Raw genomic sequence first — 115,343 nt, 5'->3', positions numbered from 1 at the left:
GTTGATCACCACACCCTTCTTCATGCCACGTGAAGGGTGGGAGCCAATTCCCGCAATTTCGATACCGCCATCATCGGTCGGCTGACCCACGATCGCGACTACCTTGGAGGTTCCGATGTCCAGCCCGACCACCATATCCTGTGATTTGGAATGTCCTGCCATAGGTCGGGCCAGCTCCTTGATTCTGGTTCATCATGAAAATAATTGCGCGCTTTGACAGACAACATGTCTGCCGCACCACCCAAAACGGGTTTACGTTCCGTTTAACCCGTACAGAGGGATTTGACTTCCCAGTATAGGAGCAGCCACTTGGGGCATACCAGCCTAAAATACCGAGGGGCGCAAATCCCCGCTAGAATAGGCGGGATTGACGACAAATGAAACTGGCGATATCGCCATTTTGCTAATACTCACACGCAAATGAAGCATGTAGTGAGTGTCGCCATTTGCCTCAACTGTCCTTGCCTTCTTCGGGTGCCGTCGTCTCCCCATGCCACGCCACTGCCACTCCGTTGGGGTAACGCAGATCAATGTAGCGGATCTGCGACGCCTCATCACCCAGACGCCGCTGCCAGGCCGCCATGAAACGCGCCAGACGCGCCTCTCGATCATTGCGCCCCAGCATTACCCACACCGAATCATTGACCTGAAAGCGCCAGGCGCCGCGTGGCTCCAATCGCAACTGGGAGACATTGAGCCCCAGCCCGCCCAACTGGCTCTGCAGCGCGTCAAGCTCGGCCAGCACTTCGGATCCACTGCCCTTGGGCCCCGCCAGATTGGGCAGATTGCCCAGCTGCGTGACCGGGCCCGCCTGGAAGGCATCACCGCGCACATTGAGCAATTCGCCATCATTCCAATAGGCCACCGGCTGCTGTTCAAACAGCTCGAATTCGAGTGTATCCGGCCAGCGACGCGAGATGCTGACCTCACTCAGCCAATCGATCGCCAACGCGCGACGCCGAACCTCGCCCAATGGGACAGAGAGCCAGCTCTGGCCACGAATCAACGGCGCGATATGACGCTGAAGGTAGGCAGCACTGACATGATCGAAGTCACCCTTGATGGTGACCCGCTCAATGGGACGGTCAAGCCAGGTCCACAATGCCTGTCCGCCCGCGACCAGCAGCGCAAGACCGAGAACGAGGCCGAAGATTGCGCCGGTAGTGCTACGCGCCGCCATCGATCAATGACCACTCTGCTGAGCGACTGACGCGTCGTTTGCGTCCCGCTCGGCGAGAGTCGTGTCGAGAATACGCAGCACCAGGGTGGCGAAATCGAGCCCGACATGCGCCGCGGACTGCGGCACCAGGCTGTGATCGGTCATGCCCGGCGAGGTGTTGACTTCCAGCAGCCAGAAGGCGCCGTCCGCATCTTCCATCACATCGACACGACCCCAACCCTCGCAGCCCAGCACGTTGAATGCCTTGAGCGAGATATCGGCCAATTCTGCCTCGCGCGCAGCGCTCAGACCACAAGGCAGCAGATAGCGCGTGGTGTTGGCGATGTATTTGGCATCGTAATCGTAGAAACCACTATCGGCTTCGATACGAATGGCCGGCAGGACTTCGCCGTCCAATACCGACACCGTATATTCCGGCCCCTTGATGAAACGCTCGGCCATCACCACCGCATCGAAGCGGCTGGCATCCGTCCAGGCATCCTGGAGCGCCTGGGCGTCCTCGACGATATGGATGCCGAGTGTCGAGCCCTCATGCACCGGCTTGACCACCACCGGTGTCCCGAGCGTCTCGAGCACCGACTGCCAGTCCGTGTCCGCCGCCAGGCGACAGGAACGCGGCGTCGGCAAGCCCTCGATATCCCAGAGCTTCTTGGTGCGCAGCTTGTCCATGCCCAGTGCAGAGGCCAGCACGCCGCTGCCGGTGTAGGGGATGCCCAGCAATTCCAGCGCCCCCTGCAAGGTGCCATCTTCGCCGCCGCGACCATGCATGGCGATGAAGACACGGTCGGGGCGCAATGCCTCGAGACCGGCCAGCCCATGCGCCATGTCATAGCCCTGCACATCGACACCTGCGCCCTGCAGGGCCGCCAGCACCGCCGCGCCGCTCTTGAGCGACACCTCGCGCTCGGCGCTCAGGCCACCGAACAGCACCACGACACGTCCATAGCGCGTGGCCAGTTCAGGATTCACGCCTGTCGACCCGGATGGGGATGAAGAGACGGTCATAGCGTCACCTCGCCAAGCTTGAGGTCGGCCCCCGCCAGTGCCAGCGCAATGCCACCGACATCGCCCGCCCCCTGGGTAATCAGGATATCGCCCGGACGCAGCACGTTCTTGAGCAAGTCCGGCAAGGCACGCTTGTGCTCGACGAACAGCGGGTCCACCTGACCGCGCTGACGGATCGAGCCCGCCAGCGAGCGGCCATCGGCGCCCGGAATCATCGCTTCCCCGGCACTGTAGACATCCAGCAGCAACAGGGTGTCGACTTCGGACAGCACACGCACGAAGTCTTCATAGAGATCATGGGTGCGCGAATAACGGTGCGGCTGGTAGGCCATCACCAGACGGCGCTGCGGCCAGCCGGCGCGCACGGCGCGAATCACCATCTCCACTTCGCGCGGGTGGTGGCCATAATCGTCCACCAGCATCACGCTCTGCTCACCATTGGGTGCCGCGAATTCTCCGTGCACCTGGAAGCGACGACCGACACCGGCAAAGCTTGCCAGTGCGCGGGCGATGGCCTCATCGCTGACACCGACATCGGTGGCGATGGCGATCGCCGCCAGGGCGTTGAGCGCATTGTGCTCACCAGGCATCGCCAGGGTGATCTCGAGCGGTGCATGGCCTTCCGGACGCAGCGCCGTGAAGCTGAGCTGACCGCCACCCTGGCGGAAATCGCTGATGCGGTAATCGGCATCGTCGCTGAAGCCGTAGGTCACGAACTGACGCTGAACACGCGGCAGCAGCTCACGCACGTTGGCATCATCGATACACAGCACCGCCAGACCGTAGAACGGCAGGTTGTGCAGGAATTCGATGAAGGTGTCCTTGAGGCGATTGAAGTCGCCCTCATAGGTGGCCATGTGATCGGCATCGACGTTGGTCACCACCGAGATCAACGGCTGCAGATGCAGGAAGGAGGCATCGGACTCGTCCGCCTCGGCGACCAGATACTCACCCTCGCCCAGACGGGCATTGGTGCCCGCGCTGGTCAGCTTGCCGCCGATGACGAAGGTCGGGTCCATGCCACCTTCCGCGAGCAGGGTCGCGGTCAGGCTGGTGGTGGTGGTCTTGCCGTGCGTGCCGGCAATCGCGATGCCCTGGCGGAAGCGCATCAGCTCGGCAAGCATCTCGGCGCGACGCACGACGGGGATGCGATGCTCCCGCGCCCAGGCCACTTCCGGGTTGGTGGTGTCCACTGCCGTCGAGACCACGACCACATCCGCGCCTTCGGCATTGATGGCCGCATGACCGATGGCGACACGCACGCCGCACTCACGCAGGTGAGCCGTGACGGCGGATTCCTTTAGGTCACTGCCGCTGACCTCATAGCCCATGTTGCCCAGTACTTCGGCGATACCACACATGCCCACACCGCCGATGCCGACGAAGTGGATACGACGGATGCGGCGCATACCTGCACCGCGATCAGAATTGCTAGCGTTCAAGGCGAGTCTCCATGCAGCCTGCCAGCATGGTCGCTACCGCATCGAGTTCCGCACTATTGCGGGCGCGAGCGGCCATGCCAGTGAGTATCTTGGGGTCGAGCAATTCTGCCAGCGTCTCGGCGAGGCGCTCGGCAGTCAACGTATTCTGGGGAATCAGGCGCGCGGCATCCGCCTTGACCAATACCGCGGCATTGACGGTCTGATGATCATCCACGGCGTGGGGGAACGGCACCAGCACCGCAGGGCGACCTGCCGCAGCCAGCTCGGCCACGGTCAGGGCGCCAGCGCGACAGACCACGAGGTCTGCCCAGGCGTAGGCCTCGGCCATGTCACCGATGAACTCGCTGACCTCAGCCGTGACGCCGGCTGCCTGATAGGCGGCAAGGGTCGCCTCCTGCTTGTCACGTCCGGCCTGATGGCGCACCACGGGGCGCGAGGCTTCCGGCAGCAGGGCCAGCGCCGGCGCGAGCGTCTCGTTGAGCGCCTGAGCGCCCAGCGAGCCGCCCATCACCAGCAGATGCAACGCACGCGCCTCGCCTGCCGTCTCGACAGCAGACTCGGCCGTATGCCCGGCGGCACCGACATTCGCGATCTCATCGCGCACCGGATTGCCCACCACCTGAGCCCCGAGGGCGGGCGGGAAGGCGCCCGGGAAGGCGGCGTAGACACGCGTCGCCATCCGCGCCAGGACCTTGTTGGTCAGGCCCGCGATGGCGTTCTGCTCGTGAATGATCAGCGGAATGCCTTCAAGGCGCGCCGCGAGCCCGCCCGGACCACTGGCGAAGCCACCGAGGCCCACCACTAGCACCGGTTTGAGCTCACGAATCACGCGCCGTGCCTGCAGGACGGCGCGCGCGAGACGAAACGGGATCGCCGCATAGCCCGCCAGTCCCTTGCCACGCAGGCCTGCGACCTCGACCCGATGCAGCGGGTAGCCGGCGTCGGGCACCAGACGGTTCTCGATGCCACGCGGGCTGCCCAGCCAATGAATCTCGTGACCGGCCGCCGCGAGGGCACGCGCCAGCGACAGCGCCGGGATCACATGCCCTCCCGTCCCGCCGGCCATCATCAGCACGACGCCCCTTGAGACAGTGTCTACCGAGTCAACCGCCCCCTCAGGAGCGATGGTAGAAGAAGATGACGTCATGCCTGTGCTCCTTGCGGTGTCTCGGTCGGCTTCTTGGCCTTGCGCCGGGGCGCGGCGGCATTTCCTGTCGGTGTGCGGGTCAGCTTGCGGGTCTCGGCATCGATACGCAGCAGTATCGCGATCTGCACGCAACTGACGATCAGGCTGGAACCGCCATAACTCATCAGGGGCAGGGTCAGCCCCTTGGTGGGCAGCAGTCCGCTGGCCACACCGATGTTGATGAAGGCCTGCGCCCCCAGCACGAGGGCGATACCGTAGCCGAGGTAGGCGCTGAACGGCAAGCCGGCGAGTTCAGCGCGGCGACCGATCTTGAAGGCGCGGTAGATCAGCAGTCCGAACAGCGCCACCACGGCCGTCGCCCCGATCAAGCCCAGCTCCTCGGCCAGCACGGCGAACACGAAATCGGTATGCGCTTCCGGCAGATAGAACAGCTTCTGCACGCTGTTGCCCAGCCCCATGCCGCTCAGGTGGCCACGACCGAAGGCGATCAGCGCCTGGGTCAACTGGTAGCCACTGTCATACATGTTGGCCCACGGGTCGGTATAGGTAGTCAGTCGCTCCCAGCGATAGGGTTCGGCGATCGCCAACAGCCAACCACCGCCGCCGGCCAGACCCAGCAAGACGATGAAGCCCCACCAGGCGACACCCGCCATCAGCAGCATGCCCATCACGGCACCGCCCATGACCACGATGGAGCCAAAGTCAGGCTCCAGCGCCAGCAGCACTATCATCAGCAACAAGGGGACGCAGGGCAGAATGAGGCCGTTGACGACGCTGGCGCGCACCTTGTCGAGGCGGCGGTCCAGATAGCCGGCCAGCCAGATCATCAGACACAGCTTGGCGATCTCGGAGGCCTGCACCCCGCCGACCAATGGCAGCGGTATCCAGCGCTTGGCGCCGTTGATCTCGCGCCCGACCACCAGCACGACCACCAGCAGCACGAAGCCCAGCATCAGCATCGCGAAGCTGCGCTGCTGCCAGGCGGACATCGGCACGCGCAGCGTAGAGAAGGCGGCCACCAGGCCGATCACGATGAAGATGCCGTGACGCATGCTGTAGTAGAAGGCATTGCCATCGAAGCGCTCGCTCGAGATCTCGCTGGAGGCAGACGTCACCATCACCCAGCCGATACACAGGATCGCCAGCGCGCAGAACAGCAGCCAGCCGTCGACGGGCTGACGCTCTGCCGTCAGGGTGTCATGGACTCGCCGGGCCTTGTTACGCATCGCAGGCTTCCTTGTCGCTGCCGCCAGGGCCGGAATTGCAGTCAGCACCGGGCATGATGTTCTGCGTGACCCAGTCACGGAACGCGTCGCCGCGCGCCATGTAATTGGGGAACTGATCGAGACTGGCGCAGGCCGGTGACAGCAGCACGCAGTCCCCCGCCTGTGCGATCTGTCGAGCATGACGCATGGCCTCCAACAGCGTCATGACTGGCGTCACGGATACGTCATCGGCCAGGGCTTGCGTCAATAACGGCGCATCCTGTCCGAACACCACCGCCTCACGGGCGTAACGGGCCAATGGCGCCGCCAGCGGCGTGAAGTCCGCGCCCTTGCCCTGGCCGCCGGCCAGCAATATCAGCTTGCCCTCGAGCGTCGGGCCGAGACCGGCAATCGCCGCCAGCGTCGCCCCGACATTGGTGCCCTTGGAATCATTGATCCAGCGCACGCCCGCCACCTCGGCGATCAGCTCGCCGCGATGCGGCAGCCCCGCGAAGCTTGCTAGCTCGGCGACCATCGCCGTCTCGTCGAGACCGATCGCCGTGCCCATCGCGAGTGCCGCCAGCGCATTGGCCTGATTGTGGCGGCCTGCAAGACGCACCTCCGCAGCAGGCATCACGCCGCGCAGCTGGCCAGACTCGACATGACACAGCGACAGCGTGCCGCCCTGCTCCGCCAGGCGCCATTGCGCCTGCCTGGCAGCCTCATCGGTCGACTTATCGGCCGACTCACCGAGCTGCACGCTGAAGCTGACTCGCGCCACCGCATCATTCTCGGCCGGCCAGCTCCAGGCGTCATCGGCATTGATGACCGCAAGGCCTGCGCCGCGGAAGATGCTGCGCTTGGCGGCCTGATAGCCGCGCATGCCATCGTGGCGATCAAGATGATCTTCAGAGAGATTCAGGAAGCAGGCGACATCGGCCTTGAGCTCAGGTGTGGTCTCGAGCTGGAAGGAAGACAGCTCCAGCACGTAGAGCTCGGCATCAGGCTGCTCACGCAACAATGTCAGCGCGGCGGTGCCCAGATTGCCGCCGACCGCCACGTCACGGCCGGCACGCGCGGCCATCTGCGCGATCAGCGTGGTCACGGTGGACTTGGCGTTCGAGCCGGTGATCGCGACCAGCGTGGGCCGCTTGCCCTGCGCGTCGCGGGCTTGACGCTCATCCAGCGCACGCACGAAGAGTGCGATCTCGCCGACCAGTCGCTCGCGGACCCCATCGAACACCGCCTGACGCGGGTCGATGCCCGGACTGAGCACCACCTCGCCGAAGCGTGACAGGTCCAGCGCTTCCAGTGGACCGAGATGCACCTCGGCCTGCGGCGCATGCTCGCGCAGGCTCTCGAGGCCCGGCGGTGCGCTACGGGTATCAGCGACGGCAAAGTCGATGCCGCGATCACTCAGATGGCGAGCGATCGCCTGTCCGGAGACACCAAGACCGACCATCAGGGTCGGTCCTTTGGCAGGCACCGGCGAGGCCGGTGCTTGAGAGGTGACAGAGAGGGTCATCGCGAATGCGTCCTCAGCGAACCTTGAGTGTGGCCAGGCCAAGCAGCACCAGCACGACGGTGATGATCCAGAAGCGCACGATGACGCGCGGCTCCGGCCAGCCTTTCAGCTCGAAGTGGTGATGCAGCGGCGCCATGCGGAAGATGCGTCGCCCGGTCAGCTTGTAGGAGCCGACCTGCAGGATCACCGAGACGGTTTCCATCACGAAGACGCCGCCCATGATGAACAGCACGATTTCCTGACGCACGATGACCGCCACGACCCCCAGTGCCGCACCGAGTGCCAGCGCGCCCACATCGCCCATGAAGACCTGGGCGGGATAGGTGTTGAACCACAGGAAACCGAGGCCGGCACCCGCGATGGTGGCGCAGAACACCGCCAGCTCGCCGGAACCGGCGATGAAGGGAATGTGCAGATACTCGGCGAACTTCAGGTTGCCCGAGGCGTAGGCGAAGATGGCCAGGCCCATGGCGACCAGCACGGTCGGCATGATCGCCAGACCATCGAGGCCATCGGTCAGGTTGACCGCATTGGAGCTGCCGACGATCACGAAGTAGGTCAGCACCATGTAGAACACGCCCAGCGGGATGACGACGTCCTTGAAGAACGGCACCAGCAGGCCCGTCTCGGCCGGCGTGCTCGCCGTCAGGTACAGCACCACGGCGGCGCCGATGCCCACTACCGACTGCCAGAAGTACTTCCAGCGCGCCGGCAGGCCACGCGGATTCTTCTCCACCACCTTGCGGTAGTCATCGACCCAGCCGACGGCGCCGAAGCCCAGCGTGACGGCCAGCACCACCCAGACATACAGGTTGGTCAGGTCGCCCCACAGCAGAGTGGAGACGGCCATCGACAGCAGGATCATCACGCCGCCCATGGTCGGGGTGCCGGCCTTGGAAAGGTGAGACTTGGGGCCATCGTCGCGCACGGCCTGGCCGATCTGGCCATCGACGAGCTTGCGTATGACCCAGGGACCCAGCCACAGACACAGCAACAGTGCCGTCAACGTGGCCAATACCACGCGCAGGGTCAGATAATTGAAAACCGTAAAGGCGCCATTGAATTGGGCCAGAAACTCAGCAAGCAGCAGCAGCATGACTCACATTCACCTTGATGCGTCGACCTTGAGCGCGGCAACGACATTCTCCATGCCAGCGCTGCGAGACCCCTTGACCAGAACACTGGCCCCGGTGGGTAGATGGTTACGGGCGTAAGCTTCCAGCTCTGCCCGCTCGATAAAGTGCTTGCCACCGGCCCCGAAGGCCTCGGCAGTCGCCTGAGCGCCTTCGCCGCAGGTGGCAATGAAATCTATGCCCAGCTTGCGGGCGTGATCGCCCACCTCGGCATGCAGACGTTCGGCGTCGGCTCCGAGTTCGCCCATGGCGCCCATCAGGCACCAGCGCGGCGCAGGCAGTGTCGCCAGCAGATCCAGCGCCGCCAGCATGGCACCGGGGTTGGCGTTGTAGCTGTCATCCAGCAGACGCGAACCGTTGATGCCTGTCACGACGCCCAGCCTGCCGGGCACGCTCTCGGCGCTCTCGAGCCCGGCGATCACCAGATCACTGTCGATGCCCAGTGCCAGGCACGCCGCGGCCGCCGCCAGCGCATTGGCCACGTTGTGACGCCCCAGCAACGCCAGCTGGACACGACCGAGCGAGCGGCCATCAAACGTCAGTTCGAAAGCATAACGCCCGAGCTCATCCGCGCCTAGCTCGCGCGCCTGCAGGCGTGCCGGGCGATCACCGCTATCCACGCTGCCATCCACAACGCTATCCGCAACGCTAAAGTCGATGACATCGACCGCCTGGCCGGTTGCGGCCAGCGCCTGCCATAGCGAGAAGTAGGCGTCATCACGGTTGAGCACCGCGACCGGACGCCGCCCTCCCAACGGGCTCAAGCCCGCCAGAATCTCGCCCTTGGCCTGGGCGATCTGCCCCATGCCGCCGAATTCGCCGACATGGGCGCCGGTGACATTGGTGATCACCGCCACTTGCGGGCGCGCCAGGGCCGTCGTCCAGGCGATCTCGCCGAGATGATTGGCGCCCAGCTCGACCACGCCGTGCTGGTGGGCATTGCTCAAGCGCAGCAACGTCATCGGCAGGCCGAAATCGTTGTTGAGGTTGCCGTGATTGGCGAGGCTTTCGGCCTCGAAACGCGCGGCATCCCGCACAAGGATGGCATGCACCAGGCCCTTGACGCTGGTCTTGCCGCTGTTGCCGGTCACCGCGATCAGCGGCCTCCCCCAGGCACGGCGACGCGCCGCCGCCAGCAGCCCGAAGGCCAGCCGGGTATCCGCGACGACGATCTGCGGCAGCGGATCATCCACTGCCCGCTCGACCAGCGCCGCGACGGCACCATTGGCGCGAGCCTGGGCGAGGAAGTCATGGGCATCGAAGCGCTCACCCTTCAGCGCCACGAACAGCGGTGCGGCCTGCTCGCCAAGCTTGCGGGTATCCGTCTCGATGGCGCCCAGCGCTTGATCGCGCAATGCCTGTGGCAACTGCGCCCCGAGCACCGCGGCCAGTTCCTCGAAGGTGCTCAGACCAACGGGCTGTTCAGGCGCACTCATGCGTCACGCTCCTGACCTTCCAGCATCGAGAGCTCACGACGCTCCAGCGCCGCGACCGCATGGGCCACATCGGAAAACGGCAGTCGCTGACCGTCGATTTCCTGATAGTCCTCGTGCCCCTTGCCGGCGATCAGGATGACATCATGCTCGCCGGCATCACGGATGACCTGGGCAATGGCTTCGCCACGCTCGGCGATATCCAGCACGCGCTCGCGGGCATGGATGCCGGTCATCATCTGCTGACGGATGGCAGCGGCATCCTCGCTACGCGGATTGTCATCGGTGATCACGACACGATCGGCGCCCTGTTCGGCGGCCGTGGCCATCAGCGGACGCTTGCCGCTGTCGCGATCGCCGCCACAGCCGAGCACACACCACAGGCGCGCATCATCCCGCGCCGGCAGGTGGGCACGCAGCGCGGTCAGTGCCGTCTCGACGGCCTCCGGCGTGTGGGCGTAGTCGACCACCACCACCGGCGCGCCATCACGACTCAGGCGCTGCATGCGGCCCGGCACCGGCGTCAGACGCGGCGCGGCGGCAAACAGCCCCTCGAACGAATAGTCGAGGCCATGCAGGATCAGCATTGCCAGCAAGGCGTTGTCGAGATTGAAGCGCCCCATCAGATTGAGGCCCAGCTCACGCTCGCCATCCGGCGTCGCGATCACGGCAACCTGGCCCAGCGGCTCGGGGAAAACATCCAGCACGCGCAGGGTCGCGACATCATCACGCCCCATCGCCAGCACGCGCACGCCGCGCTGCATGCCGGCCAGCATCAGACGCGCCAGCGCATCGTCGGCATTGAGCACCGCAAGCTTGAGTTCGGGGCGCTTGAACAGCTTCGCCTTGGCCGCCGCATAGGCCGCCATGCTGCCGTGGTAGTCGAGGTGGTCTCGCGAAAGATTGGTATAGCCCGCGACGGTGAAGCGACAGCCATTGACGCGCCCCTGATCCAGCGCATGGGAAGAGACTTCCATCGCGATCAGCTCGGCACCGACCAGGCTCAGGCCCTTGAGCGCCGCCTGCACGGCCAGGGCGTCGGGCGTGGTGCGCTCGCCCGCGACCAGCGCGCCGGGACGCCCGATGCCGAGCGTGCCGATCATGCCGGCGGGCGTGCCCATCGCTTCGGCCAGCTCGGCGATGTAATGGGTGACGGAAGACTTGCCATTGGTGCCCGTGACCCCGACCAGCGTCAGCGACTCGGGCACGCGGAAGGCCTGGCGGCCCAGCTCACCGAGCTGCTCGCCCAGGTTCTCGAGCCAGACGACTCTGGCATCGTCTGAATGCAGCGCGAGACGTGCATCCCCGTCGGCGGGTCTTTCGGCCAGCACCAGCTCGGCACCGCCCTCAAGCGCCGCGGCGATATAGTCGCGGCCATCGCTGGCGATGCCGGGGATGGCGATGAAGAGGGAACCCTGCGCGGCACTGCGACTGTCGATCGTCAGATGCCAGTCATCGCGCGCGGCAAGCCGTGCACGGCAATCGTCATTGAGGGCGCCTGGCCACAGCGCCAGCAATGCTGCCAGCATGTCTGTCGCCGTGGCCAACGGGCGCGCCAGAAACTCGCCCAGGCGCCTGGAATCGTGCGGTGAAGTCATGTCGGAAGACCTTCCTTGTTCCCGATGTCCCGGAACGTATTCACTACATGAGAAAAAAGACGCAGTCGCCCGCCTGAGGCCGACGACCGTGCCACATGAAAAGCGTTACTCACCGACCTTGCTGTCCGGCGGCACATCCAGCAGGCGCAATGCCTTGCCCACCACGCGCCCGAACACGGGCGCCGCCACCAGACCGCCGTAATATTCTTCCCCTTTGGGGTTCTCGATCATCACCACGGTCACGATACGCGGATCAGACACCGGTGCCACACCCGCGAACAACGAACGATACGCGGTCTTCTGATAGCCACCGGCCGTCACCTTGCGCACGGTGCCGGTCTTGCCGGCGATGCGATAGCCTTCGACCACCGCTCGCTTGGCAGGCCCGTTGGGCTGCACGATCTTCTCCATCATGCCGAGCAAGGCGTGCGCGTTGTCCGATGAGATCACCTGGTCACCCACCGGCGGCGTCTTGACCTTGAGCAGCGACGGCGGCACACGACGGCCGTCGTTGGCGAGCGCGGTGTAGGCGCTGGCCAGTTGCAGCGCCGAGACGCTGATACCGTAACCGTAGGAGATGGAGGCCCGCTTGCTGCGCGACCAGTTGGTCGGTGGCGGCAGCACGCCGGTCGTCTCGCCCGGGAAGCCGGTGCCCGGCGCCTGACCGAGGCCCAGCTCATAGTAGCGATTCCACACCGCATCATCCTCGAGACTCAGCGCCATGCGGCTCATGCCGATATTCGAGGAGTGATAGAGAATGCCGGCCATGTCGAGCTTGCCGTAGTTGCGGAAGTCACGAATGGTGAACTGATCGACCCGCATGTAACCCGGCGTGGTATCGATCACCGAGTCCGGCTGATACTTGCTGGAGGCAAGGCCGGCGCTCATCGACAGCGGCTTCATCACCGAGCCGGGCTCGAAGGCATCGGTGATCGCGCGGTTACGCAGCCCGGCGGGATCAAGCCCGGCGCGGTTGTTCGGGTTATAGGACTTCTGATTGACCATCGCCAGCACTTCGCCGGTGCGCGCGTCCATCATCACCAGGGTGCCGCCATCGGCGCGGTGCTCCGCCACGGCCGCCTTGAGCTCACGGTAGGCCATGTATTGCAGACGCAGGTCGATGGAGAGTGTCAGGTCGCCACCGGGCTTGGCTTCGCTGATCAGATGCAGGTCGCGCACCAGGCGCCCCTTGCGGTCCTTGAGCACGCGTCGCTTGCCCGGCGTCCCGGAAAGGTAGGAATTGTAGGCAAGCTCGAGCCCCTCCTGGCCCTTGTCATCGACGTTGGTCACGCCGATCAACTGGGCGGAGACTTCTCCGGAGGGGTAATAGCGCTTGTATTCCTGCTTGTGGCTGACGCCCGGAATATCGAGCTCAATGGCAGGCTGAGCCTGCGGCGGGGTCATCTGGCGCTTGATGTACATGAAGCCCTTGCCGGCATCACGATAGCGGCGGACACGTGCGATCAGATCATCCGGCTTCTGCCCCAGCGCGCGCGCCAGCAATGACAGCCGCACGGGGTCGTCGGGCACCTTGCGCGGGTCGGCCCACAGGGTGATGACCGGTGTGGAGATCGCCAGCGGCTCACCGGTGCGATCGGTGATCATGCCGCGGTGAGCATTGATGCTGTCGACACGCAGGGTGCGTGCGTCGCCCTGATCCTGCAGGAACTGCTGATCGAAGAGCTGGAGATAGCCGATGCGGCCGACCAGAGCGACAAGCCCGGCCAGCACGATGAAGAGCATGATGCGATAGCGGGCAGGCCCCATGGCCGCGCGCGCGCTCTTGCGGGCACCGCTTGCGGCCTTGGTACGAGCGGGCGTCTCAGCGCCGGCGGCTTTGCGCGGGTTGCGCGGGCGAGACGAAGGCGGGCGACGCGTGGCCATCAGCGAATGACCTCGACATCGTGGACATCCGGGACGCGCATCTCGAGTCGCTCGATGCTGATGCTTTCGATACGCGCCGGTGCCGACCAGGCACTCTCTTCCAGCAACAGGCGGCCCCAGCGTGCACGCGCATCATCGCGCGCCGCTTCCAGCTTCTGCAACTGGGCATATTGGCCGCGCGAGAGGTGGGAGCTGATCACGACAGCAGCGGCAGAGCCGAGCAGACTGAGCATCAGCACCGCGAAACACAGGTGACGCCAACGCATCTGCACCTTGATCGGCCAGTTACCCGTCCAGCCATCCTGTCTCCGTCCCGCCATGCCGACTCCCTAATCACTCTGAACGTGATGCCCCGCATCACGAATATCCTTGCAGACTGCCAACGTACAGGCGCGATGTTCACTCACTTGTTTGAAGCGCCCGGCGCATTATGTCAGCAAGTGGCGTTAGCCGCTAAGAGTTGCAGCACGGCAACACTTGTGTCGTCCTTTCACCACAGCCCACTTGCGCGCGCGCCTGCCAGTAGGCAGGCGCAGAAAGAGGCACGATTCCCCAGAGGGAGCACTGACGCTATTTGAGCTTTTCGGCAATGCGCATCACGGCACTGCGCGAACGGACATTGGCATCGACTTCGCTTTGCGAGGCCTTCTGCGCCTTGCCTACCAGCTTGAGACGCTTGTTGAGCTGGTCTTCGCGGATCGGCATGCCACGCGGCGCCTGATCCCCCCGCGCCTTGTCACGCATGAAGCGCTTGACGATGCGGTCTTCCAGCGAGTGGAAGCTGATCACGACCAGGCGACCGCCGGGCTTGAGCGCCTCGAGGCCGGCATCCAGCGCGCGGGTCAGCTCATCCAGCTCACCATTGATGTGAATGCGGATCGCCTGGAAGACACGCGTCGCCGGGTGCTTGTGCTTCTCCCAGTTGGGGTGGGCATCTTTGATCAGGCTGGCGAAGTCGCCGGTGCGCATGATGGGTCGCTCGGCGCGACGCTCCACCACGGCGCGTGCCAGACGCTTGGCATAACGCTCCTCACCATAGGTCTTGAAGACCCAGGCCATGTCCTCGGCACTGGCACGCGACAGCCACTCGGCGGCGCTCTCACCACTGGTGGGGTCCATGCGCATGTCCAGCGGGCCATCATTCATGAAGCTGAAGCCACGCTCGGCATCATCCAGCTGCGGGGATGACACGCCGATGTCGAGCAGGATGCCATCCAGCTGGCCATGCACGCCCTCACGCTCGGCATACTCGCCAAGACGCGCGAATTCACCGGCATGGAGACTGAAGCGCTCATCATCGATGGTCGCGGCTTCCGCCAGCGCCTGGGGGTCACGATCACAGGCGATCAGACGCCCCTCGGGCGCCAGACGCGACAAGATCAGACGCGAATGGCCACCGCGACCGAAGGTGCCGTCGAAGTAGACGCCGGCCGTGTCCTGAATCAGGCCATCGACCGCGCCATCGAGCATGACACTGACATGCGCGAAGCGATCAGCCACTTCGACGGACTCGGTATCGGCAGACTCGGTAACGGAAGGAGCGCTGGGCTTGGACATGACGAAACTCTGGACCTTGGCACGCGATGCGAGCAGTGAAAGCCGGTGGCAAAGGACACCGACAGCATAAGAGCGGAGACAGCGCCTGCGTGCAGCAGGCAAGCGGCTGAAACACGAATTCAAGTGCCATAACCGACAACCGGCGCCTGTCACGGCAGCGTGTTCGTTGCCATCCAACTGCAATGGTCATTCACGAAACACGCAGCGGACGGCGCCGGTCATGCGAATTCAAGGTGTGCTGCCATCGCTCGCATCGCGAAGGCTGGCAGCACACTGACGTTATAAGGCGGGAGATGGCCGATAAGCCGGGTCTTGTCGTGGACAGTCATTCATCTAGGCCCTGAATCACTTCAGGGCTCAAGCAACCAACCCGCCCCCACTGCGGGCAGCAGCATAGGGGGCCTATTTGGTCTTGCTCCAGGTGGGGTTTACCTCGCCGCGAACTGTTACCAGCCGCGCGGTGCGCTCTTACCGCACCCTTTCACCCTTACCGGTCAGCCGAAGCTGACGTAGGCGGTCTTCTCTCTGCTGCACTTGCCGTCGGCTCGCGCCGCCCAGACGTTATCTGGCACCTTGCCCTATGGAGCCCGGACTTTCCTCCCCCAGCTTGCGCTGGCGGCGACTGTCTGGCCGTCTCCCAAGCGCGCAAGACTACCAGTGTCATGGGCCTTTCACAAGACGAAGCCCGTGCAGGCCGAACAATGGCAGCGGCAAAAAAGTCTGGCGTGACAGAGGTTTGCTTATTCCTCTGCCGCGTCCTTCATGGCTTGCGCCTTGGCATACCAGGCTTTCTTGCGCCCGCCTACCAGACGTGTGGCGATGGCGGCCATCTGCTTGACGCCGACACCCTCCTCGAACAGTACCTGCAACAGGGCGTCGCCTTCGACACTGGCCGCCTCGTCGCCGTCACGTGCCGGCGCTCCTTCGATCATGACCACGAACTCACCGCGGGTCTGATCACTGTCAGCGTCCATCTGCGCCAGCAGCTCGGCCGCCGTGCCATCGAGGAAGGTCTCGAAGGTCTTGGTCAGCTCACGGGCCAGCACGACCCGGCGCTCGCCCAGCACCTCGCGGATATCGCCGAGCAGCGCCTGGATGCGGTGCGGAGACTCGTACAGCACATGGGTGGCGCTATCATCGCGCAGCGCGGCAAGGCGCGCCTGACGCGGGCCACCCTTGTGGGCCAGAAAGCCTTCGAAGGTGAAGCGATCCGTCGGCAGACCCGCCGCGCTGAGGGCGGTGATCAACGCGCACGGCCCCGGCAGCGGCACTACCTTGAAGCCACGCTCGCGCAGGGCGCGCACGACGATGAAGCCGGGATCGGAAATCAGCGGCGTGCCGGCATCGGAGACCAGCGCGACGCGTCGGCCTGCCTCCAGCGCCTGACACAGCTGGTCGACACGACCACGTTCATTGTGATCGTGCAGGGACATCATGGGCACTTCCAGGCCCAGGTGACGCAGCAACCGCGCGCTGTGGCGGGTATCCTCGGCTGCGATCAGGTCCACTTCTCCCAGCACCCGCGCGGCGCGGGGACTGAGATCATCGAGGTTACCAATCGGCGTGGCGACCACGTACAATACGCCTTCAGAAGACTCGGACATTCAATGCTTCGACTCGTTGAACTCAATGGTAGAAATGGTCGTCAGACACAGGCAGATTGCCTTGGGACATTTCATCCGAAGGACGCTGCATGCGTGGCCCTGATCGACCGAGTGCCATGATGCCTTTCACCCTTCATCACAGTAGGCGGCGATGCAGTCCTGACCACATCGCCCATCAGCCAAGGGACCGTCGTACATGCGCCAGACATGGAATCGTGCATCAGCCAATACGCTGGGCACTTCGTCAGCCATCCGGCAGGAGGCCGCGCGCCGTTCACGTTCCGGCCTGCGCACGCTGGCGGGCCTCGCCGCCTCCGCCCTGCTGCTGGCAGGGTGTGCCGGACAGTCACCGCTTTCCAGCGGCCCCGGGGCCGATGCCCTGCTCGCTCAGGCCGAGCAGCAACAGGGTCAGCAAGCGGCCAGTACGCGCCTGCAAGCTGCGGACATCCTAGCACGCAGCGGCGACAACGCGCAGGCGATCACCATCTCATCCGACATCGATCCAACAAGCCTCGAGCCGCAGGAACGCGTGCAATGGGCCATGCTGCTGTCGCGTATCGCGCTTGAGCAGCAGGACGGCTGGAACACGATCCTGGCCACCTCGGTACTCGAGGACGGCATCCAGATGTCCGGCGATGACCAGCGCACGCTGCGCAAGCGTCGCGGCCTGGCACTCGGCATGGTCGGCGAACCCCTGGCCAGCGCCCAGACCCTGATCGCCCTGCAGGCCGACAGCGATGACCTGAGCATCAACGACACCCTGTGGGAGCAACTCACGCGCCTCTCGCCCAGTCAGCTCAACGAGCTGGCCAGTGCCAGCCCCACCGCCAGTGGCTGGACGGACCTGCTGCGCCTGCAGCGTCGCTTCGGTGGCAACATCGACCAGATGTTCTCCGCCATCAACGACTGGTCGGACGCCAACCCGCAGCATCCCGCCGCACGTCAGATGCCGCAGGGCATTCTCGACCTGCGCGAGCTTTCCGGCCAGGAAGTGCGCAAGATTGCCGTCTTCCTGCCCGAGTCCGGCTCGCTCAAGCGGATCGCCCAGGCCATCCGTGAAGGCATCGAGGCGCGCCATCGCAGCGCCATCGACAATGCCGAGGCCACGCCGCAGCTGAGCTTCTATGACACCTCGAGCGCGGACCTCAAGACCCTGTATGCCCGTGCCACCATGGATGGCGCCCAGGTCGTGCTCGGCCCGCTGGACAAGAAGCTGGTCAGTCAGCTCGAGACCCAGAACAGCCTGCCGCTGCCGACACTGGCCCTCAACTACGGCACCCATGACAGCAACCGTGCCGACAACCTGTTCCAGTACGGCCTGTCAGCCGAGGACGAAGCCCGCCAGGTCGCCATGCGCGCCGCGCTTGATGGCCATCGCGGCGCCGCTGCGCTGGTGCCCAACAATGCTTGGGGCCAGCGCGTCTACAGCGCCTTCCGCGACCGCTTCGAGCAGGAAGGCGGCGACGTCGTCTCCGTCGAGCGCTACAACCCCAAGGGCGCCGTCAGCTCAGCCGTCAAGGACCTGCTGTCGGTCTCGAGCCAGGATCAGGCGCGCATGAAGTCCGCCAAGAAATCCGGCAGCAAATACGGCCGCGCCCATTCCGGCAACATCGACATGATCTTCCTGCTGGCGCTGCCGAGCTATGCGCGTCAGGTGCCGCCGATGCTGGACTTCTACTACGCGGGCGACCTGCCGATCTACGGCACCTCCCATCTCTATGACGGCGCACCGCAGCCCGATCAGGATGGCGACCTCAATGGCGTCGACTTCGTGGACATCCCCTGGGAAGTGCCGGAAGCCTCCTCTGGCGGCAAGGCGTCCCTGCCGGAAGTCGACACCTACCGCGCCCTGTCCGACGCCTCACCGCGCATGCTCAAGCTCAACGCCATGGGGGTCGATGCCTATCGTCTGGCCCAGCGCGTACCGCTGATGCTGGCCGGTGCAGGCGGCGAACTCTTCGGCGCCACCGGCAGCCTCTTCCCGCGCCACGATGGCCGCATCGAGCGCACGCTGCCCTGGGCTGAATTCAGAGGTGGCGTACCGCGTCCGCCACTGAAAGGCGCCAACAGCCGCACCGTCGAAGCCTACACACCCTGACATGACACGCGCCGACTCGCCCTCTGGCAAGGCGCACCCGCCTCCCCAGCGTCGCGCCCGAGCGCGCGGCGCCGTCATCGAGGCGGAGGTAGAACAATGGCTGGCAGCGCGTGGCCTGACACCCGTCACGCGCAACCAGCATGCCAAGGGCGGCGAGATCGACCTGATCATGCGTGACGCCGAGACCCTGGTCTTCATCGAGGTGCGCTACCGGGCCAACTCCCGCTTCGGCAGCGCACTGGAAAGCGTGACCCATACCAAGCAACGCCGGCTGATCACTGCCGCGCGTTTTTATCTGGCCCAGCACGGGCTATCATGTTCCTGCCGCTTCGACGTGGTAGGCGTGGAGGGGACCTCCCCTCGTTCCATTCACTGGATTCGCCACGCCTTCGAAGCGTTCTGAAGCCAACGACCAAGAGCCATCATGGATTTCCAATCGCGTATTCTCGGCCACTTCAACGCCAGCATTGACACCAAGACCTACGCCAGCGAAGTGCTGCCGCCCTTCATCGAAGCGGCCAGCCAGATGATGGTCCAGAGCCTGGTCAATGACGGCAAGATCCTGGCCTGCGGCAACGGCGGCAGCGCCGGCGACAGCCAGCATTTCTCCTCCGAGCTGCTCAACCGCTTCGAGCGTGAGCGCCCGAGCCTGCCGGCCATCGCGCTGACCACCGACACCTCCACGCTGACGTCCATCGCCAACGACTACAGCTACAACGAGGTGTTCTCCAAGCAGATCCGCGCCCTGGGTCAGCCCGGCGACATCCTGCTCGCCATCTCCACCAGCGGCAACTCCGCCAACGTGGTGCAGGCCATCCAGGCGGCTCACGACCGCGACATGCGCGTCGTCGCCTTGACCGGCCGTGACGGTGGCGACATGGCGTCACTGCTGGGCAGTGAAGACTGCGAGATTCGTGTTCCCGCCACCTCTACGGCACGCATCCAGGAAGTCCATCTGCTGGCCATCCACTGCCTGTGCGACCTGATTGATCATCAGCTGTTCGGCAGCAACGAGTAATCCGCGCGCCCCACGGCATTCACCAGGAGAAAACGGCATGACGCCCAAGAACCTGCTTTCCCTCATGGCCACCGCCGGCTTCCTGACGCTAGCCGGCTGCACCACCGTAGCCGACCTGACCAACAGCGGCCCGATCGACGAAGACTATGGCGATCGCACCCTGGGCGCCCAGGTGGAAGACGAGAGCATCGAGACCAAGATCGAGGTCAATCTCGGCAAGACCGATGCCCGCTTCAATGATGCCCACGTCAACGTGAACTCCTACAACGGCATGGTGCTGCTGACCGGCCAGGTCGCCAGCGACGAGCTGAAGCAGAAGGCCACGGACATCGCCAAGGATGTGCGTCGCGTGCGTCAGGTGCACAATGCGCTGGAAATCAGCGCCAATGCCCCGGCCAGCCAGCGCGTGCAGGACACCTGGCTGACCACGCGCGTCAAGGCCACGCTGGCGGCGGATGCCAACATCGACTCCGGTCGCATCCTGGTACTCACCGAGAATGCCAGTGTCTACCTGATGGGTATCGTGACCCGCGCCGAAGCCGACCAGATCGTCAGCAAGGTCTCTGAAGTCGGCGGCATCCAGCGTATCGCCAAGGTCTTCGAGTACCTCGACTGACCGAGGCGGCGCGCTTGCATGCCTGACATGAACGAAAAGCGCCCTGATTAAATAGTGCCCTGATTAAATAGTGCCCAGAATGAAAAATGCCCCGCAGGCCGAAGCCTGCGGGGCATTTTTCATGACAGAAGCGACATCAGGCGGACAATGGCCAACCCTCATCCATCGCCCCCACCTGCCGGCGTGACTACTTGATCACGCGCAGCGAAGGACGCCCCTTGCGCGGCGGCTTGGGCTGATCATTGTCATCAGCCCCCTGCTCGTCGCTGGCCGAGTCTGACGCCTGCTCTTCACCGGCGACTTCGGCATCAGCGCCTGAGCCTGTCTCGACGGACGCATCCGCTGATTCCGAGGCAGGCACCTCTTCCTCGACGGGCGCACTACCGACACTGGCCAGCGTCGGGCGCGCTGCGGCGGCCGGCTCGGCATCTGGCGCGGCTTCACCGAATGTCATCTCATCGGCACCCGGCATCACCGGCTCGTGACCGAAGACCATACCGACACCGTTTTCACGCGAATACAGCGCGACCAGGGCCGCCGTCGGCACGCTGACGTGCATCGGCTGACCACCGAAGCGGGCATTGAAGCTGACCCCTTCATTGGCGATCAACAGATCACGCACCGCACCGGGTGCGATATTGAGCACGATCTGGCCGTTCTGGACGTGTTGACGCGGCACCTGGACACCTTCCTGCTCGGCGTCTACCACGATGTACGGCGTATTGTCGTTATCCAGCAGCCACTCGTAGAGTGCGCGTGCCAGATAAGGGCGACTGGAAAGCATGGGAGAACCTCTTGAACTGCAATGAGTGTCAGCGACGACCGAAGTCCATTCCGCCAACGGGCCAACGCCCCGCACATCGCTCACATCCATCATCCACAGACTGATGAGCGAGGGCGAAAGCCCGAATGCGTGACCGATCGATCAGTGACCGAAGGATCACGCACGGATCAGATGCGCATTTCGCGCTCGGCCTCGGACAGCGACGCCTTGAAGGCATCACGCCCGAACAACCGCTCCATGTAGGTCAGCAGCGGCTTGACCTGCTTCTCCGGCAGCTCGATTCCCAGTGTCGGCAAGCGCCACAGGATCGGGGCAATGCAGGTGTCCACCAGCGAGAACTCGTCGCTCATGAAGAACGGCATGTCGTCGAAGATCGGGGAAATGCCGATCAGGCTTTCACGCAATTCCTTGCGCGCCTTGTCGGCTTCCTTCTTGGTGCCTGTCTGGATGGTTTCCATCATCGGCACCCATTCGCGCTCGATGCGGTGCATCCACAGACGGCTCTGGGCGCGCGCCACCGGATACACCGGCAACAGCGGCGGATGCGGGAAACGCTCGTCCAGATATTCCATCATGACCTTGGACTCGTAGAGCACCAGGTCGCGATCCAGCAGCGTCGGCACACTGTTGTACGGGTTCAGGTCGGCCAGTTCGGCCGGACGGCTGTCATCATCCACATCAATGATATCGACTGCCACACCCTTCTCGGCCAGCACGATCCGTACACGGTGGCTGAAGTGGTCGTCACCACCGGAGTAGAAGGTCATCGATGAACGCTTGGCCACAACACCCATGAAACTGTCCTCGCATCTGTTCGAGACATGCCCGTGTCAGCTTTTGGCCTGACAAACGGGGATAAGTTTCCTCTGGCCTGCCCTTGTCACAACGGGCCCTGCCAGAGGGTCAGCCTGCGCCACCTCAAGGCGACGCAAGCGGGCGCGCGACTGATCAGCCGCGCGCCCGTCACTGCCGGCTCGCCATTATCACTGAGACCCCGCCCCGGGGGCCATCAATGAATGTCGCGCCAGTATTCCTTCTTGAGAAGATACGCCAGCAAGGTAAAGATCAGAATGAATATTAACACCTTGGGGGCCATGCTCTCAGCCTTGAGTCGCGAAGGCTCGCCGACATAGGCCAGAAAATTGGTCAGATCCCACATCGCTTGATCGAATTCCCCTGCCGTCATGCTGCCAGGCTGGGTGATCTCTAGAATATCACAGGACGCATAACGCCCCGTGTCGGGATCCATTTCCGCCCCCGCTACCGCCAGGTCACTCTGTCCACAGACCTTTTCCTGCACACCCTGCAGCGACTCCAGCACATGCGGCATGCCGACCTGAGGGAAGACCGCATTGTTCACGCCCCACGGACGTGACGCATCGCGATAGAAGCTCTTCAGATAGGTGTAGATCCAGTCCGTGCCGCGCAGACGCGCCTCGAGCGACAGATCCGGTGGCGGCGTGCCGAACCAGCCGGCCGCGTCTTCTTTCTGCATGCCCGTGCGCATGGTGTCATTGATCTTGAGCGCTGGCGAGAGAATCAGATATTGCTCGACCAGGTCCTCGGGCATCCCCAGGTCCTCTGCGGCACGCGAGTAACGCTGATACTGCAGACTATGACAGCCTAGGCAGTAGTTGGTGTAAAGCTGCATGCCTCGCTGCAGCGAGGGCTGATCGTGTAGATCCGGCTCCATCGTCTCCAGCGGCACCGCGCTGCTCGCCGCGCTCACCATGCCCGACCCCATCAGGCTCACTACGGCCAGCAACCCTGCTGCCAGCCCGCGTTTGAGCCACTCCCTTGATCCACCCATCAGCGCGCTCATCGGCCCGTCACCCTGTCAGGCACCGCTCGCGTCGTCTCGAAGCGCGTATACAGCGGCATCAATATGAAGAAGGCGAAATATGCCACGGTCGCCAGCTGCGCGATGATCGTGCGCTCCTGCGTGGGCGGCATCACCCCCAGCACGCCCAGCGTCACGAAACTGACCACGAAGATGACGATGGCGATACGCGACAACCAGCCCTTGTAGCGGATCGAGCGCACCGCCGAGCGATCCAGCCACGGCAGCACGAACAGGATGGCGATCGCCAGCCCCATGACCACCACGCCCCAGAACTTGGCATCCACGCCGAACAGCGGGTAATTGACCGCGCGCAACATGGCGTAGAACGGCGTGAAGTACCACACCGGCGCGATGTGCTCGGGCGTCTTGAGCGAATTGGCCGGCTCGAAGTTCGGCGTCTCCAGGAAGTAGCCGCCGCCTTCGGGGAAGTAGAAGATCACCGCACAGAACACGAACAGGAAGACGCCGACGCCGACGAGGTCCTTCACCGTGTAATAGGGATGGAAGGGAATGCCATCCAGCGGCTGCCCCGCCTCATCCTTCCGATCCTTGATCTCGATGCCATCGGGGTTGTTCGAGCCCACCTCGTGCAGCGCCACCAGATGTAGCACTACCAGCCCGACGATCACCAGCGGCAAGGCGATGACATGCAGCGCAAAGAAGCGGTTCAGGGTGATTCCCGAGATCAGGTAGTCGCCACGAATCATCTGCGCCAGATCTGCCCCGATGACCGGAATCGCCGTGAACAGCGAGATGATCACCTGCGCGCCCCAGTAGGACATCTGCCCCCAGGGCAGCAGATAGCCCATGAAGGCCTCGGCCATCAGCGCCAGATAGATGCACATGCCGAAGATCCAGACCAGCTCGCGAGGCGCACGGTAAGAGCCATACAGCAGGCCACGGAACATGTGCAGATAGATGACCACGAAGAAGGCCGAGGCGCCGGTGGAATGCATGTAACGGATCAGCCAGCCGTACTCCACATCGCGCATGATGTACTCGATGGAGGCAAAGGCCTCCTCGGCACTCGGCGTATAGCTCATCGTCAGCCAGATGCCGGTCAATATCTGATTGACCAGCACCAGCAAGGCCAGCGAGCCGAAGAAGTAGAAAAAGTTGAAGTTCTTCGGCGCGTAGTAGCCGGTCAGATGGTCCTGCAGAAACTGAGTGGCCGGCAGGCGATCATCGATCCAGCGCATGATGCCGCGCGGCGCCTTGGCACGGTTTGGATTCCCCATCAGGCAGCCTCCTCGTCGACACCCACCACCAGCACCTGCTCACTCTCGTAGCGATGCGGCGGCACCTCCAGATTCGAAGGCGCCGGCACTCCGGTGAAGACTCGCCCGGCGAGATCGAACTTGGACCCATGACAGGCACACAGATAGCCGCCCGGCCAGTCCGCACCGAGATCCGCCGCGCCGATCTCGGGACGATAGCCAGGCGAGCAGCCCAGGTGCGTGCAGATACCCACCAACACCACATATTCCGGCTTGATGGAACGCAGCACGGCATCGACATAAGGGGGCTGCTGGGGGCGCAGAGACTCGGGGTCCTGCAGCTCTGCGGGGGGGATGGCGCGGATATCGGCGATCATCTCAGGGGTGCGACGCACCACCCACACCGGTTTGCCGCGCCATTCGATGGTCATCTGCTGGCCGGGTGCCAGCCGCGAGATATCCGCCGTGACAGGCGCACCTGCCGCACGGGCACGCGCACTTGGCTGCCAGGACGCCAGGAAGGGCGTTGCGATACCGACCACCCCTACCGCCCCGACCACGGTGGTTGCGCTGACGAGGAAGCGGCGTCGCCCTCGGTTCACAGCTTGATCTGACATTTTATTGTTATCTCCCAAACACTACCGCTTGATGCTGGGCCATCCACTTGCCGAGCACTTGATGCTTGCTTGTATTAAAGGGCAAGAACAGAGCGCTCACAACTCAAGAAAGCCACCTTGACCAAAGCCGCTTTCGTCAATCGTGCAGCGAGACCGCAAAAAAAACGTCCAGCACCCTTGCGGGCACTGGACGTTCTTGTGGTCGACGCGAGTTCTCTTAACGCTTGGAGAACTGCGGACGACGACGGGCCTTGCGCAGGCCGACTTTCTTACGCTCGACTTCACGGGCGTCACGAGTGACGTAACCGGCGGCGCGGAGGGCCGGACGGAAGTCTTCGTTGTAAGCCATCAGGGCACGAGTGATGCCGTGACGGATAGCGCCGGCTTGAGCAGAACCACCACCACCAGCAACAGTGACGTAGACGTCGAACTGTTCGGTAGTTTCGGTCAGCTCGAGCGGCTGACGGACAACCATGCGGCCTGTCACACGACCGAAGTAGTCGTTCAGGTCACGCTGGTTGACGGTGATTTTGCCGGTGCCCGGCTTCAGGAAGACGCGCGCGGTAGAAGTCTTGCGGCGCCCGGTACCGTAGTGCTGCTGTGTCATGGCGATGCTTCCCTCAGATGTTCAGTTCTTGCGGCTGCTGCGCAGCGTGCGGATGCTCGGAGCCAGCATAGACTTTCAGCTTGGACTGCATGGCACGACCCAGCGGGCCCTTCGGCAGCATGCCCTTGACAGCCAGTTCGATCACACGCTCAGGCTTGTGCTCGATCATCTGGTTGAAGTTCATGGAGCGCAGGCCGCCCGGGTAACCGGTGTGACGGTAGTAGGTCTTGGCTTCTGCCTTGCGACCTGTCACAGCGACTTTCTCGGCATTGATGACGACGATGTAATCGCCAGTATCAACGTGCGGAGTGTACTCGGCTTTATGCTTGCCGCGCAGGCGACGAGCAATTTCGGTAGCCATACGGCCCAGCGTCTTGCCGGCTGCGTCGACGACGAACCAGTCACGCTGGACGGACTGCGGCTTAGCAGTAAACGTCTTCATGGATGAATCACCTATAGTCGGGTCTTGCACTTGTGTGCGCGACCAATCCCTATTTTTCTTGGTTGTCCGACGTCTGGCAGCGAGCGGCGTGCTGCTTGCGCAGTCACTGACCTCTCATCTCCAGACTGCCCTCGCCCATCAGGAGTGAATGACTCAGGATGGCTCGAGAACCGGTCAACAGTTCGAGCGAGCGCGCATTGTACATGTCATGCCCGCCTACCACAAAGGCTATTTTACCCTCGCAGCAGGTCTCACGGCTTGTGCGGCAGCGCGAGATACTCACGTGATTGCATTTCCTGCAGACGTGACAGCGTGCGCTGGAATTCGAAATCCAGGTTGCCGCCGGTATAGAGGTCCTCGACGGGCGTCGCGGCGCTCATCAGCAGCTTGACGCCACGGTCATAGAACTCATCGACCATGTTGATGAAACGACGCACCTGATCGTCGCTGTCGCGCCCCATCTGCGGCACCTCGGATACCAGCACGGTGTGGAACTCACGCGCCAGCTCGATGTAGTCATTCTGGCTACGCGGGCCATCACACAGCTCATCGAAGTGGAACCACACCACGTCTTCATGGCGACGCAGGGCGTGCAGCACGCGATGATTGATGCTCAAGCCTTCATCGGCATGGCCTTCGGCACCGGCGATGGAGCGGAATTCCCGCGCCAGCCGCGCGGCACTGTCGTCGCCCAGCGGACTATGGAAGAGCTCGGCGTGCTCCAGTGCGCGCAGGCGGTAGTCGATGCCGGAATCGACGTTGACCACCGTGCAGTGACGCTTGACCAGGTCGATCGCCGGCAGGAAGCGCGCCCGCTGCAGGCCGTCCTTGTAGAGATCATCCGGCACGATATTGGAGGTCGCGACCAGCACCACGCCCTGCTTGAACAGCTCTTCGAACAGGGTGGCGAGAATCATCGCATCGGTGATGTCCTTGACGAAGAATTCGTCAAAGCAGATCACGCGCGCCTCGACGGCGAACTTGGCCGCCACCAGAGTCAGCGGGTTCTTCTCGCCCTTGTAGTGGCCGAGCTCATTGTGGACACGCTGCATGAAGCGGTGGAAGTGCGTGCGCATCTTGTCGGCAAACGGCAGGCTCTCGTAGAAGGTATCGACAAGATAGGTCTTGCCGCGCCCCACGCCGCCCCAGAAGTAGAGGCCCATGATCTCGGGCGCTTCATCGACAGGCGCCGTGCGTGACGGCTTGCCGAACAGACGACGCACCTTGGAGCCCAGCCCGCCGCCGCCCGTCGCGTCGGACACCTTGTCGGGCGTCTGACGCGGCGTGCGCACGAGGTCGTCGTAGAGACGCTGCAGATGGAGGACCGCATCTTCCTGGGCGGCATCGTAGGCAAAGTCATCACGCTTGAGGTCTGCCTGGTACTTCTCGAGAGGCGTCGGTGCTGGCATTGAGAAACCCGCTGCAGGTCAGGCGTCACGCACTGGCGCACGCCTGACATGAAAGGAACAAGATCACGCCTGACCCGACACGGCGGGCAGGCAAGGACGAAATTGCGCGGCATTATACGCCTTGATGGCCACTTTACCCACTCACCGACCAGCAATCGGCTGCGCGACGTGGCTTTCGCCGCGCGCATTGCTCGCAGGGCGTGAGCTGGCATCCGCCCACACCCCGCCGGCTGCGCCGACAGGCGACCAAGGTCGCGCGCCGCGTGAATTGACGCATCGCTGCACCACACCGATATAATGGCGCGTGGACGCTTTTGAAACGCAAGCGGCACGAAAGACTGACGCAAGAAGGACAGCGGCAAGCGGCGCTGACCTGCTGGACACCAGACCGATCCCGAGATCGGCGTGATGGAACATCATTGAATACCGGCATCGTATCTCAGCGCTACCATGCCCCAGCGGTGACGATCACCGCAGTCGTGACACAAGGAGAGCGACGTGAACGAGAGCAACATTGACTGGATCCTGGCCATTGCCTGTTTTCTGGCTGGCATCGGTATCGGCGCCTTGTGCTACCACCTGCTGAATGCCAACGTGGCCCGCAACCAGAAGACCCGCCAGAAGCTGGCCGAGCGCGAGCTGGAGCTGACCCAGTTCCGCGATGCCCTCAACGACCACTTCTCCAAGGCCAGCGACCTGACCGACCAGATCCAGCGCGCCGGCAATGAGCTGCGCCAGCATCTGGCCACTGGCGCCACCGCGCTGTGCGATGACAGCCAGCTCAAGCGCCGCCTGCTGGACACTGACACCACGCCGGACGACAGCGAGACCGACAAGGTCGACCTGCCGCGTGATTACGCCGACAACCGTGGCACCCTGTCAGAGGACTTCGGCCTCAAGCCGCAACCGAGCGAAGGCGAGACACCGGCCACCAACCCGCCGCGTATCTGATCGCCCTGCTGTCGTGGACCTCTCACGGCATCTGAAAACGACAACGGCCACCTTGCGAGGTGGCCGTTGTCGTTTCCGGCATCAGATGTCACGCCGGGTTGTCGAGATCCACGAAGCGGTGCTCCACACCATGCTCGGCCGCCAGCCACTCGCCGAGGGCCCGCACACCGTCACGCTCGGTCGCATGATGGCCCGCCGCGAAGTAGGTGACTCCCTCTTCACGGGCGCTATGGGTGGTGCGCTCGGAGATCTCGCCCGAGAGGAAGGCATCGACACCGGCCTCGATGGCCAGACCGATATAGTCCTGAGCGCCGCCGGTGCACCAGGCAATGCGCTTGATGGGGCGATCATGGCCGGCCACGACCAGCACCTCACGCCCGAGACGCCGGCTGAACTCGGCCCCCAGCGCGGTGCTGTCCAGCCCTTCCACCTCGGCGGCCAGACGCCCGACATGCACCAGGCCACGCCCGGGCACGCCATCCAGACAGCCTTCACTGACCAGCCCCAGACGCTCGGCCAGCTGGGCATTGTTGCCAAGTGTCGGATGCGCATCCAACGGCAGGTGATAAGCCGCCAGATTGATGTCATTGGCCAGCAAGGTCTTGAGGCGCCGACGCTTCATGCCGGTGATCTGGGCCGGCTCGTTCTTCCAGAAGTAACCGTGGTGCACCAGCACCAGGTCCGCCTGCCAGGCGAGCGCCTCATCAAGCAGCGCCTGACTGGCCGTCACGCCGGTCATCACGCGGCGCACCTCACGGCGCCCCTCCACCTGCAAGCCATTGACGGTATAGTCCTTGAAGGCCTGCGCCTCCAGACAGCCATCCAGCGCCTTCATCAGCGTGTCACGATCAGCCATTGGGCCTCCAGCAGTCAGAGTCATCGAGTGTTACACTGGCGAGCATTGTAACGGCGCATCGGCGCCATGTAAGCGTGTCGCGCCTTGACCGGGGCCATCCCTTCGCGTGGCACGTGGATCTTCAGGCTACTCATCTTCTATGTCCGCAGCATCGCGTCGGTGCGCGGACTTTTTATCAGGTAATCCGATGCCCCGTTCTCTTCGCAGCACACTGCTCCCGCTACTGTGGCCCGTCGTCACCGGCGTCCTGCTGGCCGTCGTCGTGCTGGACCGCTTTCCGACGCTGGGTCTGGGCGAACCCGCCCCACAGCAGAACGAGCAGGCAGGCAACACCCCCTACCCGAGCCCGTCACAGAACTCTGCCGCCAATCAGCAGGTGCTGCCGCCTCCGAGCCTGACGCTGTCAGCGGCGCAGCGCGAGGAATCGGCAGACCCGGTACTGCGTGAAGCACCGCCACTGCAGCGCAACAGCGGCCCGGCCAGCTATCAGGCCGCGGTGGACGCCGCCGCACCGGCGGTGGTCAATATCTACTCCTCGCGCGAGATCAAGGACGACAGCAAGCATCCGCTGATGTCCGACCCCTTCTTCAACCAGTTCTACGGGGAAGACGCCCTGCGCAGCCAGCGCATGCTGTCGAGCCTCGGCTCCGGCGTCATTCTCTCCAGTGACGGCTATATCCTGACCAACAACCACGTCATCCAGGGCGCCGACCAGATTCAGGTCGCCCTGCGCGATGGCCGCGAGACGTTCGCCAAGGTCGTGGGTGTGGACCCGGAATCCGACCTCGCGGCGCTCAAGATCGACCTCGACAACCTGCCCACCGTGGCGATCGCCGATTCCACCCAGGTCCACGTCGGCGATGTCTCGCTGGCGATCGGCAATCCCTTCGGAGTCGGCCAGACGGTCACCATGGGCATCATCTCGGCCACCGGACGCAACCATCTTGGCCTGAATGCCTATGAGGACTTCATCCAGACCGATGCCGCGATCAACCCCGGCAACTCCGGCGGCGCGCTGATCAACACCGACGGCTCGCTGGTCGGCATCAATACCGCCATCTATTCGCGCTCCGGCGGCTCGCAGGGCATCGGCTTCGCCATCCCCGCCAACCTGGCGCGCGATATCCTCGAATCGCTGGTCGACCACGGGCGCGTGATTCGAGGCTGGCTGGGCCTGGAAGTGCAGGAGCTGACGCCGTCGCTGGCGCACTCCTTCGGCCTGAGCGCCCCGCAAGGCGTGGTGGTGGCCGCCGTGCTGCGTGATGGCCCTGCCGCGCGTGCCGGCCTGCGACCGGGCGATATCCTGACCGCCATCGGCGGCAAGCGCCTGCTGGATGCTCGCCTGGCCATGGCCGACATCGCCGCCGTCAAACCCGGCAATGCGCTGGAGTTGCGCCTGCTGCGTGACGGCAAGACGCTGGACATCGACGTCAAGGTCGGCGAGCGCCCGATTCCCGACAACACGCCGGCAGCCGTCGAGCCGTCCCTGCAGGACAAGGGCTGAGCCGGAACATCGGCGCAGCGCCTTGGGCAGCCCCCCGCCCCATGATGACAAAAAGCCCCGCGACGGAGACCGTCGCGGGGCTTTTTTTACTGACCAGACAAGGCTCAGGCTCAGCCTAAGTCTCGGTCTCAGTCGAGAATGCGATTCTCGGCACTGCGCGCATGCGCCGTCAGCGACTCGCCGCGTGCCAGTACCGAGGCAGTACGCCCAAGCACTGACGCGCCTTCCGGCGAGCACTGGATCAGCGAGGAGCGCTTCTGGAAGTCATAGACGCCCAGAGGCGAGGAGAAGCGCGCGGTGCCGGAGGTCGGCAGCACGTGATTCGGCCCGGCGCAGTAATCGCCCAGCGCCTCGGAGGTGTGCGAGCCCATGAAGATGGCGCCGGCGTGACGCACGCCCTCGACCCACTCCTCCGGATTCGCCACCGAGAGTTCCAGGTGCTCCGGCGCGATGCGGTTGGTCAGCTCCAGCGCCTGCTCCGGTCCGCTGACGCGAATCAGGGCACCGCGCTCACGCAGCGAGGTCAGGATGATCTCGGCACGCTCCATGGTCGGCGCCAGGCGCTCGATGGCGGCCTCGACGGCGGCCAGGTGCTCGTCATCCCACCCGATCAGGATCGCTTGGGCATCTTCGTCGTGCTCGGCCTGGGAGAACAGGTCCATCGCCAGCCAGTCCGGGTCGGTCACGCCATCACTGACCACCAGAATCTCGGACGGCCCGGCGATCATGTCGATACCGACCTGACCGAACACCGCACGCTTGGCAGTCGCCACGTAGATGTTGCCGGGGCCGACGATCTTGTCGACGCGCGGCACGGTCTCGGTGCCATAGGCCAGTGCCGCCACGGCCTGGGCGCCGCCGATGGTGAAGACACGATCGATACCCGCCAGGTGCGCCGCGGCCAGCACCAGCTCATTGACTACGCCGTCCGGCGTCGGCACGACCATGATGATCTCGCGCACGCCCGCGACATGCGCCGGAATCGCGTTCATCAGCACGGAAGACGGATAGGCCGCCTTGCCGCCCGGCACGTAGATCCCGGCGCGGTCCAGCGGCGTGACCTTCTGGCCCAGCAGGCTGCCGTGCTCGTCCTTGAAGGACCAGCTTTCCGGCTTCTGATGCTCGTGATAGACACGCACACGCTCGGCAGCCACGGCCAGCGCCTCGCGCTGATCCGCCGGCAGGTCGGCATAGGCCTGGGCCAGACGCTCGGCACCGATGACCAGCTCGGCCATGCTCGAGACATTCAGGCGGTCGAAGCGGTTGGAGAACTCCACCAGCGCCGCATCGCCTTCCTGCTTGACGCGCGCGAGGATGTCGGTGACACGATGCTGTACCTCGGCATCGGACACGCCCTCCCATGACAGCAAACGGTCTAGGCGGGCAGTAAAATCGGTATCACGGCTATCAAGCCGGTTGATCAAGGTATCCATGCGAACCTCTTTTCTCATTGCTTGGCAGAGAAGGCTGAACCGGACGGGCTCCGTCCAGCGCCTGCCCGCATCATCTTGATAAGCATCGTGATGAACATCTTGATGAGCATCGTGACGAGCAGGGGCGGCAGCTGGCGTTTCGAGAGTCATCTTCTGCCACGGTCATCTATGCGACCTTGGGTATCCAGCGGGTCGATGCCGACAGCGCGCGGCCATCACGCCTCGCGGCGGGCTTCCACGGCCTGACGCAGGCGATCGATCAGCGGCTTGAGGCGATCGTGCTTCATGGTCATGGCGGCCTTGTTGACCACCAGACGCGTGCTGATATCGGTGATCAGCTCGCGCGGCTCCATGCCATTGGCGCGCAGGGTGTTGCCGGTGTCGACGATATCGACGATCTCGTCGGCCAGATTCATCAGCGGGGCCAGTTCCATCGCGCCGTAGAGCTTGATGACTTCCGCCTGGATGCCCTGCTCGGCGTAATAGCGACGCGCGACATCGACGAACTTGGTCGCGACACGGCGGCGTGCGCCCTGCTGCTGCTGACCGACGACACCGGCGGTCATCAGGCGGCACTTGGCGATTTCCAGGTCCAGCGGCTCGTACAGGCCTTCGGCACCATGCTCGAGCAGCACGTCCTTGCCGGCGATACCGAGATCGGCGGCGCCCAGCTGCACGTAGGTCGGCACGTCGGTGGCACGGATGATGACCAGCTTGACGTCCGGCAGATTGGTATCGAAGAGCAGCTTGCGGCTCTTGTCGAGATCTTCCAGCGGCTCGATGCCAGCGTCAGCCAGCAGCGGCAGTGTTTCCTTGAGGATACGCCCCTTGGAGAGGGCGACGACCAGTTGCTTGCTCATGGGGTATTCGCCCGTGCTTGTACGTAGGAATTCGGCACGCGCTGCCGGTCAATCAAGGCCGACAGCGCGAGGTGGGGCACTGATCAGCCGGCGGAGCGACGGATGATCACGTTCAGCCCGGACAGCTTCTCTTCGATGCACTCGTAACCGCGGTCGATGTGGTAGATGCGGTCGACCATGGTCTCGCCGTCGGCGACGATCGCCGCGATCACCAGCGAGGCAGAGGCGCGCAGGTCCGTCGCCATCACCGGCGCGCCGGACAGGCGCTCAGTGCCGGTCACGACTGCGGTGTTGCCCTCGAGCGCGATGTGGGCGCCCATGCGGTTGAGCTCCTGCACGTGCATGAAGCGATTCTCGAAGATGGTCTCGATCACGGTGCTGGTGCCTTCCGCGACCGCATTCATCGCCACGAACTGGGCCTGCATGTCGGTGGGGAATGCCGGGTACGGCGCCGTGCGGATATTGACTGCCTTCGGGCGCTTGCCGTGCATGTCCAGCTCGATCCAGTCATCACCGGTGGTGATGGTGGCACCGGCTTCTTCCAGCTTGGCCAGTACGGCGTCCAGGGTGTCGGCACGCGTACGCGTGACACGCACCTTGCCGCGCGAGGCGGCCGCCGCGACCAGGAAGGTACCGGTCTCGATGCGGTCCGGCATGACGGAGTATTCACAGCCGTGCAGCTTCTCGACACCGTCGATGACGATGGTGTCGGAGCCCTGGCCCGTGATCCTGGCGCCCATCGCGATCAGACACTCTGCCAGATCGACGACTTCCGGCTCACGCGCGGCGTTTTCCAGCACGGTGCGGCCGTCGGCCAGGGTCGCGGCCATCAGCAGGTTCTCGGTGCCGGTGACGGTCACGACGTCGAAGACGATGCGCGCGCCCTTCAGGCGGCCACCCGGCGCCTTGGCGCGGATGTAGCCATTCTCGACCGTGATCTCGGCCCCCATCGCCTCCAGGCCACGGATGTGCAGATCCACCGGACGCGAGCCGATGGCGCAGCCACCCGGCAGCGAGACTTCGGCACTGCCGAAGTGCGCCAGCAGCGGGCCCAGCACCAGAATCGAGGCACGCATCTTCTTGACCAGGTCATAGGGCGCGTGACAATGCTCGACCTTGGAGCCATCCAGCTGCACGGTCATGTTGTCGCCCATCACCGGCTCGACGCCCATGCGCCCGAGCAGCTCGAGGCTGGTCGTGATGTCCTGCAGATGCGGCAGGTTGCTGATGGTCACGGGACCTTCCGACAGCAGCGTGGCTGCCAGAATGGGCAGTGCCGAATTCTTGGCGCCACTGGCCCAGACTTCCCCGTTGACCGGCCCGTTGCCAGTGATGATCAGCTTATCCATGAAATGTTCCGGTCAACCCTGAGCGTTGCCGGCGGCAGCTTCGAACTGCGCCGGGGTATAAGTACGAATGCTGATGGCATGCAGCGCGCCAGAGCGGATCTCGTCATTGAGTGCGGAGTAGACCAGCTGCTGGGCCTTGACGCGGCTCAGCTCGGCAAAGACATCTCCCACGGCGACGACCTGGAAATTGCAGCCCTCACCCTGGATATGAAAATCGACGTTCTCGATACGAGCCTCGAGCAGGGCCTTGACATCATTCGGTTGCATGACGGGCGGTGACTCCTTCGCGGTACATGTCGGGATCGTGGCAGGGAATCCTTGCGCGACGATCGATGCGATATGACCGCACATGGTAATCAAAAGCGCGCGGGAACGCGATTGGCAGTCAATCGCTGCCTCCACGTTGCCGCGCGCATGAATGGCGATACGGACAAGCCTCGAGCCTCCAGCAGAGCGGTGCGGCCTGACAGACAGTCAGGCCGCCGCTGACTCAGGACGTCTCGAGTGACAGCGGGGGCTCGGCGCTGATCTCAGCGACATTCAGCCCCGGCAGCAGGTTTTCCAGTCCGGAGACTGCCGCCAGTCGGCTCAATGCAGGAGACAGCGCGAGGTGAGCGACATGCCCACCATGCTCCGCCAGATGGCGCTGCCACTCGAGCAGCACGCTCAGGGTGGCGGTACTGGCGCTATCCACGCCGCACAGATCGATGGAAACCCCATCCTCGCGGCGCCCCAGCCATTTCCTGCCGGAATCCGCCAGCTCTGCGGCATTGTCGAAATCCGGCTGGCCACTCAGGCTCAGCCGTGCGTCACCGGCTTCCAGCGTGACGCCCTCGCGATCGAAGAGAGTTTTCATGGTCATGGCGACGACAGGGCTCAGCTGTTGCCCTGATCCCCCTCACCCTTCTCGAGGTCGACATCCGGCTGCCAGCCCTTGATGACGGCGTCGATGTCGCGGCCGTTGTCACGCATGGCCTGATCGAACTGGTTGCGGAAGGTCAGGCCCAGGTTGACGCCATTGACGATCACGTTGACCACCTTCCACTCGTCGTTGCGCAAACGCATGGAATAGGCCACCGGGTAGACCTTGCCCTTGGTATCGACCACGTCCATGTAGACGGTGTCCTGGTCTTCATAGCGACGCTCGCCTTCGCTGTCCTTCACGTCCAGCCTGGCGTAATCGAAGCTCACCAGACCCTTGGCGTAGGTACCGATCAGGGTGTCATGGAAGACCTTGGAGAATTCGGTGCGCTGCTCAGGAGAGGCGCCCTTGAAGTACTTGCCCATCACGCTGGCGGCGATGTAGCGATAATCCACCACCGGCTTCAGCGCGGAATCCACCAGGGTTTCCAGCTCGTCGACGTTGTCCTTGTAGTAGCTCTCGCGGCTATCGATCTTGGTGGTCAGGCCCTCGACCGTGTCGCGCAGCAGCACGTCCGGCTCCTGCGGGGCGGCCATGGCCAGCGGGCTCAGCGCCATCAGGGCGGACAGGCTCAGCACGCTCAACGGACGAATCAGCTTCTTGAGGCTAGAGGTCATCAGGGTTGCTCCTTGAAAATGTGCATCGTGCTCGAACGTGAAACCGCAGGCACCGAGTCAGGTCTTCCGGTGCATCACACGCGTGCGCCGGATGCCTGCACTTGGATGAACAGCGCATCGAGAATCAACGCTTCGAGAATCAGCTCTTCGAAAAATTGGACACGAACTGCTGGATCAACTCTTCCAGCACCAGTGCAGACTGGGTATCGCGAATGGTATCGCCGTCCTCCAGCACGTCCGGGTCTCCCCCGGTGCTCAGGCCGATGTACTGCTCGCCCAGCAGGCCGGACGTCAGGATGGCGGCGGTGGTGTCCTTGCTCAGCTTGCCACGCAGGTTGCTGTCGAGCTTCATCGTGACACGGGCGTCAAACCACTTCGGGTCCAGCTCGATCTTCTCGACGCTGCCGACGGCAACACCTGCCATCGTGACCTTTGACCGCGCCTTGAGGCTTCCGATCCCTGAGAAGTTGGCATTGAGCACGAAGGTGTCATCGGCCTGCTGGAACGTGACGCCGCTGACACGCAGTCCCAGGAAGACCATTCCCAGGAAACCAGCGAGTATGAACAGGCCCACGCCGAACTCGAGCATGCGGGTACGTTTCATCAAATCTCTCCGAACATGACGGCCGTGAGGACAAAGTCGAGTCCCAGCACCGCCAAAGATGAATAAACCACGGTACGCGTGGTGGCGCGCGAAATGCCTTCCGAGGTCGGGATCAGGTCATAGCCCTGGAAGACGGCGATCCAGCTGACCACCAGCCCGAAGACCAGTGACTTGATGACGCCGTTCATGACATCACCGATGAAATCGACGTTCGACTGCATGCTGCTCCAGTAGGCGCCCTCGTAGATACCCAGCCAGTCGACCCCCACCAGCTTGCCGCCCCAGATGCCGACGACACTGAAGCCGATGGTCAGCAGCGGCAGCGAGACGAAACCGGCCCACAGGCGCGGCGCGACGATGCGCTTGAGCGGATCGACACCGATCATCTCCATGCTGGTCAACTGCTCGGTGGCCTTCATCAGGCCGATCTCCGCCGTCAGCGCCGACCCCGCGCGCCCGGCAAACAGCAAGGCCGCGACCACAGGCGCCAGCTCGCGCAGCAGTGACAGCGACACCATCTGCCCCAGCGCCTCCTCGGCGCCGAAACCGACCAGAATGGTGTAGCCCTGCAGCGCCAGCACCATGCCGATGAACAGCCCCGAGACCAGCACGATGGCCAGCGACAGCACACCGACGAAGTGCATCTGCCGCACCCACAGGCCGATGCCCTCCCGGGACGGAATGCCGATACCGGCCTGTACCAGCAGCATGCCGGCACGCCCGATGGCCGCGATCACGTCGATGCTGCTGCGGCCCAGTGACGTGATGGCCCCGAGCGGGCCACGATTCAGACCACTCATGACTCTCTCCTGCGGGTTGCCGATTCGCGACCATCGAGAATGTCGCCAGCGAAGTCCGGGGCGGGATAATGGAAGGGCACCGGGCCATCCGGCTTGCCGTGGATGAACTGGGCCACGCGCGGGTCCGATTCGGCGTTCAGCGCCTCAGGGGTACCCTGCGCCATCACCTTGCCATCGGCGATCACATAGACGTAATCGGCGATGGTCAGCGTTTCCTTGATGTCGTGCGAGACCACCAGCGCCGTCATGCCCAACGCATCATTGAGGCGACGGATCAGATTGACCAGCACGCCCATCGAGATGGGGTCCTGTCCGGCAAAGGGCTCGTCGTACATGATGAGGTCCGGGTCCAGCGCGATGGCTCGCGCCAGTGCCACACGCCGCGTCATGCCGCCGGAGAGTTCGGCCGGCATCAATTCACGCGCGCCGCGCAGCCCGACGGACTCGAGCTTGATCAGCACGATGTCACGAATCATCGCATCGGGGAGATCGGTGTGGACGCGCAGCGGGAAGGCGACGTTCTCGAACACGCTCAGGTCGGAGAACAGGGCACCGCTCTGAAACAGCATGCCCATGCGACGGCGCATGCGAAACAGCTCGCGCCGCGACAGGCCGTGCACGTGCAAGCCGGCGATCTCGACGCGCCCCGCCGAGGGCGTCAACTGACCGCCGATCAACTTGAGCAGTGTCGTCTTGCCGGTACCGGAAGGCCCCATGATGGCGGTTATCTTGCCGCGCGGGATCTTGAGGTCGATGCCGGAGAATATCTCGCGCTCTCCACGGGTGAACCGCAGGCCTTCGACACGAATCAGGGCGTCATCGAGATTGATCTCGCCTGCCGCGCCGCGTGAAGAAGCCTGCGCATCCTGGCCGTCCGCACCCGTCCGGGTTGCGGTCTGACCGGGCAAATCAGTCATAGAAGCATCCGCTGTGAGGGACCTTCGCCGTGACGAGCCACACGCTGTTGGCTCGTGAACAGGTCGAATGTCCGAGTCATGGGATCCAAGGATCAAGTTAGTTAGCGAACATCGTATCCGAACCCACCCCTGTGCCGCCAGTCTCATCAAGGCAACAGCGCCGTGCCGCGGGTGGTGATGCGCTCAACAATGCACTCGGCAAGACGCTCGACAATGGGATCATGGCCACTGTCTTGCAAAGGATTGGGGGGATGCGTTTAATGGCGCGGTTCCCGGCGATACGCCACCGCCCTGCCCCCTGCCCCGAGAGTTCTGATGCTATATCCCATCCTTGCAGTCGTCATCGGCCTGATTGGTCTTGTCTGGAGTGCTGATCGCTTCGTCGAAGGAGCCGCGGCCACTGCGTGGCGCGCCGGGATGAGCAAACTGCTGATCGGGATGACGATCGTCTCCGTCGGCACCTCTGCCCCCGAGATCGTCGTCTCCATCATGGCCTCTCTTGATGGCACTCCGGATATCGCGACCGGCAATGCGCTGGGCTCCAACATCGCCAATATCGGCCTGGTACTCGGCGTCACGGCGTTGATCGCCCCGATCCCGGTGCATTTCGGGCTGGTGCGCCGCGAGCTTCCGCTGCTGCTGGCGGCCACGGCGCTGGGCGGTTATGCGCTGTCCAACAGCGGGCTCGAGCGTCTCGATGGCATCCTGTTGCTGGCCTTGCTGGTCTTCACGCTGGTGTGGCTGTTCAAGGTCGACTCGCCGAGCGAGGCGGAAAGCCAGGATGACGTGCCCGAGATGAGCACCGGACGCGCCATCTTCTGGCTGCTGGTCGGGCTTGCGGTGCTGATCGCCAGCTCGCGTGCGCTGGTGTGGGGGGCGACCGACATCGCCCAGGCACTCGGCGTGCCGGAATTGATCATCGGCCTGACCGTGATCGCCATCGGCACCAGCCTGCCGGAACTGGCCGCCAGCGTGGCCAGCGCCCTCAAGCGCCATCACGACATCGCCATCGGCAACGTCATCGGTTCCAACCTGTTCAACATCCTCGCCGTGCTGCCCGTGCCGGGCCTGCTGGCGCCGGGTCCGGTGGATGGCAGCGCCATCAGCCGTGACTATCCGGTGATGCTGGGGCTGACGCTGCTGCTGGCCGCGCTGCTCATCTGGCAGCGCCGTGGGCGCATCGGCCGCGGCCCAGGTGTTATCCTGCTCGCCTGCTATCTGGCCTACACGGCCTGGCTTGCCATCAGCCTGACTCGCTGACGGCAGCGTCTTCATCATCGTTTGCCACGCCGCCGCGCGGGATGACACGCCCTTTCCGCGCGGTTTGAGCCCTGGCCAACCACAGGCAACAATTCGATCATGACCGAGCCTTCCAGCACCCCGCACGCCACCGCGCCTGGCGCCTCTGCTTCAAGTCAGACCGCCGCCAGCCAGTCCGCCGCCGATGAGACGCCGGCCAGCCAGGCGGATTTTCGCGCCAGCGCCCGTCGCACCTTCGCCATTGAGGAAGCGGCCATCGCCGCGCTCGAAAGCCATCTCGATGACGACTTCGACCGCGCCTGTCAGCTGATGCTGGCGACCAAGGGCCGCGTCATCGTCACCGGCATGGGCAAATCCGGCCATGTCGCCAGCAAGATCGCCGCCACCCTGGCCAGCACCGGCACGCCGGCCTTCTTCGTCCACCCCGGTGAAGCCAGCCATGGCGACCTGGGCATGATCACGCCGGCCGATGTGGTGCTGGCGCTGTCCAACTCCGGTGAGACCGCCGAGGTCACGGCGCTGCTGCCGCTCTTGAAGCGCATGGGCACCCCGCTGGTCTCGATGACCGGCAAACCCGGCTCGACCCTGGCGCGTGACGCCGAGGCACATCTGGACACCAGCGTCGCCCAGGAAGCCTGCCCGCTGAATCTGGCACCGACCGCCTCGACCACCGCTGCGCTGGTGATGGGCGATGCCCTGGCGGTGGCACTGCTGGAGGCCCGCGGCTTCACTGCCGAGGAATTCGCGCTTTCCCACCCGGGCGGCAGCCTGGGTCGACGCCTGCTGCTGCGGGTCCAGGACGTGATGCATCATGGCGACGCCCTGCCGCGCGTGGCGCTCGGCAGCCCTCTGCGCGATGCGCTGCTCGAGATCACGCGTCAGGGCATGGGCTTCACCTGCGTGATCGATGATGACGACCACCTGGTCGGCGTCTATACCGATGGTGACCTGCGCCGCACCCTCGACCAGCACGGCGATCTGCGCGCGCTGAAGGTCGATGATGTCATGACCCGCGGCGGCAAGACCGTGCGCGCCAGCATGCTGGCCGCCGAAGCGGTGCGCATCATGGAAGAAAACCGCATCAGCGTTCTGGTAGTCTGTGACGAGGATGAGCACCCCATCGGAGCCATCCATATGCACGGCCTGCTGGCCAGCGGCGTGATCTGAACTCCCGCGGGCGTTCGCTGTCTCTGTTCGACGGCAGATCGTCCCGGCAAGACGCCACCGCTCAACGCCCATCAGCGCCGTTCACAGGACAGCGTCAAGCATGCACGGAGTGCGAGGAGAAAGACCATGAGCGACACGAATTCCCTGAGCGAAGAATATCCGCAGGACATCATCGACCGCGCACGCCGCGTGCGTCTGCTGGCGCTGGATGTCGATGGCGTGCTCACCGACAACCGCCTGCACTACGATGCCAACGGTGTCGAGACCAAGTCCTTCCACGTCCAGGATGGCCATGGCCTCAAGCTGGTGCTGCGCAGTGGCGTTCGCGTCGCGCTGATCACCGGCCGCAGCTCGCCGATGGTCGAGCGTCGCGCCAAGGAACTGGGCATTCAGGATGTCATCCAGGGCCGTGAAGACAAGCTGGTCGCGCTGACCGACCTGTGCCGCGAGCACGGGATCGAGCTGGAAGAGGTCGCCTATTGTGGCGATGACCTGCCGGACCGCGAGGCCATTCGTCGTGTCGGTCTCGGCGTCAGCGTGCCCAACGCCATGGCCTACGTGATGAGCGAGGCCAACTGGGTCACCTCACGCCAGGGCGGCGATGGCGCCGTGCGCGAGCTCTGTGATCTGCTGCTCAAGGCACAGGGCCACTGGGCCTCGGTACTGGACACCTACCTGCAGGAGTCGCGTCCCTGATGTTACGTCTGCCCCGCCCTTCTCCGCGTCTCTGGCTGATGCTGCTGTTGCTGCTCGTCGGTGGCGTGCTGGCGCTGATCGAGCAGCGCAACAGCCTGGAATCGACCGTCAATGTCGAGGTCGACAGCAGTGAGCCGGATTACTATCTCGACGGGGCAGACATGACACGCTTCGATGCGCGCGGCGTGGCAATCCAGTCCATGACCTCGCCGCATATCGAGCACACGCCAGGCGATGACGTGACCCGGGCGCAGACCCCGAAGATTCGCACCAACGACAGTGAAGACCGCCGCTGGTATGCCACGGGTGACAATGGCGTGTTGAGCGCCGGCGGCGACACCTTCACCCTCGAGGGCAATGCCAGACTGCGCCAGCCCGATGACCGCTGGACCCTCGATACCGATGTCCTGCACTACAGCCGTGATCAGAATCGCGCCTGGAGTGACGTGCCGGTCGTGATCACCCAGAATGGCCAGCATGTCGAAAGCGACAGCTTCAGCGCCGACCTCTCACAGGACTCCGCCGTGCTGCAGGGCCGCGTTCGCAGCGTCCTGCAACCCGGCACGGGCCAGAGCGAGGCCAGCAAGGAAGCCGAGCGCATCGACTCGGGCGCCGACAGCACCACCACCGATGATGGGCGCGTCAACAGCACCTTCGAGGCAGCGCCTGCCAGCGGTGAATGAACCCGCCGGGCTGGCCGTCACGCCATGACCCGCGCCGCACCACCTTCTTCTCTGCCGCTCGATGGCATCATTGCTCGGGCGGCGACCCCGTCATGCCAAGGAGCCACCATGACTTCCACGACTCGCAAGCCCTTGACGGCCTGTCGCCAGACCCTCAACAGCGGTGTCATGGCGCTCTGCCTGGCACTGGGCATGTCCACCTTCGCCCCGGCCGCCATGGCGCTGGACAGCGATGCCAGCCAGCCGATCAACATCGCCGCGGACGCCCTGTCGCTTGATGACAAGGCCGGTACCGCCACCTACACCGGCCAGGTGGAAATGCGCCAGGGCAGCATGAAACTCGATGCCAGCCGCGTCGATATCAGCCGCGCCGGCAGCGGCGAGATCTCGCTGGTCAAGGCCACCGGCAAGCGTGCCTACCTGGAACAGCAACCCGCACCCGACGAGGAGCTGGTCAAGGGCTGGGCCGACACCATCCGCTACCATGCACTGGAGCGCCGCGTGGAGCTGGTCGGCAACGCGCGTCTCGAGAAAGGCGATGACACCTTCGAAGGCGGCTACGTGGAGTACTTCCTCGACAAGCGCCAGGTGAACGCCAACAACAGCAAGACGGCACAGCAGACCGAAGGCGGTCGCGTGCACATGACTCTGACGCCCCGCGGCGCCAATGCCAGCAAGGAAAACTGAGTCATGACTGCTGCTACTCCACGTACGCTGAGCGCTCGCCATCTGGCCAAGGCCTACAAGGGCCGCAAGGTGGTCAAGGACATCTCGCTGGAGATCCGCCAGGGCGACATCGTCGGCCTGCTGGGCCCCAACGGCGCCGGCAAGACGACCTCGTTCTACATGATCGTCGGACTGGTGCGCGCCGATGCCGGCAACGTCTCCATCGATGACAAGGACCTCTCCGCTGCCGCCATGCATCAGCGTGCACGCGCCGGCATCGGCTATCTGCCGCAGGAAGCGTCGATCTTCCGCAAGCTGTCGGTGGCCGACAACATCATGGCGATTCTGGAGACCCGCAAGGACCTGGATCGCAATGGCCGCAAGGCACGCCTTGAAGAGTTGCTCGAGGAATTCAGCATCACGCACATCCGCGCCAGCGCCGGTATGAGCCTGTCCGGTGGTGAGCGTCGACGGGTCGAGATCGCCCGGGCGCTTGCCACCGAGCCGGACTTCGTACTGCTCGATGAGCCCTTCGCCGGCGTCGACCCCATCTCGGTGGGCGAGATCAAGAGCATCGTGCGCCAACTGCGCGATCGTGGCATCGGTGTGCTGATCACCGACCACAACGTGCGCGAGACACTCGATATCTGTGACACCGCCTATATCGTCGGCGATGGCCAGATCATCGCCCACGGTGACGCGGACTCCATCCTGGCCAACCAGCAGGTGCGCGACGTCTACCTGGGTCACGAGTTCACGCTCTAGGGTCAGCGGCTGCGCTGAGTCCTCGCGAGGCAAAAGCTTCAAAAGCCGCTGCGTGATTTTATCGCGTAGCGGCTTTTTCATGTCTGACATCAGACGCATGCATGACGTCCATACCACCTTGGTGGAAACATGGCATGCAAGTTGCTTGAATATTCACGACAACCACTTGTCAGTGCCCCGAGTCACGGTATAGCGTAGTAAGCACGTTCCTTTGCCGTGAATTGACTGACTCCATGAAACCCACCCTGCAACTCCGCCTCGGCACCTCGCTGACCATGACGCCGCAGCTCCAGCAAGCGATCCAGCTGCTGCAGCTGTCGACGCTCGACCTGCGTCAGGAGATTCAGCAAGCCCTCGAGTCCAACCCCATGTTGGAGCTCGACGAGGACTACGAGTCGCTGGATGTCGTCGAGACACAGGATTCGAGCGAGATCTCCACTGCCGACTCCTCGAGCGAGATTCCCGAGGAATACCCCCTCGACAGTGACTGGTCGGACCTCTACCAGGACCACGCCGGTAGCCTGACCAGCTCCGGCAGTGGCAGCGGGAGTGAAGAAGGGCCGGACTTCGATCGCAATACCAGCGTCGAGAGCCTGCAGGACCACCTGCGCTGGCAGCTGGCGATGACCGACCTCGATGGCCGTGAAAGCCAGATGGCGGAGAGCCTGATCGATGCCGTCGACGGTGCCGGCTATCTGAGCCTGTCTCTCGATGAGCTGGTCGATGGCCTGCGTGGCCAGGGCCTGCCCGGCCTCAAGGCCTCCGAGCTCGAGCAGGTATTGCTGCGTATGCAGCAGTTCGACCCGACCGGCGTCTTCGCCCGTGACCTACGCGAATGCCTGCTGCTACAACTGGCGCTGCTGCCGGATGATCTGCCGCTGCTGGCGCAGGCACGCCGCCTGGTACGTCAATTCCTCGAGGCACTGGGCAACGATGATCGCAAGCTGCTCAAGCGCCGCCTGAGCCTTGACGATGACGAGCTGGACCACGTCATCCGCCTGGTGCGCGCGCTCGATCCGCGTCCGGCATCCGCCTGGGGCGAGCCCGCCAGCGATTACGTGATCCCTGATCTGCTGGTGCGCCATACCCGCCATGGCTGGCAGGTCGAGCTCAACCCGGAAGCGCTGCCCAAGCTGCGCATCCAGCCGGAATACGCCGCGCTGATCAAGCGTGCCGACAAGTCCGCCGACAACACCTTTCTCAAGGACAACCTGCAGGAAGCCCGCTGGCTGATGAAGAGCCTGTCATCGCGCAATGACACCCTGCTCAAGGTCGGCCGCGAGATCATGGCGCGCCAGATCGACTTCCTCGAGCAAGGCGAGGAAGGCATGAAGCCGCTGATTCTGGCCAACATCGCCGAAGTGGTCGAGATGCACGAATCGACCATCTCGCGGGTCACTACCCAGAAGTACATCCACACCCCGCGCGGCGTCTTCGAGCTCAAGTTCTTCTTCTCGAGCCAGGTCGGTGGCAGCGGCAGTGGCGACGCCCACTCAAGCACCGCCATTCGTGCCCGCATCCGCAAGCTGATCGCGGAAGAGCCGGCCCGCAAGCCTCTCTCCGACTCACGGCTGGTCGATCTGCTCGCCAGCGATGGCATCGAGGTCGCACGCCGTACCGTGGCCAAGTATCGCGAAGCGATGGGCATCCCCTCCTCCAGCGAGCGCAAGCGTCTGGCCTGACGCGTCACCTGCGGCTGCCATGCCCTGCTCTCACCTCCACAATGGCAGCCGCCGCCAACCTCAAGCGTTGGCTTTTCCGCTCATCAGCCTCTGACTTCGCGGGCAGTGGTGCGCCTGTCGCGCGCCATGTCATTCCGGCAACCGCTCGTCAATTGCCCGTCATGGCCCATGACAGCGCGCAGAATGACGGCAAAAAAACGCCGTTCCGGCAGCGTCATTTACCGTCAATCGCATGTTTTTAAAGTCACTTTTGCGCGTATTGCACCTGGAAGACACCCGAAGAACCTCCCGGAACGCCGCTTGCTCCACGCAATCGAATCGTCTGAAAGGCGACGTACATGCAGGGATTGGCGACGAAAACCCGCCTTCTTGCGCGTCTTTCACGCACCACCCGCCAGACATGCCCTTGAAGTCCACTCCGTTACCCCTCACTGAGTTGAAGACAAGCACTGAACCACGATGCAGCGCAGCGTTGATCTTTGCGCAAAGCTTGGGCATTGTCGGTACAGACGCTCACGACATCTGACGCCACTGGCAAGGGTGCGAAAACATCGCCAGACGGTGGCCGTCAAGCCTGTTGCAGAGCGTCCGATCAGGGTTTGCTCGTAGTCAAAAAGGGTTACAATTGAATGGCAACCCGCTGGATAAAGGAGCGTGTCCATGCAAGTGAATATCACCGGGCATCATGTGGAACTTACCGATCCTCTCCGCGATTACGTCAACGAGAAGCTCGCTCGCCTCGAACGGCATTACGACAACATCACCAATGTTCAGGTGACACTGTCGATCGAGAAGGAGCGCCAGCAGGCTGCCTGCACCTTGCACGCGGCAGGCGCTGACCTCCACGCCCTGGCAGAAGACCCCAACATGTACGCTGCCATCGACGCGCTCGCCGACAAGCTGGATCGCCAGCTGGTCAAACACAAGGAAAAGTCCCAGGCTCGCTCTCAGGGCACCGGGACCCGTTGACCTTCAGCCATGACACTTGATCAGATCCTTCCCCCCGAGCGCACGCTGTACGGTGTCCCCGGGGGGAGCAAGAAGCGGGTGCTTGAATTCTTCAGCACCTTCATCGCACAGAACATTCCCAGCCTGGATAGCCAGGAAGTCTTCTCGCGCCTGATCGGGCGCGAAAGACTGGGGTCGACCGGCATTGGCCACGGTGTGGCCGTGCCCCATGCACGCAGCCCGCATTGCAAGACGCCAATCGCTGCGTTTCTGAAGCTCGGTGAACCCATCGACTTCGATGCCATCGACGGAGAACCCATCGATCTGCTGTTCGTGCTGCTGGTGCCTGAGGAAGCGGATGAGACCCATCTGACGCTGCTCGGGCAGGTCGCGGAATTGCTCAATTCCCCGACCAATCGCTCGGCCCTGCGCCAGGCAGACAGCCAGCGTGCACTCTTTGAGGCATTGACCCAAGCCATCGCCGAATTACCGGCGCGCTGAATGACAGGCCCGGACATCGTCCGGGCTTTCGTCTTGCTGGCCTTCCATCGGCCGACGTACAGCGCACTGATAGCGGGCAGCCCTCTGCCCCACCCCTGCATTCTTTCGACGTTGACCTCGCCCTTGGAGAGCACTTCATGAAGATCGTGATCATCAGCGGCCGCTCCGGCTCCGGGAAATCCATCGCTCTCCAGGCGCTGGAAGATATTGGCTACTACGCCATCGACAATCTGCCCGGCATGCTGCTGGCGCCACTGGTCGATCAGCTCGAAAAGGACAGCCCGGCGCGTCGGCGCATCGCGGTCTCCATCGATGCCCGCAACCTGCCGGAAGCCTTGACCCGCTTCCCCGAATTGCTCGACAACGTCCGCCAGAGCGGCATGGACGTGCAGGTCGTCTACCTGACAACCGATTCGCGAGTGCTGCTGGAACGCTACTCGGCGACCCGTCGTCGTCACCCTCTGACGCGCGACAACGACCACACCCTGGCCGAGGCCATCGAGATCGAGCAGAAGACGCTTGCTCCCATTCGCCAGAAGGCCGATCTGGTCATCGACTCGACCAACCTGAGCGTGCACGACCTGCGCTCGCGCATCACCGAGCAGGTCGCCCAGCACAGCTCCCGCCACCTGACGCTGACCTTTGAATCCTTCGGCTTCAAGCATGGCGTGCCGACCGATGCCGACATGGTGTTCGATGCCCGCTGCCTGCCCAACCCGTATTGGGACATCAATCTGCGCGGCGATACCGGTCGCGACGACAGCGTGGCCGAATTCCTGCAACGCTACCCCACCGTCCAGGCGATGCATGACGATATCGCCGGCTGGCTGGAACGCTGGCTGCCCGCCTATCAGGACAGCAATCGCAGCTACCTGACGGTATCCGTGGGCTGCACCGGCGGCCAGCATCGCAGCGTCTACCTGTGCGAGCAGCTGGCGAGCTACTTCGCCGAGCGCCTGCCTGAGGTGCGCCTGCGTCACCGCGAGCTGGGCATTCATACCGCGCTGAGCAACGCGGGTGAGGCAAGTGATCAGCAAGAGCATCAGCAGGAGCATCGCGATGGCCTCTCGTGAGCTGACGCTGACCAACCGCCGCGGGCTGCACGCCCGCGCAGCCACCAAGCTGGTCAATTGCTGTGCGCCCTATTGCGCGACGGTGATGGTCAGCCATGGCGAGCGACGCGCCAATGCAGCCAATGTGATGGCATTGCTGATGCTGGCCGCGCCCTGCGGCACCACGTTGCTGATCGATGTCGAGGGCGAACAGGCCGATGAGGCGATGCTGGCCATCGAGGCGCTGTTCGAAGCGCGTTTCGAGGAAGACGAATAACCGCCACTGACAGCGTTGTACATTTGCGCTGTGCGCTCAGCCTTCCTCCCTCAGCCAGCTCGCTTCTTGGTCAACGATCTTTTCGGCCCGCTCGCTTATCGGCCAGCCCCCTCCGGCGGCCCCCTGGCAACACCATTAACTGCTCATGCAGGATGCCTAGCGCCTGTTCCTGCACCGGTTCCTGCGCCTGTCCTTGCACCTACCCTTATACCTATCTCTGCACCTATCCTTGCGCCTGGCAGCCATACGACGCTGCTTTTGTGCCAGTGGCGGGACGCGGATTGTCCTTTCGATAAGAAACACTGTTTTCTTTTGTCGACGCGCCCCCCTACGCCAATGGTAGAATCAGCGCTGTCCTTCATGTCGACAGGGGAAGCCGACAGATGAGCAAGACGTCTCGTAAACTCAAGCCAAGACTTGATCGCCTGTCACAGGCGCTGGAAAGCGGCGAGCTGGAACAGGCAAGACGCATGCTCAATCGCGGCCTCGCGCCAGTGGACGTGGCCCACCTGCTGGAATCCTCGCCCCCCAAGGAGCGCAATCTGCTCTGGGAGCTGGTCGATGCCGAACTGCAGGGCGATGTCCTTCAGTACCTTGGCGAAGACATCCAGACCGACTTCCTCAAGGACATGGACGCCGTCGACGTTCTCGCCGCCACCGAGAACCTGGAACCGGATGATGTCGCCGACATTCTGCAGCGCCTGCCGAATGCAGTGATTCTCGAAGTCCTCGACTCCATGGAGGCGCAGGAGCGCCTGCGCGTCGAAACGGTACTGTCCTTCCCGGAGGACACCGCCGGCGGCCTGATGAACACGGACACCATCACCATTCGTCCGGACATCACCCTGGACGTGGTGCTGCGCTACATTCGCCGCCACGAGCGCCTGCCCGACTCCACCGATACCCTGCTGGTCGTCTCGCGCCGCGATGAATTCATCGGTGCGCTGCCCATCAATCGCCTGCTGGTCTCGGACCCCGGCGTCACGGTGCGCGAAGTGATGGACACCGACAGCGTGGTGATTCCGGCCCTGATGCCGGAAACCGAAGTCGCCTCGCTGTTCGAGAAGCACGACCTGATCTCGGCGCCCGTGGTCGGCGGCGATGGCAACCTGCTGGGCCGTATCACCATCGATGACGTGGTCGACGTCATCCGTGGCGACGCCGAGCACCAGGTGATGTCGATGGCGGGGATGGATGAGGACGAAGACACCTTCTCTCCCGTGATGCGAACCTCGTGGCGCCGCGCCGTCTGGCTCGGCATCAACCTGCTGACTGCCTTCATGGCCTCCGCCGTGATCGGCATGTTCGAAGGCACCATCCAGAAGATCACCGCGCTGGCCGTGCTGATGCCCATCGTCGCTAGCATGGGCGGCATCGCGGGCTCTCAGGCACTCACCGTCCTGATTCGCGGTATCGCGCTGGGGCACGTCAAGAGTGGCAATGTCCGCTGGCTACTCAAGCGCGAGGTCATCGTCGCGGGGCTCAACGGCCTGTTATGGGCCGTGGTGGTGGCCGGCATCGCCATCGTGTGGTTCGGGGATGTCCAGCTGGGGGCCATCATCGGCGCCGCGATCATGATCAACCTGTTGATCGCCGCCGTGACAGGCACGCTGCTGCCGGTGCTGCTCAAGAAGCTCAATATCGACCCTGCCCTCTCCGGCAGCGTGATATTGACCACCGTGACCGACGTGATCGGCTTCATGGCCTTCCTGGGGCTGGCGACCTGGCTCTATCTGTAATACGCCCGACGGATTCTGCTTTAGAAAACAACACGGCCGCTCCCTTGGGAGCGGCCGTGTTGTTTCTCGCCTGTCGCGCGATCAGAGAAGCGTCAGCGATCAGCCTTCCAGCTCTTCGTCTTCGCCTTCGGACATGCCCGCGACGGTCATGCCATCGACCAGCCAGCTACCGCTGTGGATGCTGCCACGCGTATCGACATCATCGCCGACCGCCATCAGATTGGCCGCCATGTCGCGCAGATTGCCGGCAATGGTGAATTCCTCCACCGCATGCTGGATCTCGCCGTTCTCGACCCAGAAACCGGAGGCGCCGCGAGAGTAGTCACCGGTGACGCCGTTGACGCCCTGGCCCATCAGCTCGGTCACCAGCACGCCGGTGCCCATCTGCTTGAGCATCTCATCGAGCGAGGTCAGCGGCGCGGTGATGCGCACGTTGCGCGCGCCGCCGGCGTTGCCAGTGGTCTGCATGTTCAGGCGACGGGCGCTGTAGGCGCTCAGCATGTAGCTCTGCACCTTGCCGTCAGCAAAGTAGACATTGTCACGCGTCGCGACGCCATCGTTGTCGAAGGCGGCGCTGGACATGCCACCGACTTCCCGCGGCTTCTCGCCCAGCGTGAACCAGTCGGGGAACAGCGGCTGACCCAGGCTATCGCACAGGAAGCTGGACTCACGGTACAGCGAGCCGCCGGCGATGGCAGACAGGTAGTGACCGACCAGCCCGGCCGACATCTGCGGGTCGAACAGCACCGGCATGCGGCCCGTCGCGACCTTGCGCGCATTCAGACGCGCCAGCGTGCGGCGAGCGGCTTCACGCCCCACCGACTCGGGCGAACGCAGGTCTGCCGGATTGCGCACGCTGGTGTAGTCATAGTCACGCTGCATGCCCTGTGCATCCTTGGCGATCAGCATGCACGACATCGAGTGGCGGCTGCCGCACTGGCTGGCCAGGAACCCATGGCTGTTGCCATAGACCTGCACGCCTTCACCACTGGAGAAGCTGGCGCCTTCGGACTGCGCGATGCCTTCCACTTCCAGTCCGGCACGCTCACAGGCCAGCGCCAGGTCAGTCGCTTCATCGACGCTGATCGCCCAGGGGTGATGCGCCTTGAGATCAGGGAAGTCGGTGGCCATCAGCTCGGCCGGTGCCAGACCGGCAAAGCTGTCTTCGCCGGTATAGTGCGCGATGGAGACCGCCTTCTCGACCGCGGCACGAATCGAGTCGCTGCCGGCATCGGAAGAGGTCGCGCTGCCCTTGCGATTGCCGAGATAGACGGTCACGCCGATGCCCTGGTCACGTGACAGTTCGACCGTCTCGACTTCGCCGTCACGCACCGAGATGCTGACGCCCTGATCGACACTGGCACCGACCTCACAGGCGTCGGCACCCAGGCTGCGGGCAAGCTCGAGAGCTTCGCTGACGCGACGCTCGAGCAGTTGTTGCTGAGCAACGGCATCAAAGGCCTGGCTCATGTTGTTCTCCTTCTGAGGAGACGGGGGCCCGGCAGTGCTATACTGCCGCAAATTTCCCCGACTCATTGGAATTGGCATGCGTAAAGAAAGACCCGAGGAGCTCGTCGAGCGCCCCAGCAAGTCCCAGTTGAAGCGCGAAATGATCGAGCTGCAGGCGCTGGGCAAGAAGATCATCGATCTGCCGGAAGGCCAGCGCGCCAAGTTCCCGCTCTCTGACGACATGCTGGCCGCCATCGAGGAGACCCATCGCATTCGTAGTCACGAAGGCCTGCGTCGCCACATGCAGTACGTCGGCAAGCTGATGCGCAAGGAAGACCTGGACGCCGTGCGTGCCGTCTTCGAAGCCATGGAGCAGCAGAACGTGCGTCGCGATGCTTCCTTCCAGCGTCTCGAACGCTGGCGCGATCGCCTGCTGGACGACGATGAAGCCTTCGTGATCTTCGTCGAGGATTATCCTCACGTGGACCGTCAGGCCCTGCGTCAGCTGATCCGCAATGCGCGTGCCGAACGTGACGCCGGCAAACAGCCCAACAGCGCCAAGAAGCTCTTCAAGCTGCTGCGGGCCGAACTCGACCTCTGACACGGGGTCTGCCGCTCACGCGCTTTCCTGACGTACTGCGCCTCATGCGCTGATTCTCAAGCGCTTCCTCGACACCGCCATGGCCCTGCCACGGCGGTGTCGTCGTATTCATCGCTTCATTGTGAACGCGACCCGCTCAGGATTGCGTGCCGCCGACCGTCAGCTCATCGAGCTTCAGCGTCGGCTGACCGACACCGACGGGCACGGACTGGCCGTCCTTGCCACACACGCCGACACCGGTATCCAGCTCCAGGTCGTTGCCGATCATCGAGACGCGGCCCATGGCTTCCGGCCCGTTGCCGATCAGGGTGGCGCCCTTGACCGGCGTGGTCACCTTGCCGTCTTCGATCAGATAGGCTTCGCTTGCGGAGAACACGAAACGCCCGGAGGTGATGTCGACCTGACCACCGCCGAAGCTGACCGCGTAGAGGCCACGCTTGACGCTCTTGATGATCTCCTGCGGATCGCGATCGCCACCCAGCATGTAGGTATTGGTCATGCGCGGCATCGGCAGGTGCGCGAAGGACTCACGACGCGCATTGCCCGTCGGCGCCATGCCCATCAGGCGGGCATTGAGCTTGTCCTGCATGTAGCCGGTGAGGATGCCGTCCTCTATCAGCGGCGTGTACTGCCCCGGGGTGCCTTCGTCATCGACGGACAGCGAGCCACGGCGATCGGCCAGGGTCGCATCATCGACAACGGTGACGCCGCGTGCCGCGACCTGCTCACCCATGCGGCCCGAGAAGGCAGAGCTGCCCTTGCGGTTGAAGTCACCTTCCAGACCATGACCGACCGCCTCGTGCAGCAGCACGCCCGGCCAGCCATTGCCCAGCACCACCGGCATCTGGCCGGCCGGTGCATCGATGGCCTCGAGATTGACCAGCGCCTGACGCACGGCTTCACGCGCGTAACGCTCGGCGACATTCTCATCGCGCAGACGGGTCAGCGGGAAACGACCACCGCCACCGGCACTGCCACGCTCACGACGGCCATTGCGCACCGCGATCACGCTGATGTTGAAACGCACCAGCGGACGCAGGTCCGCGGCGAGGGTGCCATCACTGGCACGCACCATCACCACCTCGTAAAGCGCCGACAGCGAGGCCGACACCTGACTGATGGACGGGTCGAGGCTGCGCGCGATGCGGTCCGCTTCCTTGAGCATCGCGACCTTGTCCTCGGCGCTCAGGCCATTCAGCGGGTCGATGCCCGCATAGAAGGACGGTGCCTCGGTGATGATCGAGCTTGCGACCGTGCCGCTGCTGCCGCTGCGTGAGATACCCGCCGCAGTCCGGCCAGTGTCGGCAAGCGCGGCGGCATCGATCTGATTGGAGTACGCGAAGCCGGTCTTTTCCCCCGCCAATGAGCGTACGCCCACGCCACCATCGATGTTGTAGCTGGCGTCCTTGACGACGCCGTCTTCCAGCACCCAGCTCTCCTGCCAGATACGCTGGAAGTAGAGGTCGGCATAGTCGGTGCCCGGGCCCATGGCATGTGCCAGGCCAGCATCCAGATCATCCAGGCTGAGCCCGCCCGGGGTCAGCAACAGGGCCGCGGCATCGTCGAGCACGCGACCGGAACTCGCATTTTGCGTCATTCGGCACTTTCCAGAGTAATGTTCGGGTCGCCCCAGGGGCCTGATACCCGATAGTGAATTTGCGTCACCTTGTCGATGAAGCGGCCGAAGATCTTGTCGGCCACGAACAGCGCCCCGCCCACGGCGGGTGCGCCTGCCAGCACGGCGGCCAGCGGAAGGTTCTGGCTGACCGGCACCGTGATGGCCATGCGTTGATCAAGGGTACCGCGAAGCAGATCGACCTGCCCGTTGAGTGTCACGGTGGTGGACGGCGCCTCGATACGCAAGGGGCCATCGCTTTCCAGCCGCCCATCGAAGAGCGTCGCTGCGCCGCGCACCTTGTCGAAGGCCGTCCCCTTGTCGGTGACATCAGAGAAGTCCAGCGACAGCCGGCGCAGCAGGTTATCCACATTGACCAGCCCCAGCAGGCGGGCGGAGGTCGAGCCCAGATTCAGGAAGCGTCCATCATCCAGCTTGATCTCGACGCGACCATTGGAGCGCGACAGGGCAAAGTCCTGCGGCGCGCCGGGCCAGGCCAGCTTGACCTCGGCCCGGGCACGGTCCGCCTCGATGCCGCGCGGCTGGGAGAGACGCTCGAGCAACCCGCCCAGGTCACTGCCATCGGCGGACAGGCGAGCGCGCGTCAGACTGTTGGTGCCGGCATCCTCCCAGGTGATGTTGCCCACCGCGGTGATCTTGCCCAGCGTGATGGAGAGGGGCAACACCACCAGCTGCTGGCTGTCGGCGGTCCAGTCGGCACTGATCGGCCCCAGCTGCTGATCGCGCCAGATGAGGTGTGCCAGGCGCAGACTGCCCGCGGGCAGGTCGGCAAGCTCGGCGGGATACGGCGTCGGCTCGATGCCGACATCGATAGCCTCGGTAAAGTTGCCTGGCGCACTGGCAGTCTGCGCCTCCTGCTCGGCATCCGCGGGCCACAGGGCATCGAGATTCAGGGTATCCAGGTCCAGAATCAGCGGTCGCGCGGCGCCTGACTGCCACACCAGCTCGCCACTGGCGAGCTGACCATCCAGCGTCGCGGCCAGCCCCAGCCCTTGCTGCTGCGAGCTCTGGCGCGGCGCGGCCTCCAGCGTCATCGGCCCCGTACACCGGGACTGGATCATCAGGCAATCGGTGGCAACGCGCAGGCGTGACAAGGCACGCAAGGGGTCGCTCTGCTCAGCGTCGCTGCCCTCGCCACTCGCGCCACCTTCACTGGAGAGCGCTCCCGCCCACGGCTTCCAGAGCTCCGGGGCGAGGGTCGGTGTGCGCCAGGCGATGTCCCAGCCGGTCTGGGTGGGCCACTGCGGGTCACTCGGCCAACGCTCCAGCCACAGCTGTCCCGTCATCGGCACCGTGCTGCCATCGTCACGCGTATTGCCGCCTTTCCAGCGTGCACGGGCGCGATTGTCGAGGCGCACATCGCCGCCACCCTCCGCGAGCCCGATATCCACCGCCAGCGGTGCCGCCTCCTCTCGCGTCTTGCCAAAGGGTGCCGGCAGATTGATGGCGACTCCCTTGAGGTCACTCGAGAGCGCCAGACTGGCGCCGTCATCCGGCAGCATCAGGCGCGCCTGGTAGTTGAACTCGCCGCCCAGCGCGCGCGGGCTCTCGCCGTCCTGCAAGGCGGCCCGGGTGTTCTCGGCGGCATCGCCGATCAGGTGCTCGGGCGCGCCCAGCCAGCCCAGCACCGGTGCCAATGGCGCCTTGCCGTCGAAGGTGATCGCGCCCTTGCTGCTTGAATCTGCCTGCCCGATGTTGAGCGCCGCCTTGACCGCACCGCCGAACAGCTTGCCGGAGAGATTGCCGGTCAACTGTTCACGGCGCCCCTCGGGGCGCGATGGGTCATGCACGAACTCGAGCGGCCCGCGAATGCCGTCAACCTCGATGCCCGGCCCCGGGAAGGCCAGCGTCGCCGCCTGGCGCTCGCCGACCTTGCCCGCCGCGGTGATGCGCGTCTGCTCGGCGTCCTCCAGCGGCACGCGGATATCCATCGTCGCATCCACCGAGCCCTTGCCCTGCCATTCGGCGATCAGCGCTGCGGTATCCTCGAGCGGCGCATGCGAGAGCAGATCGAACAGCGCTTCGACGCTACCGGTCACATCACCCTGAATCTTCAAGGTGTTGTCCTGCATGTCGACGTCGGCCTGACGCACCGCCAGGGGCGCTGCACTGCCCAGCGCCGTGACCGGCTGAGAGTGCGCCGCCGCGACCGTGGCACTCAGCGTATTGTCATGCAGTACGAGGTTGCCCTTCACGCTCTCCAGCGCAGGCCAGCCCTCGGCATAACCGAGTCGCCCATCCTCGATGGCCAGCTCAAGGTCCATCGAATCGCCGGGGCCATAGCCATTTTCACCATTGTCGTCATCCCACACCTGGGTGAGATGCAGGCTGCCCTCGGGGACCTGCCCCGCGACATCGCGCGTCAACCACTCGCTCAGCGCCGGGTCCAGCACCTTCATCGGCAACCAGGAGGCCAGCGGAATGCTGCGGGCATCCACATCACGCATCTCGAGATCCAGCTGGAAGCGGTCATGGTCCTGTGCGGGAATCTGCAGGCCGAAGCCACCCGTCACATCGGCGCCAGCGCGCTGGATATGCAGGTCATGCCCCGAGACGCTGCTGCCACTGTCATCGACCTTGACCTCGACCACCCCGTCGGCGGCCTCGAGCTGCCAGCCGTCGCCGAAGACCTCGGGGAAGTGGAAGCGCATGCCCGGGTCACCGCGAAACGCGATCCGACTCGCGATGCCACCCTCATCAAGACTCTGCGCGGTGACCCAGGCCGCCAGGGGACCGAGCCCCGGAGCGCCCTGCCAGGGTTCCACCTCGGCGCCGGTGAGGCCCAGCGCCAGCTTCATGGTCAGCGGGGTATCGAGGCCTATCCCGGCCAGCGACAGGGAGAGGCCGGTGGCCGTGCCACGCGGATCGAGAGACTCGAGCACATTGCCCAGCTCGCCGAGCGCCAGCACGTTGCGCCAGCGCGCCACCTTATCCAGATCGAAACTGCTGGTGACCAGCGACACACTGCCCTCGGCGAGATCCCCCGACAGCGAAATACGCTCGGGCAGACTGGCAAGCGCCGCGGAGACTTCTGGCGATGACGCCGCTTGCGGCGTCTGGTCGTCACTGTCTGCCACCGAAGCGCCGGCCGCCGGGGCGTCATCGAGTTGCGTGGCGCCGACCGAGATCTGATTGAGCCAGGCCTGCCAGCGATCACTGCCCGCCAGGTCGCGCAGCCACTGGCCACGCGCATGAATGTCCTTGAGCGCCAGCTGGGCGCCATGGTGATCCAGCGTCAGGCGATTGAGATCGAGACGCAGGCGAGCATCTTCCAGTCGCGCGTCACGCCAGCGCGCCCACAGCGTCGCGTTGCCATCGGCGTCGCGCAGCATCAGGCTGTCGCGCTCACCCATCAGACGCCCGACACTCGCCAGCGCACCGGCGTCCAGCTCCATCTGCAGCTGGGCCGAGTAGTCAGCGAGGCCGTCATCTCCCGGCAGCACCTCCAGCACGGCACTGACACCGGCCTGAGGCGATTCCCCGACACGCAACTGGCCTTCCAGGTGCGCGCGATCGCCTTCTCCCGACAGCAGCAGCTCGGCGGCATTCAGATTGAGGGTATCGTTGCGACCATGCAGTACCAGGCGCACATCCTCGAGCCGCACACGCTGACGCGCCAAAAGCGCCAGCCCCTGCTCCGTCTGCGCAAGGCTCATCTGTCCTTCGGGTTCGAGCGCTTCGGGAGGACGCGGCGGCCCCGGCCAGCCCCAGCTGCCATCTTCGCGCTGGTACAGGTGCACGATGACGCCGGTGGCGGTGGCGCGATCAAAGACAGGCGCCAGATGGCGCAGGGAGGAAAGCACATCGAGACGGGTTTCAAGGTGGGACACGCTCAACAGCGGCGCCGCCTGCATCTCGTTGGGTCGAAAGAGGTTCAGCCCCGACAGCTTGATGGCCGGATCAAGGTGATCCATGCGGCCTTCAAGCGATGACATCCCCACATTGGAGTGGGTCTGGGTGGCAATGAAGTCACTGATGGACTCACTGCGCGAATCCAACGTGGTCAACCACCAGCGCAGGCCCCCGATCAGGATGGCCAGCACCGCCAGCAGCACCGCGAGCGCCATCAGCAGCCCGCGCGCCCAGCGCCGCCCACGCGAGGGTGGCGCTGGCGTCGCAGCTGACGAAGACGGGGCGTCTTCGACGCCCTCCTGCACCGCCTCTTGCGAGGTAGAACGTGCCGCCTCTGGTGAGGTAGAACGGGTCACTGGTGGTTCTCCGAACAGGACAGACTCACGATGTGGATAACGCGACTCCCGGCTTCATCGCAGGCGCGGCGGCTGACAGATCACATGAGCACAATATCGTACTGCTCCTGGGTGTAATGCGCCTCGACCTGGAAGCGGATGGTCTTGCCGATGAAGCTCTCGAGGTCCGCCACGGCCGCCGATTCCTCGTCCAGCAGGCGATCGACCACGTTCTGTGAGGCCAGCACCATGTAGGTATCCGGACTGTAGGCGCGCTCTTCACGCATGATCTCGCGGAAGATCTCGTAGCAGACCGTCTCCGGCGTCTTGAGGGTGCCGCGCCCCTGACAGGTCGGGCAGGCCTCGCACAGCACCTGTTCCAGACTCTCGCGCGTGCGCTTGCGCGTCAGCTGCACCAGGCCCAGCTCGGTCACGCCGGTCATCTTGTTCTTGGCGTGATCACGCTCCAGCGACTTTTCGAGCACCCGCAGCACCTGGCGCTGGTGCTCGGTCTCTTCCATGTCGATGAAGTCGATGATGATGATGCCGCCGAGATTGCGCAGGCGCAGCTGGCGCGCGATGGCGGTCGCCGCTTCGAGATTGGTCTTGAAGATGGTCTCTTCGAGATTGCGATGGCCGACGAACCCCCCGGTGTTGACGTCGATGGTGGTCATCGCCTCGGTCTGGTCGATCACCAGATAGCCGCCACTCTTGAGCTGCACCTTGCGGCCCATCGCCTTGTGCAGCTCATCCTCGACACTGAACAGATCGAAGATCGGTCGCTCGCCGGGGTAATACTCGATGCGCCCTTCCATGTCCGGCATGAACTCGCTGGCGAATTCCTTGAGCCGGATGAAGTTCTCGCGCGAGTCGATGCGCACGCGCTCGATCTCGTCACGCATCACGTCGCGCAGCGTGCGCATGAACAGCGGCAGATCATCATAGATCACGCTGGGCACGGCGGCGGTCAGGCGACGCTCGCTGACCTTGCGCCACAGGCGCAGCAGGAAGTGCATGTCCTGCTTGAGCTCGGCCTCGCTGATGCCTTCGGCCGCCGTGCGCAGAATGAAGCCGCCGGGGGCTTCCGGATCCAGCGCCGTCAGGCACTGCTCGGTGAGCTCCTTGAGGCGGTCACGCTCGGCATCGCTCTCGATGCGCTGCGACACGCCGGTATGCGGCGAGTCCGGCATGTAGACCAGATAGCGTGACGGCACCGACAGATGCGTGGTCAGCCGGGCGCCCTTGGTGCCGATGGGGTCCTTGGTGACCTGCACCACCAGTGGCTGGCCTTCGCTGAGCAGCTCGCGGATCGAGAGCTGCTCATCATGCGGCGTGTGCGCCGGCATGACTTCCTGGGCATGGATGAAGGCGGCACGTTCGAGACCGATGTCGATGAAGGCCGCCTGCATGCCGGGCAACACTCTCACCACCTTGCCACGGTAGATGTTGCCGACGATGCCGCGTCGCCCGCTGCGTTCGATGAAGGCTTCCTGCAGGACACCGTTCTCGACCACCGCCACGCGGGTCTCCATCGGTGTCAGGTTGATCAATACCTCGCCGCTCATAGCGCAAGTCCTTGTAAAGTCGTTGCTTGCGATTATGACATAGCAAGGGAGCCCCCGGCTGTGATCTATCGACTAAGGATTTCCTGCAACGGGTATTTTGTGCCACGCACGCAAGCCATCGTCCTTCACGATGCCGCTGGAGTGTTGACTCGACACCCGACTGACGCAGTGCAGAACATCGCCCGTCAGAGCGGCTGCCACGGCTGAACGCCCGCCTTGCTCAGAAGCTCTGCGGTCTCATGCAGCGGCAACCCGACCACGGCGCTGTAACTGCCCTCGAGATGACTGACGAAGACGGCGCCGAGCCCCTGGATGGCGTAGCCACCTGCCTTGTCAGCCGGCTCACCGGTCGCCCAGTAGCGCGCGGCCTCCTCCGGGGTGATGGTGCGGAAAGTCACGCGACTCTCGACCAGCTCGCTCGCGCAGCGCAAGTCGCGCCCGGCGTCGCCATGACACAGCGCCACGCCACTGAGCACCTGATGGCTGCGCCCCGACAGGCTGAGCAGCATCTCGCGCGCATCGGCCTCATCGCGCGGCTTGCCGAGAATGCGCCCATCCAGTGCCAGCGCGGTATCCGCGCCGAGCACTCGCCGCCCCGCCGTCTGGCCTGCCGTCCGCTGCGCCAGAGCCGCGAAGCCGGCCTGCGCCTTCTCCCGCGCCAGACGCAGCACGTAATGCTCCGGCGACTCATTGGCCTGCGGCGTCTCATCGATATCCACCGGCGCCACCTCACATTGGATGCCGATACTGGCCAGCAGGTCACGACGACGCGGCGACCCCGAGGCCAGAATCAATTCCGCTTGAGCAGCGCCCTGTTGAGCAACGCCCTGTTGAACAACGCCCTGAGTCCTTACTTTGCGCTGCCCCGCGGCGTCAGAGTTCGCAAAGAGTGAGGAAGTGGGGCTTTCGGTATCAGGTGTGGATGGCCTGGAAGTGGATGGCCTGGAAGTGGATGACCTTGAACTGGATGACATGGAAGACCTCGTGAAGAGAAACATGGCTGACAAGTACCAGAAAGCCGCCCGTAGGCGGCTTTTGGAAGCTGACAAGAAGCGCTATCGATGCGCCAGTGGCACTCAGGCCGCGACCCGCCGACGCAGCATCTGCAGCAGGGTATAGAGCCACGGCCACAATGCGCCACCGATGACCGCCGAGAGCAAGAACGACAGGCTGACGGGACCGGCACCGAACAGACTGCGCAGCCATTGATCCAGCAACTGCGCGATGCCCAGCACCACGATCACCAGCAACGCCTGCTGCAACAGCGAGTAGGCGCGAATGCGCTGATAGAGCAGCACACCCATGAAGGCCGTCAGCGACAGCACCAGGGCGTTGTGCCCCAGCGGTGCGCCCTGCAGGACATCCAGCGCCAGCCCGAACAGGAAGCCGTGGAAGACACCGACACTCTGCGGCGAGACGATGCACCAGTAGACCAGCATCAGGCCCAGCCACTGGGGCCGCCAGATCAGCCACACATCCGGCAATGGCATGACCTGCAGACACAGCGCCAGCAGCAGCGAGAACCAGCACAGCAAGGTGGTCTGGGGACGAAAGGCCATCAGTTGTTCTCCCCAGCAGCATCGGTGGGTGCCTGAGCGTCTGCCGCATCCTCGGCGGAGCCTTGCGCGGCATCATCACCCTCGGGCCTGGGCGCCGCCAGGTTGTCACGCGGCAACTCATCGAGGCTGTCATCGACATACAGGTTGTCGGTGTCCACTGGCGGCGGCATCTGGATCAGGAAGTTGCGCGAGCGCTCCAGCTGCGCGATGGGCTCGGCACTCACGCGGGCGAACGGCTTGCCGGGGTCATGATAGACCTCGGTGACACGTGCCACCGGCAGGCCGCGCGGAAAGCGCAATGCCAGTCCAGAAGTCACCAGCAGATCACCGACACGAATGTCGGCGGTGTCCGGCACATGCAGCACATCGACCTGGTCGATCTTGCCGCTGCCCTGGGCGATGAAGCGCAGGCCATTGCGATTGATCTCCACCGGCACGGCGTGGCTGGCATCACTGATCATCAGCACACGACTGTTGTAGGCCGAGGTGGAGATGACCTGCCCGACGAGGCCATAGGCATCGAGCACCGGCAAGCCGATGCGCACGCCATCCTGCTCGCCGCGGTCCACCACCATGCGGTGGGAGAACGGATCAGCATCGAGGGTCAGCAACTGGGAGGTGATATAGGGGATGTCGCTACGCTGCCCGGCATTGAGCAATTCGCGCAGGCGCGTATTCTCGGAGGTCAGGCTCGCCATGCGTTGCACACGGCTGGACAGATTGAGCAGCTGTTCGCGCAGCGCGCGATTCTCGTCGGCAAGCTCCTGCTGGTCGGCAAACACCAGCGCGCCCCAGCTGATGCCTTCCGTCGGCAAGCTGACGACCCACTGCACGGGCGATACCAGCGTCGCCATGCTGGCGCGCACATCGACCATCCAGCTGAAGCGATCTTCGGCAAACATCAGCGCGAGTGACAGCACCGCGCACAACAGCATGCGGTAGCCGGGCACGGGGCCACGCGTGAACAGGGGTTTGATAGCACTTCCTCCGACAGGCCGGGACCAGCCGTACAGCACACAGCATGCCCGGCCCCGGACGAGGTCAATCGCTCGACAGCAGCTCGAAGGTGTGCTGATCGATCATTTCCAGCGCCTTGCCACCGCCACGCGCCACGCAGGTCAGCGGGTCTTCGGCGATGATCACCGGCAGGCCCGTCTCTTCCGCGATCAGCTTGTCGATGTCACGCAGCAGCGCACCACCACCGGTCAGCACCAGGCCGCGCTCGGCGATGTCGGAGGCCAGCTCCGGCGGCGACTGCTCGAGCGCGCTCTTGACCACCGAGACGATGGCCGCCAGCGGTTCCTGCAGCGCATCGAGAATCTCGTGGGAGTTGAGCGTGAAGGAACGCGGAATGCCCTCGGCCAGGTTGCGGCCGCGCACGTCGATCTCGCGCAGCTCGCCACCCGGATAGGCACAACCGATCTCTTCCTTGATGCGCTCGGCCGTTGCCTCACCGATCAGGCTGCCGTAATGGCGACGCACATAGGAGGTGATGGCTTCGTCGAAGCGGTCACCGCCGATACGCACGGATTCGGAATAGACCACGCCGTTGAGCGAGATGATGGCGATTTCAGTGGTACCACCACCGATATCGACCACCATGGAGCCCATCGCCTCTTCCACCGGCAAGCCCGCACCGATCGCGGCAGCCATCGGCTCCTCGATCAGGTAGACCTCACGCGCGCCGGCCCCTTCGGCCGATTCCTTGATGGCGCGACGCTCGACCTGGGTCGACATGCACGGCACACACACCAGCACACGAGGGCTGGGTGTCAGGAAGGTGCTCTGATGCACCTTGCGGATGAAATGCTGGAGCATCTGTTCGGTAACGGTGAAGTCGGCGATGACGCCGTCCTTCATCGGACGGATGGCCGTGATATTGCCGGGGGTACGCCCCAGCATGCGCTTGGCATCGGCACCGACGGCCGCCACACTGCGGGCATTCCCGGACTGGCGAATGGCCACGACTGAGGGCTCGTCGAGCACGATACCGCGACCGCGCACATAAATAAGCGTGTTGGCAGTACCCAGATCGATCGACAGATCGCTCGAGAACAGCCCACGTAAACGTTTAAACATGGAAGTTGATCACCTAGTCCAGACCGGAACCCTGTGCAGACGCGAACGGTACCATTGCCACCCCATGGCGGCAAGCTGACACGCCTGCCAGAGCGACGCAGATGTGGTACATTTCACGCCGAATCACACTGTAACGGCGCATTCGGCGACAGATTGCTCCATCGCTGCAAAGCGCGCTGTTTTACAGGGTAACGGGCATCGGGTTTGCCGGGACACCACAATTTTCGAATTCGGCCTTTCGCGCACGGCGCGCCAGTCCGATTCCGCGTGGTCGTCTCCGACTCCTGCCGTCACCTCAAGCCTCTCGAAGCCAAGACAGGGAAACTTCAATGGCCCTTGAACATTCAGATGTGCTGCGTGCCGCTCACCTCGCACGCCTGGGTCTTGCCTCGCAGGATGCCGAAGCCTACGTCGAGGATCTCGATCGGATTCTCGCCATGGTCGACCAGCTGCAACAGGTCGATACCGACGGCGTCGCACCGCTGGCGCACCCGCTGGAAGCCACGCAACGCCTGCGCGCGGACGAAGTCACCGAATCGAATCAGCGCGAGCGTTTTCAGCAGGTGGCCCCGGCCACAGAGCAGGGTCTGTATCTGGTTCCGCGCGTCGTCGAGTGATCTCGCCTGGCAGATCGCTCACGCATCGTGACCGGCTGCCATCGGATACCACGTCACGCGGCACGCCCCGTCCGCCCCGGAATTTCTGCGGACGATGCCCGGCGCATCGTCTGCACTGATGGAATCGAACATGTCATCGTCCATTGCACTACATGACAAGACGCTCAGTGAGCTGGCGCAAGGCCTGGAGGCCGGCGAATACACCAGCCGCGAGCTGACGGAAGCCTTCCTGGCCCGTATCGAACGCCTCGACGGCGAGCTCAACAGCTACATCACCCTGTGCCGCGAAGACGCGCTGCGTGATGCGGATGCCGCCGATGCACGCCGCGCCGCTGGCAATGCCGCCGCGCTGACCGGCGTGCCGATGGCCATCAAGGACATCTTCTGCACCGAAGGTGTGCGCACCAGCTGCGGTTCGAAGATGCTCGACAACTTCATCGCGCCCTATGACGCCACCGTGATCGAGAAGCTCAAGGCCGAAGGCGTGGTGATTCTCGGCAAGACCAACCTCGACGAGTTCGCGATGGGCTCCTCGAACGAGAACAGCCACTACGGCGCCGTCAAGAACCCGTGGGATCTGTCCGCCGTGCCGGGTGGCAGCTCCGGTGGCAGTGCCGCCGCCGTCGCCGCAGGCCTTGCGCCGGCCGCCCTGGGCACCGACACCGGCGGTTCCATCCGCCAGCCGGCCGCCTTCTGTGGCATCACCGGCCTCAAGCCGACCTACGGTCGCGTCTCGCGCTACGGCATGATCGCCTACGCCTCCAGCCTCGATCAGGGCGGCCCGATGGCCCGCTCCGCCGAAGACTGCGCGCGCCTGATGAACGTGATCGCCGGCGCCGACCCGCGCGACTCCACCAGCGTGGTGCGTGGCGTGCCGGATTACGTCGAAGGGCTGGACTACAACCTCAAGGGCCTGAAGATCGGCCTGCCGAAGGAATACTTCGGCGAAGGCCTGTCCGAGGAAGTCGAAGCCTCAGTGCGTGCCGCGATCAAGGTCTTCGAGGATGCCGGTGCCAGCGTGCAGGAAATCTCGCTGCCGCATACCCACCTGGCCATCCCGACCTACTACGTGATCGCGCCGGCCGAGGCCTCCTCCAACCTGTCGCGTTATGACGGCGTGCGCTTCGGCCATCGCTGCAAGGACCCACAGGACCTGGAAGACCTCTACAAGCGCACGCGCGAGGAAGGCTTCGGCGACGAGGTGAAGCGTCGCATCATCATCGGCACGCACACCCTGTCCGAAGGCTTCTTCGATGCCTACTACATCAAGGCCCAGAAGGTGCGTCGCCTGATCCGCCAGGACTTCCTCGATGCCTTCGACCAGGTCGATGTGCTGATGGGCCCGGCGGCGCCGACCCCGGCGTTCGATCTCGGCGCGCACAAGGACCCGCTGTCCATGTACCTGCAGGATCTCTACACCATCGCCATCAACCTGGCGGGCATTCCGGGCATCAGCGTGCCGGCCGGCCTGGCAGGCAAGCGCCCGGTGGGTCTGCAGATCCTCGGCCCGCACTTCGGTGAGCAGACCCTGCTGGGCGTCGCGCACCAGTTCCAGCAAATCACCGACTGGCACCGCCAGCGCCCGGAATTCGGACAGGAGCAAGCCTGATGCAATGGGAAGTCGTAATCGGGCTTGAGGTTCACGCTCAGCTCGCCACCCAGTCAAAGATCTTCTCCGGCTCATCCACCACCTACGGTGCCGAGCCCAACACCCAGGCCAGCGCCGTGGATCTCGGCCTGCCGGGCACCCTGCCGGTGCTCAACGAGCAGGCCGTGGCCATGGCCGTGCGCTTCGGCCTCGCCGTCGATGCCGCCGTTGCCGGCCGTTCGGTGTTCGAGCGCAAGAACTACTTCTACCCGGATCTGCCCAAGGGCTACCAGACCAGCCAGATGGATCAGCCCATCGTCGGCCCTGGCGTGCTCGAGATCCTTCTGGAAGATGGCACGCGCAAGTCGATCCGCATCCACCATGCCCACCTCGAGGAAGATGCCGGCAAGTCGCTGCACGAAGACTTCCAGGGCATGACCGGCATCGACCTCAACCGTGCCGGCACACCGCTGCTGGAAATCGTCTCCGAGCCGGACATGCGTTCCGCCAAGGAAGCGGTGGCCTACGTGAAGGCGATCCACGCCATCGTCACCTACCTGGGCATCTCCGACGGCAACATGGCCGAAGGCTCCCTGCGTTGCGACGTCAACGTATCGGTGCGCCCCAAGGGTCAGGAAGCCTTCGGCACCCGCGCGGAGATCAAGAACGTCAACTCCTTCCGCTTCATCGAGCGTGCCATCCACTTCGAGGTGGAGCGTCAGATCGAGCTGATCGAGGACGGTGGCAAGGTCGTGCAGGAAACCCGCCTGTATGATCCGGACGCCGACGAGACGCGCAGCATGCGCACCAAGGAAGAAGCCAACGATTACCGCTACTTCCCGTGCCCGGACCTGCTGCCGGTGGAAGTGGACGAGGCCTACATCGAACACCTGCGCCAGACCCTGCCGGAACTGCCGGCCGAGAAACGCGCCCGTTTCGAAAGCGAACTGGGCCTGTCCGCCTATGACGCCAGCGTGCTGTCCGCCAGCCGCGAGATGGCCGACTTCTTCGAGGAAGTGAAGGATGTCTGCGGCGACGCCAAGCAGGCCGCCAACTGGGTGCAGGGCGAGCTGGCCGGTCGTCTCAACAAGGAAAACCTCGACATCACCGTCAGCCCGGTCTCCGCGGCCCAGCTGGGTGGCCTGATCAAGCGCATCGTCGATGAGACCATCAACGGCAAGGCCGCCAAGCAGGTGTTCGCCGCGCTGTGGGATGGCGAAGGCAAGAGCGCCGACGAGATCATCGAGTCGCGCGGCCTCAAGCAGGTCACCGACACCGGTGCCATCGAAGCCGTGGTCGATCAGGTGATCGCCGACAACCCGGCCCAGGTGACCCAGTATCAGGAAGCCGAGCCGGACAAGCGTGGCAAGATGATCGGCTTCTTCGTCGGTCAGGTGATGAAGGCCTCGCGCGGCACCGCCAATCCGCAACAGGTCAACAAGGTGCTGAAAGACAAGCTGGATAGTCTCAGCTGATCGCGTGGTCGATGATCAGGACAGCGCCGGCTCTGATGCCGATGCCCCTGATCTTGACCACCAGCACGTGAACGACGGCCAGTCGCGGAGCTCCGTGGCTGGCCGTCGTCGGTCTGGAAGGGCTTGCCCCTCTCCTCAACTCGTCGCGACATGAAGGATGTTCTGATGGCAGATGATGTCGGTGCCCGCCTGCGGGCATTGCGTACCTTGCGTGGCATCTCGCAACGCGAGCTGGCCAAGCGCTGCGGTGTGACACACTCGAGCCTGTCACTGATCGAACAGGGCAAGGTCAGCCCGTCGGTGAGTTCACTGTCGAAGATTCTCGCCGCCATTCCCATGAGTGTCGGCGACTTCTTCACCATGGAGCTCGAGAACACCGCCAAGGTGTTCTACAGCGAGGAGGAGCTGATCAACGTCGGCAGCGGCGATGTCATCTTCAAGCTGGTGGGCGCCAAGCGGCGTGACCGCGCCCTGTCGTTCATGATCGAGACCTACCCGCCCGTCACTGACACCGGCCGCGAGATGATCACCCATCAGGGTGAGGAAGCGGGCGTGGTCATCGAGGGCGAGATAGAGATCACCATCGGTGGCGACACGCGGGTATTGAAGGCGGGCGACGCCTACTACTTCGATACCAACGTGCCGCATCGCTTCCGCAACATCGGTGATGTCGAGTGTCGCCTGGTCAGCTGCGCGACGCCGGCGCGGATGTTCTAGCCCTTGTGGCGAAGGCAAGAAAGAAGAGGCCACGCAATCGCGTGGCCTCTTCTTTCTTAGCAAGCCCCTGAGTTCACGGGAACCTACACAGCTCATTTCAGTTCAGCGCATTCCAATTCAGCTCAGCTCGATCCAGACACTCTTGAGCTGGGTGTATTCCGCCAGCGAGTGATGTGACTTGTCACGGCCGTTGCCGGACTGCTTCACCCCACCGAAGGGCATGGTCTGATCCCCCCCCGCCCAGTTGTTGACGAAGACCTGACCGGATTCGAGACGATGCGTCACGCGCATGATGCGATCGATGTCTTGGCTCCACACCCCTGCCGCCAACCCGAAATCACTGTCATTGGCCAACGCCAGCGCTTCGTCTTCGGTCTCGAAGCCGAACACAGACAGCACCGGCCCGAATATTTCCTCACAGCCGATCGCCATCTGTGGCGTGACGCCGTCGAAGACTACCGGACGAATGAAGAGTCCGGGCCCGTCGACCTCCTCACCGCCGGCGCGCAGTGCCGCGCCCTCCTCGACACCCTGACGGATATAGCCCATAACGCGCTCATATTGGGTGCTGTCGACCATCGCGCCCATGAAGCTTGCCGGGTCCAGCGGGTCGCCCGGCTGCATGCGCTCGGCAGCCGCTACCACCTTGGCGACGAAGGCATCACGGATCGAGTTCTCCACCAGCAGACGGGAACCCGCGATGCAGACCTCACCCTGGTTGTAGAAGATGGCGGCAGCGGCACTTTCGGCGACGCGATCCAGATTGGCGCAATCGGCGAAGACGATGTTGGGACTCTTGCCGCCACACTCCAGGAACACCCGCTTCAGATTCGACTGCCCGGCGTACTGCATCAGCTGCTTGCCAACGGCGGTGGAACCGGTGAAGGCCAGGCACTCGACGTCCATCGACAGCGCCAGCGCACGCCCGACGGTATGCCCGAAGCCCGGCAGCACCTGGAAGACGCCGCTCGGGATACCGGCCTCACGCGCCAGCTGCGCCAGACGCAGCGCCGACAGCGGTGACTTCTCCGACGGTTTGAGGATGACGCTGTTGCCCGCCGCCAGCGCCGGGGCGATCTTCCACGCCGTCATCATCAGCGGGAAGTTCCACGGCACGATGGAGGCCACCACGCCCAGCGGTTCGCGCAGCACCATGCCCAGCGCCTGCTGACCGGTCGGGGCGACCTCACCGTAAAGCTTGTCGATGGACTCGGCCTGGTGGCGGATCGAGCCGATCGCCCCGGCCATGTCGTTCAGCGCGCTGGTGACCGGCTTGCCCATGTCGAGGCTATCCAGCAACGCCAGCTCATCCTGATGGGCTTCCATCAGCTCGGCCAGCCTGAGCAACACCTGCTTGCGCCGGGTCGGGGCCATGCGCGACCAGATACCGCTCTTGAAGGCGGCACGCGCATGACGAATGGCGATCTCGGCATCGGCGCTGTCACAGCTGGCGACCATCGCCAGCCGCTCACCGGTGGCCGGGTTGAGGCTCTCGAAGGTCTCGCCGCTGACCGCCGGCACGAATTCGTCATTGATGAAGGCATTGCCTTGCAACTGCGGGGTCAGGCGGGCGGCCAGCGCCTGCCATTCGGCCAATGTCTGAGGACGGCTCATGATCAGGATTCCGAGGTCAGGGAAGAGGAAGGTTCAGAGGATGGAGCAGAGGAGAGTGAAGAAGGCAGCGAGGACGAGGGCGAAGTGGCCTTCAGCGCTGCGGAAGAGCAAGTGGCGGCGTGACTCGCCAGCTGGCGCGCCGTTTCATCCAGTGCCGCGCGCGCCAGACTGACCAGCGCATCGATCTGCTCATGCGTGATCACCAGCGGCGGCGAGATGATCATGGTGTCACCCACCGAGCGCATCACCAGTCCCGTCTCGAAACAGATATCACGACACAGGTTGCCGACGGCCTGGGAAGAATCGAAACGCTCGCCACTGGCCTTGTCGGCCACCAGCTCCAGCGCCCCCATCAGGCCAAGCGAACGCGCCTCGCCGACCAGCGGGTGGTCTGCAAGCGTGGCCCAGCGACTGGCGAGATACGGCCCCAGGTCGTCACGCACCCGGGTGACGATATCCTCGCGCTGCATGATCTCGAGGGTCTTGAGCGCCACGGCGGCACACACCGGGTGTCCGGAATAGGTGAAGCCATGGAAGAACTCGCCGCCCTCTTCGATCAGCGTATCGGCGACCCTATCGCCGACCAGCACACCGCCGATCGGCAGGTAACCAGAGGACAACCCCTTGGCGATGGGCATCAGATCGGGCTTCAGGTCGTAATGCTGACTGCCGAACCATTCGCCGAGGCGACCGAAGCCGCAGATGACCTCATCCACCACCAGCAGGATGTCATATTTCGCCAGCACGGCCTTGATGGCAGGCCAGTAGCTGTCAGGCGGCATGATCGCACCGCCGGCACCCTGCACGGGCTCCGCCAGGAAGGCGGCCACATTGTCCGGGCCCAGTTCCTGAATGCGCGCATCCAGCGCCTCGGCACACAGTCGCCCGAAATCGTCTCGGCTATGTGTGTCAGATTCCGGGCTTTCACTCCCCTTTCCACGACCTTCCGCGAACCAGTAAGGCTGGCGGATATGCGTGATGCCGGGCACACAGGGGCCGCCCTGGGCATGCATCGGTGCCATGCCGCCCAGGCTCATGCCCGCGACGGTCGAGCCGTGATAGCCATTCTCGCGCGCGATGATCCACTGCTTTTCCGGCTGGCCCTTGAGCGCCCAGAACCGCCGAACCATGCGCAGCATGCTGTCGTTGGCTTCAGAGCCGGAGCCGGTGAAGAAGACATGATTGATATGCTCCGGCGCGAGACGACACAGCTCGGCCGCCAGCTCGATCGCCGGCGGGTGGGCGGTCTTGAAGAAGGTGTTGTAGTACGGCAGCTGCGTCATCTGCTGGCTGGCCGCCGCGACCAGTTCCGGCTGGTCATAGCCGAGGTTCACGCACCACAGCCCCGCCATGCCATCGAGAATCCGCTGGCCATCGGCGTCATGGATATAGACGCCGCTGGCACCGGTGATGATACGACTGCCCTGCTCGCCCAGCTGCTTGAAGTCGGTGAAGGGGTGCAGGTGGTGGCGCGCATCCAGCGCCTTCAGGCGTTCGCCAGCGTCATTCATTGCCATCTTCACGCCTCCTCGCGAGTCGGGTGACAGGTCGGCAAGGTGCCACCCTCGGTCTTGTCACGACAGGCCGCGGCAAAGCCTTCCAGAATCGCCTGATACAAGGCGTGCTCACGCGGCTTCCATTCCGGGTGCCACTGCACCGCCAGCGTGAAGGACGCCGCACCACTGACCGAGACCGCCTCGATTAGCCCATCCGGGGCAACCGCTTCGATATTCAGGCCCTCACCAAGACGGGCGACCCCCTGCTGATGCAAGGAATTGACCTGCGCCTCGGGTGCGGCGTAAAGCCCTGCCAGCACTCCGCCGGGCGAGATGCTGATGGCATGCGATGGCGCGAACTGCGCCTCGAGATCGCCCTTGGGCTCACGATGATCCATCAGGCCTGCCACCTTCTGCACCGCCTGGTGCAAGCTGCCGCCGAAGGCAACGTTCAGCTCCTGAAACCCGCGGCAGATCCCCAGCAGCGGCAGTCGCAACTCAAGCGCCAGCGGCACCCAGCAGAGCACCGCAGCGTCGCGGGCCGGGTCTTCATAGGTGTTCTCCGGCGCGCTGGTCTCGCCGTAGCGTGAGGGGTGCATGTTGGAATAGCTGCCAGTCAGCAGCAGACCATCCAGGCGTGCCAGCAGGGCGCTGGCGGCGTCGGGCTCGACATCCTCCCAGACCGGAATGACTACCGGATCCAGTCCGAATTCACGCAGGGCGCTGACGTACTTGTCGGTCACCATATGCGCCGGATGACCTTCTACGGTGCGACGGCAGGCAATGACGCCCACCAGTGGACGAGGTGGCATGGGATCTCCTTTGAGGCGAACAAGCAGGCCCCGGATGACTGGTATGTTTTAATCAACATAGACTGAACGCCTTTCCTTGCCAACCCGACGAAACGACGATTTCACATAAATCTATACAAAATACTGTTTTAAAACAATTTATTGCCATAACACCAAAGCAATCCAGCTACGAAAACCGTCACGTGTTGTAAAATATTTGACAACAATGGCCATGATGGCGATATATAAACCACAACATCCCATGCCCACAGGTGATATCCATGTACAGCCTCCCCGTCGATGAGGCCAGAGAATTTCTGGACCGTCATCCGGAAATCGAGAACATCGATCTGCTGATCAGTGACATCAGCGGTATCCAGCGCGGCAAGCGAATCCCGCGCGAGAATCTGGAAAAGGCCTATGAGAATGGCATCAACCTGCCAGGCTCCGTCTTCGCACTGGATATCGCCGGCAACACCATCGAGGAAACCGGGCTGGGGCTCAGCAGCGGTGACAGTGATCAGGTCTGCCGCCCCATCCCCGGCACCCTGATGGCAGCCCCCTGGCTGCGCAACGGCAAGCAGGGGCAACTGCTGATGAACATGCGTGATGACAAGGATGGCCCCTTCTTTGCCGACCCGCGCAATCAGCTGCAGAAACAGGTCGATATTCTTGCCGACATGGGCCTGACGGCGGTCGTCGCGCTGGAACTGGAGTTCTATCTGGTCGATCGCGAGCGCGATGACCTGGGCATGGTGCAGCCGCCGTGCTCCCCGCTGACAGGCGAGCGCGCCAGCGAAAGCCAGCTCTATTCCATCGGCGAGCTGGATGAGTACGCCGACTTCCTCGACGAGATCCAGACTGCCGCGCGCATCCAACAGCTGCCGCTGGATACCGCGCTCAAGGAATGTGCGCCGGGCCAGTTCGAGATCAACCTGATCCATCTCGACGATGTCATGAAGGCCTGTGACAGCGCTGTCCTGCTCAAGCGTCTGATCAAGGGCGTCGCCCTGCGCCACGGCTTCGATGCCACCTTCATGGCCAAGCCGTATGGCGACGAGGCCGGCAACGGCATGCATGCGCACATGAGTCTGGTGGACCAGCACGGCAACAATGTCTTCGCCGCGCAGGACGAGAATCCGCTGGGCACCGAGACCCTGCGTCACGCCATCGGCGGCCTGCTGGAACTGATGCCCGCCTCGATGGCGCTGTTTGCGCCCAACCTGAATTCCTATCGCCGCTTCCAGCAGGGCCTGTACGTGCCGATGGCGCCGACCTGGGGCTTCGACAATCGCTCGGTCGCCATCCGCATCCCCTCCGGCCCCAACGAGGCACGTCGTCTCGAGCACCGCGTCGCCGGGGCCGACGTCAATCCCTACCTGCTGCTGGCCACCTTGCTGGCCTCGGTGATCCACGGCATCACGCATCAGGTCTCGCCGGGCGAGCCGGTCACCGGCAATGCCTATGACCAGTTCGAGCCGAGCCTGACCAACAGCTGGCCCGAGGCACTGACGCTGCTGGAGGAGAGTGAAGCATTGGCCCACGCCTTCAGCGAGCGCTTCCTGAACGTCTTCATTGCTGGCCGTCGCGCGGAGCGTGAAGCGGCCATGCAGATCATCAGCCGTCTGGAATACGACTGGTACCTGCGCAACATCTGATCCACACCGACCCCTCCACCAACTCCAGGGCTCAGGACATGACAATCATAAAAACCGTCGCTGCCCGCGACTTCGTTGGTCACTCACTGCATGGCCACGGCTTTGCAGACCGGCTCCCCGCAGAGCGCTGCTGCGCTGACCAACTCAGTGCCGAGCAAGTCAGTACCGACCAAGTCAGTACCGAGCAAGTCAGCACCGAGCACTTCCTCGCTGCATGGGAGGCCCGGGCATGAATCAGATCTCTCCCGTCCCCCCAGCGTCCCCACACCCCTTCGCTCCCTCCGTCAGCGTCCGTGGCAAGGGGCGCAGCATTGCCATGTTCGGCGTCATCCTGGCACTGGTGCTGGGCATCACCTTTACCCATGAGGCCGGCACGCCGTTCGGCTGGATCAGCCTCGTGCCATCGCTGATCGTGCTGGTGGTCGCCATCGCGACCCATCGCACCCTGGAAGCCCTGGCCATCGGCGCGCTCGCGGGTCTGCTGATACTGCAGCCTGACGACTACATCGGAGAACTGGCCGATATCTCGCTGGGCGTGATGATGAACGAGACCATCGCCTGGCTGATTCTGGTCTGTGGGCTGATGGGCGGCTTCATCGCCATGATGGAGAAGTCCGGCTGCACGCTGAGTTTCAGCAACATGATCGGTCGCCTGCTCAAGACACGCCGTCAGTCGCTGATCGGCACCGTGATCCTCGGCATCCTCATCTTCATCGATGACTATCTGAATGCCCTGGCGACGCCGGCGGCGATGAAACGCCTGACGGACCGCTTCGGGGTCTCGCGTGAGAAGCTGGCCTATATCGTCGACTCGACTGCCGCGCCCATCTGCATTCTGGTGCCCCTCTCGACCTGGGCGGTGTACTTCTCCCAGCTGCTCGAGGAAGGCGGTGCCACCGAAAGCGGCATGTCGCTCTATATCCAGGCGATTCCCTACATGCTGTATGGCTGGATCGCGATGGCGCTGGCCATGCTGGTCGCCATTGGCCTGATGCCGGACATCGGACCGATGAAGGCCGCCGAGCGACGCGCCAAGGCCGGCCAGCCGATTCCTGACGGCGCCCCGGAGCCCCTGCCGGAAGCCCAAGCGCCGAAATCCAGCCCCTGGATCGGTCTGATGAACTTTGTGCTGCCAATGGCCGTGCTGATCGGCGCCAGCGCCTGGTTCGAGATCGACCTGCTCAAGGGCGTGATCGTCGCTACGCTGTTCACCATCCTGCTGTATCTCGCCCAGCGTCTGGTGTCGTTTTCCTCGCTGATGGACGCGGTGATGGACGGCTTTCGCACCATGATGCTGCCCCTGGCCATCGTGGCGGTCGGGTTCGTGCTGCGCGAGGTCAATGACCAGCTCGGCATGACCACCTTCATGATCGAGAGCCTGACACCCTACCTGACTCCGGCGATCCTGCCGGCCATCGTGTTCGTCAGCATGGCCGTCGTGGTCTTCGCGACCGGCTCCTCCTGGGGCGTGTTCGTGATCTCGATCCCGATCGTGATTCCCATCGCGCTGCACATGGATGCCTCGTTGCCGCTGATCGTCGGTGCCCTGCTGTCAGCCTCCAGCTTCGGTAGCCACGCCTGCTTCTTCTCGGACTCTTCGGTGCTGTCCTCACAGGGTTGCGGGGTCCAGCCGATGCAGCATGCGCTGACGCAACTGCCCTACACCTTGATCGGTGCGCTGGTCACGACGCTGGGCTTCCTGCTGATGGGGTTCTGGATCGCCGGCTGACCCAGCGCTCACGCCATGAATCGGCAAGACATGCACTGCGCCCCGCCTTCACAGGCGGGGCGCAGTGCGTTTCGGGCCAGATCAGGCGTACTTTTCAGCCCATGAAAAAACCGCCTCCCGATAAGGAAGGCGGCTTGGGGCATTCTGGAGAACAGGCTGATCAGATACCGAGCTTGTCGCGGGTCTGGTAGTACCAGGCCCCCACGGCAGACAGCGGCACCCGCAGCATGCGGCCACCGGGGAACGGCAGGTGCGGCAGGCCGGCGAAGGCATCGAAGCGGCCATCACGGCCGGTCATCACCTCACTGATCAAGCGCCCAGCCAGATGGCTGCAGGTCACGCCATGCCCGGAATAGCCCTGGGCGTAGTAGACGTTGTCATTGAGCACGCCGAACTGAGGCAGACGATTGAGCGTCATCAGGAAGGTACCACTCCAGGCGTAGTCGATCTTGACGTTGGCCAGTTGCGGGAAGGCCTTGAGCATCTTGGGGCGAATCAAGGCTTCGATGTTGCTGGGGTCTTCGCCGCCATAATTGACGCCGCCACCGAAGATGAGTCGGTTGTCACGGGTCAGGCGGTAGTAATCGAGCAGGTAATTGCAGTCTTCCACCGCCATGTTGTTGGGCAGCAGACTACGCGCCACATCCTCCGCCAGCGGTTCGGTGGTGATGATCTGGGTACCACAGGGCATCGACTTGCCTTCAAGCTCCGGCAGCACGCCATTGAGGTAGGCGTTGCCCGCCATCACGACGCGGTCGGCCCGCAGGGTACCGCCCGCGGTCTTGAGCACGACGGGGCTGCCATGCTCGAGACTCAGCAGCGGGCTGTGCTCGAAGATCACGCCGCCCAGTGACTCGAAGGCTGCGGCTTCGCCCAACACCAGATTGAGCGGATGGATGTGGCCACCGGAGTGATCGACCAGCGCGCCCGTATAGCCTTCGGCACTCACTTCACGCTTGTAGGCATCGCCTTCCAGCAATTCGAGACTGGTATTGCCATAGCGCTCCCACAGCGCCTTGTGCTCCTTGAGCCCCTTGAGCTGACGCGCATTGCAGGCGGCAAACAGATTGCCTTCGCGCAGGTCACAATCGATGCCATAACCGGCGATACGCTCACGAATGATGCGGTTGCCTTCAAAGGCCATGTCGCCCAGCGCACGTGCCGTCTGGGCGCCGAAACGCTCCTCGATCACATCCATGTCGCGGCTGTAGCTGTTGACGATCTGCCCGCCATTGCGACCGGATGCGCCGTAACCCACGCGGGCGGCCTCCAGCACCATCACCTTGAGGCCCTGCTCGGCCAGGTGCAGCGCCGCCGAGATGCCGGTGAAGCCAGCCCCGACGACGCAGACATCACAGCTGACATCTCCCGCTAGCGGGGGCCGTTCGGGCGCGGCATTGGCTGAGGCGGCATACCAGGAGGCAGCATGTTCCAGGGGCAGAGAGGCACTCATGACAATTTCCTTGTGGTTATTTTAATCAACATAAAAGCACGATATCACGGATCATCGAGCCAATCACGCCGACTTTGACATGCAATAATCACCACAAGCAGCAACCTGCCATCACAGAGCGCCCCACCTGAAACGCCGAGAGGCCGTGACGACTGTCACGGCCTCTCGGCTCCCTCATGGGCTTGCCCCGCAGGGTGAGATACACAGTGCTAGACACACAGGACATGTCCCGAAGGGCTAGACACGCAGCAGCAGGTGCTCCCGCTCCCACGAGCTGATGACCTGGAAGTACTCACGATGCTCGGCGCGCTTGACGGCCAGATAGCTCTTCACGAAGCGCTCGCCGAGAATATCCGCCAACGGCTTGCAGGAGTGCAGCGCATTCAGCGCCGGCCCGATATCGTCCGGCAGGCTGTTACCCCCCTCCCAGGCAGAGCCCACGGCCGGCGGACGCGGCTCGATCTGCGCCATCATGCCCAGATAGCCGCAGGCCAGCGAGGCGGCCATCACCAGATAGGGATTGGCGTCGGCGCCGGCCAGGCGGTTCTCGACCCGCGTCCCCTCGGCATCTGACACCGGCACACGCAAGCCGACGGTGCGGTTGTCAAAGCCCCACTCCACGTTGATCGGTGCGGAGCCACTGGTCTCGCTGCGCATCAGGCGGCGATAGGAATTGACGTTGGGCGCGAAGAACGGCATCGCGGACGGCATGTAGGTCTGCAAGCCGCCGATGAAGTTGCGAAACAGGGTGCTGGCCCGCCCCTCATCATCCGCGAACAGGTTCCTGCCGGTCGAGACATCCACCAGGCTCTGATGGATATGCATCGAGCTGCCCGGCTGATAGGCCATCGGCTTGGCCATGAAGGTACCGTACATGCCGTGGCGCAATGCCGTCTCGCGCAGCGTGCGCTTGAACATCACGACCTGATCGGCCAGCGCCAGCGGGTCACCATGCTCGAAATTGACTTCCATCTGCCCGGCACCCTCTTCATGGATCAGGGTATCGAGATCCAGCCCCATGGCCTCGCAGTAGTCATACATCTCCTCGAAGAGCGGATCGAACTCATTGACCGCATCGATGGAATAGGACTGACGGCTGCTCTCCTGACGACCGCTGCGCCCGACGGGCGGCTCCAGCGGATAGTCGGAGTCCTTGTTGGTCTTGACGAGATAGAACTCGGCTTCGGGGGCCACCACCGGCTTCCAGCCGCGTGCGGCATACAGTGCCAGAACTCGCTTGAGCACATAGCGCGGCGACAGCTCCACCGGATCACCATTGAGGTAATAGCAGTCATGGATGATCTGCGCGGTGGGGTCTTCCGCCCATGGCACCAGATAGACGGCACTGGTATCCGGGATCAGCTGCATGTCCTGCTCGGCCGGATTCCAGAAGCGGCTGTCTTCATCATCCGGATACCCGCCGGTGACGGTCTGGATGAAGATGGAGTCCGGCAGGCGCGGCCGCCCACCATTGAGGTACTTGCGCGCCGGCATGATCTTGCCCTTGAGAATACCGGTCAGGTCGGTGACCAGACATTCCACCTCGGTGATGCCATGTGCCGTGAACCATTCCTGCAGCACGGCTTCGTCGTCTTCGCGACCAGCGGGTTCGTACTTCATGACACCTTCCTTGAACGCTACAGGGCAGGCCACGCGCTCGGCAGCCTGCTTCGATAGACCCGATTGCCAGCGCTCAGCGCGCCTTCACCTCGGACCACAGCTGCTGGAAGATCTGCAGCTGCTCGCCGGAGAGACTCGGTGAGAAACGCAGTCGCGCCATGTCCTCTTCGGAGGGCTGAATCGGTGGCTGAGTCAGCACCTCATCCAGATACGGCTCTGCCGCGGCATTGGGGCTGGCGTAGTAGTTGTAGTTGGAGAGCTGCGCGCCGACCCGGGCATCGAGAATGAAGTTGATGAAGGCATTCGCCAGCTCCGGGTGCGGCGCCCTTGCGGGAATCATCATCGAATCCACCCACTTCTCGGTGCCCTCTTCGGGGATGACGAACTTGATGTCAGAGAAGGAGTCCGGATTTTCCTCCCGGTAGAACACATAATCGCCATTGAATGAGAGCCCGGCATGCGTGACCTTGCGCGCCAGCTGCTGAAGCGCGGGCGTGCCGTCGGAGAAGCCGCTGAAATTGCCGCGATGCTTGGTCTCGATCAGCAACCTGGCGGCCTCGCGCCAGTCGTCGAGATCCGTGCAGTCATAGCCATGGCCGAGATAGGCGCAGGCGATGCCCATGCTGACCTGACCACCGGTCATCAAGCCGAACGGCCAGGCATCATTGACGGTCGGATCAAACACCATCGACCAGCTCTTGGGCGCTTCCTTGAAGGTGCTGGCGTTGTAGACAAGCCCGGTGACACCCCACTGATAGGGCGCGGCATAGTCGAGCCCCTCCCCCAGCACCGGATCACGGAACTGCTCGGCGAGATTGGCCAGATTCGGCACCTTGTCCTTGTCGAGCTTCTGCACCAGGCCCATCTCGATCAGGCGCGGTACGTAGTAGCTGGAGGGCACGATGATGTCGTACTGGGAGACACCCCCGGCATTCAACTTGGCGACCATTTCCGGCTGCGAGTTGTAGTAGTTCTCGACCACCTCGACGCCGAACTTCTCCTCGAAGGCGGTGATGATTTCCGGGTCCATGTACTGGGTCCAGTTGAAGAGATACAGTTTCCTGTCTTCGGCCTGGACGCCACCGGCCAGCAACAGGCTGGCGATGGCCGCAGCGAAACGCAGCGTGTCAGTTGTCATCGTGATGCTCCATGCGTGGCTTCGACTCAGACATCAATCAGAGCTCCCTCGATTCAGAGCTCCCTCGGTTCAGCGCGACTGCACCTCAGACCACAGTTGCTGAAATACCTGCAATTGCTGGCCGGAGAGACTCGGTGAGAAACGCAGGCGCGCCATGTCATCCTCAGAGGGCTGAATCGGTGGCTGAGTCAGCACCTCATCCAGATACGGCGCCGCGGCGGCGTTGGGGCTGGCGTAGTAGTTGTAGTTGGAGAGCTGCGCGCCGACCTTGGCATCCAGAATGAAGTTGATGAAGGCGTTCGCCAGCTCCGGGTGCGGTGCCTTGGCCGGAATCATCATCGAATCCACCCACTTCTCGGCACCTTCGTCAGGAATGACGAACTTGATGTCAGCGAAGGACTCCGGGTTTTCCTCCAGATAGAACAGGTAGTCGCCGTTGTAGGACAACGCGCCATGGGTGACCTTGCGCGCCAGCTGCTGAAGCGCCGGCGTGCCATCGGAGAAGCCGCTGAAGTTGTCGCGGTGCTTGGTCTCGATCAGTAGCCTGGCGGCTTCGCGCCAGTCATCCAGGTCGGTGCAGTCGTAGCCGTGTCCCAGATAGGCACAGGCAGACCCCATGCTGACCTGGCCGTCACCCATCAGGCTGAAGGGGTAATCGCCATTGACGGCGGGATCAAACAGCAAGGACCAGCTCTTGGGAGCGTCCTTGAAGGTACTGGCGTTGTAGACCAGCCCCGTCACGCCCCATTGATACGGGGCGGTATATTCAGCACCCGGATCGAAATTCGGGTCACTGAACTGCTCGGCGACATTGGTCAGATTCGGCACCTTGGCCTTGTCGATCTTCTGCACCAGGCCGGTTTCGATCAGACGCGGCACGTAATAGTTGGACGGCACGATGATGTCGTACTGGGAGACGCCGCCCGCGTTGAGCTTGGCCAGCATCTCCGGCAGCGAGTTGTAGTAGTTCTCGACCACCTCGACGCCGAACTTCTCCTCGAAGGCGGTGATGATTTCCGGGTCCATGTACTGGGTCCAGTTGAAGAGATACAGCTTCTTGTCTTCGGCCTGGACGGCACCTGCCAGCAGCAGACTGCCGATGGCGACAGCGAAACGCAGCGTGTTGTTTGTCATTGTGATGCTCCGCTCAACGTGCTTGAGAAATGATGGGATGTGCGTGATGAATGATCAGGCCCGACGTCGGCAAGGACAGCAGTGTCAGACCGCCTGTGGATATTGCGTATGCTCACGACGCCGCGCGCCGGCGCGACAGCACCAGACTGATAAGCGCCGCCAGGGCGACCGCCGCCATCATCAACGTGGCGATGGCATTGATTTCAGGAGTCACGCCCTTGCGTATCGCGCTCCAGATGTAGATGGGCAAGGTGGCGCTCTCCGGTCCGGCGGTGAAGAAACTGATCACGAAATCATCCAGCGACAGCGTGAAGGAGAGCAGGAAGCCCGAGATCAATGCCGGCTTGAGTGTCGGCAACATGAAGAACTGCACGCGCTGCCGCGGTGTCGCGTAGAGGTCCTTGGCCGCCTCGAACAGCGTCGGGTCCAGCCCGACGAAGCGCGAGTAGACGATCAACGCCACGAACGGCACCTGGAAGGTGACGTGTGCAATGGTCATGGTGGCCAGTCCCGGCGACAGCAGACCGGTCAGCTCATTGATCTTGACGAAGAAGGTCATTTCCGAGATCCCGAACACGATGTCCGGCAGCACGATGGGCAGATAGATCAGCACGATCAGCCAGCCCAGCTTGCGGTGACGATGGCGATACATGCCATACCCGATCAGCGTGCCGATCATCAGCGCCAGCAATGACGACACCACCGCCAGCAGCAGCGAATTGCCCAGCGCCGACAGAATCGCGTCATTGCCCAGCAGGCGCCGATACCAGCGCAGCGACACGCCAGTGAAGCTGGCGGCACTGTTGGAGGCATTGAAGGAAAACAGCATCACCACGATCAGCGGCAGATACAGAAAACCGAGCGTCAGCCACCAGAACCCCCGCAATCCCTTGTGAAAGCTCCCGCGCTTCATATCACCACCTCTTCACCGCCGCCCAGCCGCTTGCCGATGCGGCGCATGGCGTAGAGACCAATGAAGGTCGCAATCAGCATCAGGATCGCGCCCGCCGCGCCCAGCGGCCAGTTGGCGCTGCCAGCGAACTGATTGGCGACCAGATTGCCCAGCATCATGCCCTTGCCACCGCCCAGCAGCTCCGGAATCACGTACATGCCGAAGGCCGGAATCGCCACCAGCACGACACCCGCCAACAGCCCCGACAGCGTCTGGGGGAAGACCGCGTGCCAGAAGGCCTTGAGCGGCGAGGCGTAGAGGTCCTGCGCCGCCTCCACCAGTGAAAGATTCAACTTCTCGAAGGCGGCGTACAGCGGCAGCACCATGAACGGCAGGAAGTTGTAGACCAGCCCCAAAGTGACCGCGAAATTGGACGGATAGAGCCCCATGTTGGGCGCGATCATGCCCATGGCTTCCGCCAGCTCCGCCAGCGGCGTGCCCGGCGCCAGCAGATTCATCCAGCCGAAGGTGCGAATGACCTGATTGGTCCAGGACGGTACGACTACCGCCAGCAGCATGATCGGCCGCCAGCGCTGGTCTGACTGCGAGATGTAATAGGCGATCGGATAGGCCACCAGCACCACCAGCACAGTGGAAAGCACGGTCTGCCACAGCGAGCGCCCCAGCGTCATCAGGTTGCCCGGGCTCCAGCCGAGAAAGCCCTGTCCGGCCAGCTGCTGAAACGAGGTCAATGACAACGGCATTTCCGGCAGCCCATAGGGGCCGTTGGTCATGAAGGCCACGCTCATCAGATAGAGACTGGGCAGCACCAGAAAGACGATGATCCACAGTGCACCGGGCGCGACCGTCAGCAACAGGTGGCGTGACTCGGCGACCACCGCGCGGCTGCGCGCAGTGGCCAGGGTTGCGTGATAGGCCATCGTCATTCCCCCAGCGTGATCAGGTCTTGCGCGGCGACCACCACATCGACCTGGTCGCCGACTTCCGGCAACTGGCCACCCCGGTTGTTGACCACCACCTGCACGCTGACACCCGCCACCTCGACGCGATATTCGGCGTGGCTGCCGCGGTAGAGTCGCTCCTGCACTCGGCCCGGCAAGTGGTTCTCCAGCACGTCGTGACGCTCGAACTCGCTGGCGGGTCGCCGGCGCAGGTCCAGCGTCTCGGGACGCAACAGCAGCAGACTGCCAGTGCCCGGCGCCTGTGCGGTCAGTACGCCCAGCGGCGTGGTCAGTCGGATGGCGTCACTGCGGCTGTCATCGCGAGCCGTGACGTCGAACAGATTGGCATGGCCCATGAAGCGCGCCACGAAGGCATTGGCCGGACGCTCGTAGATCTCACGCGGCGAGCCCACCTGCTGGAGGCTGCCGCTGTCGAGCACTGCAATGCGGTCCGACATCACCATCGCTTCCTGCTGATCATGGGTGACGAAGACGAAGGTCATGCCCAGGCACTTCTGCAGGCGCAGCAGCTCGATCTGGATCTGGCTGCGCAGGCCGGCATCCAGCGCCGACAGCGGCTCATCCAGCAGCAGCACATCCGGCTCGCAGACCAGCGCCCGCGCCAGCGCGATGCGCTGACGCTGACCACCGGAGAGCTGGTCGACCCGGCGATCGATCAGGCTGCCCAGCTTGATGAACTCCGCCATCTCGGCAACCCTGGCCTCGCGCTCCCGGGGGGCGACACCGCGCATCTTCAGGCCGAATGCCAGGTTGTCGCGCACCGACAGATGCGGAAACAGCGCATAGGACTGGAAGACCGTGTTGACGCTGCGCTGATGCGGCGGCACCTCGGTGACATCCCGTCCGCCGATCACCACCTGACCTTCATCCAGCGCCTCGAGACCGGCCAGAATCCGCAACAGTGTCGTCTTGCCACAGCCCGAAGGCCCCAGCAGCGTGAAGAACTCGCCGGGCTGGATGCTCAGGTCTACGCCATCCAGCGCCGCCACCTCATTGCCGAAGCGCTTGTGCAGCCCCTTGAGCTGGATGGAGGATGCCGCGCGTCGCGGCAGCGCGGGCTGATCCGCATTGGTGCCGTGGCTCTCGCCGACGCTCTCATTGACGGTATCGCCAAGGTTCTCACCGGCGTTATCGTCGAAGCTCTCACCGACATGCTCACTGACGCTCTCGCTGGCGTGCGTGCCGCCAGGCGCCCGCACGCCGGCAGGCTTTTTCGTCGTGTGCTGCTCGGGCGTACCAGCGTCCTTGCCATCCACCGCGCTCATCGCGCCTCCCTTGCGATTACTCACCAGTCGTTTCCAGCTCTTGGGCTGTCGGGGTGTTCAACAGTGTCAAATGTGCAGCACCTTCATCATGGCCTCGGCCTAGAGCCGATCACGCAACGTGTAGAAGCTGGTCGCCAGGACCAGCAGAGGAGTTCGCAGCCAGCGCCCGCCCACGAAGGGACGGTGCGGCATGGCGGCAAAGATATCGAAACGTTCTGCCTGACCGGCGATGGTCTCGGCGACCAGCTTGCCCGCCAATCCTGCAAGCGACATGCCATGTCCCGAGTAGCCCTGGGCGTAATAGACATTCGGCACGAGACGCCCGAAGTCCGGCGCGCGGTTCATGGTGATGGCCACGTCACCGCCCCAGCGGTAATCGATCGCCACGCCATCGAGCACCGGAAACAGGCGGCGAATCTTGCTGTCCATGCGCGCCTTGAGACCACGCGGCTCCTGACCGGTATAGCTCACCTCACCGCCATACAGCAGGCGCCTGTCGGCAGAAAGACTGTAGTAGTCGAGCACGAAGTTGGCATCGGAAAGCGCGTCATTCTGCGGCAGGACCTGCGCGACCTGAGCCTCGCTGAGCGGTTCGGTGGCGACGATGTAATTGGCGACACGCATGATGCGCTCTTCCAGCGAGGCGACGAGGCCATTGAGGTAGGCATTGGTGGCCACGACCACGAATTCGGCGCTCACGCAGCCATGCTCGGTATGGATACGAGCACGCCGTGAGGTGCCATCGAGTGTATCGCCGCTCTGGCCGTGGTCGAGCTGACGCACCCGGCTCTGTTCGCAGAGCGTGACGCCGGCCTGCTGGGCAGCTCGCGCAAGTCCGAGGGTATAGTTGAGCGGATGCAGATGACCGCCCTCACCATCATGCAACGCGCCCGGATAGGCGTCGGTGACGACCCGCTCGCGCAGCGCATCGCCCTGCAGCCACTGCAGCGCGTGATAGTCGTAATCGCGTGCCATGCGCGCCTGGAACTCCTGCAGTGCGCGCACATGACGCGGCTTGACCGCGGCATGCAGGTAGCCCTGGGTGAAATCGCAGGGAATCTGATGCCGGGCAACCAGCTCGGCGGTCAGGCGCACGGACTCGCGGCTCATCTCCCAGATGGCGCGTGCCTGCTCGCGCCCCAGCGCCTTCTCGACCGTCGCGATATCGGTGCCGAGCCCCGGCAGGATCTGGCCGCCACTGCGCCCGGAGGCCCCGAAACCGATAGTCTGCGCTTCCAGCAGAATGACCGAATAGCCACGCTCGGCGAGATGCAGCGCAGCGGAGCAGCCCGTGACACCGCCGCCGATCACGCAGACATCGGCACGCTGCTCACCAGCTAGAGGCGGGCATGGGTCAAGCGTCACACGCTGGCTGGCCTGGTAGTAGGAATACGAGCCAGCACACTCGCTCTGCGTGCCTGATCTGAAGCCGCCCATGCACCTCCTCATCCGCTCTTGTTGAGTTTATTCACCATCGACTGGAATATTTTCGATATTTACCACACGTTTCGCTCTAATGCTGCATGTTGATTGCGCTGCATGGGAGAAATCTTCAACACCCCACGGCATTGGCGCACCCTGGTGGTGCGCACACGCGGCATGCGCAGCGCCGGCCGCTCCACCACAACATGCGACAAAAAAGCCCCGCCAGCCAGAAAGGCTGCGGGGCTTTTTAAAGATATGCTGTCCTGAAGACATGCGACTTGGAGATATACCGTCGATTTGACCGGCTACATCATGACGCTTGACCACACACCTGGCAGCCGGGGTCGCGCTTGAGGCCCATGCGTCGCCATTCACCGCTCAGGCCATCGAAGGTGGCCAGGCCGCGATGCACGCTGCCGGCACCGCTGATCAGCTTGAGCGCCTCCAATGCCTGGAAGGCGCCGATGATGCCGACCAGCGGCGCGATGACACCACTTTCAGCGCAGGTCAGCTCTTCATCGCCCAGCTCATCCGGCGGGTACAGACAGCCATAACACGGCGCCTGTGGCTCACGGCGATCGAACACCGCCAGCTGGCCGGAGAAGCGTATCGCGGCGCCGGACACCAGCGGGGTGCCCGCTGCCACGCAGGCGGCGTTGATCGGGAAGCGTGAGCTGAAGCGATCAGTGCAATCGAGCACCACGTCTGCGGCGGCCACCTGCTCGGCCAGCGCCTCACCCTGCAGCCGCTCTGACAACGCGATCACCTCGGTATCAGGGTTGATCGCCAACAGCGAGGCGGCGAGTGATTGCGCCTTGGGCTGATCGATGTCGGCGTCACCATGGGCGATCTGGCGCTGCAGATTGGACAACTCGACGTGGTCATCATCGGCCACCACCAGGGTGCCGATGCCCGCGGCTGCCAGATAGAGCGCTGCCGGGCAGCCCAGGCCACCCGCCCCGATCACCAGAACCCGCGCCGCCAACAGGCGCTGCTGCCCGGCAATGTCGACCTGAGGGAGCAGGATCTGGCGCGAGTAGCGCAGCAATTGCGAATCTTGCATGGGAGAAAAGCCGCCTATCGGTAAATGAAGTGAGAAGCCATGAGCCCTGCCCAACAACAACAACAGGGCTTGCCATTACTTGGCATCCAGCTCCTCGATATCGGGCACATGCAGCGAGAACTGCTCCTTGACCTCTTCCATCACCACATAACTCTTGGATTCCTTGACGCCGGGCAGCGTCAGCACCACATCGCCGAGCAGCTGACGATAGGCGGACATTTCCGGAATCCGGCACTTGAGGATGTAGTCGAACTGACCGGAGACCAGATGACACTCCTGGATCTGCGGCAGCTTGGAGACGGCGCGGCGGAACTCATCGAACACCGACGGCGACTGCGTCTCGAGACTGATCTCGACGAAGACCAACAGATTGGCCTTGAGCGCCTTGGGGTCGAGCACCGCCTTGTAACCGCGGATGACGCCGGCGCGCTCGAGGCGTTTGACGCGCTCCAGGCACGGCGTGGTGGAAAGGCCGACTTCCGAGGCGAGGTCGACATAGGAGATACGGGCATTCTCTTGCAGGCAACGCAGAATCTTGAGGTCGATGCGGTCCAGAGAGCGTGATTTTGCTTTCATTGTAATAGTTTTCCCAGCAGGGTGACTTGCAGCAGGATCATCCGTGCTCCTGGCTTCCGTGCAGTCAGGCCGTCGGATAACAAGGGGGTTATCAGATGACCATGCCAATCATGCAGGTTCATTACTATCATACCCGGCCAACAGGGGATACGCCTTCACTGGCGGTACTGTGACGAGGATTCCACGCAGACTCCACTGAAAACGGTGGAATGCACTACAGGGGTGCCAAGCGCGAGGATGTCAGTGGGGACCACACACGGGCACCGCTATCCGGCGCCCGACGAGCATCAGGCCAGCTTGCCCAGCGTGATGCGTTCGCGCCCGCCCAGGTCTTCCAGGGTCTCGACGTCGACGAAGCCGCCGGCACGCAGTGCCTCGCGCACTTCATTGCCCTGGGTAAGGCCATGTTCCAGCATCAGGTGGCCGCCTGCGGCCAGGTGCTGCGGCGCAGTGGCGATCAGATGCAGGAAGTCCGCCAGCCCTGCCTCGGCCGCGACCAGCGCCGAGCGCGGCTCGAAGCGCACATCGCCCAGCGCGAGATGCGGATCATCATCGGCCAGATAAGGGGGGTTGGCGGTAATCAGCGCAAAGCCGCTCTCGGTAACGGCACTGAACCAGTCACTTTGGCGGAATTCGGCATTGGCGATCGCCAGACGCTCGGCATTGCCACGCGCAAGCTGCACGGCTTCCTCGATGAGATCGACCCCCAGCACCTGCCACTGCGGGCGATGACGCGCAAAGGCCAGCGCGATGGCACCGGTGCCGGTGCCGAGATCCAGCAGCTTGCCGCTGGTGGCCTCGGCCAGTTCCAGCGCGCACTCCACCATGACCTCGGTGTCCGGGCGCGGAATCAGTGTGGCCGGTGAACAGGCCAGCGTCAGGCCATAGAATTCACGCCGCCCGAGCAGATGCGCCACGGGATGGCCCTCGGCGCGACGCGCCAGCAGCGCCTCGAAACGTGCCACACCCTCGGCGCCGGCCTCACTCCCGAGATCACGATCGCCCCAGGTGTAGAACCAGGTGCGCTCTCGTCCCATTACCTCGCCCAGCAGCAGCTCGGCATCCAGACGCGGAGAATCGCTGCCCGCCTCGCTCAGACGGGCAGTCGCGGCTGCCAGGGTGACATCGATTCTCACCTTATTGCTCCTGCAGTGCGGTCAGCTGATCGGCCTGGTATTCCACCACCAGCGGCTCGATCACTTCGTCCAGCTGGCCGGCGATCACTTCATTGAGCTTGTAGAGCGTCAGGTTGATGCGGTGATCGGTCAGACGCCCCTGCGGGAAGTTGTAGGTACGGATACGCTCGGAGCGATCACCCGAGCCGACCAGCTTGCGACGGGCATCGGAGGTGGCCTGTGCCTGGGTATCCACCGCGGCCTGCTTGAGGCGCGCCGCCAGCAGTGACATGGCGCGCGCACGGTTCTTGTGCTGGCTGCGCTCGTCCTGACACTCCACCACCACGCCGGTGGGCAGGTGGGTGATGCGAATCGCGGAATCGGTAGTGTTGACGTGCTGACCACCGGCGCCGGAGCTGCGATAGGTGTCCACGCGCAGGTCGGCCGGATTGATGTCGACGTCACCGACTTCATCGGCCTCGGGCATCACCGCCACGGTGCAGGCCGAGGTATGGATTCGCCCCTGGGATTCGGTGGCGGGCACGCGCTGCACGCGGTGCGCGCCGGACTCGAACTTGAGGCGCGAGTAGACGCCCTCGCCCTTCACGCGGGCGATGACTTCCTTGAAGCCGCCGTGCTCGCCGTGGCTGGCGCTGACGGTCTCGACCTTCCAGCCCTTGAGCTCGGCGTAGCGCGAGTACATCTTGAACAGGTCGCCGGCGAACAGCGCCGCCTCATCACCGCCCGTGCCGGCGCGCACTTCGAGGAAGACGTTGGCACCATCATCCGGGTCGCGCGGAATCAGCAACTGGGTGATCTCGGCTTCCAGCGTCTCGAGCGCCGCCTCGGTCTCGCGGACTTCCTCTCGCGCCATGTCGCGCATCTCTGGATCACTGTCCTCCGCCATCGCCAGCGCGGCGTCACGGTCTTCGTTCAGGCCACGATGGCGGCGCCATGCCTCGATCAATGGCTCAAGCTCGGCATACTCCCGCGACAGGTCGCGGAACCTGGCCTGGTTCCCGATCACTTCGGGCTCCGACAACAGTGCGGAGATCTCCTCGAAGCGGTCATGGAAGGTGTCGAGCTTGGTGATGAGGCTGTCTTTCATGAAGGGTCCTGTGATGAATCAGCCGGCGCGAGCAGAAGCGTCTGGGCCGTCTGAAGAATATCCTGGCGATCGTCTCCCGAGGCCTGGCGCAGTGCCAGCGTCGGGTGATGCATGAAGCGATTGGCCAGCTGGCGTGCCAGCTGCGCGACCACTTCCTGGGGGTCGCGTCCCTGATCGAGCTCCGCCAGCGCCTGCGCCTCGCATTCGGCGCGCAGTTGCTCGCCATGGCTGCGGTAGCGCTTGATGACTTCGCCGCCACTGCGCACTCGCTTGAGGTGCAACCAGGCGTTGACGCCCTGGCGAATCAGCTCTTCTGCCTGGGCAGCGGCCAGCTCGCGATGGCGACGATTCTCATCGATCACTTCCTGCAGGTCATCGACCGTATAGAGGAAGACGTCGTCGAGGTCACCGACCTGCGGCTCGATATCGCGCGGCACGGCGATGTCGACCATGAACACCGGCTTGTAGCGGCGCTTCTTGAGCGCGCGTTCCACCATGCCCTTGCCGAGAATCGGCAGCTGGGAAGCGGTGGAGGCTATCACGATATCGGCATTCTCGAGGGCATGCGGAATGCCTTCCAGGCCGATGGCGCTCCCGCCCAGCTCATCGGCCAGACGCTCGGCGCGCGACACGGTGCGGTTGGCGATGCACAGGTTGGCGATGCCCGCTTCCTTGAGATGACGCGCGACGAGTTCGATGGTCTCGCCGGCACCGATCAACAAGGCATTGGCCCGCGAGAAATCATCGAAGATGTGGCTGGCCATGCTGACGGCGGCGTAGGCCACCGAGACGGGGTTCTCGCCGATACCGGTCTCGGTACGTACCTGCTTGGCGACCTGGAAGATATGCTGGAAGAGCTGCTCGAGCTCACCGCCCAGCCCCACCGAGTTGCGCGCAAATTGATAGGCGTCCTTGAGCTGGCCCAGAATCTGCGGCTCGCCCAGTACCATCGAGTCCAGCCCCACCGCGACACGGATCAGATGGCGTACCGCCTCTTCTCCCAGGTGCTGATAGCTGCAACGCGACAGCTCCTCCACCGGCAGGCGGTGAAAACGCCCCAGCCACTCGAGCACCGACTTGGCGCCATCACTGGTCACGCAGTAGAGCTCGGTACGGTTGCAGGTCGACAGCACCGCCGCTTCGGAGACCGCCGGCAGGCGCTTCAATTCGCCCAGCGCGGCATCGAGCTGCGCAGGCGTGAAAGCAACGCGCTCGCGCACGTCAACGGCGGCGGTGCGGTGATTGATGCCAAGGGCAAGAAGGGTCATGGAGTCAGTCGTCAGGGTCTGGCCGGCAGGAATCGGCGTCAATGTCAGGCGGCTCTCGGTGCTGGCCTGCCGCGAGGCCAAGGCCAGGACAGCAGGTAATCCGCGCAGGCTCGGTGCCTTTACACCTGTCGACTCAATGGGGACAAAGGCGGCTGACATAAAGGCACACAGGACTGCCGAAGCGGCTGAGATCGTAATATTAGCGCGCTCATTCTACCACAGCGTCTGGACCACGCGACCCCGCAGCATGTCGCAGCCGATGAGGATTTTCCATGATGCTGGCAGGCTATCGCTATCAGCCCGCGCGGCGTATCTGTCGGCATACGAGGCATCCGGTGGGTCATGCCACTTGCTTGCATCGGCAACGCTATCCCCGCTCGCCACCAGCCGTTATGCTGCAAGACACGACGCCTTCGTCAGCGCCACGCTGCGCGCATGACCCGGCCTGCGGCTCGACCGCCCCGTTCTCTCATCCTGCCCCCACTGACAAACGCGAGGTTGCATGCACGCTTCGACTGCCGCTGAACATAGCCCCCCGCACGCGCACGCCTGCCTTGATGCCCCCCGTCGCCCGCGCGCCGGGTGGAAGTCCTGCGTCGTGGGCGGATTGCTGCTGGGCTTGACCGGCTGTCAGTCGATGAGCGACTCCGCGCCCCTGATGGCGCAGCCCGACCCGCTGGCCACGGCGCCGCCCATCCAGCAGGGCCTGGATGCCGACAGCCTCAATCAGCTGCTGAGCGCCGAACTCGCCGGACAGCGCGGTGACTATCCCCGCGCCGCCAATGGCTATCTGGCCGCCAGCCGTCACTTCGATGACCCGGAACTGGCGCGACGCGCCGTGCTCGCGGCCCGTTTCGCCGACAACCCGGCCCTGCTGGAACGCGCCGCCGAACGCTGGCAGCAACTCGATGAGTCCGCCAGCGAGCCCGGCATCATCCGCGCCCGCCTGGCGGTCGAGCGAGGCGACTGGCAGGCCGCGCTCGAGCAGCGCCTGATGCTCACCGCCAGTGGCGGCAATGGCAATCTGGCGACCCTGGCCGAGCAGGCGATCGATGCCGGTGCCGAGCTCGAACCCCTGCTGGCGATGCTGGAGACGCATATCGCCCAGTATCCCGAGCAGCCGATGCCCGAGATTGCCGCGGCACTGTTCGAGGCAGCGCTGGGCGATGAGACAGCGGCGCGTGCACGCCTGGTGCGCCTGGAAAGCGCTCACGCCACATTGGCGGAGCTCTGGCTGGCGCGCAGCGAGATCGAACGCAGTGCGGGGCGTCTCGAGGCGGCGCGGCGCGCGGTGGCCCGAGGCCTTGAGATCGCTCCCGATGACAGCCGCCTGATCCTGAGCGCCGCGCAGACCGAACTGGCCAGCGGCGATCTGGACGCGGCACGCGAACGCATCGACAGCCTCGTCACCCGCCACCCCAACGCGCCACGCCTGCGCCTGGCGCTGGCCAGCCTCTATCTTGATGCCGATTCCCCCGAGGACGCCCATCGCCTGCTGCTGCCGCTGCTCGACGAAGACCCGGTGCCGGATGCCGCCTACGCCCTGCTGGGGCTGGCCGCCGAGTCCAGCGGCGACGTCGACAACGCCATCCTTTACTACCGTCAGGTGCCGGACGGCGAGCGCTACATTTCCAGCCGCGCCCGCGCCGCCCAGTTGCTGGTCGAACATGAGCGCACGGACGAGGCCCGTCAGTTCCTGGCCGTGGAACGCCTGCGCCATCCGCGTCATGCCATGACGCTGCTCAGCTTCGAGATCGACCTGCTCGACTCCCAGGAGGCGCATGCCGAGGCCGAGGCCCTGCTGAGCAGCAGCATCACCACGCGCCGCAAGGCGCTTGCGCAAGCCATCGCCACCCAGGAGACCGACACGCGCAACACGCTGGAAAGCGAGCTGGGCAGCCTGTTGTTCCTGCGCGGCATCCGCCGCCTGGAAGATGATCAGCTGGGCGGCATGGAAGAAGACCTGCGAGAAGTCATCGCGCTGGAACCCGACAACGCCAGAGCCTACAACGCGCTCGGCTACACCCTGCTGGTGGAGACGGACCGCCTCGAGGAAGCACTGGCCTTGATCGAGCGCGCCCATGCGCTGTCGCCCGACGACGCGGCCATTCTGGATAGCCTCGGCTGGGGCCGCTATCTGACCGACGACCTCGACAATGCGCTGGCACCGCTGGAAGCCGCCTGGGCCCAGCAGCAGGATGCCGAGATCGGCGCCCATCTCATCGAGGTGCTGTGGGCGCTGGGCCGCGAGGATGAAGCCCGTGGCCTGGCGGTAGAGCTGAGCGAGCGCTTTGAAGAAGCCAGCGAGCTCGAAGCCCTGTTCCAGCACATCCCCGAGCTGCGCCCGGTCGTCGACGCGCCCTGAAGGGCACTGCCACGCTACCCGGCACTTTCTGCCCACTGGCGAGTCCATTATCCTGACCCGTCAGTGAGTGGAGTCTCACTCACCGTCACTCATCTTCTCGCCATCCGGAAGGCCTTCGCGTCATGATCACTTCTCCCCTGCCACTCCCCCTGCTGAGCCAGGCACGCCGCCTGCTCGGGCCAGCCCTGCTGGCCATGACACTGGTACTCAGCGGCTGCGCCAGCCAGATGGCCAGCGACAATGCCGGTGATCTGACGCGCAGCGACGGCGACTGGCAGCAACAGGACGCGCAACTTGCCGCCCTGACCCACTGGCAGCTGGCAGGCAAGGTCGGCATTCGCACCCCCGAGGAAGGCCATAGCGCCAACCTCGACTGGCAGCAGGACGGCGATGACTACCACATGCTGATCACCGGGCCGCTGGGCGCGGGGCGCACGACTCTGGTGCGTGACGCCGATGGTGTGCGCCTCTCCTCCTCCGAGGGGGACTTCGAGGCCCCGGATGCCGAGAGCCTGATGCTGGCGCAACTGGGCTGGTCATTGCCGCTGGGCGCCCTCGACAACTGGGTGCGCGGCGTACCGGCCGCTGGCGAGCATGACATCGAGACAGATCAACTTGGCTTCCCGACCACCCTCTACCAGGACGGCTGGGAAGTGGACTATCAGGATTGGACCCGCGCCGAAGGCCTGTGGCTGCCGCGCAAGATGAAGCTCTACTACGGCGACCTCACCGCCACGCTCATCGTCAACCAGTGGCAGGCGCTGTGATCGTGACACCTTCTCCTTCTTCCATGACGACCCCGACAGCCGCATCCGCATCGACCATGACTCTCACCCTGCCGGCACCGGCCAAGCTCAATCGCATGCTGCATATCACGGGCCAGCGCGCCGATGGCTATCACGAGCTGCAGACGCTGTTCCAGTTTCTCGAGCACGGCGACAGCCTCAGCTTCACGCTGCGCGACGATGAGGCCATCCGCCTCTCACCGCCTATTGAAGGCGTGCCCGAAGAGGCCAACCTGATCGTGCGCGCCGCGCGCCTGCTGCGAGAAGCCGCACACGCGCAGGGCAAGGTCGCGTCACCCACCGCATTGCCCGGTGTCGATATCACGCTGGAGAAAGTGCTGCCGATGGGTGGCGGCCTGGGGGGCGGCAGCAGCGACGCCGCCACGACCCTGCTGGCACTGGACAGACTCTGGGGGCTCGAGCTTGGCGAAGACGCCCTTGCCGAGCTCGGGCTGTCGCTCGGCGCGGATGTGCCGGTGTTCGTGCGTGGCTTCGCCGCCTGGGCCGAAGGCATCGGCGAACGCCTGGTGCCAGCCCCGCTGGACACCCCATGGTTCGTGGTGATCCACCCCGGTGTCGAGGTCGCGACACCCGCCGTGTTCGGCCACCCGCAATTGACACGTTCCAGCCTCGCGATTAGTATGGCGCGCGCACTGCAGGGGGGCCGCAACGACTGTGAAGTCGTGGTGCGCACTTTGTACCCGGCAGTCGCCGACGCCCTGGACTGGCTGGACCAGTTCGGCACCGCCAGACTGACGGGCACCGGCGCCTGTGTGTTCTGTGCGTTTGACGACGCACGACAGGCCAGCGAGGTGCTGGGTCGACTCGAACTCGAGCGCCCGATGTGGCACGCCTTCTCGGCACGCGGTTGCAATATCTCCCCTCTACATGCCGCTCTGGCTTCGGCCTGAGCACAGCAACTGGTTGAAGTGAACGTTGCTGGGGTATCGCCAAGTGGTAAGGCACCGGTTTCTGGTACCGACATTCCCAGGTTCGAATCCTGGTACCCCAGCCAATCCTGGCCGTTCCCGGTCAACCCGGAATTCTCCACTCCCGAGATCCCACAAGACTCCAAAGGTGGCTGCGCGTGTCAAAACTGATGGTATTCGCGGGGAATGCCAATCCCGCTCTCGCCCGCAAGGTAGCTGAAGCCCTCGATACCCGCCTGGGCCATGCAACCGTCGGTCAGTTCAGCGATGGCGAGATTGCGGTAGAAATCAACGAAAACGTTCGCGGCAAGGACGTCTTCATCATGCAGTCCACCTGCGCACCGACCAACGACAACCTGATGGAGCTGATCCTGATGGTGGACGCGTTGCGTCGTGCGTCTGCGGCGCGTATCACTGCGGTCGTTCCCTACTTCGGTTACGCCCGTCAGGACCGCCGCGTGCGCTCTGCTCGCGTGCCGATCTCGGCGAAGGTGGTCGCGGACATGATGGTCAAGGCTGGCGTCAATCGCGTCATGACCATGGACCTGCATGCCGATCAGATCCAGGGCTTCTTCGATGTGCCGGTGGACAACGTCTACGGCTCACCGATCCTGCTCGACGACATCGAACGTCAGAACTATGACAACCTGATCGTCGTCTCCCCGGATGTGGGCGGCGTGGTACGTGCCCGTGCCATCGCCAAGCAGCTCAACTGCGAGCTGGCCATCATCGACAAGCGTCGTCCCCAGGCCAACCAGGCCCAGGTGATGAACATCATCGGTGATATCAAGGACCGCACCTGCGTGCTGGTCGATGACATGATCGATACCGCCGGCACCCTGTGCAAGGCGGGCGAGGCACTCAAGGATCATGGCGCCAACCGCGTCGTGGCCTATGCGTCCCACGCGATCCTGTCTGGCCCGGCGGTCGACAACATCACCAACTCCGTCCTCGACGAAGTGGTGGTTGCCGACACCATCCCGCTGTCCGACGCCGCGCGTCGTTCCGGCAAGATCCGCCAGCTGACAGTCGCTGGCCTGATCGCCGAGGCGATCCGTCGCGTCAGCAATGAAGAATCCGTCAGCGCCATGTTCCACTGAGTCCTGTCGGCGGGCCCTGCTCGCCGCTGCTCGGGGAAGAGGCACTGACAACGGCAGATGATCCGTCATCTGCCGACAAGCGGCCGGCCCGGAAATCTCCGGGCCGGCCTCATGGATCCGGTAGCGCTCTGGTCGCGGGGGCTACCGGATTCTCATTAGACCCTTGAGGTATCTGCAAAATGAAACTGTTCAAACTGAATGCTGAAGTTCGTGAAGACCTGGGGAAAGGTGCGAGCCGCCGCCTGCGTCGTACGAACGACTTCGTGCCGGCCATCATCTACGGTGCCGACCAGGCCCCGACTCCGGTCATGATCGACAAGCCGAGCCTGTACAAGGCGGTTGACGATGAGGCGTTCTACTCCTCCATCATCACCCTGAATGTTGCGGGCAAGACCGAGAAAGTCGTCATCCGTGACCTGCAGCGTCACCCGTTCAAGCCGCTGCTGACTCACGTCGACTTCCTGCGCATCGATCCGACCCACAAACTGACCATGAACGTGCCGCTGCACATCACTGGTCAGGAAGCCTGTGTCGGTGTCAAGGACCAGGACGGCGTCCTGCACGTCCTGGCGACTGACGTCGAAATCAGCTGCCTGCCGGAAGCCCTGCCGGAATACCTGGAGCTGGACGTGTCCAAGCTGGAAGTTGGCCACACCCTGCACCTGTCCGACATCGCTCTGCCGGAAGGCGCCGAGTCCGTTGCCCTGTCCCACGGTGCCGATCACGACACCGCTGTGGTCAACGTCACTCGTCCGAACATCTCTGCTGACGCAGAAGATGCTGCTGAAGGCGAAGAAGCACCTGCTGCAGAATAACGCAGCCTGATCAAGGAGCCAGACAGCGCATGTCACGAGTGAAAGCGATCATCGGCCTCGGTAACCCGGGGAACGAATACGAAGACACCCGTCACAATGCCGGCGTCTGGCTCCTTGACGCTCTTGCGCGCCACGGTCACACCACGTTGCGTCCGGAACGCAAGTTCCATGGCCAATACGCGAAGGTCCACTTCGCCGGTCAGGATCTGCATTTGCTGTTCCCATCGACGTTCATGAATCGCAGCGGTCAGGCCGTGGCCGCATTGTGCAACTTCTACAAGCTCGCCCCGGATGAACTGCTCGTCGCCCACGATGAGCTGGACATCGACCCCGGCACCGCCCGCTACAAGCAGGGTGGCGGCCATGGCGGTCACAACGGGTTGCGCGACATCATCAGTGCACTGGGCAACGACAAGTCGTTCCATCGTGCCCGCATCGGCATCGGCCACCCCGGCAATGCCAAGCTGGTGACCAACTTCGTGCTCGGGCGTCCCGGCAAGGCTGAACGCCAGGCCATCGACGACGCCATCGACGAAGTGGTGATGACCCTCCCCGACGCCATCAGTGGCGAATGGGCACGGGCCATGAATCGCCTGCATTCCTTCAAGAGCTGAACCTCTGCATCACCCGGCATCACCCCTCTCCGAATTTCGGTGATTCGCTCAGCGCATCACCTCGCTTGCGTGCGCGCGTCTCGCCACGCGATCAGCAGCAAAAGGCATCATTTGCCGCGCGACATGCGCCCAATGGATGACCTCGGCGGCATGAGGCCTTACACTTCCCGCCTGTCTTCATTCCGTGCCTGCCCACTCGTTTCCCCGCATGCCCAGTGCCTGTGCACTCAGAGCCTGCTGGTCGAGACGACTGCCAGTGCCACGCCCCATTCGATACGTCACACCAGGATCTAGCGCCATGGGTTTCAATTGCGGCATCGTCGGCCTGCCGAACGTCGGCAAGTCCACTCTCTTCAATGCACTGACCAAGTCTGGCATTGACGCCGAGAACTTCCCCTTCTGCACCATCGAGCCGAACACCGGTATCGTGCCGATGCCTGACCCTCGCCTGAACGCGCTGGCCGAGATCGTCAAGCCGGAGAAGGTGATCCCGACCACCATGGAATTCGTCGACATCGCGGGTCTGGTCGCGGGCGCTTCCAAGGGCGAAGGTCTGGGCAACAAGTTCCTGGCCAACATCCGTGAGACCGACGCCATCGCGCACGTGGTGCGCTGCTTCGAGGATGACAACGTCATCCACGTCGCCAACCACGTCGACCCGGCCGCCGACATCGAGACCATCAACATCGAGCTGGCCCTGGCCGATCTCGACAGCGTCGAGCGCAGCATCCAGCGTCTGGCCCGCGTCGCCAAGGGCGGCGACAAGGAAGCCATCGCCACCAAGGCCGTGCTGGAACGCATCCAGCCGCACCTGGCCGAAGGCCAGCCGCTGCGCAGCTTCGGTCTCAGCGATGACGACCTGAAGATCGTGCGCGGCTTCGGCTTCCTGACCCTCAAGCCGACCATGTACATCGCCAACGTCAGCGAGGAAGGCTTCGAGAACAATCCCTACCTCGATATCGTGCGCGGCATTGCCGCCAACGAAGGCGCCAGCGTCGTGCCGGTGTGCAACAAGATCGAAGCCGAGATCGCCGAGCTGGACGAGGAAGAGCGCGAGATGTTCCTCGACGAACTGGGCATGGAAGAGCCGGGCCTGGACCGCGTCATCCGCGCCGGTTACGAGCTGCTGGGTCTGCAGACCTACTTCACCGCTGGCGTGAAGGAAGTGCGTGCCTGGACCGTCAAGATCGGCGCTACCGCACCGGAAGGCGCTGGTGTCATCCACACCGACTTCCAGAAAGGCTTCATCCGTGCCGAAGTCATCTCCTATGCCGACTTCATCGCCTACAAGGGCGAGCAAGGCGCCAAGGATGCCGGCAAATGGCGCCTGGAAGGCAAGGACTACATCCTCAAGGATGGCGACGTGGTGCACTACCGCTTCAATGTCTGATGGCTCACCGGTGCCCGGCGACGCCCGGGCCCAGCTGACGCCCTGACAGCCCGTCCTGACAGAACGGCCCTGATCTCTCACGAGGTCAGGGCCGTTCTGCGTTGTGGCGCGGGAAACTGCTCAAGCAGGGACACCGATCAAGCCATGGAGGTCTCAACCAGTGGAGACCTCAACCAGCGATGGACTCAGACCGTAGAGTGCTCTGCCAGCGGCACCTGCAGCCACTGCGCGGCCTGCCTGGCGAGCTGGTCCGCCAGCGACTGGGCCAGCCGCGAACGCCCCGCCTCGCGTCGCCACACGGCGCTCAGCACCAGCTCACCCGCCTGGGGCATCTGACGCGCGCTCAAGCCGCGCTCCGTAGTGGCGGCATGCGCCGTGAGCGCATCGACCACCGCCAGCCCCTCCCCCGCCTGAACCAGCGCCGCCGCCAGTGGATAGGTCTGCACACGCGTCACGATGCGCGGTGAAGATGGCAAAGCGCTTGAAGCTTCCTGCGCCACGCTCGCCAGCAGACCATCGAGTCGCCGCGCCAGCGGGTCGTGCGCTCCCAGCGCGATCAGGCGCTGACCGGCTAACTCCGCCACCGTCATCGGCGTCTGCTGACAGTCCTGTGCCCAATACCCTGCGGGCGCGAGCACCAGTAGCGGCATGCGCACCAACGGTCGCGTCATCAGCGCAGGATGCGTCGGCGCACTCAGCGTGAAGGCGATATCGACCTCATGCAGCAACAGGGCATCGACGATCTCGCGGGTATGCTGGGTCGCCAGCTCACAGCTGACCCGCGGCTGACGCCGGCGCCACTGACCCAGCGCCTGCGGCAGCAATTGCTGGGCGATGGCAGGCGTCGCCACCACCTTGAGCGTGCGCGCCTCGCCCTCACGCAAGCCATCGACCAGCCGTCTCACATCGTCCAGCTGACCGAGCATTCCCTGACTGGCCGCTTCCAGCTTGCGCGCCTCCTCGGTGGGATGAAGCTGCCCTGCACTGCGCGTGAACAGCGTGATGCCCCACTGGCGCTCGACCTGCTGCAGCGCCTTGCTCGCCGCTGGCTGGGAGATATGCAGCAACCGCGCCGCACCGGTCACGCTGCCGGCCTGCAGGACGGCGTGAAAGATCTCCAGGTCCCTGAGCCGCATGCGCTATCTCCCTGTCCGGTTGTCTAGAGGGCTTACTTGAGGGCGTACTTGAGGGCGCAATTGAGCGCCTGCGCATCAGATTACCCCATAACCTCGGGTTATGGCGCAGCACATCCTTTTCATTCGCCACTCACGCCAGCGACCGGCAAGCTCGAACACAACGCAACACGACCTTCACGACCCGGGAGCCCAGCATGCAACGCCACGTGACTCTCATCGGAGGCGGCGTGATCGGCCTCGCCAGTGCCCACGCCCTGGTACGCGCCGGCCACTGCGTGACCCTGATCGACGCCCATGCCGAGGTCGCCAGCGAGACCAGCCACGCCAATGGCGGCCAGCTGAGCTATCGCTATGTGGCGCCACTGGCCGATAGCGGCGTGCCCCGCCAGGCCATCAAGTGGCTTTTGGCAGGCAATGAGGCACCGCTGAAACTGCGCCCGAATCTGGACCCCGCACAATGGCGCTGGATGGCCCGCTTTGTGGCCGCCTGCAATCACCGCACCCATCAGGCCAGCGCAGCGCAAATGCTCTCGCTGGCCCTGCACAGCCAGGCGATCATGAGCGAGTGGCGCACTCGAGATGCGCTCGGCGACTTCGCCTGGCAGCAGCGCGGCAAGCTGGTGATCCATCGTGACCCGGTGGCGCTCGACAAGGCGGCCGCCGCGCGCGTCGCCCCGCAGGACCAGCAGGTGCTCGATGCGCGCCAATGCATCGCGCTGGAGCCCTCACTGGCCCATCAGCAAGCCCATCTGTCGGGCGGCATCTTCAGCGCCTCGGACGAGACGGCGGATTGCCATGCCTTCTGTCAGGCGCTGGAGCGCAAGCTGCAGGCCTCCAGGCGCTACACGCGCATCGCCAACACGCGCGTCGCCCCGCTGAGCGCACGCAACGGTCGCATCGCGCAGCTCGAGCTCAGACACCTTGATGGCCGCCGAGAATGCCATGCCGTCGAAGAGGTCGTCATCGCGGCCGGCAATCATGCCGCCGAGCTGGTGCGCCCACTGGGCATCCACCTGCCCCTGCAGCCGCTCAAGGGCTATAGCCTCACCCTGCCACTGGCAGCTGACACCCCGGAGACGGCCGCGCCGCGCATCAGCGTCACCGACTCGGCACGCAAGGTGGTCTACGCCGACCTGGAGTCGTCGGCATCGCGCCAGCTGCGCGTCGCGGCGATGGTGGATATCGGCCAGCGGGAACGCGACAGCTTCCACCCCGAACTGGATGAGCAGCGCATTGCCGCCCTGCGCAAGCTGGCCAGCGATACCTTCCCCGAAGCCGGCGATTTCGCGCAGGCCACTCCCTGGGCCGGGCTGCGCCCCAGTACGCCCAAGGGGCCGCCGATCCTCGGCCGTCCCCGGCAAGCGAACAGCCCGGACAATCTGTGGCTGAACGTCGGCCATGGCAGCCTGGGCTTCACGCTGGCCTGCGCCAGTGGCGACCTCATCGCACGCGCCATCTCGCGAGAGGCTCTCCCCAGCTCTCTCTCCGACAGCCTACCTGATGCCCTCGCTGCGCGGCCGGGACGCTAGTCTGATGAATTCCCTGCCACTTTTTCGCGCTGATGCGTTGACAACATCACGGACAATCCGTAATATTCGCCTCCGTTGGACGGCTACATAGCTCAGCTGGTTAGAGCACATCACTCATAATGATGGGGTCCCCTGTTCAAATCAGGGTGTAGCCACCAACCAAGATTCGAAAGGCCTGACTGCTTGCAGTCAGGCCTTTTTCGTTGTGCGCGTTCTGCGCCGAGACCTTGATCGGACCTTGACCGCGCTTCGCTCGCGCACCTAGCGCCCCGCTCCGCAGCCCTCGAGCCAGGTCACAGGCATCAAAAAGGGCGACCCGCAGGCCGCCCTTTTTCCAGGCTCGTCTTTTTACGATATTACGCTACGCGCCCGCTATCTCAGCACAATCCGGCTCGACCACTCAGTCCAGCTGCTCGCGATTGCAGAAGGCTACCAGCACCTTGATCAGCATAGCGACATCGGCACTGCCGGATGTCTCACGAATCGAGTGCATGCCCCACTGCGGCAGCCCTACATCCAGAGTCGGCACCCCCACCTCACTGGCGGTGATCGGCCCGATGGTGCTGCCACAGCCCATGTCGGCACGACTGACGAAGGTCTGCACCGGCACATCCTGCTCGCGACACATCTCGCGGAACAGCCCGGCCGTGGTGCTGTTGGTGGCGTAACGCTGATTGGCATTGACCTTGATGACCGGCCCGGCATTCAACTTCGGCCCATGCCCCGCATCATGCTTGTCCGCGAAATTGGGGTGCACGGCGTGGGCATTATCGCAAGAAATCATCAAGGAGCGCTGCACGAGGCACTGATAGCCTTCTTCGCTGTCCAAGCCGACGTAGTGATTGATGCGCTTGAGCACATCAGCCAGGAAGGGCCCCTGGGCACCACAGGCGCTGGCACTGCCGACTTCCTCATGATCGGTGGTGACGAACAGCGCCCCCTGACTGCCATCGGCCTCCAGCAGAGCCTCGAGACCGACGAAGCAGGACAGCAGATTGTCGAGGCGCGCACTGGTGATCAACTCACCTTTCAGCCCCGACTGCGCCGCCGGCTGCAGATCGTGCAGGCCCAGCTCGAAGTCGACGACATCCGCGACCCGCATGCCGTGCTGCTCCTCGATCAGCTCGATCAACAGCGCATTGAAGGCCTCCGCGGGCGTCCCGACCTCTTCCCCAAGCTGCATGACCACGGCTGACATCTGGGTCTGGGCATTGATGGCACGCCCGCTGTTGACGTCACGATCCAGATGGATCGCCAGGCTCGGCACGCAGGCAAACGGACGCATGACCGTCAGCAGCAGCGTCTCGCGACGACCGTCCGCATGCCGCACCTGGACGCGGCCCGCAAGGCCCAGATCGCGATCGAACCAGGTGCTCAGCAACACGCCGCCATAGGTCTCGACGCCCAGCGTCAACCAGCCCTGACTGGCCTGCGCCGGATTGGGCTTCAGGCGCAGACAGGGCGAATCGGTGTGCGCACCGATCATCCGAAGTGAGCTCAGTGACGTATCACCCTTCGGGAGCTGAAAGGCGATCAACGAGGAATCATTGCGCGTGACATAGGCGCGCTCACCGGGCACCAGCTGCCAGGAAGACGTCTCGCTGAGGCGACGATAGCCCGCCTGTTCAAGACGCTGCGCCATGGAAGCCGTCGCGTGCCACGGCGTGGGAGAAGAAGACAGGAAGTCGAGCAGTGCGGGAACGCGGGAATCCGCAATCGCATGAGTCATGATGGCGTCTGGTCCTCGAAGATATATGCAAGGCACTGTATAAGAAGAAACATGATGGGGAAAACCTGTGACGACCCTTCGATGACATGACTGCCATCCAGTCACCATTCAGCGGGGCGTCGAGAAGCGCGGCATGCCAGCCAAAGCCCTGCGCTGACAGAGTTTTCACAACCCCAACGCATCAACGCCAGACAACTGTGTATGGTGCGTGAGACTGCTACAATGCCCGCTCGACCCCCTGCGGGGAGGTCGTTCAGGGAGCAGAGTGTACATGAATCGGGAGTGCTTCATTGATGAGCCTGTTCGCAAACGTCCGGCGCACGGCATTCGTTGCCCTGTGTCTTGCCATGGCCGGCCCTGCCAGTGCCGCGGTCACCCCTACTGACGCCGATGCACAGGCTGCTCGCGAAGTTGCCGAGTCTTTGCGCTATGGGCATTACGAAGATGTGACCCTGGATGACCACTGGGCCAACCGCGCCTTTACGCAATACCTCAAGACTCTCGACCCCCAGAAAGCCTATCTGCTGGATGCGGACATCAGCGAGTTCAGCGACCTGCGTCACGATTTCGACGACGCCATGGTCGATGGTGATCTCGAGCGTATCTATGGCCTCTACGAGCGCTATCAGCAACGCCTCACCGCACGCCTCACCTGGCTGGTGAAGACGCTGGACGCCAAGCCGAGCTTCGATTTCGACAAGGATGATCGCCTGGCGCTGGACCGCAAGGATAGCCCGTGGGCCGATAGCGAGCAGGAGCTCGACGAGCTGTGGCGCAAGCGCCTCAAGAACGCCTGGCTATCGATGTCACTGTCCGACAAGAGCGATGACGAGATCGCCAAGACGCTCAGCGAGCGTTATTCCAACCAACTCAAGCGCATCAAGCAGACCAACGATGAAGATATCCTGACGCTGGTGATGCATGCCGTAACCGGCAGCATCGATCCGCACAGCGAATACTTCTCGCCGCGCCAGGGCGAATCCTTCGATATCCAGATGAAGCTGTCGCTGGATGGCATCGGCGCCCTGCTGCAATCCGAAGGTGAATACGTCAAGGTCTCGAGCCTCGTGCCCGGCGGCCCTGCCGAGAAGGATGGCGAGCTCAAGCCGGCCGATCGCATCGTGGCCGTCGGCCAGGGTCAGGGCGACAGCGAGTGGACCAACGTGGTCGGCATGCGCCTGGATGACGTCGTGGACCTGATCCGCGGCCCGAAGGGCTCCGTCGTGCGCCTGGAAGTGATTCCGGCCCAGTCGCTGGATGTCACCAAAACGCGTGAACTGGACATCACCCGCGACACCGTCAAGCTCGAGGACCAGGCCGCCAATGCCAAGGTCATCGACGTCAAGCGCGATGACGGCGTCCACAGGATCGGCGTCATTCATGTGCCCGCCTTCTATGTCGATTTCGATGCCTGGCAGGCCGGTGAAGACGACTACCGCAGCACCACCCGCGACGTGGCGCGCCTGATCGACGAACTGAAGGCCAAGCAGGTGGAAGGCATCATTCTCGATCTGCGCAACAACGGCGGTGGTGCCCTGCAGGAAGCCAATTCGATGATCGGCCTGTTCATCGATCGCGGCCCCACCGTGCAGGTGCGTGACGCACGCGGCCGTATCAGCCTCTACGGCGATACCGACGCCGGCACCCACTATGACGGCCCGCTGACCGTGCTGGTCAATCGCCTCTCGGCCTCGGCGTCCGAAATCTTCGCCGGTGCGATCCAGGACTACGGCCGCGGCCCGATACTCGGCAGCCAGACCTTCGGCAAGGGCACGGTGCAGACCATCTCCTCGCTGAGCGAAGGCGAGATCAAGCTGACCCGCGCCAAGTTCTATCGCATCTCCGGCGACTCGACCCAGAACAAGGGCGTCAAACCGGACATCGCCTTCCCCAGCGTCATCGACCCGCAGGAGATCGGCGAATCCAGCCTCGACTACGCGCTGCCCTGGGACCAGGTACGCCCGGTGAAGTATCGCCGCTACGGTGATCCGGCACGCTACCTGGCCGCATTGCGCGCCCGCCACCAGAGCCGCGCCGAACAGGACCCCAACTTCAACTACCTGAAGAGCGAAGTCGCGCTGTCAAAGGCACTGCGCGCGCAGCAGACCAGCATCAGCCTCAATCGTGAGCAGCGCAAACGCGAGATGGATGCCCAGGAAGCCGAGCAGCTGGCACTGGAAAACAAGCGCCGTCGTGCCCTCAACCTCGAGCCACTGACAAGCTTTGCCGAACTCGATGCCGCCAGCGACCACATCTCTTCCCCCGAGAGTGATCCCGAGCAGGAAGCCGATATCGAAGAAGGCAGCAGCGACAAGGAAGCCAAGGACCCGATCGATCAGGCCCAGCTTCAGGAAAGTGCCGAGATCCTGCTCGACTACGCCCACCTCACCGGTGATCGCTAGACTCTCGTGACTCGTACCACGGCCACCGTCTGACGAAGCTGGTCGACCGCCAAGGCCCCTGCTCTCATGCAACACCGAGCGCAGGGGCTTTTTTCGTGCCACAAAGAAAGTCTGTGGCACGCAGCATCACGGCCGCGCGAGGCAGCAACGCGCGCACAACAATGCACAGGCAGCAACACATACGAAGCAACGACAAGACAGAAAACGTAGCAGCAGAAACGGAATGGCATGCATCGCAACGCCAGGCAGCTGCCGAACAGAGGATGACAGCAGAATGCTGGCGACGCGGGACATGCTCTCGAGGCAGAAAGCACGAAATGCCGAAGCAGCACGAAATACCAAAGCAAGATGCGGAGCAGGAGCGGACTGGCGAGCAGAACTGAGGAAGCAGGGTTTGCGAACAGCACTCAGAAACAGGACTTGTGGTCAGGGCCAACAAGCAAAGCTCAGGCAGCGATGGTGCGACCAGCAGAGAACACGAGGGGAAGCAGGGAAGTGATATTGGCTCCTCGAACAGGACTCGAACCTGTGACCCAATGATTAACAGTCATTTGCTCTACCAACTGAGCTATCGAGGAACAACAAAATATCGATCGATATCAGGGCGATATCGAAGCTGACGATGAGGAACTCATCTATCAGCGTCATTTCCGGCATTGGCAGGAAGCCTTGGATTGGCTCCTCGAACAGGACTCGAACCTGTGACCCAATGATTAACAGTCATTTGCTCTACCAACTGAGCTATCGAGGAACGACCGGAAATCCATCTGTCAGTGACATCATCATGGATGCTATCAGACTGACATTTCAAGCATGCTGCATGTGCTATTGGCTCCTCGAACAGGACTCGAACCTGTGACCCAATGATTAACAGTCATTTGCTCTACCAACTGAGCTATCGAGGAACAACCTTGAACACGCGACGAATTATACGGAAATACTCAATGGCGTCAACCACCTTCGGCCATTCAGACCACCGCAGAACTCGTTCGATTCCTCCTGCCGGATCCACCTCCGAAAGCGCACGAAGCGACATCCAGATGTGACAAGGCCCGCACGGATGCAGGCCTTGGAATCACTGGTGGCTACACCCTGATTTGAACAGGGGACCCCATCATTATGAGTGATGTGCTCTAACCAGCTGAGCTATGTAGCCACACGACGAGGCGTATATTGCAGGTCAGGCTGCTGAATTGCAAGCACTTTTTATCAAAAGCTCAACAGACGAGCCTGACGGGCCGATCAGATACCCAGCGATGTCTTCACCGCGGCAAGGCCAGGCTGACCCTCCACGGTCTCGACTCCCTTGAGCCAGGCCTCCAGCACCTGAGGGTTCTGCTTGAGCCAACTGGCCGCCGCATCATCCGGATCTTCGCCGCCATCCATGATGTCGCCCATCAGCTGGTTTTCCATCTCCAGGGTGAACTCGAGATTGGAAAGCAGGGCCCCGACGTTGGTGCATGCCTCGCTGTAGCCCGCGCGAGTATTGGTATACACCGTCGCACCACCCAGATTCGGCCCGAAGTAATCATCGGCCCCTTCCAGATAGCCCATCTCGAAGCGGGTATTCATCGGGTGCGGTTCCCAGCCGAGGAACACGACCCACTCCTCGGCGGCAATCTTCGACTTGACTTCCGCCAGCATGCCGGCTTCCGAGGAGTCGATCATCTCGAACTCGCCCATGCCGAAGGCGTCGTCATCAATCATGTCGGCAATGATCATGTTGCCGTCGTTGCCCGCCTCTATCCCGTAGATGCGACCGTCGAACTTCTCGAGGTTGTCGGCAAGGTCCGCCACCGAGGTCACGCCGGCATCCAGCACATACTGCGGCACCGCCAGAGTGTATTTCGCGCCCTCCAGATTGGCGCGCGGGCGATCGACCTGCCCCTTGTCGATGTAAGGGTCACTGATGGAAGCCATCGACGGCATCCAGTTGCCCAGGAAGACATCGAAGTCATCATTCTTCATGCCGGCATAGGCGATCGGCACCGAGATGGTGTCAGAGGTCGTCTCATAGCCCAGCCCCTCCAGCACGGCACGCGTCAGGGCGGTGGTGGCCGTGATGTCCGTCCAGCCGACTTCGGCGAAACGCACCGTGCGACATTCTTCCGTCACGGCGGCCTGGGCCTGATTCGCCATGACCGGCACGGCGATGACGCCCAGTGCCAACAGCACCTTACCAGGTGATCGTTTCATGCTAACCCCTTGTTTTATTGTTCGTTGTCATTCAACTCTCGACCATCGGCGCAACGTTCAACCTACGTTGAGATCGACATGCTGCCCCTCCATGTTCTACCGCACTGTAGCGCTTTTACCAACCGGCCTCGCCAACCCACAGTCTTGAACGCCCGCCTGTCGCTGGCCGCCACCTGCTCTCGATTCCTCGTGCGCCTCCCCCTCCTGACCATCCCTGACCGCCCCCTGACTGCTTCCGGCTGCCCCGCCTTGCCTCAACTTGACGCATCGGGAACCAGCCTCTACACTTTTTGTTAATTGAACGTTCAATAAAAACTTTGCACACGACAGCATGGTGCAGCGCTCGCGGCAAACCGGTGATGATCCAGTACCATGGCCACACCAAGTGTCACACCGACCCGATATACGAAAAGGACTCCGTTGATGCCCAAAGTGGGAATGGAACCTATCCGCCGCCGCCAGTTGATCCAGGCCACCATGCAAGCCATCGATGAGGCAGGACTCGCCGACGCGACCGTGGCCCGCATCGCCCGTCACGCAGGTGTGTCCACCGGCATCATCAGCCACTATTTCGGCGGCAAGGATGGCTTGATGGAAGCCACCATGCGCCAGATTCTCACTGACCTGCGCAGCGCCGTCAGTGAGCGTCGCGCCGCACTGGCCGACGATGACGTCCGCAGCCACCTGCGCGCGGTGATCGACGGCAACTTTGACCGCAGCCAGGTCAGTCAGAGCGTCTCCAAGACCTGGCTGGCCTTCTGGGCCTCCAGCATGCACCGCATTCCGCTGGAACGCCTGCAGCGAGTCAACGACAGACGGCTGATCTCCAATCTGTGTGCCCTGTTCCGCCGCTGCATGCCGCTGAACGAGGCACGTGATGCCGCGGCCGGACTGGCCGCCTTGATCGACGGCCTGTGGTTGCGCGGTACGCTGGACCCGACCGGCCTCGATGTCGAGCGCGCACGCCGCCTCGCCTACGAATACGCTGACTACCAGCTGACACGTCACATGGCAGCATCCCTGAACGCGACAGACTCCCCCACTTCCCCTGAACCCAGTAAGGAGCGCACGCATGGCTAACGGCAACGCAAGCTTCCCGACCCAGACCCTCTACATCGGTGGCCGTCGGGTCGAGGCTACCTCCGGCGAGACCTTCGAGACCGTCAACCCGGCCACCGGCGAAGTCATCGCCGAGATCCAGCAGGCCAGCGGTGCCGACGTCGATACCGCCGTCGAAAGCGCCCTGCAGGGTCAGAAGGTGTGGGCCGCGATGACCGGCATGGAGCGTTCACGCATCCTGCGTCGCGCCGTGGACCTGCTGCGCGAGCGCAACGACGAACTGGCGCTGCTCGAGACACTCGACACCGGCAAGCCGCTGTCCGAGACCGAAGCGGTCGACATCGTCACCGGTGCCGATGCACTCGAGTACTACGCGGGCCTCGCGCCGGCCATCGAAGGCAGCCAGATGCCGCTGCGTCAGGAAGCCTTCGTCTATACCCGCAAGGAGCCGCTGGGCGTCATCGGCGCCATCGGTGCCTGGAACTACCCGATCCAGATCGCCTGCTGGAAGTCTGCCCCGGCTCTCGCCGCCGGCAACGCCATGGTCTTCAAGCCCAGCGAAGTCACTCCGCTGAGCGCACTGAAGCTGGCCGAGATCTTCACCGAAGCCGGTCTGCCGGACGGCGTGTTCAACGTCGTGCAGGGCGATGCCCGCGTCGGCGTGATGCTCACCGAGCACCCGGATATCGCCAAGATATCCTTCACCGGGGAAGCCGGCACCGGCAAGAAGGTCATGTCCGCGTCCGCCTCTTCCAGCCTCAAGGAAGTCACCATGGAGCTGGGCGGCAAGTCCCCGCTGCTGGTGTTCGCCGACTCCGATCTCGACCGTGCCGCCGACGGCGCCATGATGGCCAACTTCTACAGCTCCGGTCAGGTGTGCACCAACGGCACCCGCGTGTTCGTCGAAGCCAGCGTCAAGGACGCCTTCGAAGCCAAGATCGTCGAGCGCGTCGCGCGCATCAAGGCCGGCGACCCGCAGGACCGCGCCACCACCTTCGGTCCGCTGGTCAGCTTCGAGCACCTGGACAAGGTCGTCTCCTATCTGGAGATCGCCAAGCAGGACGGCGCACGTCTGCTGGTCGGCGGCGAGCGCATGAGCGAAGGCGACTTCGCCAAGGGCGCCTGGGTCGCACCGACCGTCTACACCGACTGCAGCGATGACATGCGCATCGTGCAGGAAGAGATCTTCGGTCCGGTGATGTCCATCCTGTCCTTCGACAGTGAAGAGGAAGTCATCCGTCGCGCCAACGACACCACCTATGGCCTGGCGGCTGGCCTGTTCACCGAGAGCCTGAACCGCGCGCATCGCGTGATTCACCAGCTCGAAGCCGGCATCTGCTGGGTCAACACCTGGGGCGAGTCGCCGTCCGAGATGCCGGTCGGCGGCTACAAGCAGTCCGGCATCGGTCGCGAGAACGGTGTCGAGACGCTGTCTCATTACACCCAGACCAAGTCCGTGCTGATCGAGATGGGCCCGTTCGAGTCCGCCTTCTGAGCCATCACTGGCCGCAAGGCCTGATGACAGCAGCACCCTCTGGCGCCAGAGGCTGAAGTACCGGCCCTCAAGACCGGGCCTCAAGCACGACCAAGCGCCAGATGCCCCACCTGCCGGCATGTCGAACACTCGCCATGCCGGCTGCACGCCGCGTCGCTCGCCAGCGCCGCGCGCAGTGCCCGAATCCCGATGAGTCGTTGAGCCCCCGATGGCAGCTTGCTGTCATGCGGTGCCCCGACGACTCACCACAGACAAGCAAACGTATCCAGCAGCCCGGCAGTGGCCACTCCCCGTCGTGAACGGGGCGTCATGTGCCCGCATGTGGCACCCGATACGAGAGGACCTTCCATGAGCCAATTCGAGCGTGAATACGATTACGTCATCATCGGCGCCGGCAGCGCCGGCAACGTGCTGGCCACCCGCCTGAGCGAAGACGCCGATGTCAGTGTGCTGTTGCTGGAAGCCGGTGGCCGCGACCATCGCTTCGACTTCCGCACCCAGATGCCCGCAGCGCTGGCGTACCCGCTGCAGGGTCAGCGCTACAACTGGGACTTCAAGACCGATCCCGAGCCGCACATGAACAACCGTCGCATGGAATGTGGCCGCGGCAAGGGTCTGGGCGGCTCCTCGTTGATCAATGGCATGTGCTACATCCGCGGCAACGCGCTGGATTACGACAACTGGGCCAAGGACCCCATCCTGGCCGACTGGAACTATCGTGAGTGCCTGCCCTACTTCCGCAAGTGCGAGACGCGCGATATCGGCCCGAATGACTACCATGGCGGCGACGGCCCGGTGTCGGTCACCACGCCCAAGCAGGGCAACAACGAGCTCTATCACGCCTTCATCGCGGCAGGCATCGAGGCGGGCTATCCGGCCACCGAAGACGTCAACGGCTACCAGCAGGAAGGCTTCGGCCCGATGGACCGCTTCGTGACCAAGGAAGGCCGTCGCGCCTCCACCGCACGCGGCTATCTGGATACCGCCAAGAAGCGCTCCAACGTGACCATCGAGACGCGTGCCACCACCGACGTCATCCTGTTTGAAGGCAAGACGGCGGTCGGCGTGAAGTACGAGCGCAAGGGTCAGGATCATCGCGTGCGTGCGCGCAAGGAAGTGCTGCTGTGCGCCGGCGCCATCGCCTCGCCGCAGATCCTGCAGCGCTCCGGCGTCGGCAACCGTGAACATCTCGAGCCGCTGGGCGTGAAGATGGTCCATCACCTGCCGGGCGTGGGCGAGAACCTGCAGGACCACCTGGAGCTCTACATCCAGTACGAGTGCACCCAGCCGATCTCGCTGTATCCGTCCCTCAAGTGGTACAACCAGCCGCCCATCGGCCTGGAATGGATGCTCAAGGGCACCGGTGTCGGCGCCAGCAACCAGTTCGAGGCCGCCGGCTTCATTCGCAGCGATGACAACGAAGCCTGGCCGAACCTGCAGTATCACTTCCTGCCGATCGCGATCAGCTACAACGGCAAGAGCGCAGTGCAGGGCCACGGCTTCCAGGCGCACGTCGGGTCGATGCGCTCCCAGAGCAAGGGCCGCGTACGCCTGACCTCACTCGATCCCAAGGCCGCGCCGTCAATCTTCTTCAACTACATGGCCGAGGAGCGTGACTGGGAAGAGTTCCGCGCCGCCATCCGCCTGACCCGCGAGATCATCGCCCAGCCCGCGCTGGACCCCTACCGCGGCCGCGAGCTGGCACCGGGCGCCCAGGCGCAGACCGACGCAGAGCTCGACGAGTACGTGCGCAACCACGCCGAGACCGCCTACCACCCGTGTGGCAGCTGCCGCATGGGTAGCGACGAGACCTCGGTGGTCGATGGTGCCGGTCGCGTACATGGCCTCGACAACCTGCGCGTCGTCGATGCCTCGCTGTTCCCGGTCATCCCGACCGGCAACCTGAATGCGCCGACGATCATGCTGGCCGAGAAGATGGCCGACAAGATTCGTGGCCGCGCGCCGCTGCCGCCGTCCGACGCCGATTACTTCGTGATCGAACCCGGCACGCCGGCCAAGAAGCCCGCCAAGCGCAAGATCGACTCCGCTCCGATCAATGGCTAAGCACTGATCAATGACTGAGCACTGATCAACGCCAGAACCCGTGCGAGTCAACGCCTGCGACAGGTAGTCTGACCTCACGCACGCAAGCGCTATCGATCGTCCAAGGCCCCGCATTGCGGGGCCTTTTTCATGCCTGCCAGACAGCTTTCACTCATCCCGGTCTGGCGCTCGCCGACTGCCTCCCCCGGGCGACTGCCCTTTTCGAGAATGAATCCGCACACCTTAGACCTTGGACGTACTGCAGGGTCGGGCAACATGGGATACGCTGAAGAGAATTCAAACAACTGTTCTAAACGCATGGCTGCTACGCTGTAGAAACGCCATGCAAAGACACCATCCCTCGCCACCCGGAGATCCTGCCATGACGCAGCTCATCCTCATCCTTGTCGCCGTTGCCGGTCTGTTGGCCGTCATGGCACGCGAAGCCGGGGCCCTCGCGGCCATCGGCGTTCTCGCCATCATCGGTATCGTCGGCCTGGCGATCGACGCGCCGGTGCTGGGTTGCCTGCTGCTGATCGGCGCGGCACTGGTCGCGGTATGTGGCCTGCCGGCCCTGCGCAGCAAGTGGCTCAGCCCGCGTCTGTTCGCGATGTTCAAGAAGGTCTCCCCCAAGGTCTCGGACACCGAGAAGGTGGCGCTGGAAGCCGGCACCGTGTTCTGGGACGCCGAGCTCTTTTCCGGCAAGCCGCAGTGGGACACCCTGACCGCACAGCGCAACGATGGCATCTCCAGCGAAGAGCAGGCCTTCATCGACGATCAATGCTCTGTCGCCTGCGGCATGACCAACAGCTGGGAGATCGCGCGTGAGCGTGCCGATCTGCCCGAAGCGCTGTGGGAATTTCTCAAGCGCGAGAAGTTCTTCGGCATGATCATTCCCAAGGAATATGGCGGCTTGGGCTTCTCGGCCAAGGCGCAATCACTGGTGCTGCAGAAGCTGGCGGTCAACGAGACACTGATGGTCACCGTCGGCGTGCCCAACTCCCTCGGCCCGGGCGAGCTGCTACTCAAGTACGGCAGCGAAGAACAGAAGAACTACTACCTGCCGCGTCTGGCCGATGGCCGCGAGATTCCGTGTTTCGGCCTGACCGGCCCGCGTGCCGGCAGTGACGCGACCTCCATCCCGGACACCGGCATCGTGTGTCGCGGCATGCATGATGGCGAGGAAGTCGTCGGCATTCGCCTGAACTTCGAGAAGCGCTGGATCACCCTGGCGCCGGTCGCCACCGTGGTCGGCCTGGCCTTCCGCATGTTCGACCCCGAGCACCTGCTGGGCGACGTGGAAGACATAGGCATCACCTGCGCTCTGATTCCGCGCGACACCGACGGCATGGACATCGGCCGTCGTCACCACCCGATCGGCGCGCCGTTCATGAATGGCCCGATCTTCGGCAAGGACGTCTTCATTCCGCTCAGCTTTCTGATCGGCGGTGAGCAGATGGCCGGCCAGGGCTGGAAGATGCTGGTCGAGTGTCTGTCGGTGGGTCGCTGCATCACCCTGCCGTCCGGCTCCGCGGGCATCTCACGCTACGCACTGGGCTGGAGCGCCGGCTTTGCGCGCATCCGTCGTCAGTTCAATCTGCCGGTGGCCGAAATGGAAGGCGTGCAGGAGCCGCTGGCACGCATGGCCGCGATGAACTACATCAGCCAGGCGTCGGTGCTGCACACCGCCAACATGATCGACAACGGCCACAAGCCGGCGGTGCCCTCCGCCATCCTCAAGAGCCAGCTGACCGAGATGGCCCGCTCGCTGCTGGCCGATGGCATGGACATCCACGGCGGACGCGGCGTGACGCTTGGCCCGCGCAACTACATCGGCGTGGCCTACGCCGGCACTCCGGTCTCGATCACGGTGGAAGGCGCCAATATCATGACCCGCAACCTGATGATCTTCGGTCAGGGCGCGATCCGCTGCCATCCTTACGTGCTGGAAGAGCTGGCCGCCAAGGACGCCGATGACCTGAACGCCTTCGACAAGGCCTTCTTCCGCCATGCCGGCCTGATCTTCGGCAACGCAGCACGCGCCTTCACCCAGAGCTTCGGCATCGGCGGCAAGGCCACTGGCTTCGACGTCGTCGCCACGCCCTACGCCAGCCACATCAACCGCTTCAGCGCCGCCTTCTCGCTGTCCGCCGATGCGGCCATGGCAAGCCTCGGCTCCAGCCTCAAGGCGCGCGAGATGTTGTCGGCACGCCTGGGCGACGTGCTCTCCAACCTCTACCTGGCGTCACTGACGCTCAAGCAATGGCACGAATCCGAGGCCTGCGAACACGAAGAGGCGCTGTTCCACTACAGCATGCAGTGGCTGCTGCACCGCGCGGAAAAGGCACTGGATGAGCTGTTCGCCAACCTGCCCAACCGTGCACTCGGCACTACCCTGCGCGTGATCGCCCTGCCGCGTGGCCGTCAGTTCGCCATGCCCAAGGACAGCCTGACGCGCGAGATCGCCCGCGCCGTCTCCACCGACACTGCACTGCGTGCCAAGCTGACCGACAACACCTGGGACGCCCAGGACGAAGGCCAGCAGGACAACGCCCTCGCCCGCTACAACGCGCTGCTCAAGGACTACCCGCGCGCCGAGCCGATCTACAAGGCGCTGGCCAAGGCCTACCACAAGGGCGAGATTCCGGCCGACGCACTGTCACCGGAAGCGCGTATCGAAGCGGCGGTCGAGGCAGGCATCCTGTCCGCCGAGGATGGCGACTTCATGCGCGTCTTCGAAGCCGAGGTACTCGACATGCTGACCGTCGACCACTTCGAATTCGACGCCTTCGTGCGCAAGCCGATGGCGAGTGACGGCACCGCCTCCAACCCGCAGCAGGACGCCGCCTGATGACTGACCGACGCCCGCTTGATCGGCGCAGGAATTGATCGCTGATCACTGATCAGTGATCGCTGAACCACAAAGGCCCCGCTCACTGAGCGGGGCCTTTGTCTTGGTGAGCATGTCATTCGCTTGCGTCATCTCATCCTCAGATATGACGCGCGAAGTGCTCCAGGTCACGCACGAAGGCGTTCTTGTAGGTCTCGAAGTCCTTCGGGCGCGCCTTGAAGGAGCGCTTGATGCGCTCGCGGTCCAGGCGCAGCGGCGCGTCGAGGGCCGCCAGGTTGCCGACACGCGCCGCCGGATTCATGCCGACCAGCTCGCGCGGCTGATCGCCTTGGGCCTCGGCCTCCAGCCAGTCGTTGATGCCGGCGCGACGCAGCACGCTGACCAGTGAGCTGTCGGTGATGCGTACCTGCAGGCGGCCATGATCGGACAGCTGGGAGACCAGCGCGATGCCGTGGTCGTGACCGCGATGCACCGTCGGCGTCGCCCACAGCGCCAGATTCAGGCCACGTGCGTTCTCGTCGAGTACCAGCAGCGCGGCAGAGTGGATGCGCTCGGCATCGTCGACCAGCGCGAACAGGCGCGCCATCTCATTCTCGAACCACACCCCACGCACGCCGGCGTAACTCACCAGCGCATCCAGGCCACCTTCGCGGCCATGGACTTCGGCGCACAGCATCGCCAGACAGGCATCACGTCGGGCACCGGCACTCACTTCAACCACTTTCATCGCGTTCTCCGCCACAGGCATTTTCAGCGCGCAAGACTAGCACACTCGCTCGCCGGCCGCTTATTCCGGCCTTGAGTTGCCCCCGGCGCCTCGCTTGCCAGCCTGAGCCGAGCTGGCGGCGCCACACACTCGCTGCTCATTCACAAACTCAGTCACAAGTTCAGCCATAAGTTCAGCCTCGCTCGAATGAACATCTTCCTGTCACAAAGTTGTAAGGCGGGCGCTATAGAGTCGTCTACGCTTTTCGGACGATCATCAAAAGAACAAGAAAATGTTCACTTGATCGTCGCCATCGATCGTCAGCGGCCAGCGTCCTTCTTCTTTGTTGCGGAAGCTGGCCAGGGGAACCTCTCAGGAGTTTGACCATGCGCCGCCCGACTCATCATGCAAGCACCCGCACGACTGCCACCGCGACTCGTCGCCTCGCCAGCCTCGCGCTGGCCATCGGTTTCGCCTCCGCCTCCGCCAGTGCCCTCGCCGCCACCGAGGTGGAATGGTGGCACGCCATGGGGGGCGGGCTCGGCAAGAAGGTCGACGAGATCGCGGCCGACTTCAACGCAAGCCAGGAGGACTACGTCGTCAAGCCGGTCTTCAAGGGCAACTACTCCGAGACCATGACCTCCGCCATCGCCGCCTTCCGCGCCGGCAAGGGTCCGGACATCGTGCAGATCTTCGAGGTCGGCACCGCCACCATGATGAGCGCCAAGGGCGCGATCGTCCCGGTGCATCAGCTGATGGCAGACTTCGCGCCTAAGGAAGGCACC

Annotated in this window: 99 protein-coding genes, 6 tRNA genes and 1 other RNA gene (2 of these 106 cut by a window edge); 41 read left to right on the top strand and 65 right to left on the bottom strand. The window is 63.8% G+C overall.

Annotated features, from left to right (window positions below):
- From ftsA to rsmI, 15 genes are all read right to left on the bottom strand, one after another.
- Positions 1–162: the beginning of a cell division protein FtsA gene (gene ftsA / locus H2O77_RS03660; protein WP_043332496.1), read on the bottom strand. The gene continues 1,119 nt to the left of window position 1, outside the view; the window shows 162 of its 1,281 coding nt (coding positions 1–162); the start codon lies at positions 160–162; the stop codon falls past the left edge of the window.
- Between the two features lie 289 nt (positions 163–451).
- Positions 452–1,180 carry a cell division protein FtsQ/DivIB gene (locus H2O77_RS03655; RefSeq protein WP_043332498.1) on the bottom strand — a complete coding sequence of 243 codons (729 nt, stop codon included), beginning with the start codon at positions 1,178–1,180 and terminating at the stop codon, positions 452–454.
- Positions 1,181–1,183: 3 nt separating this feature from the next.
- Entirely contained in the window at positions 1,184–2,149 is a 966-nt protein-coding gene (locus H2O77_RS03650) for a D-alanine--D-alanine ligase (protein ID WP_240548700.1), read from the bottom strand.
- Positions 2,150–2,181: 32 nt separating this feature from the next.
- Complete coding sequence (gene murC, locus H2O77_RS03645; RefSeq protein ID WP_215824476.1) at positions 2,182–3,594, bottom strand: UDP-N-acetylmuramate--L-alanine ligase; 1,413 nt, start codon at positions 3,592–3,594, stop codon at positions 2,182–2,184.
- 22 nt (positions 3,595–3,616) lie between these two features.
- Entirely contained in the window at positions 3,617–4,693 is a 1,077-nt protein-coding gene (gene murG, locus H2O77_RS03640) for an undecaprenyldiphospho-muramoylpentapeptide beta-N-acetylglucosaminyltransferase (RefSeq protein ID WP_215824475.1), read from the bottom strand.
- A 77-nt stretch (positions 4,694–4,770) separates the two neighbouring features.
- A complete protein-coding gene (ftsW, locus tag H2O77_RS03635; RefSeq protein ID WP_215823924.1) occupies positions 4,771–6,000 on the bottom strand; it encodes a putative lipid II flippase FtsW in 1,230 nt (409 codons plus the stop codon).
- Entirely contained in the window at positions 5,993–7,504 is a 1,512-nt protein-coding gene (gene murD, locus H2O77_RS03630; RefSeq protein ID WP_215823923.1) for a UDP-N-acetylmuramoyl-L-alanine--D-glutamate ligase, read from the bottom strand. The genes ftsW and murD overlap by 8 nt, the downstream gene beginning before the upstream one ends.
- A 13-nt stretch (positions 7,505–7,517) precedes the next feature.
- Complete coding sequence (gene mraY / locus H2O77_RS03625; RefSeq protein ID WP_043332504.1) at positions 7,518–8,600, bottom strand: phospho-N-acetylmuramoyl-pentapeptide-transferase; 1,083 nt, start codon at positions 8,598–8,600, stop codon at positions 7,518–7,520.
- Between the two features lie 9 nt (positions 8,601–8,609).
- Positions 8,610–10,073: a UDP-N-acetylmuramoyl-tripeptide--D-alanyl-D-alanine ligase gene (gene murF, locus H2O77_RS03620; RefSeq protein WP_215823922.1), complete on the bottom strand. Its 1,464-nt coding sequence runs from the start codon at positions 10,071–10,073 to the stop codon at positions 8,610–8,612.
- Positions 10,070–11,668 (bottom strand): UDP-N-acetylmuramoyl-L-alanyl-D-glutamate--2,6-diaminopimelate ligase, encoded by a 1,599-nt coding sequence (locus tag H2O77_RS03615; RefSeq protein WP_240548699.1) that lies wholly within the window; start codon positions 11,666–11,668, stop codon positions 10,070–10,072. Before H2O77_RS03615 ends, murF begins: the two co-directional genes overlap by 4 nt.
- 105 nt (positions 11,669–11,773) lie before the next feature.
- Positions 11,774–13,435 (bottom strand): penicillin-binding protein 2, encoded by a 1,662-nt coding sequence (locus H2O77_RS03610; RefSeq protein WP_215824473.1) that lies wholly within the window; start codon positions 13,433–13,435, stop codon positions 11,774–11,776.
- Positions 13,436–13,551: 116 nt separating this feature from the next.
- Entirely contained in the window at positions 13,552–13,872 is a 321-nt protein-coding gene (gene ftsL, locus H2O77_RS03605; protein ID WP_043332508.1) for a cell division protein FtsL, read from the bottom strand.
- A gap of 250 nt (positions 13,873–14,122) precedes the next feature.
- The gene (rsmH, locus tag H2O77_RS03600; protein ID WP_215823921.1) at positions 14,123–15,109 is read right to left on the bottom strand and encodes a 16S rRNA (cytosine(1402)-N(4))-methyltransferase RsmH; all 987 of its coding nucleotides are present in this window, start codon (positions 15,107–15,109) and stop codon (positions 14,123–14,125) included.
- Between the two features lie 285 nt (positions 15,110–15,394).
- Positions 15,395–15,747: RNase P RNA component class A (rnpB, locus tag H2O77_RS03595), an RNA gene on the bottom strand.
- A 102-nt stretch (positions 15,748–15,849) separates the two neighbouring features.
- Positions 15,850–16,713 (bottom strand): 16S rRNA (cytidine(1402)-2'-O)-methyltransferase, encoded by an 864-nt coding sequence (gene rsmI / locus H2O77_RS03590; RefSeq protein WP_043332510.1) that lies wholly within the window; start codon positions 16,711–16,713, stop codon positions 15,850–15,852.
- Between the two features lie 196 nt (positions 16,714–16,909).
- Here rsmI and H2O77_RS03585 point away from each other — a divergent pair, with 196 nt between their 5' ends.
- The 4 genes from H2O77_RS03585 to H2O77_RS03570 are packed head-to-tail and all read left to right on the top strand — an operon-like array spanning position 16,910 to position 20,445.
- Positions 16,910–18,811 (top strand): penicillin-binding protein activator, encoded by a 1,902-nt coding sequence (locus H2O77_RS03585; protein ID WP_215823920.1) that lies wholly within the window; start codon positions 16,910–16,912, stop codon positions 18,809–18,811.
- Between the two features lies 1 nt (position 18,812).
- Positions 18,813–19,214 carry a YraN family protein gene (locus H2O77_RS03580; RefSeq protein ID WP_052384397.1) on the top strand — a complete coding sequence of 134 codons (402 nt, stop codon included), beginning with the start codon at positions 18,813–18,815 and terminating at the stop codon, positions 19,212–19,214.
- Positions 19,215–19,235: 21 nt separating this feature from the next.
- Positions 19,236–19,829 (top strand): phosphoheptose isomerase, encoded by a 594-nt coding sequence (locus H2O77_RS03575; RefSeq protein WP_043332512.1) that lies wholly within the window; start codon positions 19,236–19,238, stop codon positions 19,827–19,829.
- A 37-nt stretch (positions 19,830–19,866) separates the two neighbouring features.
- Positions 19,867–20,445: a BON domain-containing protein gene (locus H2O77_RS03570; protein ID WP_054555092.1), complete on the top strand. Its 579-nt coding sequence runs from the start codon at positions 19,867–19,869 to the stop codon at positions 20,443–20,445.
- A gap of 187 nt (positions 20,446–20,632) precedes the next feature.
- On the opposite strand, the gene H2O77_RS03565 is transcribed toward H2O77_RS03570, so the two are convergent.
- The 8 genes from H2O77_RS03565 to zapE all read right to left on the bottom strand — a co-directional run bounded on the left by H2O77_RS03565 (position 20,633) and on the right by zapE (position 27,364).
- On the bottom strand, positions 20,633–21,229 hold the full coding sequence (locus H2O77_RS03565) for a ClpXP protease specificity-enhancing factor (protein ID WP_215823919.1): 597 nt from the start codon (positions 21,227–21,229) through the stop codon (positions 20,633–20,635).
- A gap of 167 nt (positions 21,230–21,396) precedes the next feature.
- Positions 21,397–22,023, bottom strand: coding sequence for a stringent starvation protein SspA (sspA, locus tag H2O77_RS03560; protein ID WP_043332516.1), 627 nt, complete (start codon positions 22,021–22,023; stop codon positions 21,397–21,399).
- A 215-nt stretch (positions 22,024–22,238) separates the two neighbouring features.
- Positions 22,239–23,051, bottom strand: coding sequence for a cytochrome c1 (locus H2O77_RS03555; protein WP_240548698.1), 813 nt, complete (start codon positions 23,049–23,051; stop codon positions 22,239–22,241).
- A complete protein-coding gene (locus H2O77_RS03550) occupies positions 23,048–24,310 on the bottom strand; it encodes a cytochrome bc complex cytochrome b subunit (protein WP_107335416.1) in 1,263 nt (420 codons plus the stop codon). The genes H2O77_RS03555 and H2O77_RS03550 overlap by 4 nt, the downstream gene beginning before the upstream one ends.
- The gene (petA, locus tag H2O77_RS03545; RefSeq protein ID WP_043332520.1) at positions 24,310–24,906 is read right to left on the bottom strand and encodes a ubiquinol-cytochrome c reductase iron-sulfur subunit; all 597 of its coding nucleotides are present in this window, start codon (positions 24,904–24,906) and stop codon (positions 24,310–24,312) included. The genes H2O77_RS03550 and petA overlap by 1 nt, the downstream gene beginning before the upstream one ends.
- Before the next feature lie 217 nt (positions 24,907–25,123).
- Complete coding sequence (gene rpsI / locus H2O77_RS03540; protein WP_043332522.1) at positions 25,124–25,513, bottom strand: 30S ribosomal protein S9; 390 nt, start codon at positions 25,511–25,513, stop codon at positions 25,124–25,126.
- A 13-nt stretch (positions 25,514–25,526) separates the two neighbouring features.
- Complete coding sequence (gene rplM, locus H2O77_RS03535; RefSeq protein ID WP_043332524.1) at positions 25,527–25,955, bottom strand: 50S ribosomal protein L13; 429 nt, start codon at positions 25,953–25,955, stop codon at positions 25,527–25,529.
- A 251-nt stretch (positions 25,956–26,206) separates the two neighbouring features.
- Complete coding sequence (gene zapE / locus H2O77_RS03530; protein WP_215823918.1) at positions 26,207–27,364, bottom strand: cell division protein ZapE; 1,158 nt, start codon at positions 27,362–27,364, stop codon at positions 26,207–26,209.
- A 498-nt stretch (positions 27,365–27,862) separates the two neighbouring features.
- Between zapE and H2O77_RS03525 the strand changes: the two genes are divergently transcribed.
- A complete protein-coding gene (locus tag H2O77_RS03525) occupies positions 27,863–28,315 on the top strand; it encodes a DUF1043 family protein (protein WP_043332529.1) in 453 nt (150 codons plus the stop codon).
- A gap of 88 nt (positions 28,316–28,403) precedes the next feature.
- Here H2O77_RS03525 and H2O77_RS03520 read toward each other — a convergent pair whose 3' ends face one another.
- Positions 28,404–29,171, bottom strand: coding sequence for a Nif3-like dinuclear metal center hexameric protein (locus H2O77_RS03520; RefSeq protein WP_215823917.1), 768 nt, complete (start codon positions 29,169–29,171; stop codon positions 28,404–28,406).
- 187 nt (positions 29,172–29,358) lie between these two features.
- Between H2O77_RS03520 and H2O77_RS03515 the strand changes: the two genes are divergently transcribed.
- Positions 29,359–30,675 carry a Do family serine endopeptidase gene (locus H2O77_RS03515; RefSeq protein ID WP_213113422.1) on the top strand — a complete coding sequence of 439 codons (1,317 nt, stop codon included), beginning with the start codon at positions 29,359–29,361 and terminating at the stop codon, positions 30,673–30,675.
- A 128-nt stretch (positions 30,676–30,803) separates the two neighbouring features.
- Here the strand turns inward: H2O77_RS03515 and hisD are convergent, their stop codons facing one another.
- From hisD to H2O77_RS03470, 9 genes are all read right to left on the bottom strand, one after another.
- On the bottom strand, positions 30,804–32,108 hold the full coding sequence (hisD, locus tag H2O77_RS03510) for a histidinol dehydrogenase (protein WP_153635174.1): 1,305 nt from the start codon (positions 32,106–32,108) through the stop codon (positions 30,804–30,806).
- Between the two features lie 215 nt (positions 32,109–32,323).
- Positions 32,324–32,968, bottom strand: a complete 645-nt coding sequence (gene hisG, locus H2O77_RS03505) for an ATP phosphoribosyltransferase (RefSeq protein WP_043332537.1) — start codon at positions 32,966–32,968, stop codon at positions 32,324–32,326.
- Between the two features lie 83 nt (positions 32,969–33,051).
- Entirely contained in the window at positions 33,052–34,317 is a 1,266-nt protein-coding gene (gene murA / locus H2O77_RS03500) for a UDP-N-acetylglucosamine 1-carboxyvinyltransferase (RefSeq protein WP_043332539.1), read from the bottom strand.
- 12 nt (positions 34,318–34,329) lie between these two features.
- Positions 34,330–34,584 (bottom strand): BolA/IbaG family iron-sulfur metabolism protein, encoded by a 255-nt coding sequence (locus H2O77_RS03495; protein WP_043332541.1) that lies wholly within the window; start codon positions 34,582–34,584, stop codon positions 34,330–34,332.
- A 223-nt stretch (positions 34,585–34,807) separates the two neighbouring features.
- The gene (locus H2O77_RS03490) at positions 34,808–35,179 is read right to left on the bottom strand and encodes an STAS domain-containing protein (RefSeq protein WP_054555102.1); all 372 of its coding nucleotides are present in this window, start codon (positions 35,177–35,179) and stop codon (positions 34,808–34,810) included.
- A gap of 14 nt (positions 35,180–35,193) precedes the next feature.
- Positions 35,194–35,856 (bottom strand): ABC transporter substrate-binding protein, encoded by a 663-nt coding sequence (locus H2O77_RS03485; RefSeq protein WP_043332543.1) that lies wholly within the window; start codon positions 35,854–35,856, stop codon positions 35,194–35,196.
- Between the two features lie 139 nt (positions 35,857–35,995).
- Positions 35,996–36,460, bottom strand: coding sequence for an outer membrane lipid asymmetry maintenance protein MlaD (gene mlaD / locus H2O77_RS03480; RefSeq protein ID WP_215823916.1), 465 nt, complete (start codon positions 36,458–36,460; stop codon positions 35,996–35,998).
- The gene (gene mlaE, locus H2O77_RS03475; protein ID WP_043332547.1) at positions 36,460–37,260 is read right to left on the bottom strand and encodes a lipid asymmetry maintenance ABC transporter permease subunit MlaE; all 801 of its coding nucleotides are present in this window, start codon (positions 37,258–37,260) and stop codon (positions 36,460–36,462) included. The genes mlaD and mlaE overlap by 1 nt, the downstream gene beginning before the upstream one ends.
- A complete protein-coding gene (locus H2O77_RS03470; RefSeq protein ID WP_082388135.1) occupies positions 37,257–38,177 on the bottom strand; it encodes an ATP-binding cassette domain-containing protein in 921 nt (306 codons plus the stop codon). The genes mlaE and H2O77_RS03470 overlap by 4 nt, the downstream gene beginning before the upstream one ends.
- 315 nt (positions 38,178–38,492) lie before the next feature.
- Here H2O77_RS03470 and H2O77_RS03465 point away from each other — a divergent pair, with 315 nt between their 5' ends.
- The 12 genes from H2O77_RS03465 (at position 38,493) to mgtE (ending at position 49,613) form a co-directional block, all read left to right on the top strand.
- Positions 38,493–39,437, top strand: a complete 945-nt coding sequence (locus H2O77_RS03465) for a calcium/sodium antiporter (RefSeq protein WP_043332549.1) — start codon at positions 38,493–38,495, stop codon at positions 39,435–39,437.
- 99 nt (positions 39,438–39,536) lie between these two features.
- Positions 39,537–40,604, top strand: coding sequence for a KpsF/GutQ family sugar-phosphate isomerase (locus tag H2O77_RS03460; protein ID WP_215823915.1), 1,068 nt, complete (start codon positions 39,537–39,539; stop codon positions 40,602–40,604).
- A gap of 126 nt (positions 40,605–40,730) precedes the next feature.
- Positions 40,731–41,300 carry an HAD hydrolase family protein gene (locus H2O77_RS03455; RefSeq protein WP_052384400.1) on the top strand — a complete coding sequence of 190 codons (570 nt, stop codon included), beginning with the start codon at positions 40,731–40,733 and terminating at the stop codon, positions 41,298–41,300.
- A complete protein-coding gene (gene lptC / locus H2O77_RS03450) occupies positions 41,300–41,983 on the top strand; it encodes an LPS export ABC transporter periplasmic protein LptC (RefSeq protein WP_215823914.1) in 684 nt (227 codons plus the stop codon). Before H2O77_RS03455 ends, lptC begins: the two co-directional genes overlap by 1 nt.
- A 108-nt stretch (positions 41,984–42,091) precedes the next feature.
- Complete coding sequence (lptA, locus tag H2O77_RS03445; RefSeq protein WP_240548697.1) at positions 42,092–42,670, top strand: lipopolysaccharide transport periplasmic protein LptA; 579 nt, start codon at positions 42,092–42,094, stop codon at positions 42,668–42,670.
- 3 nt (positions 42,671–42,673) lie between these two features.
- Positions 42,674–43,414, top strand: coding sequence for an LPS export ABC transporter ATP-binding protein (gene lptB, locus H2O77_RS03440; protein ID WP_043332551.1), 741 nt, complete (start codon positions 42,674–42,676; stop codon positions 43,412–43,414).
- Positions 43,415–43,647: 233 nt separating this feature from the next.
- Positions 43,648–45,096, top strand: a complete 1,449-nt coding sequence (locus H2O77_RS03435) for an RNA polymerase factor sigma-54 (protein ID WP_215823913.1) — start codon at positions 43,648–43,650, stop codon at positions 45,094–45,096.
- A gap of 660 nt (positions 45,097–45,756) precedes the next feature.
- On the top strand, positions 45,757–46,065 hold the full coding sequence (raiA, locus tag H2O77_RS03430; RefSeq protein ID WP_043332555.1) for a ribosome-associated translation inhibitor RaiA: 309 nt from the start codon (positions 45,757–45,759) through the stop codon (positions 46,063–46,065).
- A 9-nt stretch (positions 46,066–46,074) separates the two neighbouring features.
- The gene (locus tag H2O77_RS03425; RefSeq protein WP_043332557.1) at positions 46,075–46,545 is read left to right on the top strand and encodes a PTS sugar transporter subunit IIA; all 471 of its coding nucleotides are present in this window, start codon (positions 46,075–46,077) and stop codon (positions 46,543–46,545) included.
- A gap of 137 nt (positions 46,546–46,682) precedes the next feature.
- Positions 46,683–47,618: an RNase adapter RapZ gene (gene rapZ / locus H2O77_RS03420; protein ID WP_107335427.1), complete on the top strand. Its 936-nt coding sequence runs from the start codon at positions 46,683–46,685 to the stop codon at positions 47,616–47,618.
- Positions 47,605–47,874 carry an HPr family phosphocarrier protein gene (locus H2O77_RS03415; RefSeq protein WP_043332560.1) on the top strand — a complete coding sequence of 90 codons (270 nt, stop codon included), beginning with the start codon at positions 47,605–47,607 and terminating at the stop codon, positions 47,872–47,874. Before rapZ ends, H2O77_RS03415 begins: the two co-directional genes overlap by 14 nt.
- 383 nt (positions 47,875–48,257) lie before the next feature.
- Positions 48,258–49,613 (top strand): magnesium transporter, encoded by a 1,356-nt coding sequence (gene mgtE / locus H2O77_RS03410; protein ID WP_043332561.1) that lies wholly within the window; start codon positions 48,258–48,260, stop codon positions 49,611–49,613.
- Positions 49,614–49,712: 99 nt separating this feature from the next.
- Here the strand turns inward: mgtE and pmbA are convergent, their stop codons facing one another.
- Positions 49,713–51,083, bottom strand: a complete 1,371-nt coding sequence (gene pmbA / locus H2O77_RS03405; protein WP_215823912.1) for a metalloprotease PmbA — start codon at positions 51,081–51,083, stop codon at positions 49,713–49,715.
- 76 nt (positions 51,084–51,159) lie between these two features.
- Between pmbA and yjgA the strand changes: the two genes are divergently transcribed.
- On the top strand, positions 51,160–51,663 hold the full coding sequence (gene yjgA / locus H2O77_RS03400) for a ribosome biogenesis factor YjgA (RefSeq protein WP_043332563.1): 504 nt from the start codon (positions 51,160–51,162) through the stop codon (positions 51,661–51,663).
- 136 nt (positions 51,664–51,799) lie between these two features.
- Here yjgA and tldD read toward each other — a convergent pair whose 3' ends face one another.
- The 7 genes from tldD to H2O77_RS03365 all read right to left on the bottom strand — a co-directional run bounded on the left by tldD (position 51,800) and on the right by H2O77_RS03365 (position 62,689).
- Entirely contained in the window at positions 51,800–53,260 is a 1,461-nt protein-coding gene (gene tldD, locus H2O77_RS03395; protein WP_215823911.1) for a metalloprotease TldD, read from the bottom strand.
- Positions 53,257–57,507 (bottom strand): AsmA-like C-terminal region-containing protein, encoded by a 4,251-nt coding sequence (locus H2O77_RS03390; RefSeq protein WP_215823910.1) that lies wholly within the window; start codon positions 57,505–57,507, stop codon positions 53,257–53,259. Before H2O77_RS03390 ends, tldD begins: the two co-directional genes overlap by 4 nt.
- A gap of 80 nt (positions 57,508–57,587) precedes the next feature.
- The gene (rng, locus tag H2O77_RS03385; protein ID WP_043332570.1) at positions 57,588–59,051 is read right to left on the bottom strand and encodes a ribonuclease G; all 1,464 of its coding nucleotides are present in this window, start codon (positions 59,049–59,051) and stop codon (positions 57,588–57,590) included.
- A gap of 185 nt (positions 59,052–59,236) precedes the next feature.
- A complete protein-coding gene (locus H2O77_RS03380; RefSeq protein ID WP_240548696.1) occupies positions 59,237–59,845 on the bottom strand; it encodes a Maf family protein in 609 nt (202 codons plus the stop codon).
- Between the two features lie 282 nt (positions 59,846–60,127).
- Complete coding sequence (gene mreD, locus H2O77_RS03375; protein ID WP_043332574.1) at positions 60,128–60,610, bottom strand: rod shape-determining protein MreD; 483 nt, start codon at positions 60,608–60,610, stop codon at positions 60,128–60,130.
- Positions 60,610–61,587: a rod shape-determining protein MreC gene (gene mreC / locus H2O77_RS03370; RefSeq protein WP_268750727.1), complete on the bottom strand. Its 978-nt coding sequence runs from the start codon at positions 61,585–61,587 to the stop codon at positions 60,610–60,612. Before mreC ends, mreD begins: the two co-directional genes overlap by 1 nt.
- A 64-nt stretch (positions 61,588–61,651) precedes the next feature.
- Positions 61,652–62,689: a rod shape-determining protein gene (locus H2O77_RS03365; RefSeq protein ID WP_043332576.1), complete on the bottom strand. Its 1,038-nt coding sequence runs from the start codon at positions 62,687–62,689 to the stop codon at positions 61,652–61,654.
- 329 nt (positions 62,690–63,018) lie between these two features.
- Here H2O77_RS03365 and gatC point away from each other — a divergent pair, with 329 nt between their 5' ends.
- The 4 genes from gatC (at position 63,019) to H2O77_RS03345 (ending at position 67,086) form a co-directional block, all read left to right on the top strand.
- Positions 63,019–63,306: an Asp-tRNA(Asn)/Glu-tRNA(Gln) amidotransferase subunit GatC gene (gene gatC / locus H2O77_RS03360; RefSeq protein ID WP_054555110.1), complete on the top strand. Its 288-nt coding sequence runs from the start codon at positions 63,019–63,021 to the stop codon at positions 63,304–63,306.
- Positions 63,307–63,436: 130 nt separating this feature from the next.
- Positions 63,437–64,915 (top strand): Asp-tRNA(Asn)/Glu-tRNA(Gln) amidotransferase subunit GatA, encoded by a 1,479-nt coding sequence (gene gatA, locus H2O77_RS03355; protein WP_215823908.1) that lies wholly within the window; start codon positions 63,437–63,439, stop codon positions 64,913–64,915.
- Complete coding sequence (gene gatB / locus H2O77_RS03350) at positions 64,915–66,369, top strand: Asp-tRNA(Asn)/Glu-tRNA(Gln) amidotransferase subunit GatB (protein WP_043332582.1); 1,455 nt, start codon at positions 64,915–64,917, stop codon at positions 66,367–66,369. Before gatA ends, gatB begins: the two co-directional genes overlap by 1 nt.
- Positions 66,370–66,534: 165 nt before the next feature.
- Positions 66,535–67,086, top strand: a complete 552-nt coding sequence (locus H2O77_RS03345) for a cupin domain-containing protein (RefSeq protein ID WP_043332584.1) — start codon at positions 66,535–66,537, stop codon at positions 67,084–67,086.
- 117 nt (positions 67,087–67,203) lie between these two features.
- On the opposite strand, the gene H2O77_RS03340 is transcribed toward H2O77_RS03345, so the two are convergent.
- The 3 genes from H2O77_RS03340 to H2O77_RS03330 are packed head-to-tail and all read right to left on the bottom strand — an operon-like array spanning position 67,204 to position 71,008.
- Complete coding sequence (locus H2O77_RS03340; protein ID WP_215823907.1) at positions 67,204–68,700, bottom strand: aldehyde dehydrogenase; 1,497 nt, start codon at positions 68,698–68,700, stop codon at positions 67,204–67,206.
- A gap of 2 nt (positions 68,701–68,702) precedes the next feature.
- Positions 68,703–70,217, bottom strand: a complete 1,515-nt coding sequence (locus tag H2O77_RS03335; protein ID WP_215823906.1) for an aspartate aminotransferase family protein — start codon at positions 70,215–70,217, stop codon at positions 68,703–68,705.
- A gap of 2 nt (positions 70,218–70,219) precedes the next feature.
- Positions 70,220–71,008 (bottom strand): gamma-glutamyl-gamma-aminobutyrate hydrolase family protein, encoded by a 789-nt coding sequence (locus tag H2O77_RS03330; RefSeq protein WP_215823905.1) that lies wholly within the window; start codon positions 71,006–71,008, stop codon positions 70,220–70,222.
- Positions 71,009–71,268: 260 nt separating this feature from the next.
- Here H2O77_RS03330 and H2O77_RS03325 point away from each other — a divergent pair, with 260 nt between their 5' ends.
- Both H2O77_RS03325 and H2O77_RS03320 read left to right on the top strand, forming a co-directional pair.
- Positions 71,269–72,645 (top strand): glutamine synthetase family protein, encoded by a 1,377-nt coding sequence (locus tag H2O77_RS03325; protein WP_153635161.1) that lies wholly within the window; start codon positions 71,269–71,271, stop codon positions 72,643–72,645.
- 229 nt (positions 72,646–72,874) lie between these two features.
- On the top strand, positions 72,875–74,374 hold the full coding sequence (locus H2O77_RS03320) for a Na+/H+ antiporter NhaC family protein (protein ID WP_215823904.1): 1,500 nt from the start codon (positions 72,875–72,877) through the stop codon (positions 74,372–74,374).
- A 160-nt stretch (positions 74,375–74,534) separates the two neighbouring features.
- On the opposite strand, the gene H2O77_RS03315 is transcribed toward H2O77_RS03320, so the two are convergent.
- From H2O77_RS03315 to hemA, 13 genes are all read right to left on the bottom strand, one after another.
- Positions 74,535–75,827, bottom strand: coding sequence for an FAD-binding oxidoreductase (locus H2O77_RS03315; RefSeq protein ID WP_054555116.1), 1,293 nt, complete (start codon positions 75,825–75,827; stop codon positions 74,535–74,537).
- 237 nt (positions 75,828–76,064) lie between these two features.
- Positions 76,065–77,447, bottom strand: a complete 1,383-nt coding sequence (locus H2O77_RS03310; RefSeq protein WP_215823903.1) for a glutamine synthetase family protein — start codon at positions 77,445–77,447, stop codon at positions 76,065–76,067.
- Positions 77,448–77,520: 73 nt separating this feature from the next.
- Positions 77,521–78,585, bottom strand: a complete 1,065-nt coding sequence (locus tag H2O77_RS03305; RefSeq protein WP_153635159.1) for a spermidine/putrescine ABC transporter substrate-binding protein — start codon at positions 78,583–78,585, stop codon at positions 77,521–77,523.
- A 69-nt stretch (positions 78,586–78,654) separates the two neighbouring features.
- Positions 78,655–79,719 (bottom strand): spermidine/putrescine ABC transporter substrate-binding protein, encoded by a 1,065-nt coding sequence (locus H2O77_RS03300; RefSeq protein ID WP_153635158.1) that lies wholly within the window; start codon positions 79,717–79,719, stop codon positions 78,655–78,657.
- A 112-nt stretch (positions 79,720–79,831) separates the two neighbouring features.
- Positions 79,832–80,632 (bottom strand): ABC transporter permease, encoded by an 801-nt coding sequence (locus H2O77_RS03295; RefSeq protein ID WP_215823902.1) that lies wholly within the window; start codon positions 80,630–80,632, stop codon positions 79,832–79,834.
- Complete coding sequence (locus H2O77_RS03290) at positions 80,629–81,552, bottom strand: ABC transporter permease (protein ID WP_215823901.1); 924 nt, start codon at positions 81,550–81,552, stop codon at positions 80,629–80,631. The genes H2O77_RS03295 and H2O77_RS03290 overlap by 4 nt, the downstream gene beginning before the upstream one ends.
- A gap of 2 nt (positions 81,553–81,554) precedes the next feature.
- Positions 81,555–82,883, bottom strand: a complete 1,329-nt coding sequence (locus H2O77_RS03285) for an ABC transporter ATP-binding protein (protein ID WP_240548695.1) — start codon at positions 82,881–82,883, stop codon at positions 81,555–81,557.
- A 75-nt stretch (positions 82,884–82,958) separates the two neighbouring features.
- On the bottom strand, positions 82,959–84,296 hold the full coding sequence (locus H2O77_RS03280; protein ID WP_215823900.1) for an FAD-binding oxidoreductase: 1,338 nt from the start codon (positions 84,294–84,296) through the stop codon (positions 82,959–82,961).
- 298 nt (positions 84,297–84,594) lie between these two features.
- Complete coding sequence (gene moeB, locus H2O77_RS03275) at positions 84,595–85,347, bottom strand: molybdopterin-synthase adenylyltransferase MoeB (protein ID WP_043335874.1); 753 nt, start codon at positions 85,345–85,347, stop codon at positions 84,595–84,597.
- 75 nt (positions 85,348–85,422) lie between these two features.
- The gene (locus H2O77_RS03270; protein WP_043335877.1) at positions 85,423–85,923 is read right to left on the bottom strand and encodes an Lrp/AsnC ligand binding domain-containing protein; all 501 of its coding nucleotides are present in this window, start codon (positions 85,921–85,923) and stop codon (positions 85,423–85,425) included.
- 287 nt (positions 85,924–86,210) lie between these two features.
- Positions 86,211–87,059, bottom strand: a complete 849-nt coding sequence (gene prmC / locus H2O77_RS03265) for a peptide chain release factor N(5)-glutamine methyltransferase (RefSeq protein WP_215823899.1) — start codon at positions 87,057–87,059, stop codon at positions 86,211–86,213.
- A 1-nt stretch (position 87,060) separates the two neighbouring features.
- Positions 87,061–88,146: a peptide chain release factor 1 gene (gene prfA / locus H2O77_RS03260; protein WP_215823898.1), complete on the bottom strand. Its 1,086-nt coding sequence runs from the start codon at positions 88,144–88,146 to the stop codon at positions 87,061–87,063.
- Positions 88,143–89,414: a glutamyl-tRNA reductase gene (gene hemA, locus H2O77_RS03255; RefSeq protein ID WP_192838326.1), complete on the bottom strand. Its 1,272-nt coding sequence runs from the start codon at positions 89,412–89,414 to the stop codon at positions 88,143–88,145. The genes prfA and hemA overlap by 4 nt, the downstream gene beginning before the upstream one ends.
- A 598-nt stretch (positions 89,415–90,012) precedes the next feature.
- Between hemA and H2O77_RS03250 the strand changes: the two genes are divergently transcribed.
- From H2O77_RS03250 to ychF, 8 genes are all read left to right on the top strand, one after another.
- Positions 90,013–91,779 carry a tetratricopeptide repeat protein gene (locus H2O77_RS03250; protein ID WP_215823897.1) on the top strand — a complete coding sequence of 589 codons (1,767 nt, stop codon included), beginning with the start codon at positions 90,013–90,015 and terminating at the stop codon, positions 91,777–91,779.
- Between the two features lie 122 nt (positions 91,780–91,901).
- Positions 91,902–92,546 (top strand): lipoprotein insertase outer membrane protein LolB, encoded by a 645-nt coding sequence (lolB, locus tag H2O77_RS03245; protein WP_215823896.1) that lies wholly within the window; start codon positions 91,902–91,904, stop codon positions 92,544–92,546.
- 56 nt (positions 92,547–92,602) lie between these two features.
- Positions 92,603–93,475: a 4-(cytidine 5'-diphospho)-2-C-methyl-D-erythritol kinase gene (gene ispE / locus H2O77_RS03240; RefSeq protein ID WP_131431347.1), complete on the top strand. Its 873-nt coding sequence runs from the start codon at positions 92,603–92,605 to the stop codon at positions 93,473–93,475.
- A 29-nt stretch (positions 93,476–93,504) separates the two neighbouring features.
- Positions 93,505–93,579: transfer RNA gene (locus H2O77_RS03235), tRNA-Gln, on the top strand.
- A 72-nt stretch (positions 93,580–93,651) separates the two neighbouring features.
- Complete coding sequence (locus H2O77_RS03230) at positions 93,652–94,593, top strand: ribose-phosphate pyrophosphokinase (RefSeq protein ID WP_172978614.1); 942 nt, start codon at positions 93,652–93,654, stop codon at positions 94,591–94,593.
- Between the two features lie 179 nt (positions 94,594–94,772).
- Positions 94,773–95,408, top strand: a complete 636-nt coding sequence (locus tag H2O77_RS03225; protein ID WP_043335898.1) for a 50S ribosomal protein L25/general stress protein Ctc — start codon at positions 94,773–94,775, stop codon at positions 95,406–95,408.
- Positions 95,409–95,437: 29 nt separating this feature from the next.
- Positions 95,438–96,022 carry an aminoacyl-tRNA hydrolase gene (pth, locus tag H2O77_RS03220; RefSeq protein ID WP_043335900.1) on the top strand — a complete coding sequence of 195 codons (585 nt, stop codon included), beginning with the start codon at positions 95,438–95,440 and terminating at the stop codon, positions 96,020–96,022.
- 298 nt (positions 96,023–96,320) lie between these two features.
- The gene (gene ychF, locus H2O77_RS03215; protein ID WP_215823895.1) at positions 96,321–97,412 is read left to right on the top strand and encodes a redox-regulated ATPase YchF; all 1,092 of its coding nucleotides are present in this window, start codon (positions 96,321–96,323) and stop codon (positions 97,410–97,412) included.
- 185 nt (positions 97,413–97,597) lie between these two features.
- Here the strand turns inward: ychF and H2O77_RS03210 are convergent, their stop codons facing one another.
- A complete protein-coding gene (locus H2O77_RS03210; RefSeq protein ID WP_215823894.1) occupies positions 97,598–98,548 on the bottom strand; it encodes a LysR substrate-binding domain-containing protein in 951 nt (316 codons plus the stop codon).
- 194 nt (positions 98,549–98,742) lie between these two features.
- On the opposite strand from H2O77_RS03210, the gene H2O77_RS03205 reads away from it, so the two are divergent.
- A complete protein-coding gene (locus H2O77_RS03205) occupies positions 98,743–100,077 on the top strand; it encodes an FAD-dependent oxidoreductase (protein WP_215823893.1) in 1,335 nt (444 codons plus the stop codon).
- A gap of 81 nt (positions 100,078–100,158) precedes the next feature.
- A tRNA-Met gene (locus H2O77_RS03200) sits at positions 100,159–100,235 on the top strand.
- A 242-nt stretch (positions 100,236–100,477) separates the two neighbouring features.
- On the opposite strand, the gene H2O77_RS03195 is transcribed toward H2O77_RS03200, so the two are convergent.
- Positions 100,478–101,806, bottom strand: a complete 1,329-nt coding sequence (locus H2O77_RS03195; RefSeq protein WP_215823892.1) for a M18 family aminopeptidase — start codon at positions 101,804–101,806, stop codon at positions 100,478–100,480.
- A 293-nt stretch (positions 101,807–102,099) separates the two neighbouring features.
- On the opposite strand from H2O77_RS03195, the gene H2O77_RS03190 reads away from it, so the two are divergent.
- Complete coding sequence (locus tag H2O77_RS03190; RefSeq protein ID WP_215823891.1) at positions 102,100–104,208, top strand: carboxy terminal-processing peptidase; 2,109 nt, start codon at positions 102,100–102,102, stop codon at positions 104,206–104,208.
- Between the two features lie 502 nt (positions 104,209–104,710).
- Here the strand turns inward: H2O77_RS03190 and H2O77_RS03185 are convergent.
- The 5 genes from H2O77_RS03185 to H2O77_RS03165 form a co-directional block, all read right to left on the bottom strand.
- Positions 104,711–104,786: transfer RNA gene (locus H2O77_RS03185), tRNA-Asn, on the bottom strand.
- A gap of 97 nt (positions 104,787–104,883) precedes the next feature.
- Positions 104,884–104,959 (bottom strand) — tRNA-Asn (locus H2O77_RS03180).
- Positions 104,960–105,037: 78 nt separating this feature from the next.
- A tRNA-Asn gene (locus H2O77_RS03175) sits at positions 105,038–105,113 on the bottom strand.
- Positions 105,114–105,287: 174 nt separating this feature from the next.
- Positions 105,288–105,364, bottom strand: a tRNA-Met gene (locus H2O77_RS03170).
- Positions 105,365–105,450: 86 nt separating this feature from the next.
- A complete protein-coding gene (locus H2O77_RS03165; protein ID WP_107336648.1) occupies positions 105,451–106,347 on the bottom strand; it encodes a choline ABC transporter substrate-binding protein in 897 nt (298 codons plus the stop codon).
- Positions 106,348–106,827: 480 nt separating this feature from the next.
- Here H2O77_RS03165 and betI point away from each other — a divergent pair, with 480 nt between their 5' ends.
- From betI to H2O77_RS03145, 4 genes are all read left to right on the top strand, one after another.
- Complete coding sequence (gene betI / locus H2O77_RS03160) at positions 106,828–107,484, top strand: transcriptional regulator BetI (RefSeq protein WP_215823890.1); 657 nt, start codon at positions 106,828–106,830, stop codon at positions 107,482–107,484.
- Positions 107,477–108,958 (top strand): betaine-aldehyde dehydrogenase, encoded by a 1,482-nt coding sequence (betB, locus tag H2O77_RS03155; protein ID WP_043335915.1) that lies wholly within the window; start codon positions 107,477–107,479, stop codon positions 108,956–108,958. Before betI ends, betB begins: the two co-directional genes overlap by 8 nt.
- Before the next feature lie 348 nt (positions 108,959–109,306).
- A complete protein-coding gene (gene betA, locus H2O77_RS03150; protein WP_192838318.1) occupies positions 109,307–111,022 on the top strand; it encodes a choline dehydrogenase in 1,716 nt (571 codons plus the stop codon).
- Between the two features lie 361 nt (positions 111,023–111,383).
- A complete protein-coding gene (locus H2O77_RS03145) occupies positions 111,384–113,852 on the top strand; it encodes an acyl-CoA dehydrogenase (protein WP_215823889.1) in 2,469 nt (822 codons plus the stop codon).
- Positions 113,853–113,991: 139 nt separating this feature from the next.
- On the opposite strand, the gene H2O77_RS03140 is transcribed toward H2O77_RS03145, so the two are convergent.
- Positions 113,992–114,579 carry a hypothetical protein gene (locus H2O77_RS03140; protein WP_052384812.1) on the bottom strand — a complete coding sequence of 196 codons (588 nt, stop codon included), beginning with the start codon at positions 114,577–114,579 and terminating at the stop codon, positions 113,992–113,994.
- A gap of 365 nt (positions 114,580–114,944) precedes the next feature.
- Here H2O77_RS03140 and ugpB point away from each other — a divergent pair, with 365 nt between their 5' ends.
- On the top strand, positions 114,945–115,343 hold the start of the coding sequence (ugpB, locus tag H2O77_RS03135) for a sn-glycerol-3-phosphate ABC transporter substrate-binding protein UgpB (protein WP_215823888.1). The gene runs 972 nt beyond the window's last position; 399 of the gene's 1,371 nt are visible here — the first part of the coding sequence; the start codon lies at positions 114,945–114,947; its stop codon lies off the right edge, out of view.

Origin of the sequence: Cobetia sp. 4B (genome assembly GCF_018831605.1) — a bacterium.
GTDB lineage: Bacteria > Pseudomonadota > Gammaproteobacteria > Pseudomonadales > Halomonadaceae > Cobetia > Cobetia amphilecti.
Note: the sequence above shows the minus strand (reverse complement) of the source record. Positions and strands in the feature narration are given on the sequence as shown.

Coding starts and splice junctions, on each gene's coding strand:
- H2O77_RS03655 (WP_043332498.1), bottom strand. CDS start 1,180: ATGGCGGCGCGTAGCACTACCGGCGCAATCTTCGGCCTCGTTCTCGGT.
- murC (WP_215824476.1), bottom strand. CDS start 3,594: ATGCGCCGCATCCGTCGTATCCACTTCGTCGGCATCGGCGGTGTGGGC.
- murG (WP_215824475.1), bottom strand. CDS start 4,693: ATGGCCGGCGGGACGGGAGGGCATGTGATCCCGGCGCTGTCGCTGGCG.
- ftsW (WP_215823924.1), bottom strand. CDS start 6,000: ATGCGTAACAAGGCCCGGCGAGTCCATGACACCCTGACGGCAGAGCGT.
- murD (WP_215823923.1), bottom strand. CDS start 7,504: ATGACCCTCTCTGTCACCTCTCAAGCACCGGCCTCGCCGGTGCCTGCC.
- mraY (WP_043332504.1), bottom strand. CDS start 8,600: ATGCTGCTGCTGCTTGCTGAGTTTCTGGCCCAATTCAATGGCGCCTTT.
- murF (WP_215823922.1), bottom strand. CDS start 10,073: ATGAGTGCGCCTGAACAGCCCGTTGGTCTGAGCACCTTCGAGGAACTG.
- H2O77_RS03615 (WP_240548699.1), bottom strand. CDS start 11,668: ATGACTTCACCGCACGATTCCAGGCGCCTGGGCGAGTTTCTGGCGCGC.
- H2O77_RS03610 (WP_215824473.1), bottom strand. CDS start 13,435: ATGGGGCCTGCCCGCTATCGCATCATGCTCTTCATCGTGCTGGCCGGG.
- ftsL (WP_043332508.1), bottom strand. CDS start 13,872: ATGGCGGGACGGAGACAGGATGGCTGGACGGGTAACTGGCCGATCAAG.
- rsmH (WP_215823921.1), bottom strand. CDS start 15,109: ATGTCCAAGCCCAGCGCTCCTTCCGTTACCGAGTCTGCCGATACCGAG.
- rsmI (WP_043332510.1), bottom strand. CDS start 16,713: ATGTCCGAGTCTTCTGAAGGCGTATTGTACGTGGTCGCCACGCCGATT.
- H2O77_RS03585 (WP_215823920.1), top strand. CDS start 16,910: ATGCGCCAGACATGGAATCGTGCATCAGCCAATACGCTGGGCACTTCG.
- H2O77_RS03580 (WP_052384397.1), top strand. CDS start 18,813: ATGACACGCGCCGACTCGCCCTCTGGCAAGGCGCACCCGCCTCCCCAG.
- H2O77_RS03575 (WP_043332512.1), top strand. CDS start 19,236: ATGGATTTCCAATCGCGTATTCTCGGCCACTTCAACGCCAGCATTGAC.
- H2O77_RS03570 (WP_054555092.1), top strand. CDS start 19,867: ATGACGCCCAAGAACCTGCTTTCCCTCATGGCCACCGCCGGCTTCCTG.
- H2O77_RS03565 (WP_215823919.1), bottom strand. CDS start 21,229: ATGCTTTCCAGTCGCCCTTATCTGGCACGCGCACTCTACGAGTGGCTG.
- sspA (WP_043332516.1), bottom strand. CDS start 22,023: ATGGGTGTTGTGGCCAAGCGTTCATCGATGACCTTCTACTCCGGTGGT.
- H2O77_RS03555 (WP_240548698.1), bottom strand. CDS start 23,051: ATGAGCGCGCTGATGGGTGGATCAAGGGAGTGGCTCAAACGCGGGCTG.
- H2O77_RS03550 (WP_107335416.1), bottom strand. CDS start 24,310: ATGGGGAATCCAAACCGTGCCAAGGCGCCGCGCGGCATCATGCGCTGG.
- petA (WP_043332520.1), bottom strand. CDS start 24,906: ATGTCAGATCAAGCTGTGAACCGAGGGCGACGCCGCTTCCTCGTCAGC.
- rpsI (WP_043332522.1), bottom strand. CDS start 25,513: ATGACACAGCAGCACTACGGTACCGGGCGCCGCAAGACTTCTACCGCG.
- rplM (WP_043332524.1), bottom strand. CDS start 25,955: ATGAAGACGTTTACTGCTAAGCCGCAGTCCGTCCAGCGTGACTGGTTC.
- zapE (WP_215823918.1), bottom strand. CDS start 27,364: ATGCCAGCACCGACGCCTCTCGAGAAGTACCAGGCAGACCTCAAGCGT.
- H2O77_RS03520 (WP_215823917.1), bottom strand. CDS start 29,171: ATGGCTGATCGTGACACGCTGATGAAGGCGCTGGATGGCTGTCTGGAG.
- H2O77_RS03515 (WP_213113422.1), top strand. CDS start 29,359: ATGCCCCGTTCTCTTCGCAGCACACTGCTCCCGCTACTGTGGCCCGTC.
- hisD (WP_153635174.1), bottom strand. CDS start 32,108: ATGGATACCTTGATCAACCGGCTTGATAGCCGTGATACCGATTTTACT.
- hisG (WP_043332537.1), bottom strand. CDS start 32,968: ATGAGCAAGCAACTGGTCGTCGCCCTCTCCAAGGGGCGTATCCTCAAG.
- murA (WP_043332539.1), bottom strand. CDS start 34,317: ATGGATAAGCTGATCATCACTGGCAACGGGCCGGTCAACGGGGAAGTC.
- H2O77_RS03495 (WP_043332541.1), bottom strand. CDS start 34,584: ATGCAACCGAATGATGTCAAGGCCCTGCTCGAGGCTCGTATCGAGAAC.
- H2O77_RS03490 (WP_054555102.1), bottom strand. CDS start 35,179: ATGACCATGAAAACTCTCTTCGATCGCGAGGGCGTCACGCTGGAAGCC.
- H2O77_RS03485 (WP_043332543.1), bottom strand. CDS start 35,856: ATGACCTCTAGCCTCAAGAAGCTGATTCGTCCGTTGAGCGTGCTGAGC.
- mlaD (WP_215823916.1), bottom strand. CDS start 36,460: ATGAAACGTACCCGCATGCTCGAGTTCGGCGTGGGCCTGTTCATACTC.
- mlaE (WP_043332547.1), bottom strand. CDS start 37,260: ATGAGTGGTCTGAATCGTGGCCCGCTCGGGGCCATCACGTCACTGGGC.
- H2O77_RS03470 (WP_082388135.1), bottom strand. CDS start 38,177: ATGACTGATTTGCCCGGTCAGACCGCAACCCGGACGGGTGCGGACGGC.
- H2O77_RS03465 (WP_043332549.1), top strand. CDS start 38,493: ATGCTATATCCCATCCTTGCAGTCGTCATCGGCCTGATTGGTCTTGTC.
- H2O77_RS03460 (WP_215823915.1), top strand. CDS start 39,537: ATGACCGAGCCTTCCAGCACCCCGCACGCCACCGCGCCTGGCGCCTCT.
- H2O77_RS03455 (WP_052384400.1), top strand. CDS start 40,731: ATGAGCGACACGAATTCCCTGAGCGAAGAATATCCGCAGGACATCATC.
- lptC (WP_215823914.1), top strand. CDS start 41,300: ATGTTACGTCTGCCCCGCCCTTCTCCGCGTCTCTGGCTGATGCTGCTG.
- lptA (WP_240548697.1), top strand. CDS start 42,092: ATGACTTCCACGACTCGCAAGCCCTTGACGGCCTGTCGCCAGACCCTC.
- lptB (WP_043332551.1), top strand. CDS start 42,674: ATGACTGCTGCTACTCCACGTACGCTGAGCGCTCGCCATCTGGCCAAG.
- H2O77_RS03435 (WP_215823913.1), top strand. CDS start 43,648: ATGAAACCCACCCTGCAACTCCGCCTCGGCACCTCGCTGACCATGACG.
- raiA (WP_043332555.1), top strand. CDS start 45,757: ATGCAAGTGAATATCACCGGGCATCATGTGGAACTTACCGATCCTCTC.
- H2O77_RS03425 (WP_043332557.1), top strand. CDS start 46,075: ATGACACTTGATCAGATCCTTCCCCCCGAGCGCACGCTGTACGGTGTC.
- rapZ (WP_107335427.1), top strand. CDS start 46,683: ATGAAGATCGTGATCATCAGCGGCCGCTCCGGCTCCGGGAAATCCATC.
- H2O77_RS03415 (WP_043332560.1), top strand. CDS start 47,605: ATGGCCTCTCGTGAGCTGACGCTGACCAACCGCCGCGGGCTGCACGCC.
- mgtE (WP_043332561.1), top strand. CDS start 48,258: ATGAGCAAGACGTCTCGTAAACTCAAGCCAAGACTTGATCGCCTGTCA.
- pmbA (WP_215823912.1), bottom strand. CDS start 51,083: ATGAGCCAGGCCTTTGATGCCGTTGCTCAGCAACAACTGCTCGAGCGT.
- yjgA (WP_043332563.1), top strand. CDS start 51,160: ATGCGTAAAGAAAGACCCGAGGAGCTCGTCGAGCGCCCCAGCAAGTCC.
- tldD (WP_215823911.1), bottom strand. CDS start 53,260: ATGACGCAAAATGCGAGTTCCGGTCGCGTGCTCGACGATGCCGCGGCC.
- rng (WP_043332570.1), bottom strand. CDS start 59,051: ATGAGCGGCGAGGTATTGATCAACCTGACACCGATGGAGACCCGCGTG.
- mreD (WP_043332574.1), bottom strand. CDS start 60,610: ATGGCCTTTCGTCCCCAGACCACCTTGCTGTGCTGGTTCTCGCTGCTG.
- H2O77_RS03365 (WP_043332576.1), bottom strand. CDS start 62,689: ATGTTTAAACGTTTACGTGGGCTGTTCTCGAGCGATCTGTCGATCGAT.
- gatC (WP_054555110.1), top strand. CDS start 63,019: ATGGCCCTTGAACATTCAGATGTGCTGCGTGCCGCTCACCTCGCACGC.
- gatA (WP_215823908.1), top strand. CDS start 63,437: ATGTCATCGTCCATTGCACTACATGACAAGACGCTCAGTGAGCTGGCG.
- gatB (WP_043332582.1), top strand. CDS start 64,915: ATGCAATGGGAAGTCGTAATCGGGCTTGAGGTTCACGCTCAGCTCGCC.
- H2O77_RS03345 (WP_043332584.1), top strand. CDS start 66,535: ATGGCAGATGATGTCGGTGCCCGCCTGCGGGCATTGCGTACCTTGCGT.
- H2O77_RS03340 (WP_215823907.1), bottom strand. CDS start 68,700: ATGAGCCGTCCTCAGACATTGGCCGAATGGCAGGCGCTGGCCGCCCGC.
- H2O77_RS03335 (WP_215823906.1), bottom strand. CDS start 70,217: ATGGCAATGAATGACGCTGGCGAACGCCTGAAGGCGCTGGATGCGCGC.
- H2O77_RS03330 (WP_215823905.1), bottom strand. CDS start 71,008: ATGCCACCTCGTCCACTGGTGGGCGTCATTGCCTGCCGTCGCACCGTA.
- H2O77_RS03325 (WP_153635161.1), top strand. CDS start 71,269: ATGTACAGCCTCCCCGTCGATGAGGCCAGAGAATTTCTGGACCGTCAT.
- H2O77_RS03320 (WP_215823904.1), top strand. CDS start 72,875: ATGAATCAGATCTCTCCCGTCCCCCCAGCGTCCCCACACCCCTTCGCT.
- H2O77_RS03315 (WP_054555116.1), bottom strand. CDS start 75,827: ATGAGTGCCTCTCTGCCCCTGGAACATGCTGCCTCCTGGTATGCCGCC.
- H2O77_RS03310 (WP_215823903.1), bottom strand. CDS start 77,447: ATGAAGTACGAACCCGCTGGTCGCGAAGACGACGAAGCCGTGCTGCAG.
- H2O77_RS03305 (WP_153635159.1), bottom strand. CDS start 78,585: ATGACAACTGACACGCTGCGTTTCGCTGCGGCCATCGCCAGCCTGTTG.
- H2O77_RS03300 (WP_153635158.1), bottom strand. CDS start 79,719: ATGACAAACAACACGCTGCGTTTCGCTGTCGCCATCGGCAGTCTGCTG.
- H2O77_RS03295 (WP_215823902.1), bottom strand. CDS start 80,632: ATGAAGCGCGGGAGCTTTCACAAGGGATTGCGGGGGTTCTGGTGGCTG.
- H2O77_RS03290 (WP_215823901.1), bottom strand. CDS start 81,552: ATGGCCTATCACGCAACCCTGGCCACTGCGCGCAGCCGCGCGGTGGTC.
- H2O77_RS03280 (WP_215823900.1), bottom strand. CDS start 84,296: ATGGGCGGCTTCAGATCAGGCACGCAGAGCGAGTGTGCTGGCTCGTAT.
- moeB (WP_043335874.1), bottom strand. CDS start 85,347: ATGCAAGATTCGCAATTGCTGCGCTACTCGCGCCAGATCCTGCTCCCT.
- H2O77_RS03270 (WP_043335877.1), bottom strand. CDS start 85,923: ATGAAAGCAAAATCACGCTCTCTGGACCGCATCGACCTCAAGATTCTG.
- prfA (WP_215823898.1), bottom strand. CDS start 88,146: ATGAAAGACAGCCTCATCACCAAGCTCGACACCTTCCATGACCGCTTC.
- hemA (WP_192838326.1), bottom strand. CDS start 89,414: ATGACCCTTCTTGCCCTTGGCATCAATCACCGCACCGCCGCCGTTGAC.
- lolB (WP_215823896.1), top strand. CDS start 91,902: ATGATCACTTCTCCCCTGCCACTCCCCCTGCTGAGCCAGGCACGCCGC.
- ispE (WP_131431347.1), top strand. CDS start 92,603: ATGACTCTCACCCTGCCGGCACCGGCCAAGCTCAATCGCATGCTGCAT.
- H2O77_RS03225 (WP_043335898.1), top strand. CDS start 94,773: ATGAAACTGTTCAAACTGAATGCTGAAGTTCGTGAAGACCTGGGGAAA.
- pth (WP_043335900.1), top strand. CDS start 95,438: ATGTCACGAGTGAAAGCGATCATCGGCCTCGGTAACCCGGGGAACGAA.
- ychF (WP_215823895.1), top strand. CDS start 96,321: ATGGGTTTCAATTGCGGCATCGTCGGCCTGCCGAACGTCGGCAAGTCC.
- H2O77_RS03210 (WP_215823894.1), bottom strand. CDS start 98,548: ATGCGGCTCAGGGACCTGGAGATCTTTCACGCCGTCCTGCAGGCCGGC.
- H2O77_RS03205 (WP_215823893.1), top strand. CDS start 98,743: ATGCAACGCCACGTGACTCTCATCGGAGGCGGCGTGATCGGCCTCGCC.
- H2O77_RS03195 (WP_215823892.1), bottom strand. CDS start 101,806: ATGACTCATGCGATTGCGGATTCCCGCGTTCCCGCACTGCTCGACTTC.
- H2O77_RS03190 (WP_215823891.1), top strand. CDS start 102,100: ATGAGCCTGTTCGCAAACGTCCGGCGCACGGCATTCGTTGCCCTGTGT.
- H2O77_RS03165 (WP_107336648.1), bottom strand. CDS start 106,347: ATGGCGAATCAGGCCCAGGCCGCCGTGACGGAAGAATGTCGCACGGTG.
- betI (WP_215823890.1), top strand. CDS start 106,828: ATGCCCAAAGTGGGAATGGAACCTATCCGCCGCCGCCAGTTGATCCAG.
- betB (WP_043335915.1), top strand. CDS start 107,477: ATGGCTAACGGCAACGCAAGCTTCCCGACCCAGACCCTCTACATCGGT.
- betA (WP_192838318.1), top strand. CDS start 109,307: ATGAGCCAATTCGAGCGTGAATACGATTACGTCATCATCGGCGCCGGC.
- H2O77_RS03145 (WP_215823889.1), top strand. CDS start 111,384: ATGACGCAGCTCATCCTCATCCTTGTCGCCGTTGCCGGTCTGTTGGCC.
- H2O77_RS03140 (WP_052384812.1), bottom strand. CDS start 114,579: ATGAAAGTGGTTGAAGTGAGTGCCGGTGCCCGACGTGATGCCTGTCTG.